The sequence below is a fragment of the Geomonas anaerohicana genome (assembly GCF_016458305.1).
Lineage (GTDB): Bacteria > Desulfobacterota > Desulfuromonadia > Geobacterales > Geobacteraceae > Geomonas > Geomonas anaerohicana.
In genome coordinates, this window is record NZ_JAEMHL010000011.1 from 1 (window position 1) to 115,343 (window position 115,343).

Below are 115,343 nucleotides of genomic sequence, written 5' to 3' on the forward strand. Positions count from 1 at the left end.
GCGGCCTTTTCCGCAGCAGCTTTCTTAGCAGCGGCCTTCTCTTCTGCCGCTTTCTTGGCAGCGGCTTTGTCAGCAGCAGCTTTTTCAGCAGCGGCCTTCTTGGCAGCCGCCTTCTCGGCAGCGGCCTTTTCCGCAGCAGCTTTCTTAGCAGCGGCCTTCTCTTCTGCCGCTTTCTTGGCAGCGGCTTTGTCAGCAGCGGCTTTTTCCGCAGCCGCCTTCTTGGCAGCCGCCCTGTCGGCAGCGGCCTTTTCCACAGCGGCTTTCTTAGCAGCGGCCTTCTCTTCTGCCGCTTTCTTGGCAGCGGCTTTGTCAGCAGCGGCTTTTTCCTCAACGGCCTTCTTGGCAGCCGCCTTGTCGGCAGCGGCCTTCTCTGCAGCTGCTTTCTTTGCCGCAGCGTAATCCGCGGCTGCTTTCTCGGCAGCGGCTTTGTCAGCAACAGCTTTTTCCGCAGCGGCTTTCTCAACTGCAGCTTTGATGACCGCCGTCCGCTCAGCAACTGCTTCCTCGATAGTTGCCGGTCTTGCAGGGGATGCCTTAGGAGCAGCCTGGTCTGCAGGTCCTTTTCCAGCAGCCGCCTCTTCAGCAGCTACTCTCTGAGCAGCCACTCTGTCCGCGGCCAGTTTGTCAGCTATCGTCTTGTCGGCAGCAGCCTTCTCCGCAGCAGCCTTCTCCGCAGCAGCCATCTCTGCAGCGGCCTTTTCTGCAGCGGCTTTGTCAGCAGCAGCCTTATCTGCGGCAGCCTTGTCAGCGGCAGCCTTATCAGCGGCAGCCTTGTCAGCGGCAGCCTTGTCAGCGGCAGCCTTGTCAGCGGCAGCCTTGTCAGCGGCAGCCTTGTCAGCGGCAGCCTTGTCAGCGGCAGCCTTGTCAGCAGCAGCCTTATCAGCAGCAGCCTTGTCAGCGGCAGCCTTCTCTGCGGCAGCCTTCTCTGCGGCAGCCTTCTCAGCGGCAGCCTGCTCAGCGGCAGCCTTGTCAGCGGCAGCCTTGTCAGCGGCAGCCTTGTCAGCAGCAGCCTTGTCAGCAGCAGCCTGCTCTGCAGCAGCCTTTTCCGCGACAGCTTTCTCTGCAGCGGCTTTCACAGCGGGTGGCGCCGCTACAGGTTCCGGCTCGACAAGTTGCGGCGGTTGCTGGCTCTGGTCCTGCGCCAACTTGAGCAGGCCCGGTTCCAACTTCTCCGCTGCCTTCGGGAAATCTTTAAGCAGCGTCTTCACCGTCTTCACCGCTTTGTCATCCCTTGACGTAGCCGCGTAGCACTTTGCCAACATGGCAAGGACTTCCTCACGTTGCGGCGTGTTCGGAAATTTCTTCAGGAGCCTCTCCAGCCACGTAGAGGCGAAATAGTAACTGTTCTCCTTGTAGTGGTTCCTGGCCTGGGCAAACATCGACGCTTCGTCTGAGTCTGCAAAAGATACGGAAGGAACAATCAGACAGGCCAGTACGAGTGCCACTAACAGCATGCGCATGGTGCTCATTCAAAACCTCACATGTTTCAATAGAGTCTACAGTCTTGGTGCAGCTGAGACAGAAAGGGGTAGTCTTTCTGAAATTTTGCCAAGATTAGTGTACACGAAGGTCAATGTCAAAGAATAATTTAAGGAATATCTGACCTGAAGAAGTCAACTCGGCTCCTCTGTGAGAGTTGAGATTGCCCCCACCACTGTTTTTTGCAGATTCCACCACGTGACAGTTGCATTTCCTTGAGTACAATCTTGCGATATGAAAACCATCGAGTCATGGCATGAAGAGCAATTCCGCACCGAAATCAGAGCACGAGTGGTCGAGGCTTTAGGAAAGGGCGCCGACGCAACGAGGATGGCAAGTACCTTGGCAGCGTCTGCGGACAACGCACAAAGTTTTTGCGTCGGCCGTCCCTACGCCTGCGCCGCCGGCTGCCCGCACTGCTGCGTGCTGAACGTCGCAGTGTTACTCCCTGAGGCGACGACGATAGCGCTGTGGTTGCGTGAAAGTCTTAGCGGTGAAGAGCTGGCGGGGCTGCAAAAGCGGCTCGGTACGCACCGCTCGTGGGCGCGTTGGATGGACGATGACGAGCGGATCCTGAAGCAGATGGCTTGTCCACTGCTGGACCAGTATGGCGCCTGCAGCGTCCACCCCGTGCGTCCCCTGGCCTGCCGGGCCATTACCTCGCTGGACAGCCAGAGCTGCCGGGAAGCTTTTCGCCCCACAGTGACGGACGAGGACCGCCTGGTGCCCGCCGACCTGTTCCGCAAGGCGGTCTTCGACGCCGCTTTCACTGCCGTCGCCTCCGCGCTGCGCCAAGTCGGCCTGGATGACCGCAGCATCGAACTAGGGACAGGTGTGCTTGCTTTCCTTGAGCACCCGGAATTGGTGCAAGCGTTTCTGGGAGGGGAGAGAATGCCGCAAACTTTGTGGCTGTAAGGTGCTGAACCGACAAAAGGCAAATCCCCCCCGCCCCCCCTTTCACAAGGGGTGAACGCAATCCACGTGGGTCGCTTCGTAGGTAGCATCTATCATGGGACGCAATTTCCATTTCACCCAAAAAAGAAGGGACCAGCCGATGGGCTGATCCCTTTTTCTTTTTACTTACTGCGCTGCTGCTCTGATTAGCCGCGCGGGTCCTTGGTGTAGCCGAGACCTTTCCAGTCGATGCGACCGTTCTCGCCGTGACAGTTCTGGCACCTGAGAGCCTTGTCCTTAGGCACCACCATGTGGTTCAGCGACCACACGGTCGTCGTCTCTACCCAACCGTACTTGCCGCTGTAAGGAAGTCCCGCTTCTCTCATGCCCGCTGTGATGGCCTTGTTCCAGTCGAACTTCACAGAGTAGGCGCTGTCGTTTTCGGCGGGACCGATGATGTTGGGAACGGCCACCGTCAGGTTCTCCAGATCGTAGGGCTGCTTGGCCTGCATCACCTTGAAGGGGAAGATCCTGGAATCGGGATCGCTGCGCTCTCCACGGGGCGCGGAAAGCCGGACCACCTTGGAGGGATCGATCTTGTCGCCCAGGAAGACGCGCTCCACGGTCCCGTTGTACCACATCAGGGTCGGCGTCAGGTCCTTGCCCAGCACCAGGTCCCCCCTGGCCTTGTCATAAATCCTGAGCGGGTCGCCGCCGGTCTTTTGATCCTTGCCCGCGGTGGACCAGTCCCAGGAGAGGACGGTGGGGCTGCCCTTGGCGTAGGTCGGGATGTGGCAGGTCTGGCAGGCCACCCTCTTCATGTGCTTGTTGAGAATGGCGATCTTGTGCAGGTCGCCTTTATGGCAATCGGTGCACCCCATGGCGCGCGGCCCGGAGCCGGGGGACACGGAGATGGCCTCCCCTCTCACGTCGTGGTTGGCCGCCTTGTGGCAGGACTCGCAGGTGAGCCCTTTGGCTCCCATGTGGACGTCGAAGTCGGGGGTCGGGTTGCCCAGGTTGGCATCGAGGTCGCCGTGCTTGTAGTTTTCTCCGCCGCCGCTGTAGAAGTGGCAGTTGCCGCAGGCGGCACGGGTCGGGCGCGAGATGGACTGGGTGGCGTAACCCAGGTCAACCGGTTCCCACACCTTGCCGGCAGGGTATTCCTTGTGCTCGCCGGGGTAGACCGGGTGCCCTGCTCCCAGGGCATACTTCTTATAGGTGCCGCTGGTGTCATGGCAGATCAGGCAGTCGATGTTCTCGGTCTTGGTGAAATCGAAGGAATCGTCCTCCCAGCCGTAGCCGGCATGGCAACTGGTGCAGCCGGGGAGGTTGGAGGGGACCGCGAGACAGAAGGAATTGCCCAATGCGTTTTTCTTACCGTAGTCGACGGTCTTGCCGTTCAGGTTCTGTTTTTTACTCCAGTTCCAGTGGACGGTCTCCGTGATTTGCTTGGTGAGTTTTTCATGGCACCCGGAACAGGTCCTGGTCACCTCGGGCCCGTCGTGGAAGGGTCCGGAGAAGACGCGGTGGGTTCCCTTGAGAGCGGCATCCGAGGTGGAGGCACAGGCCAAGGCGAGAAACAGCAGCAGGTATTTCCTCATGTGTGAGACCTCGCGATCTGGATCTTTGGGCAGACGCTCCGCACAAGAGCAGGGTCGGCAGATCAGCCATGCGCCCCTTCCCTTTTTTACCGCTGAACACATTATATTTGATGGTTGGTCTAGTCAATGACAAATTGCTCCGAGTGGTTATGAGATGCCAACGCACCGGTTCCTCCCCTTCCTGTGTTCCGTCGCAACGGCCAAGAGAGAAGCTGCACATCCAAACGAAGCTGCTACAATTGTCACTTTGTCGTCCAAATCTGTCGCACGCTTTTTCATTTTCCACAGCATGCGGAGGAGAAGCACTATGCCAGTCCTTGCCACGGTATTAGGCCACCCGAGAATCGGTATCGCAAGAGAGTTGAAGAAGGCGCTTGAGGCTTACTGGAGCGGAGCCTCCCCGGCAGAGTCGCTCATGGCGACTGCACAGGAGATCCGTACCCGGCACTGGTCCATGATGAAGCAGGCGGGGTTGGACCAGATCCCGTGCAACGACTTTTCCCTCTACGACCATATGCTGGACATGGCCGTTACCGTCGGAGCCATACCGGCACGGTTTCGCAGCATCGCCGATCCCTTGAACCGCTACTTCGCCATGGCTCGCGGGGTTCAGGACCGCGGGGCCGGCATCGACCTTTCCCCCCTGGAAATGACCAAGTGGTTCGACACCAACTACCATTACATCGTTCCGGAGCTCAGTGCGGACCAGTCCTTCGCGCTCGACCCCACCAAGATCGCCGCAGAACTTGCCGAGGCACAGGCGCTGGGGATAGTGCCCCGCCCGGTGCTCCCGGGCCCGATCACCTTCCTGAAGCTGTCCAAGTTTGCCGACAACGTCTCCGGCATGGACACCCTGGACCTGCTGCCGCGCCTGCTCCCGGTCTACGAGGAATTGTTGGCGCTGCTTTCCGGCCACGGCGTGACCTGGCTCCAGCTCGACGAACCCTGCCTCTGCTTCGACCTGGACCCGCGCACCGCAGAGGCGTACCGCACTGCCCTGGGGCGGCTGGCCGCCGCGGCCAAACGCCCCGCCCTGCTGGTCGCGTGCTACTTCGGGTCCATCGGCGAAAACCTTGCCCTGGTCGCCGACTCGGGATGCGAGGCGCTGCATGTCGACCTGGTGCGCGCGCCGGCGGACCTCGAAGCCGTGCTGCCGGCACTGCCGCAGACGATGAAGCTGTCGCTCGGGGCGGTCGACGGGCGCAATATCTGGCGTGCGGACCTGGAGCAGGCCCATCGTTTGGTGCGGCGCGCCGTCACTACCCTCGGCAGCGAACGCGTCATGGTCGCAACCTCATGCTCGCTGCTGCATGTCCCCGTCGACCTCGATGCCGAAACCAGGCTCGACGCGGAACTGAAGAGTTGGATGGCATTCGCTGCGCAAAAGGTCGCCGAGGTGCGGGTTCTAGCCGACGCAGCCGGACAGGAACAGCCGCAGGGGGCCGTTTTCGAACAGGCAGCAGCGGCACTTGCCCGGCGCCGGGCAGCCGCAGCCGCCGACAACCCGGCAGTCCGGCACAGGGCGGAACAGGTAACCGAGTCCATGTCCAGGCGCAACACACCCTTCGCCGAGCGCAGCGCACGGCAGAAGAGCCGCTTCGACCTTCCCCTGCTCCCCACCACCACCATCGGCTCCTTCCCTCAATCTAAAGAGGTGCGCGAGGCCCGCTCGAAGTGGCGTAGCGGCGCACTCGACGGCCAGGGGTACCAGGACTTCCTGCGCGCCGAGATCAGGCGCTGCATCGAGAGGCAGGAGCAGCTCGGGCTGGACGTGCTGGTGCACGGCGAATTCGAGCGCACCGACATGGTGGAGTACTTCGGCGAGCAGTTGGACGGCTTCGCCTTCACCCAGAACGGTTGGGTGCAGAGCTACGGCTCGCGCTGCGTGAAGCCGCCGGTCCTCTACGGCGACGTGGCCCGCCCCCGCCCCATGACCGTGGAGTGGAGCAGTTACGCCCAATCGCTCAGCAAGCGCCCGGTGAAGGGGATGCTTACCGGCCCGGTCACCATCCTGCAGTGGTCCTTCGTACGTAACGACCAGCCCCGCTCCCAGACCTGCCGGCAGATCGCGCTCGCGCTGCGCGACGAGGTGGCCGACCTCGAGCAGGCGGGTATTGCCATGATCCAGGTGGACGAGCCAGCCATTCGGGAAGGGCTGCCGCTGCGCCGTCGCGACTGGGACGAGTACCTGGAGTGGGCGGTGGCCTCCTTCTGCATTGCCACTGCCGGGGTGAGCGACGAGACCCAGATCCACACCCACATGTGCTACTCGGAATTCGGCGACATCCTCCCCGCCATCATCGCCATGGACGCCGACGTCCTCTCCATGGAATCGTCGCGCTCCCGGATGGAACCGCTGGAGCATTTCCGTCAGCACGGCTATCCCAACGACGTCGGCCCCGGCATCTACGACATCCACTCGCCTCGGGTTCCCACCGTGGAGGAGATGACGACGCTGCTGCAACTCGCGGCCGAGGTCCTGCCGGTGGAGCGGCTCTGGGTGAACCCGGACTGCGGCCTGAAGACCCGCGGCTGGCCGGAGATCGAAGCGTCTCTCGCCAACATGGTGCGGGCTGCGCTGGAGGTGAGGGCGCGGCTACAGCAGTAGCCTGCCCTCTTCGGGAGAAGGGAATAGGCAATCCCCTCTCCCTCTGGGAGAGGGCCAGGGTGAGGGCGCTTCACAGGCAAAGGCTTGCCTCACCCGCCCTCCGGGCACCCTCTCCCAGAGTGAGAGGGAACTGGGGAGAGGGAATACTTTGGGAGAGAGAGCATAAAAAAGGGACCGGCCTCGTGGCTGGTCCCCTTTTTTATCGTTTGGCGTCTCCCCTACCCTTTTTTCTGCCGGGCCGCTGCTGCCTTCGGCGCCTTGGGCACCCTGACAGGCTTGTCCTCCGGCTTGGCGGGAGGCGGTGGAGTGAAGGAGGCGGGCGCAGCGGGCAGTAGACTGCCGAAATGGGAGGCGGCTATCTTCCTGAACACGCCGTCATTGAAATGGATGGATGCCTGGTTCTCTCCGATCTCGACGACCTTGCCGACTCCCCATTGCACAGCGCCACAATGGCTTACTACGTCTCCTCGCTTGATGGTCATGTCATTCCTCCGCTTCTCGTTGACGAGTTCCCACCCGCCCCGGACTCAGGGGACCGCTTAACCAAGCGACCACCAAGCCCCAAAAAGTTGCGGCCCCTGGAAGGTCCAGGGGCCGCAACGTAAGTGACGCCGTTCACGGGCAGTGCTTGCACCACCCCGCCGTTCCTTTGCCTAAATCTTTCTGACGTTGGCTGCCTGAAGACCCTTGGGCCCCTTGACGACGTCAAAGCTGACTGCGTCGCCTTCCGCCAAAGACTTGAACCCGTCGCCGGTGATGGCCGAGAAGTGGCAGAACACATCCTCTCCGCTTTCCTGCTCTAAAAAGCCAAACCCCTTGCTGTCGTTAAACCACTTTACGGTACCGTTTGCCATTATTAAATCCCTTCTCCTGACTTCTTTTTCTGTTTTTTCAGACCGAATAATTGCGGCTGATGTATTAAACTAACAGCATGGCATTGGATAAGCAAGCTATTTAAATATTTCCGCAACTATTTTTATCGGGCTGCTGACATGAGCAAACTCTTTATTTTCACCTTATGGTAATTTTGGAAATAGCGGATGGACAGTAAATAAGCGAGCAATTACGGTTGACTTGAGGAATAAATTCGGACCGCAGATTCTGTTAATACGATTAACCTTGCTATTGGTAAGGTTGTCATTCAGTATGACCCGTCGAAAAATAGCAAAAAAAAATCTCGGGGTAGTTTTTTCCTGCCCTCTGAGCTACCGGCGCATTTGGAGAGGAAACCGACATGGCTAAGCCGAATTTCAAGTTTCAGAAGCGCCAGAAAGAGCTGGACCGCAAAAAAAAGCAGGACGAAAAGCTGTTGCGCAAGCAGGAAAAGACGGGCCAGGGCGCCGAAGATGACCTCTCCCCGGACGACGAAAGCGACGAGGATGCAGCAGCCGTACCTGAGGCATAGCGCGGTCACCACACGTTTTTCCTGGAGTCAAAATACATGCAACGCCTCTTTTGGATGGTCGAAGCTGCCGTCTTTTACTGCCTCACCCTGGTTGTTGCCGTCACCCCTGTCGTGTTACTGGAGCGCTGCGTCATCCCGCTCGGCTTCGTCCTCTCCCGGCTGGTGCCCGGCCGCCGCACCGTGGTCGACGATAACCTGAAGAACGCCCTCCCTTTTCTGGAGCAGCACCCGCTCTGGAGCGCCTGCCACCACGACGGGCGGTTGCTCGCCCAGGCGAGTTTCGAGCACCTGATCCAATCCCTGACCGAGATCTGCAAGCTGTACCATGGACGTGGTGACGGGTTGATCGACGGCATCGAGGTGCGGGGGTACCAGCATTATGAGGCGGCCCGGGCCAAGGGGAAAGGTGTCATCTGCTTCAGCGGCCACTGCGGCAACTGGGAACTGATGGCGCTCGCCTTCAGCCGGCTCTTCGGCAACGGCGCGGTGGTCGCCCGCCGACAGAACAACCCGTTCCTGAACAGGATGGTGGAGCGGATGCGCATGAGCTACCGTAGCCGCATCATCTACAAGAAAGGTGCGATTCGCGGCATACTGAACGCACTCAGGTCGGGGGAACTGGTGGGAATCCTCGCCGACCAGGCAGCCAACCCGGAGGACGGCGTACTCATCGAGGTAATGGGGCGGACGGCGTGGGCGTCCAAGTCGCCGGTGCTGATCGCCCGGAAAAGCCGCGCACCGCTGCTCCCGGTCTTCATCCACCGCGAGGGGGGGCACCACGTGATCACCTTTCACCCCGAGCACATCTTCTCCGGTGACGAAAGCGACGCCGGCACGCAGAGGGAAACCCAGGCGCTGTCACGGTACGTGGAGAACTTCGTGGCCGCCCATCCCGCGCAGTGGTACTGGGTGCACCGCCGCTGGAAACGGGCCGGAGCCCCCGCCTGAGCGGACCGCCGCCGCGGCTCGTCCCCTATTCCCAACTCGGTTGCCGCATAAGTTCAGCCTGCGCCGCCCGCAGTACCCGCCACGCACAGATGCAAAAAGGGACCAGCCCACCGGCTGGTCCCTTTGCCTTGCCTGCTCTTAAGTTGTCTGCTGCGCGCCTACTTGGCGCCCTTCGCCAGGTGCATACTCCACGGCCCGCGCGTCGCTATCTGCAGGACGGTTTCCTCGTCCACCCAGGCGTTGTGCACCGTCTTGGGCGGGATCGCGAAGTAGCTTCCCGCCGGAAGCACGGTCGGGTTATCCTGCGTCACCCCCATGGCCAGCTTTACGGTGCCGGAGATTACCGTCACCCGTTCCACGTTGCCGTGGTAATGAGCCGGAATCTTAGTACCTGCCGGCAGCTTGATCCTCGCCACAAAGAAACCCGGCTTTGCCATATCCCCGTCGAGAACGGCCATCTGTGCGCCGGGTATCGCCGTCGGACCGGCGTGCCACTTCACCTGGTCCGGCAGTACCATCACCTGCTGCACCGGGGCCTTGCTTACCTTCTTCTCCGCCGCCACACCAACGGCGGTCAGGGAGAAGAAGACCATCATCAGGAACAGCATCGTCCTTTTCATGACTCTACCTCCTCAACAGCCTGACAATCCTCGTTTTATCACCGACCTATCCTCTATTGTACGGTCCCCGCCCCCGCCAGCACCAGACAATTCTCCCGCACCGCCCGGCACACCAGGTCCATCCGAAAATAATTCTTTACAACGTATGACAATATGAATAAAATTCGCATCGAAAGGTGTAAACGAGAATGTTCGACGAAATAGACATCCACATACTGGAGATTCTTCAGGAGAAGGCGAGGATCCCGAACGCGGAGGTCGCCCGCCAGGTAGGGATGGCCCCTTCCGCAGTACTGGAGCGGATCCGCAAGCTCGAGGAGCGGGGCATCATCGAGGGGTACGAGGTGAGGCTCAATCCCGCCTGCTTCCACCAGGGGCTCTCCGCCTTCGTGCAGGTCGAGGCAGACGGGACCGACGCGCAGACCGCCACCGCCCTGGCCGCCATCGCCTCGGTGCAGGAGGTGCACCAGGTGGTGGGCCCCGACGGTTTCCTGGTCAAGCTGAGAACCGCCGACCACACCACCCTGTCCCGGATCCTGCAGCAGATCAGGCCGCTGCCGGGGGTGAGGTCGATCCGGACCCAGGTGGTCCTGGAAACGGTCAAGGAAACCAGAAGGGTGGATCTAACGGAACCCAACGGCAACGGCCGTAACTCTTAATCAGGCACGTTACGCAGCTACCATCAATAGAAGGAGAATCAAAGTCATGCCGATGTCCGCTTCTTTCAAAGAACGTCTGTTCCCCCGGATCCCCGCGATCCAGCAGCATTTCCAGACCCCGTTCCACATCTACGACGAGGCGGGCATCCGCGAGACCGGCGCTGGCCTCATCAAGGCCTTCTCCGGCATCCCCGGCTTCCGCGAGTTCTTCGCGGTCAAGGCGCTCCCCAACCGTGAGATCCTGAAGCTCATGAAGGAGATGGGCTTCGGCTTCGACTGCAGCTCCATTCCGGAACTGATCCAGGCCCGCGAGCTGGGCGCGAAGCCGGAAGACATCATGTTCACCTCCAACAACACCAGCCCGGAGGAGTTCGAGTTCGCGGCCAAGGACGGCGGCTGCATCCTGAACCTGGACGACATCTCCCTGATCGACAAGGTGCCGGTCTTCCCGGAGCTGATCTGCTTCCGCTACAACCCCGGCCCGCGCCGCACCGGCAACGTCATCATCGGCAACCCGGAAGAGGCCAAATACGGCGTCTCGCACGACCAGGTGGTCGAGGCCTACAGAAGGGCGAAGGCACGCGGCGCCAAGCGCTTCGGCCTGCACACCATGGTCGCCTCCAACGAACTGGACTACACCTACATCGTGGAGACCGCCCGCATGGTGCTCGAGGTGGCCGAGGAGGTCGAAGCGGCACTGGGGATCCAGTTCGAGTTCGTCAACATCGGCGGCGGCTTCGGCATCCCCTACCGCCCGGAGCAAAAGGCGCTCGACCTCCCCACCATGTCCAAGGAGATCACCGCGATCTTCGACGGCTTCCGCGCCCGTCACGGCCACGCCCCCGCCATGTACATGGAGAGCGGCCGTTTCATGACCGGCCCCCACGGCGCCCTGGTGGCCACCGCCATCAACAGCAAGGACACCTACAGAAAGTACATCGGCCTGGACGCCTGCATGTCCTCGCTGATGCGCCCGGCGCTGTACGGCTCCTACCACCACATCGACGTGGTCGGCAAGGAAGGGGTGGAGCGTAGCGAAGTCTACGACGTGGTCGGCTCGCTGTGCGAGAACAACGACAAGTTCGCCATCCAGCGCGACCTTCCCCCCATCGAGGACGGCGACCTGGTGGTGATCCACGATTCCGGCGCCCACGGCCACGCCATGGGCTTCCAGTACAACGGCAGGCTGCGTCCCAAGGAGCTCATGCTGCGCGCCGACGGCCGGGTGGAGCTGATCCGCCGCGCCGAGACCGTCGAGGACTACTTCGCCACCTACAACTTCGAGCCTTCCGTGCTCCCCCCCGCAGGCGCCTGATTCGAAGCTTTCCAATGATCGACCGGGCGAGGCGCGCGCCGCGCGCCTCGCCCTCCCTTCAGAAACCTCCCCCCCCAGAGAGGCCTTCCTCGTCCCCCATCCAACTCTCCACAAACTTCATCCGATACCGTTTTCACTCACCACACGGGTTGGCAGTCAACCTTGCCGCTCCCCGGCATGGAAGACCCTTCTTATTTTTAAGTTCCAACAGTCATAGAGCCACCACTGCAAAAACAGGAATGCCGACTAAAAGTATCGCTGCTTTCCATTTCTCCTTATTGATATGCGGCGTGATGCGGCTAATCTGATACTTATTCATCCAACTCCCTCGCACCACGAGTTTGGGGAAGGCACCGACACTGATGAGACTTCCGTATCACAGATGCGCACTGCGCCTTGATACCGGGTTACGGGGAGCCCTGCGCTTATTTGTGGCGGCTATGGTGACGTGTGCCTTCCTCGCGCCGGCCATGGTACATGGCGCAACGACAGGGGAAGCAGCGGCACGGGGCAACCCCGGCGCGGCGCCCACCTCCCCAAAAACCGGGCGCGGCTCCTGGAGCCTTGCCGAGGCGGCCAAGCCCTACCGAGGAGTGACGGTAAAGGTCTCCTTTCTGCCCAGACCAGGGTATCAGGCCGCCATCAAGCTGATCCCGGAATTCGAGAGGGTCACCGGGATCAGGGTCAACTGGGAACTGATCTACTACGAGGACATGCGCAAGTCGCTGGTGCTGGACTTCACCAGCGGCAACCCACGCTTCGACGTCATCCTGATCGACATCGTCTGGCTCGGAGAGTTCGCCTCTGCCGGTTGGGTCACGCCACTGGCCTCATTCTTCTGTGACCCGGCACTGGCCGACCCGGAGCTGGACCTGAAAGATTTCTTTCCGCTGCTGCTGAACTCACTCGGTACCTGGGACGGCATCGTCTACGGGCTCCCCATCGACAGCTACGCCGGCCTTCTTTTCTACAACCGGTGCCGGCTGCATGAAGCAGGCTTCAGCCGCCCTCCCGACACGTGGCAGGAACTCCTGGAGCGATACGCGCCGGCACTCACCACAGGCGACCGCTTCGCCTTCGCTTTGCAATCCCATGCCGGCGAGACCCAGTCCTGCGATTCCTTCATGCGTTTTATCTGGCCTTTCGGCGGATCGCTCCTTACCCCGGCTTTCACCCCCAACCTTTCCTCCCCGGGAGCGGTGGCCGGTCTCAAGTTCAGGCAGCAACTGCTGCGCTACATGCCCCCGGACGTGGTTGACTGGGAACACGAACAGGCGGTCCAGGCATTGGCCGACGGCAAAGTGGCCATGATCACGGAGTGGAGCGGCTGGTACAAATGGCTCGCGGACAGCAAGAGCTCCAAGACCTCACGCTGCCTCGGGGTGACCGTGGAACCTGCCGGCCCGGCGGGGAGAAAACCGGCTCTGGGCGGTTTTTCGCTCGGGGTGAATGCGCAAAGCAGCCAGCAGAAGCAAAAGGCGGCTTGGCTGTTCATCCAGTGGCTCACCTCCAAGAAGAAGGCCCGGGAGTTCACCTTGGCCGGTGGTGTGCCCGGGCGGCGCAGCGCCTACCTTGACCGCCGGCTCCAGAAACGCTTCCCGTACTTCGAGCCGCTGGTCACTTCATGGACCAGGTACGGCAATCCCCTCTACCGCCCCCGGTTCAAGGAGTGGCCTGCGATCTCCGGCATCATCGCCGAGACAGGTACCCGGATGATGCGCGGCGAGATCGGCGTCGACAAGGGGGCGCGCCAGATCGACGACCAGATCTACTACATCCTCTATGAATCGGGGTACTACGGCAACAAGCCCAAACTGCAGTAGCGCCATGGAAAGGGAACGCGCATGACCGAGCCGGTCACCAGATCCAGCAGCATCCTCACACGCCTGACGTCGATGGTCGCCGGTATCCTGGTCGCCGCGGTGCTGCTGGTGGGTTGCCTGGCCCTGCTGTGGCAGTACCGGCAACTGCACCAGGCGCTGAACACCAAGGGCACCACCCTGGTGCAGTTCATGGCCCAGGTGATGCCGCTTAGCATACTGTCCCTGAACTTCGTGCAACTCCACAACTACGTGAAAAAAGTGGTGCTTTATGACGAGGAGGCGGTGTATGCCATCGTGCTCAACGAGCAGCGGGCCCCGCTTGCCTTTTTTTTCAAGGAAGGCGACCCGCTGCTGACGGCCAAGTCCCGTGGTCTCGTCGCCGCCAGGATGCCGCTGCTTGCCGCTCAGGAGCTGAAAAACAGCGAACGGATACTTGAGGTGTCCGCGCCGATCCAGGCGGCGGAGAAGCGGATCGGCCAGGCGATCCTGGGTTTCAGCACCGAAAAGATGAGGCGGGCGCTAATGGTGCAATTCGGCCTCATCGGCGCCGCCCTGGTGGTCACCATACTGGGCAGCGTCGCGCTGCTGCGGGTGACGCTGCTGAGGCTTTTACGCCCGGTGCAGCAGTTGACCGCCGCGGCCACGCAGATCAGCCGGGGGGACTTGAACGTATCCCCGGCGAACATCGGACGCAGCGACGAAGTGGGTGTCCTCTGCAGGGCCTTTGAGAGCATGGCGGGACAGTTGCGTGAGCTGGTCGCCGGGCTGCAAAGCCGGGAGGATGACCTGCACCGCCTCACCATCTTTCAAAGCACCATACTGGACAACGCAGCCTACGGCATCATATCCATGACACCGGAAGGAGTGGTGAGCAGCTTCAACCGCGCCGCCGAGCGCCTGCTGGGCTACAGCGCCCAGGAGGTGATCGGCCTGCAGACGCCGGAGCTGTGGCACGACACCGAGGAGTTGCGGCAGCGCGCCCTGGAGCTGAGCCTTGCCAGCGGGCAAACGGTGGAGCCGGGCTTCAAAGCGGTGGTGGCGCCGGCCGCCGGCGGAGCGCCCGACGAGAGGGAATGGACCTTCATCCGCAAGGACCGCAGCAGGGTCCCCGTACTGTTCACAGTCACTGCGCTGCTGGGTGACAACGGAGCGGTCACCGGATTCGTCGGCCTGGGCTACGACCTCACCGAGCGCAAGCGTGCCGATGAGGAGCGCAGGGAAAGCGAGACGCGTTATCGCCGCATCGTGGACACGGCCATCGAGGGAGTCTGCACCTTGGCACCCGACGCCACCATAACCTTCATCAACGACAGGATGGCCGAGATGCTCGGCAGGCCCGAAGCGGAGATCCTCGGCAGGAGCCTGGCGGAATTCCTCTTCGAGGAGGACCTCCCCGACCACGCTCAAAAGATGGAGAACCGGCGCCTGGGCATCTCCGAGAGTTACGAACGCCGACTGCGCCGCATGGATGGAACGGAGCTTTGGACCCTGGCGTCGGCCACGCCGGTCCGGGACGAGGAGGACCGGTTCCTGGGGTCCTTCGGCATGTTCAACGACATCACCGAGCGCAAGCACGCCGAGGAGGAACTACACCGGCTGAAGGACGAGCTTGAACAACGGGTCCACCAGCGGACCTCCGAACTTGAGGAGAAGAACCGTGAACTGGAACGGATGAACCGGCTCTTCGTGGGACGGGAATGCAAGATGGCAGAACTGAAGCAGCGCATCAGGGAACTGGAGCAAGGGAGCGACGGCCCATGATCGGGGCGATCCCGGCAGACAGCCCCCCCCTCCCGGCGTTCCTGCTCCAAGTCGCCGCAGGGGGGGGCGTGCTCGCGGCACTGTGGGCCAGCACCCTCTACAGCTACGTCTTTTTCCATTGCCTGGTTGAGCTGATCACCATCGCCATCGCCTTCACCCTGCTCTCCATCTGCTGGCATACCAGCCGCTTTCTCACCGGTGGCTACCTGAAGCTGGTCGGCGTCGGCTACGGCCTGACCGCGGTCATGGACCTATTGCATACCCTGTCCTACAAGGGGATGGGGGTATTCCCGGGCTACGACGCCAACCTCCCGACGCAACTGTGGGTCGCCGCACGTTTCCTGCAGGCCATCCTGCTCTGCCTGGCGCCTTTGTTCGCCAAGCGCGACCTCGAGATCCGGCTCGTCCTGGTGATCGGTCTCGGCGCCATCTCCGGTGCCACGCTGCTCATCTTCTCGGGCTGGTTTCCCGACTGTTTCATCGAGGGGAAAGGATTGACTCCTTTCAAGATCGCGGCGGAGTACGCCATCTGCGCGCTGTTGCTGCTGGCGCTGTGCCTCTTCTACCGCATCCGCTCCATCTTCAACAGCGCCGTCTTCGCCCTCATCCTGACCAGCATCATCTGCACGGTCGGCTCCGAACTCGCCTTCACCGCCTACTTGAGCGTCGTCGGTCAGGCCAACCTGGTCGGCCACCTACTCAAGCTGGTTGCCTTCTATCTCATCTATCGTGCCATCGTGGTTACCGGGCTGCAGACCCCCTTGGCCCTCTTCTTCCGGGACCTGCAGCAGGCGGAACGGTCGGTGCGGCGGGAGCAGGAATTCAGCCGTTGCCTGCTGGAGAGCATCGCGGACGGGGTGGTGGCCTGTGACGCGGAGGGGATGCTGACGCTGTTCAACCGCACCGCCCGTGAATGGCACGGCCTGGACCCGATGCACCTTCCACCGGAGCAGTGGTCGCGCCACTACGACCTGTTCCGCGCGGACGGGGTCACGCCGATGACCACGGAGGAGATCCCGCTGGCGCGGGCATTCAACGGGGAGGTGGTCTGCGACGCCGGCATGACCATCAGGGCACAGGGGCAGCCGTCACGGCACGTGGTGGCCAACGGCAACACCATAATCGGCGCTGCGGGGGAAAAGCTCGGGGCGGTGGTGGTGATGCGCGACGTCACCGAACTGCACCGCCTCGAGCAGGAACTGCGCACCGCGAACGAAGAGCTGGAAAAACGCGTGGAGGAACGCACGGCTGAACTGCGCAAGGTGGCACAGGACCTCAAGGAGGCACAGCGCATCGCGCGCCTGGGAAGCTGGCGACTGGACCTGGTCACCGGCCGGCTCTCCTGGTCCGACGAGATCTATCGCATCTTCGAGATCGCCCCCGAGGGCTTCGGGGCGTCCTACGAGGCCTTTTTGCAGGCGGTGCACCCCGAGGACCGCGATGAGGTCAATGCCGCCTACCTCGACTCACTCAAAAACAGGACCCCCTACGCTATCGACCACCGGCTCCTGCTGCCGGGAGGCAGGGTGAAGCACGTTCACGAGCAGGGCGAGACCTTCTATGAAAACGGGACTGCCATGAGGTCGGTGGGAACGGTGCAGGACGTAACCGTGCAGAAAATGGCCGAGGACCGGCTGCGCAAACTCTCCGAGGAACTGGAGCAGCGGGTGCAGGAGCGGACCAGGGACCTGGAGGAGAAACGCGTGGAACTGCTAGCAAACCAGACGGCGCTGGTGAACCTGGTCGAGGATCTGAACCTGAAGACGGAAGAGCTGCGCGAGGCGAACTCCCGACTGCAGGAGCTGGACCAGCTCAAGTCGATGTTCATTGCCTCGATGAGCCACGAGCTGCGCACGCCGCTCAACTCCATCATCGGCTTCTCCAGTATCCTGCACGATGAGTGGCTCGGCCCGCTCAGCCAGGAGCAGAAGGAGAACCTGGCCATCATCCTCCGCTCGGGGAAGCACCTACTGACCCTGATCAACGACGTCATCGACGTCTCCAAGATAGAGGCGGGCAAGCTCGAGGTGCGCCGCGAAGAGTTCGACCTGCGGGAACTGCTGAGGGAGGCGCTGCAGTACGTTGAAAAGGACGCCCGGGAAAAGGGGCTCGACCTGCGGCTGGAACTGGGGGAACTCACGCTGGAGACCGACCGGCGCCGGCTGTTGCAGTGCGTCATCAACCTGCTCAGCAACGCCGTCAAGTTCACCGAGCAGGGCGCCATCGACATCAACGCCGCACGGGCCGACACCCGCGTGGAGATTACGGTCTCCGACAGCGGCGTAGGGATCGACGAAGCGGACCTCCCCCGCCTTTTCAAGCCATTCGTGCGCCTGCGCCCCCAGTTGGCCACCATACCGCCGGGGACGGGACTCGGGCTTTACCTGACCTGGAAGCTGGTCGCGGAGGTCCTGCAAGGCGAGATCACCTGCCGCAGCAGCCTGGGCCGGGGGAGCACCTTCACCTTACGCATACCGGAGCGCATATCATGACAGAGGTACTGGTAGTAGAGGACAACGTGGACAACCTGAGGCTGATAACCTACGCCCTGCAGCGGGGCGGATACCGGGTCGTCTCGGCAGACAGCGGCACCAGCGGGGTGGAACTGGCCCTGTCCATGAATCCCGCCTTCATCATCATGGACATAAACCTCCCGGACTTCGACGGCCTGGAAGCGACGCGGCGCATCCGCAGCAGCGAGGCGCATGGCAAGGTCCCCATCATCGCCATCACCTCCTATGCCATGGCCGGCGACATGGACAAGGTCCTGGAGGCCGGCTGCAACGGCTATTTCGAGAAACCCATCGACCCCCTCACGATTCTCGACAAGATCCACGCCCTGCTGCGGAGCATGCCCCCGGTCCGACACCAAGACGAGGCCAGACCATGAACGTCCTGATCGTGGAGGACAACCTGAACGACCTGAAACTGCTGCGCTACACCATGGAGCACCACGGCTGCGGCGTGACCGAGGCCCATGACGGTGAGGAGGCACTGGCCCTGGCGGCATCAAGCAGGCCGGACATCATCATTTCCGACGCCCTGATGCCGACGATGGATGGCTTCCAACTGCTGCGCAGGGTGAAGTCGGACCCCAAGCTCGCGCAGATCCCGTTTTTGTTTTACTCGGCGGTGTACACCGGGGAAGCGGAGGAGCAACTGGCCCGTTCCCTCGGAGCGGCCGCCTTCATTGCCAAACCGGTGGAACCGGAGCGTCTGTGGGAGCTGGTGGTGCAGGTCACCGGACCCCAGGAACCCGCCCAAGCCGGCCCTCCCGTCATCAGCGAAGAAGGGGAGCGCCTGCTGTTGGAGTACAGCCGCATCGTGGCAACCAAGCTCGAGGAAAAGGTGCGGGAGTTGGAACAGGCCCTGGAGCGGCAGCATCGCACCGAGGAAATGCTGCGCCAACGCGAGGAAGAGCTGGCCACCATCTTCGACAACGCCCCCTTCCTGATGCTGCTCATCGACGCCACCGGCAGCGTGCGCATGGTAAACCACCTGACCCGCAGCTTCAGCGGAGCCGCGCCCGGTGAGATCGAGGGGCACAGGACCGGGGAGGTACTGCGCTGCCTGAACGCCCTCAACAGTGAGGGAGGATGCGGCTTTGGCATGGCCTGCCCTGACTGCACCATCCGCAAGACCATCCAGCGCACCTTCGACACCGGCGCGAGCTGCCATCAGGTCGAGACCACCCTTACCGTGACCCGCCAGGGGGAGAAGCAGCAGGTGACCTTTCTCATCTCGACCACGCTGCTCACCCAGGGAGGGGCGCCGATGGTGCTGTTGAGCCTGCAGGACATAAGCGACTACAAGCGGATCGAGGCGCAGCTGCTCCACGCCCAGAAGATGGAATCGATCGGAACCTTCGCCGGCGGAATCGCTCACGACTTCAACAACATCCTTACCGCCATCGTGGGTTACGGCGAGATCACCCTGAAGAACCTGCCCCCCGACTCGACCTTACGCCAAAACATCGGGCACATGCTCACCGCGGCCCAGCGTGCCGCGGCCCTTTCCAAAGACCTCCTGCTCTTCAGCCGCAAGCAGATCAGCGAGAAGATAGCTGCCGATCTGAACGACATCGTCCTGGGGGTACAGAAGTTCCTTTTACGCGTGATAGGCGAGGACATCGTCTGCAGCTTCGACCTTGCCCGGAGCAAACTCCCCATCCTCGCCGATCCACACCAGGTCGAGCAGGTTCTGATGAACCTCGCCACCAACGCCCGGGATGCCATGCCCAACGGAGGCGCCCTCACCTTCAGGACAGCCCGCGAGACCCCAGGACAGGCGCTGATCCTGGAGCACGGCCTGTCCAAGGGGGAGTACGCAGTGCTGTCCGTCGAAGACAGCGGCAGCGGTATGAGCGAGGAAACGCGCCTCAAGATCTTCGACCCCTTCTTCACCACCAAGGAGATCGGCAAAGGCACCGGCCTTGGCCTGGCCGTAGTCTACGGCATCATCAAACACCATAACGGTTGCATCGCCGTGGAAAGCGCCCCCGGAGCGGGAACGACCTTCCGCGTCTATCTGCCACTGAACAACGCGGCGCTCGGGGTGCAGGAGTCGAAGCTCCCCGCAGGGGATGCGGAAGGAGGGGATGAGACCATACTGGTCGCCGAAGACGATGAGACTGTGCGCGAGATGGTGGCCGGCATCCTGACGGCGGTGGGGTATAGCGTCATAACTGCCCGGGACGGGGAAGAGGCGGTACGGAAGTACCGGGAAAACAGGGAGCGGGTGCGGTTGCTGCTGCTGGACGTGATCATGCCCGCAATAAACGGCATCGACGCCTACGAAGAGATCGCCGCCGTAAATCCGGCAATCAACGCTATTTTTGCCACCGGATATGCCAATGAGGACGTCCAGCAGCGGATACGGCTAAGCGCCACCGTCGCCCAGATCCCGAAACCGTTCCAACCCTCCCAACTGCTGGCCCAGATCCGACTCATGCTTGACTCGTGATGGTGCCGCGTCCCGGGGCGAGCCCGCCGGCGGTACGGCGCCACCGGCTGCGCAGCAGGAGGTCGGACTTACTTCTGCCCGGCAGGCCCGGCATCCGAGGCAAAGGCCCGCTCCAGGAAGCTGTCGGCCTCGGCGGCAGGCATCGGCCTCGCGTGCAGGTAACCCTGGACCTGGTCGCACTTACATGCCAGCAGTTTCTCCTGCTCATCCCGGGTCTCCACCCCCTCGGCGATGACCTTGAGCCCCATGCTGTGCCCGATGGCCACGATGGCCTTGATGATGCCGACGGCGTCGTCCCGGACGGTGACGTCCCTGACGAAGGACTGGTCGATCTTGATCCGGTCCACCGAGAAGTTCTTCAAATAGCTCAGCGAAGAGTAGCCGGTCCCGAAATCGTCGATGGAAATCTGCACCCCGAGCGACTTGAACATGCGCAAAAGTGCCACCGACTCCGCGGCTTTCTCCATGAGCATGCTCTCGGTCAGTTCCAGATCGAGGTACTGCGGCTCGAGCCCGACCTCGAGGAGCGTTCCCACCACCATCTCGGAGAACCCTTCCTGCATCACCTGCTTGATGGAGACGTTCACGCTTACCGATACGGGATACCCTTCCTGGTGCCACCGCTTGCACTGTGCACAGGCCTCATGCAGCACCCATGCTCCCAGCTCGTGGATGAGCCCGGTCTGCTCGGCGATGGGGATGAAGCGCGCCGGTGAGACCATCCCCAGGGTATCGTCGTACCAGCGGGCCAGAGCCTCCATGCCGACCACCCTCCCCTGCGCTAACTCGAGTTGCGGCTGGTAGTGCAGCACCAACCGGTCTTTTTTGAGTGCCTCGCGCAAAGCCGCCTCGAGCGCCACCCGCTCCTGGGCCTGCTGGTTCAGCCCTTGCGAGAAGAACTGGTACCGGTTCCCCCCGGCGCTTTTGGCCGCATACATGGCCAGGTCGCCGTTCTTCAAGAGGGTCGCGATGTCGTCGCCGTCTTCCGGGAAGAGGACGATGCCGATGCTGGCGCTGGAATAGATCTGCCGCCCCTCCACCTCGAAAGGCTGTTTGCCCAGGTCGAGCAGCTTCGTGCCCAGCTTGGCCACACCGTCCGCCCCCGACACCTGGCAGCACAGCAGGGCGAATTCGTCCCCCCCCAGCCTGGCGAAGGTGTCGCTCGCCCTGATGACGCTCCTGAAGCGCTGCACCACCAGTTGCAGCAACTGGTCGCCGGCATGATGCCCGAGGGTGTCGTTGACGTCCTTGAAATGGTCCAGGTCGAAGAAAAGAATGGCGAACATCTCGCCGTAGCGCTTGGCGCGGGCGAGCGCCTGGGAACAGCGGTCGTAAAAGAGGGTCCGGTTGGCCAGACCGGTCAACTGGTCGAAGTAGGCGAGGTTGTGGACCTCCTGCTCCGCTTGTTTGCGCAGCGTGATGTCGTGGCTCAGGCAGAGGAAGCGGTCCCTCTTTTCGTTGGACTCGAGCATGGTCGCCGACAGGTGTACGTGGATGACACGTCCGTCCTCGGTCACCAGGCTCGCCTCCCGTTCCACGAGCCCCTCCTGGCGCAGCACCGCGGCGATGTAATCGCTACCCAGGCTCGGGTCGACGAAGAGGCCGGCGAAGTCACGGCCAAGCAGTTCCTTCCTGGCGAAGCCGAACACCTCCTCCGTCGCCCGGTTCACGTCGAGGATAGCCCCCTCGCTGGAGACCACGGTGAGAGCCTCGGGCATGGTGGCGATGATACCGTCCAGGTATTTGTTGGTGGAGTTCAGTTGTTCCTCGGAATCCCGCAACCGCTGCACCATCGTGTTGAAGGAGGTGGAGACGGCCGTGATTTCGTCGTGCTCGGTTACCGGAACGACGACATCCCGCCTGCCGGCGGCGACCGCTGCGGCGGCGTCTTTGAGGATGCGGATGCGGCGGGAGACCTTGTAGGGAACGAACACGCTCAAAAGGAGGGCTGCGGTCAGCGCCACCACGGAGAGCACCACCGCGGAGACGATGGCACTGGAGACGCTTCGTACCGTTGCGGCCAGGGTCTGGTTCAGCTCGGTCATCTCCCGGTCATGCGCAGCGTTGACCGCCTGCAAAAAATCTTTCTCGGCCTTCTCGAAACGCTCCTTAGACTCGATCAACTGTGAGCTGCTTCCCCTCGCATCGACCACGGCGATGTAATCGCGGGACTCCTTCAACAGGGCGTGTCCGCTCAGATCCAGCCCCCTGGGCGCCCTCTCCGTGCCGTGTATCAGGGTCCTGCTGCAAAGATCGAGATTGGCAAGAAAACTCGCCCGCCCCTCTTCGAGCAGCCGCACCTCTTCTTCTTTGGCCTCCAGGTCCTCTTTCCCCTCGCCGTTTGTCGGCTGCACCGAGCTCAGGAAGGCGTACTCCATGGAGGAGGAAACGATGCGCAGCCCGGCGTAGCGGAGATCCTTGAGTACCAGCAGGTGGGGAATGACCTCTTTGTTCACCTTGTAGAAGCTGTCCCGCACCCTCTGTGCCCCGGATATCCCCCCAATGGAGATGAGGATGGTGGCACAGATGATGGCGAGGTAACTCAACAGCAATTTAAGCCAAAGTTGCATGCTACTCCCTCAGGTAGGAAGACTGGGACGGGTTCACTCATACCTATCGGCACGAGATCGGAAATCCTGAGTGAGGAAGTGTGAAGGGAGCGGCTTTATTGAATCAGGCGGGGAAAATAGATGGTGGAGGGCAATACCGCCGCCCTCCACTGTCTCAGAAAGGGCACGTCATTGTCCCAGCGCGTGCTGCAGGTCCTGCTCCGCAGTAGTAATGGGACCCAGGTCGTAGTTCTTAACCAGGAAGTCGAGCACCGCCGGCGACACGTAGGCCGGAAGGGAGGGACCCAGGCGGATCCCCTTGATGCCCAGGTGCAACAGCGTGAGCAGGATGACGTGGGCCTTCTGCTCGTACCAAGACAGGATCATGGACAGCGGCAGTTCGTTCACCTCGCACTGGAAGGCGTCGGCGAGCGCCACAGCGATGCGGATGGCGGAGTAGGCGTCGTTGCACTGCCCCACGTCGAGCAGGCGCGGGATGCCGCCGATGTCACCGAACTCCAAGCGGTTGAAGCGGTTCTTGCCGCAGGCAAGGGTCAGGATGACGCAGTCCTTGGGGACCTTCTCCGCCAGTTCGGTGAAGTAGTTGCGCCCGGATTTGGCGCCGTCGCAGCCGCCGATCAGGAAGAAGTGTTTCACGGCGCCGTTTTTCACCGCATCCACCACGGCGCCGGCCACCTTGAAGACTGCTTCGTGGCCAAAGCCGACCAGGATCTCCTGCCCCGGGTTCTCGGGGAGGTCCGGCAGCGCGAGCGCCTTGTCGATGACTGGGGTGAAGTCGTACCCTTCCAGGTGCGGGATGCCGGGCCAGGCCACCTCGCCCCAGGTGAAGAGGCGGTCCGTGTAGCTCGCGTCGGGCTTTTGGATGCAGTTGGTGTTGAAGATGATGGCGCCCGCGAAGTCGGGAAGCTCGCGGACCTGGTTCTGCCAGGCGGTACCGAAGTTGCCGGCGAAATGGGCGTACTTCCTGAGGCCGGGGTAACCGTTGGCCGGAAGCATCTCGCCGTGGGTGTAGACGTTGATCCCCTTCCCTTCGCTTTGCTTGAGGATCTCCTCCAGCATGGGGAGGTCGTGCCCCGAGACCACGATCCCCTTGCCGCCGCGGGTCCCGAGGTTCACCTTCATCGGCTCAGGTGCGCCCAGCCGCTCGGCATGCCCGTCGTAGAGGAGTTCCATGGTGCGCAGGTTCCACTTGCCGCACTCAAGCGAGAGGCCGACGAAATCCTCGAGGCTTGCCTGCGGGTCGGTGGTCTTGGCCAGGGAGCGGTGGATGAACTCGTAGATCCCCTCGTCCTCCTTACCCATCTCGGCGGCGTGCCAGGCGAAGGCACCCATGCCGAGCAGTCCGTAGATCAGGATCTCGATCGTGGAGAGGATGTTTTCGTCCGGGTGCCAGGTGCGCACGCCGTGCTGCCGTCCCTGGTCGATGAGCGCCCGGGTGTCCCCCGCCGGCTGCCAGTTGGCCGCCTCCTGGGACAGTTGCGGCGCCTGCCCCCCCTGCTGCTGCCGGTAGCCGTCCTCGTAGAGGGCCTTCGCCTTCTCCTTGATCCGGTAGCAGTTCTGCAGGCGCCGGGCGATATCGTCCGGGTCGAAGTTGACGTTGGTGACCCGGGTGAAGAGGCCGTCAAGCATGAAGCGGTCCACCTCCTCATCCTTGCGCCCCACTTCCCGCGCCTTGCTCGCGTATAGCGCCACCCCCTGCAGCCCGTGAATCATCAGGTCCAAAAGGGCCGACACCTCGGGGTTCTTGCCGCAGTTCCCCATCACGTCACAGCCCACCCCGCGCGCAGCCTGCTCGCATTGCCGACAAAACATTGCACTAGCCATGTTGCCTCCTTGAAAGGTTGGAATTTTCCAATCAGGAGAGTTTGTCAGATCCGAAACAGTTTTCAACCTGAGAGGTACGATCTATGCCCGGTGAGGCACTGTAGTTAAAAATAGTACGGGAACTGCTGCGGGAACGGTCAGAACGTTGGGGAGAGAATGTGAGCGGGGTCAGCTTTGGGTTAGCACCCTGTCGAGCACCTCGGCCACCTCGGAGGCCCGGTACGGCTTGGCCATGGTGGCCTTGAAACCGAACTGAGCGTAATCGGACATGACCGGGTCGTTCGAGTATCCGCTGGAGACTATCAGCGTGGCGAGCGGGTCCATTGCCAGGATATGACGCGCGGCCTCCTGTCCCCCCATCCCGCCGGGAATGGTCAGGTCCATGATCACCGCGGCAAACGGCGTGCCCGCTTGCCGCGCGGCGGCATAGAGGGAAACGGCCTCAGTGCCATTCGCGCAGCTTTTCACCGTGCAGGAGAGGCTTTCCAGTATGGCGCAGATCAGGTTGCGGATCATCTCCTCGTCATCCATCACCAGGATGCTTCGCGGCCCGATCGCGGGCACGGTTGGTGCGGCGGCAACGGGCTCGGACACCACCGGTGCAGCCTCTCCCTTGGCGGCCGGGAGATAGACGTCGAATCGGGTCCCCACCCCCGGTTGGGAGAAAACGGTAATGTACCCCCCGTGGCGCACGATCACCGAGTGCGCCGAGGAGAGACCCAGTCCTTTACCTCCAGCCTTGGTGGAGAAGTACGGATCGAATATCCTCTTCTGATCTTCGGCGGAGATCCCGCACCCGGTGTCGCCGAAGGTGAACTTCACGTACCGCCCCGCCGCCAAGCCCATGCTGTTCCCCTCCTCGACGGTGAAGTTGGCTGCGGTCACCGTGAAGGTGCCCCCTTGGGGCATGGACTGCAGGGCGTTGATAACGATGTTGTTGAAGGCCTGGTGTACCTGCCCTTCATCCACCTCCAGCAGGTACAGGTCATTAGGCAGGTCCAGCACGCTCAGCACGTTGGAGCCGCGCAGCACCAGGGACACGGTCTCCTCCACGAGGTGCCTCACCGCCACGGTTTTCTTGATCGGCTTGCCCCCCTTGGCAAAAGTGAGCAACTGGTTGGAGAGCTCGGAGGCCCTGTGGCACGCTTTTTCCGCCTGCGTCAGCAGTTTATGTACCTGGTCTGCGTCCTTCAGGGCCAGCTGCGCCAGGGTGATGTTCCCCATGATGCCGGTCAGGATGTTGTTGAAGTCGTGGGCGATTCCCCCCGCCAGTACCCCCAGTGATTCGAGCTTCTGCATCTTCAGCAGTTCCTGCTGGGACTTTTCCCGCTCGGTGATGTCGCTGTTGATCTCCATGATGCGCCAGGGACGCCCCTGCTTGTCCAGTTGCAGCGCCCATCTGCTGCTCACGATGATCTCCCCCCCTTGGCAGGTGGTGTGCACGAGTTTCCCCTCCCAGCGCCCCACGCGCAACAGGTCCTGCATGATCTCCTCCTGGGGCTTAGGGAACACCGTCCGCAAAACGACATGGATGACCTTGCCTTGGACATCGCACGGCTGGTAGCCGTAGGTGCTTGCAGCGCCCTGGTTCCAGTAGAGAATGGTCCCGTCCAGGTCCATCAGGATGATGGCGTCGTGGGCAAGTTCGAGAAGGTCCGACTTTTCCCGCAACGCGTCTTCTTTATCGATCCGCTGCGAGAGCTCGAAAGCAAGTGCGTCAGCCATTTCATCGAAGGATGTCCCGAGGCTCCCCAGTTCCCCTCCCCGCACCTCCTCACCCACCCGGACCCGGAGGTCGCCGGCGGCAAGGCGGCGCGAGGCGGTCTCCAAAGCGCCGATACGGTTGGCGATGAGCCGCTTGCCGAGCCAGATGTTGAGCGCGAACACCAGCACCAGCACCAAAAACATGACCGAGAGGTTCCAGGCCAACTGGTGGTTCGCCTCCTGGAGCAGGATGTCCAAAGGGGTGCCACCCCGTATGTAGGCGTAGGGGGGAAGTTCGGGCGAGAGCCTTATCTTGCGGTACGCGGAGAGCCTTTGGACGCCGTCACTGGAAGTCAACCTGATCACCCCGGTTTCCGGACCGTTCTTCATCTTTTCAAACTGGTTGGAGCGGTCGGGGGTCCCGATGAACTTGTCGGAATCGACGGTACGGTAGAGAAAGATACCGTTGTGATCGAAGATGCCGAAGGACGTACCGGCGGGGAGTTTGCTGGCCTGCAGGAGCGTGCCGATGTAGGTGAGGTCGACGCCTACGAGGATGGCCCCGTCAAAGGCGCCCTGTTCGTCCTTGAGGGGATAGGCGAAGTTGATAATGGGTTTCTTGCTGGTCTTGCCCACCGTGTATTCGCCGGGGGAGAAGCGGCCACTGTCCCGGGCGTCCTTGAAGGCCTTGCGATCCGCCAGAGAAACCGGTTTTGCCATGGGGACAGCGCTGGCCCAGGTCATTCCGGAGCGGTCCACGATCATGATGTTGGCGTAGCTGGGAAACTTTTGCAGCAGTCCCGCCAGGAGTTCACCGACAGCCGCAGCGTCCTTGTGGCGGATCTGCGGCATCAGTGACAGCACCTCCATCATCTGCCGGGATGGCCTCGACCTTGCTGTTTAGTTCGGAGGCGATGTTGTCAAGAAGGTAGGTGGTGGCGCGCGTCGATATACGCAGGTCGTCGGAACGGCCTTCGATGCCTGAGTAAATAATAAGACCGACCGAAGGCAACGCCATTACGGTCAGCATGAATGCGATTAAAAGATGAATCGGCAGGGATTTCAGCCAGTTCATTTCTTCTCCATTTCAGGGCTCAGACAGTGTTCGTCTTGGGAATTTCAGTGTTTTATCGACATCGCCAACAAAGATTAAGTCAGTAATTCAGATATGTCAAAAAATAGGGAACGGGATCTTTTGTAACTTTGGCGGCAATTTGGAGCACCGCATTTCGATGCGGCGGTCAACCGTAACCAGATAAAAGTCGTCGCCGTAAATGCCAGCGCACAACCCGGGCCATAAACGAAGCAGGGACGGCACAAAGCCGTCCCTGCTGTGGTTCTTCCGGGAATAGCCGGCGCCCCGCTACCTGAGCCTGACCCCATCCAGCCTGAGCGTCCCTTTGGTCACCGTGAGCTTCCCGGTCAGCACGGCGCCACCCGCCGTCGCGTTATAGGCGCAGTCGTAGCCTCCCTGCAGGCGCACCCTGATGTCCCTGTCGAATGTTAGATCACCCGCAAAGGGAACCCCCTGGAGCTGGACGACATCGTCATCGATGGCCTGCAGCAAGGCGGCGAAGGGATCGGCGAAGAGCACCGTGGGGGATGACTGCACCCGCACCGGCGGGTTGGAGCAGGTAAGGACGCTGATGTAGCCGGCCTTGGTCCTGGTCGACGAACCGGTCTGGCTGGTCGCGGTCAGGGAAACGGTGTAGCTCCCCGGGGTGCTGTAGACGTGGACCGGGTTCTTTTCGGTGGCGGGCTGTAGTCGACGCCGGTATCGAGAATGGCGACGACGACGTCGCTGCTGCCGGTCGAGAAGGGCCAGGCATTGATCGCGTTGATGTCTGCCCCCAGCGTCCCTCCCTCCTGGCGGAGGTTCTGCAATGCCCACTGCTCTGGGAAGTGCGGGTCGTCAGGTTGCTGCTGGATCGAATACAGGAAGTTCGGCTCGGCGTATTCGACCTCCGGCTCGGCCTGATACTCCTTGAGCGCCTCCTCGACACTCACCCCTTTTTTCAGCTTCACGTGATGGAGCCCGAGTCGCGGGAACTCCTTTACCAGCTCGCCTCCCCGCCTGCCGTGCACGCTCTTGCTACTCTGCTCGCTGGTGCCGCCTTGAACTTGACCAACAATTCGTCGCTTTTGTACGTGGCGCGCTGCCCGCGGGTCCCCAGAAGCAGGCGCCGGCGGCATCGCGGTAGCCCTCTCCAGCGTCTCTCCCAAGCCCTGGAGAGGTGTCTTTACCCCCGGCCCGGCGTTTATAAAACCGGAACCGGAGCGTTGATCCTTGCCAGTACCTACGGCTACCGCGCAAGAACCACCCGGATAGGCCTTAGTTCATCGACAACATATGACTGTATTTCGAAGGCGTATACGTGGTAAAATCAGCTTGTAGTCGGGGATTTATCCCAACTACAGCATCCATATATCAGGTTCGAAGAAGGAGGTTAGCCATGAGATCCAGCAGCAGAGATACATCAAAGGGCATACTCCATGAAACAAAGGGCAAAGTAAAGGAAACCACCGGGAAGGTATTCGGGAACGTTTCATTGGAAACCGAAGGCAAGGCCGAGAAGATAGCCGGCAAGGTGCAGAAAAACGTAGGTAAAGCGGAGAAAAACATCGAGAATGATCTCGACGAGGATACCAGCCGTCACGGCAAATACTAAACCGAGCGGCTGACAGGCAGGACCGGAAGGGACGGCGATTCGCCGTCCCTTTTTATTTGGCGAGGGGACTGGCTCCGCAGGTGCCTGTCCCCTTTCCTGGTTCCCAAGCTCCAGCTTGGGAACCCATGTGGCGCAAAGCTCCAGCTTTAGCATCCGAGGGAAGTTGGAGCTTCGAGAGGCTTTGCGTTCCCAAGGCGGACCTTGGGAACGAGATCAAGGTGGCAGAGCTGAAAGAAGCGTTCCGCTAGAGGGACAGGCACCTGACGGAGCCAGTCCCTTCCGCTTTAATCCGGCAGAGGGGTCCCGCAGTAGGGACAGACCTGGCATGAGGGATCGACGTAGCGACCGCAGGGTGCAAAGGTGCACTGCTTGGGCTTTTTCCTCACCGGGGGGACCGGATGAAACTCCTCGGTCTCCTTGAGGGGGGTGCTGGGAAGCGGTTCAATCTCGGCGGCTTCCTTGAGAGGGAGGCACTCAAGTGCTTCCTGCATCTGCAGGCGGCGTTTCTCGACGTTCTTCGCTTTCTTCAATTTACCGTTCTTCGACATTTCGACTCTTCCAGACGCAAAAAGGGGTTACCTCGCTGGGTAACCCCTGCTTTGTTATTGGTGTGGCAGCTTGAAGCTGGGGGCCTTTGAATACTACCCCTGCGCTTGCCGATTCAGGAACCGTTGGTCGGCCAGCTATAGCACAGAACCCGCCGCAAGGCAACTTTTGGCTCCCAGCCCTCAGCTTCGCATGGGTGTCGACTTCGACTTGGCGTCAGCGTCCAACGCACGGCGGCCCCGGTGTTGATGTTTCGCGACAGTGGGGCTGAGGGGGAAGTGCGGACAATGCCGCATCAGGAGTTGAGAACTCCTTATTACGAAAACTCCCACAGTGAAAACAACCATTAGCATGATATAAAACCACCGGTACCAAATCATTACCAAGTGACACAACATCGCTGTCCTAACTCTATCCCGCACAGGAGTGGACCTTGCCCGTGCCGCTTTATCTCAAACAACAGCGTTCCCTGCTGCTGTTACTCCTCATCGTTGCCGGTCTTGCCGGCAACTACTTCAAGTTCAGCATCTTCCTCAACATCGACTTCCTCTTCGGCAGCATCTTCGCCATGCTTGCCCTGCAGGTTCTGGGGCTGGGGCGCGGCGTGCTCGCGGCGCTGATCATCGGCAGCTACACCTACTTCCTGTGGAATCACCCCTACGCCACCCTCATCGTTGGCGCCGAAACAGCACTGGTCGGGCTCCTGATGCAGCGGCGCCGCCTGGGCCTCGTTGCCGCCGACGCTTTGTACTGGACCGTGGTCGGAATGCCGCTGGTCTTTTTGTTCTACCATGTGGTGATGCAGGTCCCCTTGAGCAACACCTACATCGTCATGACCAAGCAGGCGGTGAACGGCATCGCCAACGCGATTGTCGCCCGGCTCGTTTTCACCGGTTTCGCGCTGAGATTGAAGTCGGCCCGCATCTCCTTCGGAGAGGTGATCGCGACCCTTCTCGCCTTCTTCGTCCTGATCCCGTCCCTGGTGCTCCTGGCCATCGGTTGCCGCACGGAATTCACCGAAACCGACCGCATGATCCGGCAGGGACTGCTGCAGGACATCGGGCGGGAAACAAAGCGCCTGGAGACCTGGGTCCAGAACCGCAGGTCTCCCGTGGTGCACCTGGCGGAGAAAGCCGCCGTCCTCTCACCCCGACAGGTGCAGCCCTTTGTCCAGCAGGCGGTCGAAAACGACAGCAACATCAGGCGGGCCGGACTGCTGGACCGGGATGCGACGACCACCGCCTACTGGCCTCTGCTCGACGACATGGGGCAAAGCTGCATCGGCAAGAATTTCGCCGACCGCCCGTTCATCCCCCAGATGAAGCGGACGCTCAAGCCCATGCTCTCGGAAGTGGTCATGGGACGCATCGGAACGCCGCAGCCGATCGTCTCCGTGCTCGCCCCGGTGGTCACTGCGGGGAAGTACAACGGCTACACCATCGGGATTCTGAGCCTGCAGCAGGTCAGGGAACAGCTGGACAAGGTGTCGACGCACAGCGAGATGCTCTACACGCTGCTGGACAAAAACGGCAAAGTCATCATGAGCAACCGGCCGGGCCAGAAGGTCATGACCCCTCTGGACCGCGGGGAGGGGAGCCTGCAGCGCCTCGATGCCGGGATCACCCAGTGGGTTCCGGTCGCGGCCCGCAACGTCCCGGTATCGGAGCGGTGGAAGAAATCCTTCTACATTGCCGAGACGACCCTGGGCGACTTCGCCGAGTGGAAGCTGATCCTGGAACAGCCGGTCGCCCCGTTCCAGAAGCGGCTCAACGACAGCTACACCGGCAAGCTCACGGTCCTGTTCGGCATCCTGCTGCTTTCGCTGGCGCTCGCCGACCTGCTGAGCCGCCGCCTGATGGGTACCTTCGAAAACCTGCGCAGGATCACCAGCGATGTCCCCGCCACCCTGGCATCCGGCGGCAGCGTAACCTGGCCGGAGAGCAGCATCACGGAAACCAGCGACCTGATCGCCAACTTCAAGGAGATGAGTGGCAGCATAGAGCAGTATCTGGCCGAACTGAAACACCTGAACGATTCGCTCGAGCAGCGGGTCGAGGAGCGCACCCGCCAGGTGGAGAGACTGTCCAGCGAGCAGCGCACCATCCTCAGCACCATGCCGCTGGGTGCCTGCCTGATCATGGACCGCAAGATTCACCAGACCAACCCGGCCTTCGACAGGATCATGGGGTACCAGCCAGGTGAAACGGTAGGGCAGCCGTTCTCGATACTGTACGCGGCCCCGGAGTCGCACCAGCGGGTGGGAGAATTGGGGTACCCGGTGCTCGAGCGGGGGGAAATTTACTGCACGGATATCCAGATGAAGCGCAAAGACGGCTCGCTGCTCTGGTGCAACCTCATGGGTCAGATGGTGCCCCCCGGCGCACCACAGCACGGCTCCATCTGGATCATCCAGGACATCACGGAGAGAAAGGCGATGGAGTCGCAGCTGCGCGCCAGTGAGAGCCACTACCGCCTGCTCACCGAGGACGTGGCCGACGTGGTCTGGAAGCTGGATGCGGAGTTCCGTTTCACCTACGTCAGCCCCGCCGACGAGAAGCTGCGCGGGTTCCAGGGAACGGAGGTCCTGGGTCACACCATCTTCGAGCAGACCAGTGAGGCCTGGCATGACGCCATAACCGCGGCGATGGGATCACGCGACGGGGACCAGGCACCCTCCAAGTCGCTGGAGATCAAGCAGCGCTGCAAGGACGGCTCCCAGGTCTGGACCGAGGTGTCGTTTACCGCAGAACGCGGGAGTGACGGGGCGGTGACCGGCTACCACGGCATCACCAGGGACATCACGCAGAGAAAACAGGCGGCCCAACTGGAGCAGCAGCTGCTGCACGCCCAGAAACTGGAAAGCCTCGGGGTGCTGGCCGGCGGCATCGCCCACGACTTCAACAACATCCTCATGGCCATCGTGGGCAACGCGGACCTGGCGCTCATGCGCGCGCCGGAGGATTCCGCCGTGGCGGACAACCTGCACCGGATCCAGCTGTCGGCGGCCCGGGCCGCGGATCTGACCAAGCAGATGCTTGCCTACTCGGGCAAGGGGAGGTTCGTCGTGGAGACGGTGGACCTGAACCGGCTCATCGAAGAACTGGTGCACCTCTTGGAGGTCTCCGTCTCCAAGAAGGTCAGCCTGGCTCTCGACCTGCACCGGCCGCTGCCGCTCACCGACGCCGACCCGACCCAACTGCGCCAGATCGTCATGAACCTGGTGATCAACGCCTCCGAGGCGATCGGCGAGGCCACCGGCCATATCCTCATCGCCACAGGCAGCGTGGAGGTCGAGCGGAATCAGCTCAAAGGCCGGCAGCAGGAGGTGGAGTTACCTGACGGCACCTACGTCTACCTGATGGTCTCCGACAACGGCTGCGGCATGGAACGGGAAACACAGGCGAGAATATTCGATCCATTTTTCACCACGAAGTTCACCGGAAGGGGACTGGGAATGGCGGCGGTACAGGGGATCGTCAAGGGACACAAGGGGGCGATCAGCATCGACAGCAAGCCGGGCCAGGGGACCATCTTCAAGGTCTACCTGCCGGCCGGAGCGCTCCCCGCCCCGCTGGCAAAGAGCGGCCCGGGCCAGGCCACCCGGCAGCATAGCGGCGGGACGGTGCTGCTGGTGGACGACGAGGAAAGCGTGCGCAGCGTGGGGGCTCTCATGCTGAAGCAGATCGGGTATCACGTGCTGCAGGCGAAGGATGGGCTCGAGGCCGTAGAGATCTTCCGGCGGACGCCGGGAATAAGCTTCGTGCTACTCGACCTGGTCATGCCGCGGATGGACGGCAGGGAGTGTCTGCGCGAACTGCGCGGGCTCGACCCGGACATCGTGGTGGTCATGTCCAGCGGGTACAATGAGCAGGAGTTGGCCAGGGACTTCAGCGACATCGCCCCCAACGGCTTCTTGCAAAAACCTTACGACGTGGCCGTACTGACGAAGACAGTGGCAAGATCGTTGCCGGGAGAGGCTGCTACAGCCTGAACTGCCCCACCAACCGCTCCAACTCCTCCGATTGCAGCGCCAGGGTCGTGGCTGCGGCGGCGGTATCGTTCACCCCGCGCGCGGTCTGCTGCACCACATCGGTGATCTTCTGGATGCTGCGGGTGATCTCGTCGGTGGTCGAGGTCTGCTGCTGGGCGGCGGCGGTGATCTGGCCGATCTGGCTGTTCACCTCGCCCACCTGGGCCAGGATCTCCTCCAGGGCCTGCCCGGATCGCGCCGAGAATTCAGCCCCCTTGCCCACTTCCGCTACCCCTTCCTCTATGGCGGCAATCGCCCCTCGCGTCCCCCCCTGGATCGCCTTGATCATTTCGCCGATCTCGCGGGTGGCGCTGGTGGTCCGCTCGGCCAGGGCGCGCACCTCGTCGGCGACCACGGCGAACCCCCTCCCCTGTTCGCCGGCGCGGGCGGCCTCGATGGCGGCGTTGAGTGCCAGGAGGTTGGTCTGGTCGGCGATATCCTGGATGGTGCCGATGATCTGGTCGATCTGGTCGGAACGCGCGCCCAGTTCCTCCACGGTGGTGGCGGCGCCCTGCACCCTGCTCGCGATCCGCTCCATGCCCAGCGTGGTCTGGCGCACCACGTCGGCCCCGAGGCCGGCGGTCTGACTGGCGCGCTTGGAGTTGTCGGCGGCGCTCATGCAGTTGCGCGCGATATCGCTGGAGGTTGCCGCCATCTGCTCGCTGGCGACGGCGACCGCGTTGGTCTGGGCGGCGGCGTCATCGGTACCGGCCGAGATGCGCTCGGCGTTCTCCTGCAGTTGGTGCGAGGTGAGGGCCACCTGCTCCGAGTTCTGCTGGATCTGGCGGATGATGTCGCGCATGGTGCTTTGCAGCGCGTCGATGGAGCGGATGATGGTGCTGATCTCGTTGTTGCGCTTGGCGGTGATGGGCTGGGACAGGTCCCCGTCGATCATGGTCTTCAGGATGGCGATGATGCGCCGCAAGGCGTCGTTGACCGACCAGAACAACAGAGCACTGAAGAAGGCGCCCAGGATCAGGAAGACGGTGGTGGAGACCACCGATGAGGCGACCGAGAACGATCTTCCCGCCACCACGGCGAACACGATGCAAAAGCTGTAACAGATGCAAAGCAGGATGATGCGAGTGCGGATGCGGAGGTGGAGGTAGAGATCGAGTAGAAAGTTCATGACCGTCCCCAGCTTGTCAATTCTTGCGGCAACAGATCGGCCTCACTGCCGTCTGCTTCATTCCCTGGAGAACCTCTTCGGATAGAAACAACGATGCTTTAGCGGTTTATCTCTCTTTTTTATCGACGGCGGGCTTGTCGTCGTCATAGAGTAGAGTCTGACTCAGCCACCGCCTTGCTGTCACAAAAGTTTTTTCTCTTAAAGATTTCCTCAAGGAACCGATGTAACTGATAACGCCACGCCCCCTACCTCCACATGCACCGACTCCGCACCGAGCAGAAAGTTACACTGCCGGCGCAAACGGTGTGGCGGTGGCATCTGTGCCTGCCGATCTCGCCCCCGGCGGCACCACCCAATCTGAGTACACAAGTGAGTAACAGTTGTAGTCACGTGTATGACAAAAGCAGCATTGCATGACGCAGAATTAATCCAATCCAATCCACAAAACACTTATATTACCGAGACAATCACCCCCTCCCCCCGTATACGTTTCACATGGCACGGTAACTGCTGATAAGCGTTGATCGATTTGACCGAACACTACCTCCCGCAAAGGTTGCATCATGAAAACAATCGGATTACCCAAGAAGCAGGGGATGTACGATCCCCAGTTCGAGCACGACGCCTGCGGCGTCGGCTTCGTCACCAACATCAAGGGGAAGAAGTCCCACGAGATCGTGCAGCAGGCGATCACGGTACTGGAGAACCTGGATCACCGCGGTGCGGTCGGCAGCGAGCACAACACCGGCGACGGTGCGGGCATCCTGATCCAGATCCCGGACGCCTTCTTCCGCAAGGTCTGCCCTGAGCTCGGCATCGAACTGCCGGCAGCGGGCGAGTACGGCGTGGCCATGCTCTTCACCTCCCCCGAAGCAACCGAGCGCAGCGCGGCGAAGCACATCTTCCAGCGCATCATCACCGAGGAAGGGGTCGAGATGATCGGCTGGCGCGACGTGCCGACCGACAACTCTTCTCTTGGTGACACCGCCAAGGCGGGCGAGCCGCTGGTCAAGCAGATCTTCTTCAAGCGCGGAGCTAACTGCGCCGACGAGGACGCCTTCAACCGCAAGCTCTACCTGGTGAACCAGAGGGCGATCCACGAGATCCGCGACCAGGAAGTCGATCCCTACTGGTACGTGGCCAGCATCTCGACCCGCACCATCGTCTACAAAGGGATGCTGATGCCGGCCCAGCTGGACCAGTACTTCCCCGAGCTGCGCGACGAGGACGTCACCTCCGCCATCGCGGTGGTGCACTCCCGCTTCTCCACCAACACCTTCCCGAGCTGGGACCGCGCCCATCCCTACCACTACCTGGCGCACAACGGCGAGATCAACACCCTGCGCGGCAACGTGAACTGGATGCACGCCCGCCAGTCCATGTTCAACTCCGAGCTGTTCGGTGACGACATCAAGAAACTCTTGCCGGTGATCAACACCAACGGCTCCGACTCCGCCATGTTCGACAACTGCCTCGAACTCCTGCTCATGACCGGCCGCTCCCTGCCGCACGCCGTGATGATGATGGTTCCGGAGCCCTGGGAAAACCACGAGACCATGAGCAAGGAGAAACGTGCCTTCTACGAGTACCACTCCTGCCTCATGGAGCCGTGGGACGGCCCGGCCGCCCTCACCTTCACCGACGGCCGCATCATCGGCGCGGTGCTGGACCGTAACGGCCTGCGCCCCTGCCGCTACTACCTGACCGACGACGACCTGGTCATCATGGCGTCCGAGGCGGGTGTACTTCAGGTGCCGCCCGAAAAGGTGATCAAGAAAGGTCGCCTCCAGCCGGGCAAGATGTTCCTGGTCGACACCGAGCAGGGTCGCATCATCTCCGACGAGGAGATCAAAAACGAGCTGGCCACCGCCAAGCCGTACGCGGACTGGGTCAAGGTGAACCACCTTCCGCTCGCCGACCTCCCCAAGGCAAAAGGGCAGGCGGTCGAGGATTCGCCCCTGGTGCAGCGCCAGAAGGCCTTCGGCTACACCTTCGAGGACCAGGAGACCATCATCGGACCGATGGCGACCTCCGGCATCCAGCCGCTGGGCTCCATGGGCACCGACACCCCGCTTGCGGTCCTCTCCGAGAAGCCGCAGCTCCTCTACAGCTACTTCAAGCAGCTCTTCGCCCAGGTGACCAACCCGCCCATCGACCCGATCCGCGAGGAGATCATCACCTCGACGGCAGTCAGGATCGGTTCGGAAACGAACCTCCTGAAGCCCTCTTCGACCGGCGCCCGCGTCATCCGCCTCGAGCACCCGATCCTCACCAACGAGGAGCTGGAGAAGCTGCGCGAACTGGACCGTCCCGGCTTCAAGAGCGCAACCCTGTCGCTGCTCTTCAAGGCGGCCGACGGCGCCGACGGGATGGAGAAGGCACTCGAGAGCCTGTTCAGCAGCGCCATCCGTCACATTGAGATGGGTACCACAGTCATCATCCTCTCCGACCGCGGCGTCAACGAAGAGTACGCGGCCCTGCCGGCGCTTCTGGCCGTGGCCGGACTGCACCACCACCTGATCCGCACCGCGACCAGGACCCACGCCTCCCTGATCCTCGAGTCGGGCGAGCCGCGCGAGGTGCATCACTTCGCGGTGCTTTTGGGCTACGGCGTCACCGCCATCAACCCGTACCTCGCCTTCGAGTCCATCCAGGACATGATCCAGGAGGGGATGCTCCCCGGCCTCGATTACAAGAAAGGGGTCAAGAACTTCGTCAAGGCCTCCATCAAGGGCATCGTCAAGACCATGGCCAAGATGGGTATCTCCACCATCCAGAGCTACCGCGGCGCCCAGATCTGCGAGGCGGTCGGCCTGCACCAGTCCGTGATCGAGAGGTACTTCACCTGGACCCCGTCCCGGATCGGCGGCATCGACCTGAACGGCATCGCGGCGGAGCTTCTGCAGCGCCACAAGAAGGCGTACCCGCACCGCGTCCCTGCCGACCCGACCCTGGACCCGGGCGGCCAGTACCAGTGGCGCAAGGAGGGTGAGGAGCACCTGTTCAACCCGCTCACCATCCAGTCGCTGCAGAAGGCGACCAGGACCAACGACTACAAGGAATTCAAGGTCTTCTCCAAACTGATCGACGAGCAGAACGAGCGTCTCTACACCCTGCGCGGCCTCTTGGACTTCAACACCGACATCCGCATCCCGGTCCCCATCGAGGAGGTCGAGTCGGTCGAAGAGATCATGAAGCGCTTCAAGACGGGCGCCATGTCCTACGGCTCCATCAGCCAGGAGGCGCACGAGGCCTTGGCCATCGCCATGAACAGGATCGGCGGCCGCTCCAACACCGGCGAGGGGGGCGAGGATCCGGCACGCTTCACCTGGACCAATGACCTGGGCGACTCCAAGAACAGCGCCATCAAGCAGGTTGCCTCCGGCCGCTTCGGCGTCACCAGCAACTACCTGACCAACGCCAGCGAACTGCAGATCAAGATGGCGCAGGGTGCCAAGCCGGGCGAAGGCGGCGAGCTGCCGGGCCACAAGGTGTACCCGTGGGTCGCCAAGACCCGCCACACCACCCCGGGCGTCGGCCTCGTGTCGCCGCCGCCGCACCACGACATCTACTCCATCGAGGACCTGGCGGAGCTGATCCACGACCTGAAGAACGCCAACCGCCGCGCCAGGATCAGCGTCAAGCTGGTTTCCGAGGTCGGCGTCGGCACCATCGCGGCCGGCGTGGCCAAGGCCCATGCCGATGTCGTGCTCATCTCCGGCTACGACGGCGGCACCGGCGCCTCCCCGCTCTCCTCGATCAAGCATGCGGGTCTTCCCTGGGAGCTCGGTCTCGCCGAGACCCACCAGACCCTGATGCTCAATAACCTGAGGAGCAGGATCATCGTCGAGGTGGACGGCCAGCTGAAAACCGGCCGCGACGTCGCCATCGCCGCCCTTTTGGGCGCCGAGGAATTCGGCTTCGCCACCGCCCCGCTGGTAACGCTGGGCTGCGTCATGATGCGCGTCTGCCACAGCAACACCTGCCCGGCCGGCGTCGCGACCCAGGACCCGGAACTGAGGAAGAACTTCTCCGGCAAGCCCGAGTACGTGGTCAACTACATGCGCTTCATCGCGCAGGAAGTGCGCGAGATCATGGCCGAGCTCGGCTTCCGCACCTTCAACGACATGGTCGGCCGCGCCAACCGCCTCGAGCCCAAGCGCGCCGTCGCCCACTGGAAGGCGCAGGGTCTCGACTTCAGCAACGTCTTGTATCAGCCGAAGACCGGCATCAAGGGGAGCCTCTACTGCACCGAGAGCCAGGACCACGGCCTGGAGAAGTCCCTCGACATGACCAAGCTGCTCGATATCTGCAAGCCCGCCATCGAGAAGGGCGAGAAAGTGAGCGCGGAACTTCCCATCACTAACATCGACCGCGTCGTCGGCACCATCGTCGGCAACGAGGTCACCCGCGCCTATGGCGCAGACGGCCTTCCCGACGACACCATCAGGCTCAAGTTCCGCGGCTCCGCGGGGCAGAGCTTCGGCGCCTTCGTCCCCAAGGGGATGACCCTGGAGCTGACCGGCGACGTCAACGACTACCTCGGCAAGGGCTTGAGCGGCGGCACCATCGTGGTTTATCCCCCCGATGGCTCCCCTTTCAAGGCCGAGGAGAATATCATCGCCGGCAACGTGGCCCTCTACGGCGCCACCAGCGGCACCGCCTACATCAGCGGCATGGCAGGCGAGCGCTTCGCCGTCCGTAACTCCGGCGTCAACGCGGTGGTGGAAGGGGTCGGCGACCACGGCTGCGAGTACATGACCGGCGGCACCGTCGTAGTACTGGGTGAAACCGGCAGGAACTTCGCCGCCGGCATGAGCGGCGGCGTCGCCTACGTGCTGGACAGCGCCGGCGACTTCAAAGACCGCTGCAACACCGAGATGGTGGCACTGGAACTCCTGGACGAAAAGGACCAGGAAACTCTCCAGGAGATGATCGCACAGCACGCCAGAAGGACCGGCAGCGCACGCGCCACCCGCATCCTGCACGACTGGAAAACCCACGCCCACAAGTTCGTCAAGGTGATGCCGATGGACTACAAGCGGGTGCTCCAGGCCCTGGAGCGGGCACAGGCATCCGGCCTGACCGGCGACGACGCACTGGCCGCTGCCTTCGAAGAGAACGCACGCCAGGCAGCACACTAAAGACAGGTTGACAACCTCAACCTCAACCTGATTTTAAGGATAGAGCTATGGGAAAACCTACCGGATTCATGGAATACAATCGCGAGCTCCCGGCCGACCGCGAGCCGCTTGAGAGGCTCAAGGACTGGAACGAGTTCCACCTGCACCTGCCGGAAGAGCAACTGCGCACCCAGGGTGCCCGCTGCATGGACTGCGGCATCCCGTTCTGCCACACCGGCATGCTGGTGAGCGGCATGGCCTGCGGCTGCCCCATCAACAACCTGATCCCCGAGTGGAACGACCTGGTCTACCGCGGCCTGTGGAAACAGGCCCTGGCCCGGCTGCTCAGGACCAACAACTTCCCCGAGTTCACCGGCCGGGTCTGTCCCGCGCCGTGCGAGGGATCCTGCACTCTGGGCTCGATCGATCCGGCGGTCACCATCAAGAACATCGAGGTGAGCATCATCGACCGCGCCTGGGCTGAGGGGTGGATCGCCCCCAACCCGCCGCAGATGCGGACCGGCAAGAAGGTCGCCGTGGTCGGCTCCGGCCCCGCCGGTCTCTCCGCCGCCGCCCAGCTCAACAAGGCCGGGCACCAGGTCACCGTCTTCGAGCGGGCCGATCTCCCGGGCGGGCTTTTGATGTACGGCATCCCCAACATGAAGCTCGACAAGCGTGAAGTGGTGCTGCGCCGCGTGAAGCTCATGGAGCAGGAAGGGATCAACTTCGTCTGCAACACCGCCATCGGCGGCGCAGACTATCCGGTCGAGAAGCTCAAAGGCGAGTTCGACGCCGTCGTGCTGGCGACCGGTGCCACCCTCCCCCGCGACCTTCCCATCGACGGCAGAAGTCTGAAGGGGATCCACTTCGCCATGGACTTCCTGACCGCCAACACCAAGGCCGTCCTGAACGAAGGGGCGGACTTCATCTCCGCGGCGGGCAAGGACGTCATCATCATCGGCGGCGGCGACACCGGCACCGACTGCGTCGGCACCTCGCTGCGCCACGGCTGCACGTCCGTCACCCAGCTCGAGATCATGCCGCGCTTCCCCGACACCCGCGCCAGCGACAATCCGTGGCCGGAGTGGCCCAAGCTGCACAAGGTCGACTACGGGCAGGAGGAAGCAGCGGCCAAGTTCGGCGCCGACCCGCGCGTTTTCGTCACCACCGCCACCAAGTTCGAAGGCGATGCCCAGGGGAACGTGACGGCAGTGCACACCGTGCAGGTGGAATGGAAGCAGAACGAGAAGGGGCAGTTCATACCGGTTCCGGTGCCGGGCACCGAGCAGGTGCGTCCCGCCGGCCTCGTACTTTTGGCCATGGGCTTCCTCGGCCCCGAGCAGGAGCTTCCCGAGGCCCTCGGCCTCGAGCGTGACGGCCGCAGTAACATCAAGGCGGAGTTCAACCGTTACACCACCAACATCCCGGGCGTCTTCGCCGCCGGCGACTGCCGTCGCGGCCAGAGCCTCGTGGTGTGGGCCTTCAACGAAGGGCGCGGCGCGGCCCGCGAATGCGACCGCTTCCTGATGGGAGAGACCGAGCTCCCCTAGTTCAAGCTTCCGCAGCAAACCAGAAAAGGCACCCGCAACCCGGGTGCCTTTTTTCGTTCTCCCCCTGAATCCCCTTTTGCGAAAAGGGATCCTCCTCCTGACCCCACAAAAATATTCATTTCTGCCCCTGTTACCGGGGGCAAATTTCATCTACCTTGCAAAAAACTCTTCCAGTCACACCGTTTGGCTGAGCAAGATCACCAACAGGAGGTAGTAATGATCACCGAGAAGCTGCTTGAAATTCTGAAACAGGATGGCGTGGTCGCCATCGCCACACTGGGGCAGGACGGACCGCACCTGGTCAACACCTGGAACAGCTACATCCGCATCTCCGATGCGGGGCGCGTGCTCATCCCGGCCGGCTACATGAACCGGACCGAGGCCAACGTCGCCTTCAACCCCGAAGTGCTGATCACCGTGGGGAGCAGCAAGGTGCAGGGGCTGCACGGGCCCGGCGCAGGGTTTCTCATCAAAGGGAGCGCCGCATTTATAACGTCCGGGCCCGATTTCGAGCTACTCAAATCGAAATTTTCCTGGCTGCGCGCCACCCTCGCCGTCACCCCGCTCTCGGTAACCCAGACCTGGTAGGCCGCCGACCGACGAATATGGCATTGATCCTGATCCTCGCAATGATCGCCGCCGGGATCTACAGTATCGTGTGGAACCTGCAGGCGATCACTAGCGGGCTGAAATAGCCCCCCCTCTCCTGCCCCGCCGCTTGCGGACCGTGCCGGCAGCACCCCTCACCACAATCCCCTCACGCTTCCTGACACTCCAGCAGACCGAATCAACGATCTGCGCTAAGTCAAAACGGCAGGCTTTTAGACAGGACGGCGCGGTGACTGTATATTTAAACGACAACAGTAACTGCGCTCGTCACACTAAGAGGGAGGGGAACATGGAGACAGAGAATAAATGCCCGGTAACGGGCGTAACGAACAGCCCAGAGCTCAAAGGTCGCACCAACCGGGACTGGTGGCCGAACCAGTTGAACCTGAAGTTGCTGCACCAGCACTCACCCCAGTCCAACCCCATGGGTGAGAGCTTCAATTACGCGCAAGAATTCCAGCAGCTCGACCTGGCGGCCCTGAAGCAGGACATCTACGCGTTGATGACCGACTCGCAGCAGTGGTGGCCGGCCGACTACGGTCACTACGGCCCCCTCTTCATACGGATGGCCTGGCACAGCGCGGGTACCTACCGCACCGGAGACGGCCGCGGCGGCGCCGGATCGGGGAACCAGCGCTTTGCCCCCTTGAACAGTTGGCCCGACAACGTAAACCTCGACAAGGCGCGCAGGCTCCTTTGGCCCATCAAGCAAAAATACGGCAGAAAGATCTCCTGGGCCGACCTCATGATTCTCGCCGGGAACTGCGCGCTCGAATCGATGGGATTCAAGACCTTCGGCTTCGCCGGCGGACGCGAGGACGTCTGGGAGCCTGACGAAACCTACTGGGGCACAGAGAGCGAGTGGCTTGGGGACAAGCGCTACAGCGGCGAACGGGACTTGGAAAACCCTCTCGCCGCCGTGCAGATGGGGCTCATCTACGTAAACCCCGAAGGCCCCAACGGCAACCCCGATCCGGTGCTGTCCGGACGTGACGTCCGGGAGACCTTCAAGCGCATGGCCATGAACGACGAAGAGACCGTCGCGCTCATCGCGGGTGGGCACACCTTCGGCAAGTGCCACGGAGCGGGTGATCCGGCGCATGTAGGTCCTGCCCCAGAGGCTGCGGGCATCGAGGAGCAGGGCCTGGGCTGGAAAAACAGCTTCCGCAGCGGCAAGGCCGGTGACACCATCGGCAGCGGGCTGGAGGGGGCGTGGAAGCCGCAGCCGACCAAGTGGGACATGGGGTACCTGAATGTCCTGTTCAAGTACGAGTGGGAGTTGGTGAAGAGCCCGGCGGGTGCGCACCAGTGGATCGCCAAGGACGTGGCCGCGGAGGACATGGTGGCTGATGCCCACGACCCCTCCAAAAAACACCGTCCCATGATGACCACGGCCGACCTCTCCCTTCGCTTCGACCCGATCTACGAGCCTATCGCGCGGCGCTACCAGCAAAACCCGGAGAAGTTCGCGGACGCCTTCGCCAGGGCGTGGTTCAAGCTGACCCATCGCGACATGGGTCCCCGCTTGCGCTACCTCGGCCCCGAGGTCCCGTCCGAGGAACTGGTCTGGCAGGACCCGGTCCCCGCGGTCGATCATCAACTGGTCGACGAACGTGACGTCGCGCAACTCAAGGAGCGGGTCCTCGCCTCCGGGCTGACGATCTCGGAGCTGGTCCTGACCGCCTGGGCTTCGGCAGCCACTTTCCGCGGTACTGACAAGCGCGGCGGGGCGAACGGCGCGCGCATTCGCCTCTACCCGCAGAAAGACTGGGAAGTCAACGAACCCGCCCGGCTGTCGGCGGTAATTAAGACCCTCGAAAAGATTCGGGAACAGTTCAACGGTGCCCCCGGCAAGAAGGTTTCCCTCGCGGACCTGATCGTTCTTGGCGGATGCGCCGCCGTCGAGCAGGCGGCCCGCAACGCCGGCCACGAGCTGAGGGTCCCGTTCACACCAGGACGCACCGATGCGTCTCAGGAGCAGACCGACGTAACCTCGTTCGCAGCCCTCGAACCCGCAGCCGACGGGTTCAGGAACTACCTCAAAGCCCGGTACTCGGTGACCGCCGAGGAGTTGCTGGTCGACAAAGCGCAGTTACTGACGCTTACCGCTCCCGAGATGACGGTCCTGATCGGTGGCCTTCGGGTACTCGAGGCGAACTTCGGACAGCACCGGCACGGCGTATTGACCAAGCGGCCGGGTGCACTTACCAACGATTTCTTCGTCAACCTGCTCGACATGCAAACAGCATGGAAGGCGGCATCGGAGGCCGGTGACGTGTTCGAGGGGCGGGATCGTACCACAGGCGAATTGAAGTGGACCGGCACCCGCGTCGATCTCGTCTTCGGTTCCAACTCGCAGCTCCGGGCTCTGGCCGAGGTGTACGGCTGCCGTGATTCCCAGGAAAAGTTCGTGAGCGACTTCGTTGCCGCCTGGGACAAGGTCATGAATCTCGACCGCTTCGATCTCGCCAGGCCTTGATGCGACGGCGACGGCACCCTCGTGTTCACCCGAGCCGGTGGCCGCAAAAAATTGCGCCGCAAATGAAACGGTTCAGGAATACGCTGAACCGTTTCCTTTTTTAGTCTGCAAGGGCAAGGTTGATGACTGAGGCAGGCACATCTCGAGGGGCTGTTTTCCTCTCATATGACACAATGTTTGTTCTTCCCATCCATTCTGCGCCCCTTCTATAATTAAGGCAGCAGCTGTAGACAGCACGTTTCATCTGACGGTGCTACGACAAGTCCTGACGCCCGTGGGGCTGCCGGGAAGGAGGGAAGACATGAAAGACATCATCGACACACTGAAAGCGGACGGCTCCTTTCAGACCCTGCTCTCGCTGCTGGAGAGCGCCGGGCTGACTGAGAGGCTGCACGGCGCGGGCGCCTTTACCCTGTTCGCTCCCAATGACGAGGCCTTCACACGCGTGAAGGTGGAGGTGATCGCGGCTGACAAGGACAAACTGGCCTCACTCCTCGCCTATCACGTGGTTAAGGGGAGCCACAGTTCGGCGCAGATCGCGCAGAACGATCACCTTTTAACCGAGAGTGGCAAATCGCTCAGTGTCCGTAGCCAAGGGGGCCGCCTCGTAATCGACAACGCGCAATATGTGCAGACAGACATAACCTGCGGCAACGGCTTGATCCAGGTCATCGACAACGTCTTCCTGCCCGAGTTTTCCGGCTGGTACTGCGGCGGCTGCTGCTGACACTTGGTTTTCGCCCTCGTTGATTTCCTCTTGCTAACGCTTGTGCGATGGTAGTACGCTCAACTGCGCCCACAGGTCTGTCAATTCATGTTCAGGCGGGAGTGCAGAGGTGTCTCAGATAGCCTTTACTCCACATTCCCTTTGATTTCGTACGGCACAGCATGACTTACGCCCTCCCATACACCCGCCGTTTCCTGCCGGTTCTGCTGCTGGTTCTGTGTATGCTCACGCCCTGCTCCGGCTGGGCTGCGGCGGCGGGAACCATCGTCGTCGGCGGCGACCACAACTATCCCCCGTACGAGTTCATCGACAAGGACGGCCACCCGGCCGGATTCAACGTCGACCTGACCCGCGCCATCGCCGAGGTGATGGGGATGACGGTGGAGATCCGCCTGGGGCGCTGGGAAGAGATACGGAAGGCGCTGCAGAGGGGCGAGGTGGATATCGTCCAGGGGATGGTCCAGGCGGAGGTTCGGGCGCGGGATTACGACTTCTCGCCACCGCACTCGATCATCAACCAGTCGGTCTTCGCCCGCCGCGGCACCAAGCCGGTCCGGGACCTGGGCGACCTGAAGGGAAAAGAGGTCTTCGTGCAAAACGGCGGCATGATGCACGACTACCTGCTGGAAAAAAACGTGGGCGCCGCCATCTTCCCGGTCGACACCCACATCGACGCGCTGCGCCAGCTAGCCGCCGGCAAGCACGACTACGCCCTAGTCGGCAACCTCCCCGGACTCTACCTGAGCCGCGAATTCGGCCTCTCCAACATCGTCCCGGTGGGCCGGCTCTTCGCCGGTCAGCCGTACTGCTACGCCGTCAAAAAGGGGAACGACCAGATCCTGTCCCAGTTCAGCGAAGGGCTCGCCATCCTGAAGAACACCGGGCGCTATCAGAAGATCCACGACAAGTGGCTCGGCGCGCTGGAGCCGCCTGTCGTATCTTGGCGCAAGATCCTCACCTATGCCGCCATCACGGCGCTGCCGCTTTTGCTGCTGCTGAGCGCCATCGGCTACATCAACCGCAGGCTCGCCAAAGAAGTAGCGCTGCGCACCCAGGAGATGCAGTTGCAGCAGCAGCAACTGATCCAGGCGGACAAGATGGCGTCGCTCGGGGTCCTAGTCTCCGGCATCGCCCACGAGATCAACAACCCGACCGGGCTTTTGCTCTACAACCTGCCGGTATTGAAGAAGATCTTCCGCTCTGCCGAAGAGCACCTGGAACAGCGCTTCCAAAAGGAAGGGGACTTCATGATCGGGGGGCTGCGCTACTCCCAGTTTCGCGAGGACATCCCGCTGCTCATCGACGAGATGCACGACGGCGCCACCCGCATCAAGCGCATCGTAGAGGACCTCAAGGATTTCGCCCGCAAGGACACTTCGCAGATGGACCAGTCGGTCCTTTTGAACGACGTGGTCCGTGCCGCGCTCAGGCTGGTGGACAACTCCATCCGCAAGACCACCGGCAACGTCGTCACCGACCTCGCCGACGGCCTCCCCGCGGTCCGGGGCAACGCGCAACGCATCGAGCAGGTGGTGGTCAACCTGATTCTCAACGCCTGCCAGGCGCTCCCCGACCCGGCCAAGGGGATCTTCCTCACCACCGGCTTTGACGCCGAGCGCAACGAAGTGCTCCTGCTGGTGCGTGACGAGGGGGTCGGCATCGCCAGCGATGACCTGCACCGTATCGCGGACCCCTTCTTCACCACCAAGCGCGAGACCGGCGGCACGGGCCTCGGCCTGTCGGTGTCGGCCTCCATCATCAAGGAACACCAGGGCACCATGGTCTTCGAGTCGCAGCAGGGCGAAGGGACTACGGTACGGGTGGCACTGCCCGCCCTGCAAGGAGCATGAACATGATCGACGCACTGACCCCGGACTTCGAGATCCTCCTGGTGGACGACGAGGAGGCGTGGCTGCGCAGCATCAGCATGACCCTCGCCATGTCCGGGGGCATCAACAACGTGGTGCGCTGCTCCGACAGCAGGAAGGTCTCCGAGCTGCTCCGTTCCCGCCCCATCGGCCTGGTCCTCCTGGACCTGAACATGCCCAACCTCTCCGGACAGGACCTCCTCCCCGCCATCATCGAAGAACACCCGGAGGTCCCGGTGATCGTGCTGAGCGGTCTGAACCAGGTTTCCGTCGCCGTGGAGTGCATGCAGAAAGGTGCTTTCGACTTCTTCGTGAAGACCGTTGAAGAGGAACGCCTGATCCAGGGGATCCACCGCGCCATCCGCATGATCGACCTGCAGCGGGAAAACCGGGAGATGAGATCCCGCATCCTCAGCGACCGGCTGGAAAACGCCGAGGCCTTTGCCGATATCCTCACCGCTGATCGGGCCATGCTCTCCATCTTCCGCTACATCGAGGCGGTGGCCGGCAGCAGCCAGCCCATTCTGATCACCGGCGAAAGCGGCGTCGGCAAGGAACTGGTGGCGCGGGCGGTGCACAAGGTGAGCCGGCGCCCGGGCCAGCTGGTTTCGGTGAACGTGGCGGGACTGGATGACCAGATCTTCAGCGACACGCTCTTCGGCCACACCAGGGGTGCCTTCACCGGCGCGGAGTTGCCGCGTAGCGGCATGATCGAGCGGGCGGCGGACGGGACGCTGTTCCTCGACGAGATCGGGGACCTGGCCATCACCTCGCAGGTGAAACTTTTGCGCCTGTTGCAGGAGGGTGAGTACTTCTCCCTCGGCAGCGATGTGCCAAAACGGATGAATGCGCGCGTGGTGGTGGCCACCCACCACGATTTGGCCGCCAAGCAGGCCGCCGGCGAGTTCCGCAAGGATTTTTACTACCGCCTGTGCGGGCACCACATCCACATCCCGGCCCTGCGCGAGCGCCCGGACGACATCCCGCTCCTCTTCGACCACTTCCTGGAGGAGGCCGCCCGCGACCTCAAGAAGAAGAAACCGACCGTCCCAAAAGAACTGCCGGTTCTGCTTACCAACTATCCCTTTCCCGGCAACGTGCGCGAACTGCGGGCGCTGGTGTACGACGCCATGAGCCGCCACGAGGCGCACATGCTCTCCATGGAAACGTTCAAGAGGGTGCTGGGGAAGGACCAGCACCGCGCCTTGCGGCTCAACGAGCAGGGGGAGCGCAGCGTCTTCGTCCCGACCGAGCCCCTCCCTGCCCTGCACGAAGTTGCCGACCTGCTGGTTGCCGAGGCGATGCGCCGGGCCGAGGGAAACCAGTCCATCGCCTGCCGCCTGATCGGGGTATCCCAACCCGCACTGAGCAAACGCCTCAAAAAGACTGGTGATTCTGCACTGTAATCACCATCACCCAACATAGTTTTACCCTCTCGCGCCGCCTCCGCGGCCGGGAGGGGTTCCGCTCCACCACCCTTCCGGAAAACCCCTATAACCTGCGTCTCCCCTATAACCTGCGACGAAACAGGCTAACCCCTCGTATCCCCACAACAAACCAGCCGCAGGGGCTTGCCTGCCGCCTATAGGTTATACCCCCCCGTGCCTCCCCTACGCCACGCGCATTTCGTTAAGGTCCTGGAATTACGTCAAGGTAAGGCAAGAGAGCAGAATTGGCAGTCCTCTTGCTATCTGGGGGGTACTGCAGGATGTAGAAAACTATTTTATGGGAAGCTGTGAAATTGGGGACAACTATGCAATTCAACCTGAAGGAGAACGCGGCATGAAAAAGAACAAACTCACCCTCTACATCCTGGTGGCGATGATTCTCGGAATCGTCGTCGGCTACTTCTGTAACCTCAATGCACCGGACGCCAAGGCGGCCAAAGTCGTTGCAGGCTACTTCGACATCATCTCGTCGGTCTTTCTGCGCCTGATCAAGATGATCATCGCGCCGCTGGTCTTCGGCACCATCGTCTCCGGCATCGCCGGCAACGGCGACTCCAAGGCGATCGGCCGGATCGGGATCCGCGCCATGGGCTGGTTCCTGTGTGCCTCGGTGATCTCCCTGGTGCTGGGCATGGTGTTCGTCAACCTGTTCCAGCCCGGCGTGGGCACCTCGCTCCCCGCCCCGGCTACCGGCGCCACCACCAACCTTAACGTCGCCGCCCTCAACTTCAAGGATTTCGTCACCAACATCTTCCCGACCAGCTTCCTCGATGCCATGGCGAAGAACTCCATCCTGCAGATCCTGATTTTCTCCGTTTTCTTCGGGTTCGCCATCGCCTCGTTCAAAGACGACGCCACCAAGACCGTGGTCGCCTTCGTCAAGGAACTGGTGCACATCATGCTGAAGGTGACCGACTACGTCATGCAATTCGCCCCGGTAGGCGTCTTCGCCGCCATGGCGTCCTGCATTACCGTGCAGGGTCTCGGCGTGCTGACCACCTACGGCAAGTTCATCGGCAGCTTCTATATCGGCTTGATCGTGCTTTGGGCCGTGCTGATCGGCGCCGGCTATCTGTTCCTGCGTAACTCCACCTGGACCCTGCTCAAGCTGATCCGCGAGCCGATGCTGATCGCCTTCTCCACCGCCAGCAGCGAGGCGGCCTATCCGCAGACCCTGGAGTCCCTGGAGCGCTTCGGCGTGAAGGAGAAGGTCTCCGGTTTCGTGCTGCCGCTCGGCTACTCCTTCAACCTGGACGGCTCCATGATGTACCAGGCCTTCGCCGTCATCTTCATCGCGCAGGTCTACAACATCGAACTTTCCATCTCCAAGCAGATCGCCCTGCTGCTGGTGATGATGCTGACCAGTAAGGGTATGGCCGGCGTGGCCCGCGCCTCGCTGGTGGTCGTTGCCGCCACCCTCCCCATGTTCAACCTTCCCGAGGCGGGTCTGCTGCTCATCATGGGCATCGACCAGTTCCTCGACATGGGCCGTACCGCGACCAACGTGATCGGCAACAGCATCGCCACCGCAGTAGTCGCCAAGTGGGAAGGCGACCTGGGGGCTGAGCCGGAGGCCGAGGAGGACGAAGAACTGGTCCTCGCCGCGGTGCCGGTGCAGGATTAGCAACAGGCGGTGCCTTGCAGCGCCGCGCTCCTCGCCGTGAAGATCCTGCCCCGCCGCGAGCGACCGGAGCGGAGTGTGAGGAGTCTGAGGTTAGATAGATAGGTAAGTTGAGCAGATGACGGCGTCCCCCCAAAGGGGACGCCGTCATTGTTTGGAGAACATCGGTCGAGGACACCGGCCCAGGCGTACGATGCAAGCCATCAACCCGTGCGCTGCTGGCGCTTCCCTACGTCTTTACACCTGTCGCATATCTTTACACGACTTGATTTCCTATACCGCCAAAAGTTAGGCAACTGGGGCACTGCCTCCTCATAACTGCCCGACATTCCTAGATCGGCACGTTAGTTGCGATACCCACGAACGTTGGGAAAAATCACCATAAGGGAGGGCACGAGAATGAGAGCGATTTGGGCAGGAATTCTTACCGCCACGCTGATGCTCGGCGCGACCGGGATCGCCGGGGCAACCGTCTACACGAGCACCACCGACCTGGACCGGATCCTGTTCGGCACCGGCAAGATCTCCTGGCAGCAGGATATGCCGGGGGACTTCACGATGCCGTACGACACCGTCAACAGTGCCAAGCTGACGATCTATTCGAACTTCGTGAACGGCGGCAACGACTACGTGCAGGTCGAAAGCAACTTCGTGGGGACGCTCAAAAACGACACAGGCTGGGTCTGGTTCTGGAATCCAATGGAATCCACCAAGTTCGACGTCAGTTCGAGCATCTCCTCGCCCTGGGAGCAGGGTCAGTCCCTCGACGTCTCCCTCTTCTACAAGGAAAGCAGCTGTCTTGATTTTCTCTACCTGGACAAGTCTGTGCTGTGCCTCAACTATAACAACCAGACCGCCCCGGTCCCCGAGCCCGGCACCATGCTTCTCATGGGTGTAGGGCTGGCCGGAATCGCGGTGTACGGAAAACGCCGTAGAAACGAGGCATGACCTGCCGTTCGACCACTGCGGGATCAAGGGGCTTTACACAGAGTGTAAAGCCCCTTTTACATGAACCTGATAATAGCGGTGCTCCTTACGGAAAGCCGTGCGGCTCAGATACGATCCCAAGACGGCAGCGCGAGAACTTGAGTGGTATTTCGCCGCAACCAGGCTTGAGGAACACACCAGAGGAGTCTATATACCACCACGGCAATCTCATTCCGTTGCAAGGTTCCCATCTGCCGCAGAGGTGGCGCCCTTAGGGAAAATTCGCAAGGAGGACTGGACAATTGGATTAAAGGCCACTAAGCTTTTGGCGTGCTTTTATCGCGCTTTAAGGAGGTGCCACGATGCCGGTCATTCCGGAACTTTTAGCAGCACATTACCAAGACCTCGCGATCAACGAATTCATTGCCTTCATGCTATTCCATGCGGAGAGGATGGACGCACATGCGGTCATCAAGGAGGGCGCGCCCGAATATTTTTCGGACGGGCAAAGACTGAGGGAGATAGCGGCGAACCTGCGGCAGTTGCGGGACTCAGCCGCCACCGGAAACCGGGAGGCGAAAGCGAAGAAACTGGAAGTGTGGGAGGAGGGAAAGCTGGCGGTTGCCATGAACGTTCAGCACATCACCATGCTCTCCTTGCACCGCAAAGACCCTACCATTCTGCAGGAAACCGGACTGGAACTGAAGCAAAAGCAGCATATCATGAAAACGTCGCTCAACCTGTTGACGGAGATTCCGGTGGTTACCGTTAAACATGTAAAGTCCCCATCAGGACCAGTCCCCGGTGCCGTTACGGTCATCATAACTCGTCCGAAGAATGCCCCGTGCGAACTGCAGATGAGTACCGATCCTTCCAACGAGGGTTCGTGGGGCGGTCAGGGAATTCACCAAAAAGTCCGGATTCAGTACCAGGGGCTTGAACCCGCAAGCCGGGTTTACTTCAGGGCCAGGCTTCACGTCGACGGCAAAACCGGTCCCTGGTCACAGGTCGCAACCATCATAGTTCTTTAACCCCGCACAGGCACAAAAACGACAAAGGCGGTTTCATTGTGCAATGAAGCCGCCTTTTGTTGCGGTTCTATCCGAAGTAGCAGAGACTCCCGACGAAATGCATCCACTTTTTTGCAAAGTGGTAGCGATTCTGGCCCAAGCGGTCCCGTTCTGATCAAAGTAGTAGCGACTCCCGCCGAAATGGATACCGTTCTGTCCAAAGTAGAAGCAATTCCTGCCTAAACCCATCCCCTTTTTTGCAAAGTAGAAGCGTTTCGGGTCCAAACGGATCCCGTTCCTAGCAAAGCAGTAGTGATTCCCGCCGAAATGGATCCGGTTCTTGTAAAAGTAGAAGTGATTCCGGCTTAAACGGATCCGGTTTAGACAGAACCGTATCAGTTTCGGAAAAAGTCCCCCACCTTCTTCGAAAAAAGTCGCGACCTCTGGCAAAACTATTTCCGAATTGGTCCAATCCGGATCCTTTTTTCCGAAAGCGGATGCACTCTCAATTGCTATGGTTCTCCAAGTCTTGATTCCCCCTCCACACCCGGCAAAACGGATTCCTTATTCACCGAAAAATTTCCAAATGATTTTAAAACGTCGCGGTTCTTCGATGATTCATTCCCGATTTGAACCGATCTGGAAGCGGTTTACACCAGACGGTTCCAGTTTGTGCAGAAACACCTTCAGTTCCACTGCAAACGGACCAGTTCACAAAGAGTTGGGCCTCAGAAAACGAGAAGGGCGCCAGGTTCTAAACCGAGCGGCTCGCGTTGCTCCTTTCAGCTTCAGGACGTTGACAAATATCATAACAACGCTAAAACTTTGGGGGAATCTCTTGTCCGAGAAATTGTCGTTTCACTCCTAGAGCATCAATGTACTGACGTGAGGGCACGTTGAATACGTTCACAGGGTTTTTAAACAATGCGGCATTGATGCTCATTCTCTGCATTGTCTATGACACGTTCAGCATCTATGCGATCTCCGACAAAAGACTGCGGGAAGCTCTGACCGGGGTTCTGGTGGGGCTTATCTGCATCGCTGTCATGCTGAACCCATGGTCACTGGAAAAGGGTTTGTATTTCGACACCAGGTGGGTTTTACTGAGCCTGTGCGGTCTTTTTTTCGGCCCCATTCCCACGGCGATAGCGGTCGCAATGGCCGGAGCGTTCCGGCTCTACCAAGGGGGGCCGGGTGGAATCGTCGGAACGGTGGTCATTGTGGTCACCGCCCTGGTTGGGTTGGCCGGATCAAAGTGGAGGGACAAGCAGGGCAAGTCTCCCACCTGGATACAGTTGTACGTCTTCGGCGTCATCGTTCAGGTCGCCATGCTCTCCTGCATGTTCCTTTTCCCTGCCGCGATGCGCAACGCCATCCTGAAGAAGATCGCCCTGCCAATCCTCCTCATCTACCCCATCCTCACAACCATCATCGGCCTCATCTTGAAAAAGCAGGAAGATCGCCGCACGGCGGACAGCAGACTGCTCTACTCTAACGCGCTGGCAACGGCCGCCCTGGAATCCGCCCGCGACGGCATCCTCATCGTGAACCTGGAGGGGAAGGCGACCCGCTGGAACCAGAGATTTGTCGAACAGTGGAAGGTACCGCAGCATCTGCTTGATATGACGGACAACAAGTTGTTGCTGGCCCATGCCTCCTCCCAGATGGCCAACCCAGAGGAATTCCTGAGATTGGTCACGGAACTGTACGACCATCCGGAAAAATCGAGTACCGACACGCTCTACCTGGCCGACGGCCGGATCCTGGAGCGGTACACCCAGCCCCAGAAGGTGGGCAACGAAATCGTGGGACGCTTCTGGTCCTTCAACGACATCACCGAGCAGAGAAACGCTGCGGAATCGTTACAGATGATGCGTTTTTGCGTCGACCACGCGGGCGACAGCATGTTCTGGGTCACCAGCGAGGGGCGGATCCTCTATGTCAACGATGCGGCCTGCGCGGGACTCGGCTACTCCCGCGAGGAGTTGCTTAGCATGAGTATTTTTGATTTCGACCCGGATTTCCCCCCTTCCGTGTGGTGCAAACATTTCGAGGAGCTCAGGCGGCGGGGCAACATCATCCTGGAAACCCGCCACCGCGCCAAGGATGGGCGGGTATTCCCTATCGAAGTCAACGCCAACTACGTTCATTTCGGCAGCCATGAGTTCAATTTTGCCTTCACCAGGGACATAACAGAACGCAAGCGCACCATCGAGGAGAGGCTCAAACTTGAACAGCAGCTTCTACATGCCCAGAAGCTGGAAAGCCTCGGGGTGCTGGCCGGTGGGATCGCTCACGACTTCAACAACATCCTTACCTCGATCATCGGCAACGCAGACCTCGCCCTGATGCGCATCAACCCGGAGTCCCCCGTCATTGACAACCTGCACAACATCGAAAAAGCCTCCGCCCGTGCCGCCGATCTCGCCAAGCAGATGCTGGCGTATTCGGGCAAGGGCAAATTCGTCATCGGCAATCATGACATCAACGATCTGCTGGAGGAAATGCTGCACATCCTCGAGGTTTCCATTTCGAAAAAGGCTGCGTTGCGCCTCAACCTCAACCGCCCCTTGCCCACGGTCGAGGCGGATGCCACCCAGATCCGCCAGGTCATCATGAATTTAGTGATCAACGCCTCGGAAGCCATAGGCGACAAGAGCGGCGTGATCGCCATCACGAGCGGCTGCATGGAATGCGACCACAGTTACCTGAGAAATGTCTGGCCTGACGAAAACATAAAGGATGGGCCTTACGTGTTCATAGAAATAACCGACACCGGGTCCGGCATGAGCAAGGAAACGCTCGCCAAGCTGTTCGATCCTTTCTTTACGACCAAATTCACCGGCAGGGGCCTGGGCATGGCGGCAGTGCTCGGCATCGTCCGCGGACACAGGGGTGCCATCCAGGTGTACAGTGAGCCCGGCAAGGGGAGCACGTTCAAGATTCTGCTTCCCGCAAGCGACAAACCGGCCGAGAGCTTCGATCCGGGCACCAAGGTCGATCATGGCAAAGGAAGCGGCACCGTGCTTTTGGTGGACGACGAAGAGACAGTTCGGGCCATTGGATCGGAAATGCTCAAGGAGATGGGCTTTGATGTCGTGACAGCCAACGACGGACTGGAGGCGATAGAAGTGTACCGGGCGCGCCCCGACATCGCCTTTGTGATCCTCGATCTCACCATGCCGCAGATGGATGGCGAGCAATGCTTCCGGGAGCTACGGGCGCTGGATCCGAACGTGAAGGTGATCATGAGTAGTGGATTCGGCGAATTGGAAGTGACGCAGAAGTTCGTTGGCAAGGGGCTGGCTGGCTTCATCCAGAAGCCGTACAAGTGGGCGGCTTTGCGCGAAAGCATTGTCGCATTAGGATGCGAGAAGTAATGCGGATGTCTGCCGTCTTTGCCACGTCGCAGGGTACGTATTGAGGTGATAGAAAGAAGCCAATACTTTATTCGCTTTGGACCAGATCGACGTTGATGAATACCGGGTAGGATTCGAAAACGGCTCCGTCTCTACTCAGTTCGACGAGCACCTGAACCTTTGTACCTTGCATTAAGTTGGATCGGGAATTCTTCCTGCGCACGGGGCCGTCACCATGTCGGAAAACATGATAGGTCGGGCCATTGGGTTGGAACAGGGGAAAATGCGCCTGACAGACGCAAAAAGGGATCTGCAGAAGCCTGCAGATCCCTGAATTTGTTTGGTTGCGGGGATAGGATTTGAACCTATGACCTTCGGGTTATGAGAGCAACCAAGCCCCCTGAACCCACTTCAAGAAAATCAGCAACTTGCTAAAATAACGGACGGTTGAAAACCCGTAGACGAATACTCATGTATCACATGTTACCCATGTTTGCAAGACTTTAGGGTACAACAAAGGGTACAGAGAAGGTTTGCATCGAATGTCAACAAAATGACTGGACACGGGGTTCGAACCAGTTGGCTTGTGGCGCAACCGCGACTATAAAAAACAACAAAACCTATAAAATCAGACCATTAGCACTGCTCCGCCTTGCGGTTTCCGTCCGACGAAATGCATGGAGTCGAAGCAAGGTCCAGCACAACCTGCGAAAGTGTTGCGAAAGGTAAACTATTTGCGCGATGGCGGTTCCGGGGGGGGCGCCCAAGCGCGCCGTTGCTGTCGTCAAGTGAACCTTTCGCCCAATTTCCCTTGACTTTTTGTCGACACTCGTCGGCCGGCCTCATCCACCTCAGGCACTTCACAGATCAGCCAGAAAGCGGCGATTGCCTTTAGGAATTCAATCAATTCCTTGGGGTCCTGCGGTTTGACAATATAGGCGCTGGCTCCAAGCATGTAAGCTCTTTTTATGTCATCCGAGTCATTTGACGATGAAAGTACGATGGTGGGAATGATTGCAGAGTCTGGCGTACTTTGCAGAAAGGCGAGAATCGAAAACCCGTCACCGGGAAACATTTTCAAGTCAGTGAGAAGGAATGATGGGTACTGATAGTTTGAACGGTCGTCGAACACTCCTTCACCTTTAAGGTATGCAATTGCTTCTTCTCCGCATGTCACTAGTCGAAGCTCTGCCTTTACAAGGCTGGCCTTGAAAGCTCGTTCCATCAGCAGCCGATCATTTGGGTCGTCATCAGCCACGAGAATAGTGTACTTTTTGTGCAACATAGGCCGGTTTTCCACTCAAAATAGGCATGGAATGCGGACCAGCGACCGGGGCAAGTTTGCAGGAGCATTCATCGGCTCACCCCGATCAATATGGATTGCCCGCATACAAGAGTTGTTGAAAGTAAAGTCTGTGTCAGTCGGGCAGTGCGTGAGCTTGAGTTACGGTCAGATTATAACAGTCAAAGTGCATTTTGTACAAAACTAGCTTAGCTTATGCGGCGGAGGGGAAAGGAAGTTCTGAGTCGTTCGGTGCTTACCATCTCCCATCCGAGCTTTGCCATTTCATCCAGGTGACCCTGCAAATCAAGGGCAAGGAGATCATTTGCCGGGTAATGTTTGGTGGTGAACGTATAGGTCTTTGCCATTTTTGAAAATCCTCGACCGGCGGGATAATTGCAGCCCTCGAAGGTGTCGAAACCTCGGCCCGAAGAACCGACCTGTAGGTGGTTTCATCTTTTCGTTTTGACAAGAGATTTTGGTGAGAATGGTCACTTCCCCTTTCCTTCAGTGGCTCATGCCCCTGGGGAAGGTTGCGCTGGCTTCGATTTTCGGGGCAGCGAGCAATGCTTTTCTATCCGCTTACCGCTCTTGTTCCGTATTTGTTAATTGTAACACGTTTCATGGCAGTTATAATGATGACAACACGAGTCGGTAAAACAGCGGGTTGTATCTCCGAATGAAGGCCAGGAATCGATCACCTTACCGACTCTCTGTCAGAGAACCTGAAAGCTGGAGAAGCGGCTTCGATATAAAAAGGGAGGCTAGTGATATGACCAGGATTGAGTTGACTGAAAAAGAGGCGGGCATTCTGATCGAAATACTCGAGTCATCCCTCTCCAACCTAAAAACTGAGAGAGTAGGCACCGACAACCGGGCATGGCACTTAGGACTTTTGGAACGTGAAGAATTCGTGAGTAATCTCCTGTCCCGGCTGAGAAGCAAGCCCTGAGCGATTGCTCCAGTGGCAACGTCTTGCCGGCAGCAGAGAGCCATGGTCAAGAGCTTTGCAAGAAAGGAAACAGGACGCATTGAGGCGTTCAGCGACGGGGTTTTCGCCATCGCCATAACACTGCTGGTCTTGACCATCAAAGTGCCAAATGCTTCGGAACTCGGTGCCGATCAGAGCCTGAGTTCTGCCTTGCTGGCGCTGTGGCCCCACTACCTTGCCTTCGTGACGAGCTTTGTCACGGTCCTCGCCAAGTGGGTGAACCATCACCGGATTTTCACCTTCGTCCAGAGAAGCGATCACACGTTCCTGTACTTGAACGGTTTGGTGCTGTTGCTGGTCACCTTCCTGCCGTTTCCGACCGCCTTGGTGGCGGAATACCTTCTTCACCCTGAAGCGAAGGTTGCCGGTGCGGTCTTTTCCGGCACCTTCTTCGGGATAGCAATAGCATTCAAGGGGTTGTGGCACTACGCCTCAAAAAATGGAAGGTTGCTCGGGGGGGGGCGAAGCGTGGACCCTCAGCACATTGATCAGATCACCAGACAATTCAGCTTCGGGCCGTTCATGTATCTTGCCGCGTTCGCTGTTTCTTTCGTGTCGGCAGGGTTGAGCGTTGTTTTCTGCCTCTCCCTGGCGGTAATCGTCGGTTTCAAAGGCTGGCCACGGAAGTAGCAAGCCTACACCCGCCTGGTGTTCCAGCCTCCAATCGATGACCATGCAAGATAAGCAGCGAGCGGTTTCCCACTCTCATTGCAGCTGAGTTCCAGCTTGAGGTGGTTAGGGAACGGCATAATATCGAGTTCCGATTCGGAGCTGAAAGCCAAGGCGTTTTGTGCGCAAAGAACGATCTCACCGAGGATCGAAACTTAATCCAAGGAAAGCGAAACGTCTCGGCTCCGTCACGCGCGATCATGAGGTGCGCCATGTGGCTCGAACTGCATCAGCCGACGCGTCCCCGCGTGCTCCCAGGATCCTTGCCTTAGCGGCACTCATCGGTGGGTGGGGAGCAGATCTGGTCGGAAACGGTACGGAAATGAAAACCATAGATTGCCAGCGTTATGGTCAACGGGAGTAGTCGTGGTTTCCTGAGGAGCGTCCAGAAAAAAACCTTCCAATAGTGCAGCCGCTCCTTACCCAGAATCCCCAGAAAAAGCACGGATCGGAAAAATGCCCTGACATCACGCCACTGTAGCGTGGAAAACAGGGATGGTCCCGAAAGCCGGTACTCTTTCAGAAAAGTCATCATGCGATCGTAGAAATAATCCGGCGAATAAATGGTCCTCACCAGTCGCTGATAACCTGCTATCAGCACCTGTGGGCTCATCTTCGGGGTAAAAGTGAGGGCGGTATCGGTGTTGTTGCCATTGGCAGTACTGATGATCCTTCCCTCGCTGGCGAGCCGGCTATGCAACTTGGTACCACGCAGGACCATCAGTATTCCCACCATGGCCGTAACGATGCCGCTTTTCTGTATGAAGTGGAGCTGTTTGTCGAAGATTTCAGGTGAGTCACTGTCGAAACCCACGATGAAGCCTCCCTGCACCTGAAGCCCCGCCTGTTGGATATAGCGCACCGAGGCTAGGAGATCGCGGTTGTGGTTCTGCAGTTTGCCCGTTTCCCTCAGAGAATCCGGTTCCGGGCTTTCGATGCCGATGAAGACCTCCTGAAAACCGGCGGTGACCATCAATTCGAGGAGACGCGGGTCGTCCGCAAGATTGATGGAAGCCTCGGTATAGAAGAAGAACGGGTATCCATGCGCCTTCATCCAGGAAATCATCGCCGGAAGAACTTCATTTATCAGCTTTCGTTTATCGCCAATGAAGTTGTCGTCAACGAAGAAAACCCCTCCGCGCCACCCCCTGGAGTAGAGCGCATCGAGCTCGGCTATGACCTGTTCCGGAGTTTTGGTTCTCGGGTTGTGACCGAACAGTGCAGTGATGTCGCAAAACTCGCAATCGAAAGGACATCCCCGGGAATACTGTACATTCATGGAGGCGTACTTGTGCATGTCGATCAGCGCCCATCGCGGGATCGGCGTGCGAGCAATGTCGGGGCGGTTGCCGGGGAGGTAAATCCGCTGCTGGCTTTTTTTTTCGAGGTCTTCCAGAAAACGCGGCAATGTGACCTCGGCCTCACCGAGCACCAAATGGTCCACCTCGGGAAACTCATCATGGCATGTCGAGAAAAGCGGGCCTCCCCCGACGGTCTTGATCCTTAGAGAGCTGCATCGGCTCAAGACTTCCCTTACGGACTCCCTCTGGACCGTCATGGCACCGAGAAATACGTAATCGGCCCACTGCAGGTCATTATCAGAAAGCCGCTCGACGTTAAGATCGATCAGCCTCACTTCCCAGCTGTCAGGGGTAAGCGCCGCAACAGTAAGAAGACCCAGGGGAGGAAACGCGGCTTTTTTCCCGATAAACGGCATTGCATAGCTGAAACTCCAATAGGTATCTGGGTACTTAGGGTAGACGAGCAGAACCTTCATTTTCCCCTCCGAGAGCCTGCCATATTTCAGCCAGTGCTTATCAAACCCAGAACTCAGAGCAACCAGTGTTGCCGTCCAGTCGGTTCCGCAGTCCCGGTGGACGTGGGCAACAAAAGAGGTGTAAATGTGTCTAGATCATGTCTCAAATTCTGGTGGTACTTCTCCGGCCGATGCGTCGGATTTGCGTTCAAGTTCGGCAATAACCTGTGCTCCCAACAGCAGAATCAGCGCAACAGCCTCCATACTGAGAAGGGCCACCACCGTTAGGGCTATGGAGCCGTATATGATGTTTACCATGGATATAGAGGCGTAATACCAGACCAACACCCGTCGAGTGATCTCCCATAAAATGGCCGTGATTAGCCCGCCGATTATCGCGTGACGAAACCTGACCCGCACCATGGGCATGACCAGATAGAGGGCGGTGAGTAAAAGCACCTCGCCAACGATCCCCAGGATGTACAAAACCACAACGGCGGTTCCTCCAAGGTTAAAATTCCTGCCAAGTATCTCAAGATGCCTGCTTTCCAGGGTCTCGATGGCGCCAACAATATACGACACGAGCACGATACCCAGTCCCATCAGGAAAATGAACAGGTAGGGAATAATAACGGAAATGATGACGTTACGACGCTTAATCCTGACACTTTGGGAAAAAATCACCGACATGGCGTTTCTAAACATGGAAAAGGCAAGGGAGCTGAAAAACAACATGACGGTGAAACCGACCATGCCGATTACCTTGCGGTCCTTAAGGAAAATCCGCACCTGTTCGGTCAAAGTCGCCGCGTAACCGGGGATTACCATTTCAAGGTACGTTGCCATGGTGTGAATCAACCGCTGCTCTTCGATAAAATGCGTCAGCACAACGAGGGCGAGTATAGACATGGGGACAATCGACAACAACGTATAGTAGGCGACGGCGCCGGATAACAGGAGCCCCTGGTTACGTTGGAAACTGCGCAGTACCTGCAGCAGGAACACGAAGGCAAGGTTGAGGAATACACATAAATGCTGTCGTTTGTTCATAGTAGGGATAAGATCAAGTGCCTGAACGCGATCTTCCTAAACGCTCTCTTTCCACCTCAACTATCTTATCATTGACCAAAGTGATCAGTTCCTCGATGTTTATCGGTTTGCCAATTATGTAAGAGTTTTCTATACCGGACATCCTGTCTAACTCATCCTTTTGGCCGGAGCTAGTCATTATAATAATCTTAATCGGGTTGTTCTCGATTCTTCTGATACTGTCAAGCATGTCATTGCTGCTGGTAGGTTGCATCGATGTTGCGGTAATGACTATATCTATTCTGAGTGTTTTACATAATTCAAGCGCAGATTCGAATTTAGAGGTAGCATGTATGACTGCATTTGGTATACGAAAGGAAATGAGACGACAAATCAGATCCCTTGTTATTTCATCATTATCGACGATCAGTATTGATGTTATCATTTGTCGGCACCTTCCACTGGTACTACATGCGATATAAAATTAACTATCAATATTTATGTGAAAGTATAGTATAGGCTAATATAATTTTACACGGAATCGTCTCATCGCTCATGTTCCCTACCAAGAGATTGCTTCTCTAGATTGGTTAAAATTGCTGCAAACATCTGAGTCACTAAATCTTTTGAATCGCCGGATTCGCTAGATTGAGGGTCGCCTTTAGCCGTAATGGCCGCATCTCTGATCGTTGCAGCTACGGTTAAGTTTGAAGCTATTATCATCTTTGCTTCTTGTGAAAGTTCAAACATTGAGAATCTCCTTTGACAATGTTAGCAGAATGATACGTGTAGTTACTTTCTTAGAATCACTCTCAGGCGCTGCCGCACGTGGCGCCCCGGAACTTGTGATGGGCAGTACGCCCAGAATTGCCATGGTCGCAGCACCGTTCCCGGGAAACAGGTATGGCTCATCAGGTGAACCTTTCCCCAAGTTTGCCACGGCTGTGCGAATATACGTTTGCCGGCGGTGTCCACATCCACTTCGCAAACCAACCGGTTGGCATAATGCCCCCCTTGCGGTATGCGGTAACTTCATCTCTGCAAGTCACCATCAGGAACTCGGCTTTCAAATCACTGCCGATGTAGCCTGTTTAAACTAAGATTCCCCAAAGTGCTACCGCTACACAATAGTAACTGACGCTCAGATTATAGCTACCAGAGGCTTATTATCAATTCGCCGGCGGAAACCACTGTGGAGCGGTTTCGAATTTTGATGATCATCCGAAATCCGTCTCCCCGTTTTTTGGGGGCAATGGAGGGCACGTTGAAAAACCTTTAAGCCGCCGACGGCACTCATTTCTATCAGATTATTTCACGTCCCGAATCCCGGTGAGTATTCTCCTCCGGTCGTCGGGGAGTTCGTACCGTTGCGAGGTCTCATTTACGGGCAGCGTCTAGCGTCTCCTCTTCCTACAGGGCCGTTGCCAAGGTATCTAGGCTCAGGGTTCATTGGCCGCGAGAATACGCCCACCGCCGACATCCCCTGGTCACATGGGCAGAGAATGTCGATACGGCAAGGAACGAGATAGTATCTCGTGACCGTCCACGGTCGCATCGAAAGCAATCAGGTTTTTTTGTTGATCTCTAAAGTTCTCCGAATATCCAGCACAGCGGTTTTCCCCGACTCGTCGCTTGGTGCGGGGGGGGGCGCGACAGGCTCCGACAGTGCATCAACGAGGCTTCCCATCTCTTCCTGGCTGAAGTTCCGAACCTCCCTGCAGAAGGCGCAGGTAACCGTCCCCCCGCCCTCGCGATCAGCCATCGCCCGAAGGGCGTCCTTTCCCTGAGTCAAAAGCGCCTGCTCACATTTTTCCCTGCTACAGGTGCACTGGAAGGAGATCACGCGTTTTTCAAAGGTCTCGAAAGGGATCCCGACGAAGAGGACGTCCAGCAGCTGTTCTGGGGTGCCGCCGCGACAAAAGTGGTCTGAGAGCGAGGAGAGGTTACCGATTCGTTCCCAGAGAAGATGGATGGCCGTCTCGTCCTGGGGGGGGAGCGACTGTATCAGAAATCCGCCCGCCGCGCCGACCGTGCCGTCCTGTTCCACGAAGACGTCGAGCCTGACTGCAGAGGGGACCTGTTCCGATTCGGTGAGGTACATCGCCAGATCTTCGCCAATTTCACTGGAGGTGAGCCGTACCGTCCCCTGGTAAGGCTGCTTCAACCGCAGGTCCTTGGTGACGGTAAGCAGCCCGGTACGGCCAAGAGCGCCGGCCACGTCTGGCCTTCCATCGAGTAGAGGAAGGTCCACGGCCGGGTTGCCGACGGTACCTGCCACGGCTCCGGTGCTCAGGGCCTCGATGAGAATCTTGCCGAGGGGGCCGTTCCCTTCGAACTTCAGTGCCACCCGCTGGTCGGTCTTAAGGAGCGCCCCCATGAGCGCCCCTCCGGTTAGCGCCCGTCCCAGGGCCGCCGTGGCCGTGGGGAGCGTGCCGTGCCTCCTTGCAGCCTCAGCCACTACCCCTGTCGAGACGCAGGCCAGTCCCCGGAAGGTTCCCGCTTTAGTAAGAATGCGTACTAGATAGTCATCCATGTATCACTTCCTCCGGAAAGCTGTGTCCCCCCCACTCATCGTTGCCACAGAATACGAGCGGCTTCTAGAGGTACCGCGGTGCCTGCGCGGTACGGTATCACACGCGCCGTGTAGTCCATGGCTGGTCTTGACGCAGCGACCTGTACACCATAGAGATAACCGTTTTCCGCGCCAACCAGTCTAGGGCCGCGCGTCATCTCCTTGCAAACAGGGTCGCCGCCATTGACTCCGTCAGCATACAGCTCAACCTTTACCGCATTAGGGTCGAGCCCGTTGAGATAGAGCTGAACCTCGAACGTATGCAGGTTCCCTTTCGTCACAACCTTGTCAACGCCGAAACGCAGATTACCCCACTCCCGTTTTACTGCCTTCAGCCAGTTCACTATTGCTACGCCCGCTTCTCCATTATCCGCGGCGCGCTCGCGGTAGGCCGCAGCGGCTGGAATATAGTAGCTCTCGGCATACTGTCGTACAGTACGGTTACTGGAGAATCGGGTCGTCAGGCGGGCCATACTCTCGCGTATGCGCGCTACCCATGCGGGAGGAATGCCGTTTCGGTCCCGGCTGTAAAACTCTGGGATCACATCCTGTTCGAGAAGTGTGTAGAGCGCCTCGGCCTCAGTTGCATCCCAGTCGGGGTCACAGCCGTGTTCTGCGCCGTCGCCCAGCGCCCACCCCATTTCAGGAGTGTAGGCTTCAGCCCACCAGCCGTCGAGTTCCGAAAGGTTTAGTCCACCATTGACCAGTACCTTCATGCCGCTCGTTCCGCACGCCTCCCAAGGTCGTCGAGGTGTGTTGATCCAGACATCCACCCCCTGTACAAGGTGTTCGGTCAGCAGCATGTCGTAATCACTGAGGAAGATGACGTGCCGGCTCGCATCGGGGCGCCGGATGAAACGTGTCCATTGCTCAATCATGGCCTGTCCCGCCTGGTCGGCTGGATCTGCCTTGCCGGCGATGATGAGCTGCACCGGGCGTCTCGGGTCGGTGAGGATGCGCAGGAGCCTTTCAGGGTCGTGCAGCAGCAGGTTCGGTCGTTTGTAGGTTGCAAAGCGGTGCGCGGACCCCAGCGTCAATGCGTTGGTATCGAAAATATGCTGCGCGCTCATGATCTCCTCCGGTGCTGCGGCTGAAGCGGCCAGCTGCTTGGACAGCCGTTCGCGGATGTAGCCGACGAGGGCCTTGCGGGCGTCGGCACGGAACTGCCAGAGCTTGTCGTCGGGAGCACAGCGGATCTTCCCCTCCAGGGGCTCCGTCATCCCCAGCCAGCGCTCCTTCCCACAGTATTCGGTCCAGATGACGTCGGCCTCTGCCGAATCCCAGCTTGGCATATGGACGCCGTTGGTCACATGGCCCACCGGTACTTCCACCTCGGGCCAGTGCGGGAAGAGAGACTTAAAGATGCCCCGACTCACGTTCCCGTGTAGACGGCTCACCCCGTTTACCGCTCCACTCCCTCGAACAGCCAGGTAGGCCATGTTGAAACGTTCTGAGGCATCGTCGGGGTTGAACCGGCCGAGGCACAGCAGATGGCTGGCGGGGATGCCGAGACTGTTCCTGGCATAATCGCCGAGGTAATGCTCGATGAGCTGTGGGGCAAATCGGTCAAATCCATCAGCTACCGGCGTATGAGTAGTGAAGAGGTTGCCTGCCCGGGTAACGGCTAGGGCGACTTCGAACGTTTGCCCTGTCGCTGACATGAAGCTGCGTGCCCGCTCCAGCACCGCCAAGGCTGCATGCCCTTCGTTCAGGTGGCAGACCTCGGGATTGACGCCCAGTGTCTGGAGCAGACGCCAGCCGCCGATTCCAAGAACCATTTCCTGCCTCAGACGCTGTTCTGGCCCGCCGCCGTAAAGCTCGCTGGTTACCCCCCGGTAGGCTGGGAAATTCGCGGCATCATTACTGTCGAGGAGGTAAAGCTTCACTCTCCCAACCTGGACCTGCCAGGCACGCACCCAAAGCGAGTACCCTGGCAACACGATCTCAAGCCGCAACCACTCCCCACTGGGTTCACGCACGGGCATGACCGGCAACTGTCCGGGGTCGTTGTACGGAAAGAGGGCCTGCTGCGAGCCGTGCCGGTCGATCACTTGCCGGAAATAACCTTGTTGGTAGAGGAGCCCCACGCCGACCACCGGTACGCCCAGATCGCTAGCCGCTTTGAGTTGGTCGCCAGCCACGTTGCCGAGCCCCCCGCAATAAATGGGAAGCGCTTCGCTCAGCATGAACTCCATGCTGAAATAGGCGACCAAGGTCAAGGGACTACGCGGGTGCCTCTGCTGGAACCAGGCTGGCACCTCCGCCTCGTGACGCTTGGTTTCCACCAGGTCGGCAACCTTCCCGCGAAAGGCCGGATCGTCCAAGGCTTGCTTGAGCCGGTCCCGCGAAACGGTTTGCAGAACGACCCAAGGGTTGTGGGTGAGGTCCCAGAGTCCCGGGTCGAGTTGCGCCCATACTTCGTCGGCCGCGTGGTTCCAAGACCAGCGCATATTGAGCGCCAGTTCTCCCAGGGAATCGAACCCCTCTATCTCTGTTGGGAATAGAGTGTAAATGGGGCTGCTGACTCTTTTGTGTTTGCTCATCGGTGCCGTCCCTCGGACATTATTTTCGGGTCCTGGTTTTCGCGTAATTCGGGGCCACAAGGGTTTTCGGCCCAAACAGGGTGAAATATTGCCGGGATATAAGCCCTTTCACAGCCTCCCTAAAGAGCGTCGAATCTCCTATCTCGCGATCAGTGCGGCGTGCTGCAGGACTTCAGCTTGCCATTTTCCTGGAGAAAAATTGGTTCGTATTGCGCGCAGGTCTTGCCGTCGATCTGTATCGTCTGGGAAAGATCGCAGGTTTTCAATTTGCCCGATGGGTAGAAGCTGACTTGTGAGTACTGGTTGCAAATGATGGATCCATAGATGAAAAAGTCGCTTGCTACGCAGCTTTCGAGCTTCCCGGTTTCATAAAAACTGATTGGTGCATATTGTTTGCATTTAATCCCATTGCTAGCGAAATCATCCTTCAGTGTGCATGCCTTCAATTGACCGTTCGCATGATAGGTTGTGCTACCGGTATCGCAAATTAATTGATCGACACCCAGACAGGTTCCGATATCGGTTATGAATATGATGCTCAGCATGATAATGGCGAACTTCATGATTTCCTCCTTCCATGAACTCTGTGCCCAGCCCTACTCTCTGCTCTATGCCTTTGTATCAGCGGGAAGACGAACGTGTTTTACTCCGCAGCAAAGCGGCGGAAGAACCACCTCTTCATCCCTTCCACAGCCACGAGATAGGCCAGCAGCAAGGCTGTCAGCATCAGGAAAAAGAACGCCGGCGGCGCCACAAAACCGAGATGCCTGCCGATAGGGGCAAATGGCAGCAGCGCGGCCCCTGCCACGACGGTCAGCGAACAGGCGATCAGCCACGGGTTAGGGCGGCTCTTGAAGGGGCTTTGACGGGTGCGGATGATGAAGATGACCAGCACCTGCGTGGCCATGGACTCGATGAACCAACCGGTATGGAAGAGCGCCTCTCCGGCATGGAAGAACGTCAGCATCACATAGAAGGTGAGAAAGTCGAAAACCGAGCTGACCGGGCCGATAACCAGCATGAAGTTGCGAATGAAGTTCATGTCCCAGTGCCGTGGATGGCTCAGGTAATCGTCATCTACGCGGTCCAGCGGAATGGGAAGTTCAGACACGTCGTAAAGGAGGTTATTGAGCAGGATTTGCACCGGCAGCATGGGAAGAAAGGGGAGAACGAGCGAGGCCCCGGCCATCGAGAACATGTTGCCGAAATTGGAACTGGTGCCCATCATGATGTACTTCATTATGTTGCCGAAGGTGCGCCTTCCTTCCAGGACACCGGCGTGGAGGACCCCCAGGTCCTGCTCCAGAAGGATCATGTCTGCTGCGGCTTTCGCCACGTCCACAGCGCTGTCCACTGAAATGCCCACATCGGCGGAATGCAGCGATGGGGCGTCGTTGATGCCGTCACCAAGATACCCCACCACATGACCGCGCCTCTTGAGCGCGAGGATGACCCGGTTTTTCTGGGCTGGTGCCACGCGGCAGAAAAGATTCACCTGCTCCGCCCGTGCCGCGAGTGCCGGATCATCCAATTGCTGGATATCAGCCCCGGTCAGCACCCCCGTCACGGGGAGCCCTAGTTCCTCGAAGATATGCTGGGTAACCAGTTCATTGTCACCGGTGATGATCTTGACCTCGACCCGATCCGCGGCAAGGCCCGCCAGGGCTAGTTTGGCGCTGGCCTTTGGCGGGTCGAGAAATGCTGCGAATCCGGCGAAGACCAGTTCCGATTCATCGCCCACCACGGCATGAGGATGGTCCTTCCCCACCTTTCGCGAGGCAATGCCCAGCACCCGGAAGCCCTCCCGGCTCAGGGCCTCGAATTGCCCGTTAATGGCAAGCCGCGCCGCCTCGCCGAGTGGCTGCGCCTGCGCCTCCCCGTCAGCTGCAAAGCTCACCGACAACCGAAGGATATCCTCTGGGGCGCCCTTGACGACCAGGAGCCTCTCCGTGCCGTTGTCGAGGAGAACCGAAATCCGGCGACGCTCGAAGTCGAAAGGTACCTCGTCTATCTTCTTCCAACCGCTCGCGTCGATCTCGGTGTGCTCCAGGATGGCGTCATCCAGGGTGCTCTTCAGGCCGGTCTCGTAATAGCTGTTGTAATAGGCCAGCTCCAGGACCCGCAGGCTGTCCTGCCCCAGTGGATTCAGGTGGCGTTCCAGATGGATTCGGGCCTCGGTGAGGGTGCCGGTCTTGTCGGTGCAGAAGACGTCCATGCTCCCCAGGTTGTGGATAGAGGCCAACCGTTTGACGATGACCTTCTTTGTCGCCATGCGCAGCGCTCCCCGCGAAAGGGTAACGGAGACCACCATGGGGAGCAGTTCAGGGGTAAGTCCCACAGCCAGGGCCACGGCGAAGAGGAACGATTCCAGCCAGGGGCGGTGAAAGAAGGCGTTGACCAGCAGGACGAACAGGACGAGGAGCACCGTCATGCGCATGATGAGCAGACCGAAGCGGTGGGTCCCCTCTTCAAAGGCGGTGGGGGGCGCCTTGGCCAAAAGCGTGTCGGCGATCTCGCCCAGTTCCGTGCGCTGTCCGGTACGGCAGACCAGCACCTGGGCCGTACCGCTCACCACTGATGTCCCCAGAAGAACGGTGTTGCCCGCTGCAAGAACCTGAGTCTCCTCCGGTAATTCCGCCGGTGATTTCTCCACAGGGAAAGCTTCTCCGGTCAAAAGAGCCTGGTTTACGAAGAAGTCCTTTGCCTCCAGTACCCGGCCGTCGCAGGGAACCAGGTCGCCGGCAGCAAGAAGCGCCACGTCTCCTGGTACCATCTCCGCGAGCGGAATCTCCAGGAACTTGCCATCCCTAAGCACCTGCCCGCGCACTGCCACCGACTGGCGCAGTCGTTCTGCAGCCTGGCCAGCCTGGTATTCCTGGACGAAATCCAGAGTCACACTGATGAGGACAATGGTGCCGATGATGAAGAAGCTCGTAGTGTCACCGGTGAAGGCGGAGAGCGCGCTGGCCGTAAGGAGGATGATGACCAGGGGGTTCTTGAATTTGGTGATGAATTGCAGGACCAGTGCCTTTTTACGCTCACCGTGGATAAGGTTGGGGCCGAATTGGGGCAGGCGTGAAGCCGCCTCCGTGCTGGTCAACCCCTGCGGGCTTGCGGCCAACTGTTCCAAAAGCACTGGGATGGGACATTGCCAGAAGGCGGAATCCGTTTTGTCGTCAGGTGTGAGCATGTTGAATTCTCCCCTGAGTCCTGGGTGATTAGCGGACCAAATGTCAGAATAAGGTGATCCGGTTCACGCGTTGAATCTACCGAGGGCCTACAATTGGTGGCCTCGCAATCAATGGTCATTCATTGCCTCGACAAGCTTAGCACAAAGGGATTTTCAATCTCGTTCAACCCAAGACCCGCTCGCCCTGAGCCTTGTCGAAGGGGGCAACTGACCTCCCTGCAACAGCATCACTATTGGCGCCTATGGGCAAACCGTGGGCCTTGGACAGATTATAACTCTTCTAGTTTGCTCTACATGCTGCCGGGCGAAGATTTGGAAGAAATAGTGAGAGGGCGTAGCAGGATTGTAGATCTGGCTAGCGGATAGCGTGTATGGAGATTGTATTGTTATTCAAGATGGTTGTACGGTTTGGAGCTCGGGGCTGCATTTGACAAGGCCGCAGAGCACTATACTGTCGATCGGCATCCAACTTTAACCCACCATCGGCATCTTGAGACCCACCCCCTCAATCTGTAAAGCCTCAATATTTCACAGGGGGTGGGTCACCCTTGGACGCCGATACTGGGTTAAAATTCGAAGCCGATCCACATATGATTCGCCTGCTGCGTGCCGGCACCACATCTGAATAGCTCCCCTTCCGCCGTCCCTTCATGCACAATAAAAAACGGGGCTCGCCCGCCACTGCGTTGCAGTGACAGACGAGCCCCGTTCACTTTGTGATGGCTCCGTTGCTGGATAGATTGCCTAGCGGCAGTAGTGGGAAATGACATCGATTCTGCCGTGCCCGAGATCCCTGGCAATGGCCTCGCGGTCAACGCCAGCCGCTTTCAAAGCCTGAGCGTACCCATGCCTGGCAAGGTGCGCATTCGCACCATTCTCTTTCGTGGCACCCGCGCGATGCAGGGCATTACGCTGAAAGTCATAGGCCTGCTTGAGGGTCATGCTGGCGGGGATCAAGGATTTTGCTCCTGTTTCGGCCAAATGTTGCTTAAGAGTTGCCAAGGCAGCGCCTTTTTCAGGTGTATCAACTGTAAGGCTTCGAGGCCGACCGCCTTTTGTACCTTCAATCTTGAGCAAAGTCCGGCCACGAGAGTCTTCAAAGGTGGTTTTGGAAAGAAGGCCTTCTTTCGCGCGGACGCCGAAGGCAGCGCGAAGGTCACTTGCGATTCCCAGCCACTCCGCCTTTTCATACAGAGCCTGGCGTACCTCCAGCATCTTTTCAACGTTTGGCTCTTTCGGCTGAAGACGAGTCCCGGCTCTGGAACCTCCCAATGCTCCGTTGTCTCGGGGGACGATATTAGCCTTCCCGATAGCACCGGCGAGCGTTCTCATTGCTGTAGCGTACCCGCTGATAGTTGATGGAGACAAGCCTTCAGACTTGAGCTTTTCAAATAGGTCGTTCACGAACTTGCCACCAACCTGGTCCATATGCTGGTAGCCCTTTTGGGCGGCAAATTCTGCGATACGATTAAGATTTACGAGAAGTTTTTCCCGGGTCAATGACGCGCCATTCCAATTTTTCCCTATCACGTTCCGTGCTTCCTGTTGCAGTTTCTCTGTGTGCGTTCCCATAAATTGACCTCCCGTAAGTGATGTGCTGCGGCATGCGTTCCTGATTTGGCAATCAGGAGCGCATGCCGCAGCACACCGCCTAGCCCCAGCAGATGCTGTTGAGTGTAGGTGTCTGTGGTCTTCAGTTTAGAAAACCACCGAATGCGGGCCATAGTGGTCCGCATCGCCACAGGTTTTAGCCTCGTCTCGTAAGGCGAGGATCCCCATCAGGGGCATTCCTGCGTGACATTTGCCGCCCCGATCGCGATCGGGACAGGCTGGGGATGAGTCATATGGAAACGCGCGATGCGCGGAATTGTAGGACTGCAGAGTGGCGGGAAGATCGAAATTGAGAATTTCGAAGCGCCGAATCTCTTCGAGATTCGGCGCTAACGTGTCGGCAGCATTAAGGAATTGCCTGCCGTCTCTTTCTCAACGCTTCGCTTATGAGTAAAGAGACGGCAGGTCACTCTATTCTGCGTCAACGCAGGTTGTGGTGGTAGAATAGACGGACCGCAGAAGAACCCGCGGTCCGGCAAGCTCTCGCTTGCACCAGTGCAGAGCATCAAGGAAGCATTTTGATGCCAAGGTGGAGATCATGAAGAGTGCGGTTGAATCCGGCGTGGCAGCATCCACTTAATGTATGCCAAAACAGTTTTTTGAGGGAGGGAGCCCTCCGGCAAACGCTCTACCAGAGGGCATCCTTTAGGAATTATCAGGACCACTGCAATCCCAGCGGCGACCGTCACTTCACGTGCTTCACGGTATTCCAGCCGCTGTTTTTTGCACCAGTCGCTTTACCTTATTATAGTGGCAAGTGAATTTTCCCACCTGCTTGTCGATGTGCAGGTGGCCGAAATGCCAACTCCCAAAGGTCAGTTGCTCGTATATCTTTTGCAACATATCCTCAGTGGGGTCAGGAACGCGTCCCAATTTAAGAAAGTCGGGGCGCAGACTGGCCGGGCATGTGTGGGTTATCACATGATCGACAACCCAGCCTACCCTGTCTAGGTTGCGGCAGGCATTGTCATAATCATCTTGCGTAGGCAATTCTTCCGGCCACCAATTCACCCCCTCTTTTCGGGGAGGCAGGTAGTCATAACCACCCTCCCAGCCAAGTGAGGGTAGCTTGGCGCCGAACCGGTCGCGGCTGATTGCTCCACCGAAGGCGAGGAATGTCTCCCCTTCGATTTGGAATACCTCGCCACGCTTGAGATAGAATACGTTCTTACGAATTTGGTAGGCGCGTCCACCGTACAGATTCACCAGAGGAAATTCTCCGCCAAACAGTCGCGCGAAGTTTTCATGATTCCCGTCCACGGCCAGCCAAGTAACTCGCTGCCGAAGCCGTGACTCAAGAAAATAATCTTCCTGGCGCCTATGGTTCTGGTTCAGGTGGTAATCGTGGTACCAGACTCCACCGAAATCGCCACAGCACAGCACGATGTCGCCTTTTTTCGCAGGTTTAAAATTGGCAGACGACACATGCCAAGATGTTTCGCCGCCGTGCAAGTCGCCGGTAACATAGATCATGATTGGCTCGTCATCTAAAGAGTGTGGTCCACGGCGCATAACAAGCAGCTATCGCGAACGCGCCCTCAAAGAAACAAAATCATCGCCACGTGTTCCCCAAAAGATGCTTTGGCGGAGTGCATCTTTCACCTGGCTCCGGCTGGGGAATTGTTGCCGGGAGCTGAAAATCCGTATCGGAAATAAAAATCTATCAAAAGAACAGCTTAAATTTCTCAAACTTCTGCTGCATTTAGCCCTTCCAAGATGGGCCGAAGAATCCCGGCAAGTTCCCCATGCCAGTTCTATACTATCTCGACGGTGTCACAGACTTTTTGGATAACGAAGGCTGTGAATTCTTTTCCAAGCCCGGTTTCAGGCTGATTCATCAGAGCATGCCTGAACGACTGATTGGTGAACCCCAAGGGAATCGCTGGCCCGGATATAGTTGCGTGGAGACCGTCGGGGCCGTATAGCCCTTTGCTTTTGCCGCAAAAACAAGAGCGTTCTTGCCTACGTAATGCCACGACATCGCCACACTTAATGCAATAAATAAGCTTCATCGCACTACCTCCTTAGAGAACTACCCCGCCCCCACGGCCCTAAAATACCACTGATAACCGCGTCCCTGGCTCAAAGCCCCTTATTGACGATGGTATGCGGGTTGCCTTCGCCATCATGCGGCCTAACCCAGCAGTCCACCTGGCAAGCTTGCTCGTACCCTTCCCTAGTTTGCGCGTGCAGAGCGCCCATCCTGCCAATCGCCTTGAAAAGCGAGACATTATCGATGGCTATAGAGAACCCTCGCCCGTTGACCTCTGCATGCCTTTCGTCGAGGTAGCGGCCTTTGACGCGACCGCACCGACAAGAGCGCACGTTGAGCGAGAGACTGAATATATCGCTGCACTCGGTACAAAAGACAAGCTTCATGTTGACATTACCCTTTCATGACAGCGTAAGCCACGCCTGTGTGATGACGTAATAAAACCATAGCCCGACTAATATCATCTTTGCAACACTTTTTTGCTACTAAGGCTTTTTTTGACGCGAATATACCAAATTTGGTACACACTTCATATCTATAAATTCACACTATACTTTCACAATTCAAATTTATGATAGTTTTTTTAATACCATTTATGGTGTTTTTTCAGTAACCAAAAAATTAAGTCATTGCTGGCCTGCACAATAACAGTAGCCACTACATAAGCGATGCGCTGCAGCAAGCTAGAGCAGCACGTCAGGGGAGAACTGTTATGAAAAACAATACAGGCACCAAAGAGGTCCGGCCAGGGGAACCGGTGTTTATAACGCCTGAAGAACTTGCACACCGCTGGCACTGCGCCCGAACCAGCGTGGACAGGATCGTAAGACGCGAAAACCTTTCCAGGGTCTGCCTCGGAACCGGGAGAAATGGCATGGTCCGGTTGCTTTTGAGAGAAATCCTGGCATACGAGGCGGCACGAACGGTTCGGTAATCCGAAGCGGTGATGCTTTTCAGCCTCCCCTTAGCGGAGCAGCCTTAGCGAGATCCGACGATCCCGCCAAGGCTGCTTCAAAAACATGCCAGAGTCATCCATTGCCTGACATGCATGCATGACACTCGGTACAGATCACACGCGCGAGAAACATCTAGCTATTATTGACCACCAACTTCAAGAAACCTCTTCGTGGCGGTTCCGCACTGGACTGGGACACAGCAGAAGTTGGTGAAGGCATCTCATCTGTGGGAAATTCGACGCTTTCCATAAGTGATTCCGGCATGAGGGCCGCGTAGTGCTTTCTGCATATCTCCGGAGAATTACCCATTAAACTAGATACTTTATACAAGCTTTCGCCCTTCATCGCCAACTGACTGCCAAAGGTGTGGCGATAATCCAGACAGGACCAGGACAGGCCATGCTTCGAGCTGCTCTCCCGCAGGAGTTCAGAAAAGTTATCTGGATCCCACTGTTTCCCCCGGGGAGCACAAAAGAACCAGGTCCCCGGCTTCCTTATTTCGCGGTAAGAGTCCAGATACTCCCTGAGGGTTTTACTTATGGGCACCGGGCGGTCCTCGCCGGTTTTGGGCATCCACGTTTTGCCATCGATCGTCTTCCCTCGCACCATGATGACTCCGTGGTTGCCCATGCTCCACTCAAAGTCATCAGGAGTCAGCCACAGGGCCTCTTCCCGGCGAAGACCAGCGTAGATGAAAACGGCAACCATCGTCTGAAGCTGGGTATCGTTTGCGAGCACGTCAAGCTGAGTGCGGATATCCTTAAGCTTGAGAAAGGTGATCATGCTTTTGGGTACCTTGTAGCACTTGACGTCAGCTACCGGGTTTTTCCCGCCAGGAAAGCGCACCCCACCTTCCCGCTGAGCCCAGTTGCACAAAGTGACTATGGTCTGACGATAGTGGTTGGCCGTTCTCGGAGAGACGCGCTTGTCCTTGATGAGCTCGGAAAGGAATGTGGACAGGACTTCGGCGCTGAGATGCTCGATGTGGGAGATGGAGATGATAGAGGCAGAGCCGGCACTCGGACGCTTCACGGCCTTTTGCGCGATGGCCTGGTTGCGAACCTGCAACGCTTCGCATACCGGACCGAAGGCACCGCGCAGGTAGGTGTTTATCTTAGGGATGTTCTTGTCCCTGCTGTGCCCGCTTTTGTACTTGATGTACTTCTCGAGGATGTCGCCGATGGGGGTTTTGGTGGTAAGGGGAATCTCCTCTTCGCGGAACTGAGCCGACTCGATCTGGCGCAGTTTCTCCTTCGCGACCTGGAGGGACTCCGTGTGCAGGTTCACCCTCTTCTGTTTGCCGTTGTCGTAATACTGGGCGTAGTAGGCCCTGCCCCGCTTCTTCAGACTTGCCATAAAAAAATCCTCCGCAAGTCCTATTGTGCAGGCCAGAAACCCCTTTCCCGCGGACGGGGTACAAAAAAGGGTACAGGCATGAAAAAAGGGACTTGCAACGATGTGCAAGTCCCTGATTTTCTTTTGGTTGCGGGGACAGGATTTGAACCTGTGACCTTCGGGTTATGAGCCCGACGAGCTACCAGACTGCTCCACCCCGCGTCATGTGCAACTCGACCGTTATACTACAGCGGGCATACCAAGTCAATGTAAACATTTCGTAAAAACATTTAACAGGGATAAAGGGGATAAAAGGGATAACTGCAAAATCTTTGGGGCGAATGATTATTCGCCCCTACAAAGGCCTTTGCTTTATTACTTCTTCACAACAAGGCGCTGACGCACGACTTCGAAGAGGAATATCCCTCCGGCGACGGACGCATTCAGGGAGTTGACGCCTCCCTGCAGCGGGATACTGACGACTTCGTCACAGCCCTTTCTCACCAGGGGACGAATGCCCTCCCCTTCCCCACCGATGACCAATGCGACTCGTCCGGTGAAGTCCTGCTGGTACAAGGTGCTCTTGGCGGAACCGTCGGCTCCGTAGATCCAGAAGCCGCCCTTCTTCAGTGTTTCCAGTGCCTGAGAGATGTTAGTGACCTGTACCACGGGCACGGTTTCGGTGGCACCGGCGGAGGACTTCTCGACTACGGCGGTGACGCCTGCGGCTCGGTCCTTGGGGATGACCACGGCGTGGGCACCGGCACAGGCTGCGCTGCGGATCAGGGCGCCAAGGTTATGGGGGTCCTGCACGCTGTCCAGAACCAGGATGAGTCCATTCTGGTTGCCTTCCAGTCCTGCCAGCACGTCGTCCAGATCGGCGTAGGGGAAAGGCTCAACTTTGAGAGCGACGCCCTGGTGGTGCTCGGTGCCGCATAGACGGCTGAGATCGCCTTTCTCGCGCTGGCGCACCGGGACTTTCTTCTCGGCGGCCAGTTTCAGTAGCTTCTCCAGGCGTTTGTCGGCGCTGGTGCCGGCGACGAAAAGCTCGAAGATGCGACGGCTGCCACGCAGCGCTTCGGTGACCGGGTTCAGGCCGTAGATGATTTCTTCTTTGGACATAGTTCCCTCAAAATGGTTGGAGCTTCCTGACATGAGTTTTTCCTGCTCATGGGAAGCTCCTGGGTTACTGCAACGCCCTCACCCCTGCCCCTCTCCCAAAGGGCGAGGGGAATGTGGACGGTGGACTCCGGGTTAGCCGGCGACGATTTCGTCGACGATCTTCTGGGCGGCTTCGGCCGGGCTCTGGGCGGCGGCGATGGGACGACCGATGACCAGGTAGTCGGAACCTGCCTTGACTGCTTCGGCCGGGGTCATGATGCGCTTCTGGTCGTCGGCGGAGGCGAAGCTGGGACGGACGCCGGGGGTGACCACCAGGAAGTCTTTGCCACAGGCTTCCCTAATCAGCCCTACTTCCTGCGGGGAGGCAACGACGCCGTCAACGCCGGCGCTCTTGGCGAGTTTCGCGAGCTTGACCACCATCTCGGGGACCGGCAGATCGATGCCGATGCCGCGCAGGGTCTCTTCGTTGGAGGAGGTGAGCACGGTGATGGCGAGGACCTTCGGGCGCTCCGTGCAGCCGCTGAAGTTCTTGTCCAGCTTCTCCATGGTCGTGTTCATCATCTCGTAGCCGCCCATGGCGTGCAGGTCGCAGAGCTGGACGCCGAGGTTGGCTGCTTCGAGGGCTGCCATGGCGACGGTGTTCGGGATGTCGTGGTATTTGAGGTCGAGGAACACTTCACCGCCGCATTTCTGGATCATGCGAACCGCGGCGGGGCCGCAGGCGGTGTAGAGCTGCTTGCCGACCTTGAACATGCCGACGTGCCGGGAAAGGAGCTCCGCCCAGTACTGCACGTCGCTGAATTCCTTCACGTCCATGGCAAAGATAATCTTCTTGATCGCTTCTTCTCTTGTCATGTCTCAGTCCTTATCTAAAAGCTCACCACAGAGGACTCGGAGGTCCACAGAGGTCACAGAGGAAAGCAATACTCGTTTCTCTGTGTCCTCTGAGAACCTTTGTGTCCTCTGTGTTCCGCTTTTTGTTATGCCTGCAGTGCCTCTTTGACGGCTGCTTTTACCTTGGCTACGGCTTCGGCTATGGGCAGGATCTCTACCTCGCCGCCCCTTCTCTCCTTCAGCTCGACCTTGCCTTCTGCCAGGGTCTTGGCGCCGACGACGATGCGCAGCGGGATGCCGATCAGGTCTGCGTCCTTGAATTTGAAACCGGGACGCTCGTCACGGTCGTCGAGCAGCACTTCCACGCCTGCTTCCATGAGCTCGTTGTAGATCTGCTCGGAGGCGGCTTTCACTTCGTCGTCTTTCGCGGAGAGCGCGGAGACAATGCAGTGGAACGGCGCGATCGGGATCGGGAAGATGATGCCGTTCTCGTCGTGGTTCTGCTCGATGCAGGCGGCGACGGTACGGCCGATGCCGATGCCGTAACACCCCATGAAGATGATCTGCTCTTTGCCGTTGGCGTCCAGGAAGCTCGCGTTGAGCGCCTTGGAGTACTTGGTCCCCAGTTTGAAGACGTGGCCGACTTCGATGCCGCGCCAGATCTCCAGCTTGCCGCTGTCGCAGCGCGGGCAGGGATCGCCGATGACGACGTTCCTGATGTCGACGTACCCTTCCACCTGAAAGTCGTGGCCGATGTTGACGTTCTTCAAATGAGTGTCGGCGGCGTTGGCGCCGGTGACGAAGTTGTGCATCCCCTGCAGCGAGAGGTCGGCGACGACCTTCACCTTGCCCACCAGGCCGACCGGGCCCGCGTAGCCGGTGGGTGCGCCGGTCACCTTAAGGACAACATCGTCTTCTGCCATTTCCAGCTCGGCGGCACCGAGGTGGTTCTTCAGCTTGATCTCGTTGAGATCGTAGTCGCCCCGCAAAAGCGCCACGACCGGCTCGCCGTCGGCGACCACAATCAGGGTCTTCACCACCTGGGTCGCGTTGACGCCGAGGAAGGCGGAGACGTCTTCGATGCTCTTCTGCCCCGGGGTGGCGACGTGCTCCATCGGGCGCGGATCGGCGTGCTCTATCGCGTCGCTCTTCCTGGTCTCGGCTTTTTCCATGTTGGCCGCGTACTCGCAGCAGGAGCAGGAGACGATGGCGTCCTCGCCGGAGTCGGCGAGGACCATGAATTCGTGGGAGTAGTTACCGCCGATGGAACCGGTGTCGGCTTCGACGGCGCGGAACTTAAGGCCGCAGCGCTCGAAGATGCGGCGGTAGGCCTTGTACATCTTCTCGTAGGAGACGTCAGCACCCGCCTCGTTCACGTCGAAGGAGTAGGCATCCTTCATGATGAACTCGCGGCCGCGCATAAGGCCGAAGCGCGGGCGGATCTCGTCGCGGAACTTGCCCTGGATCTGGTACAGGTTGATCGGCATCTGGCGGTAGCTGCGGATCTCCTTGCGGATCAGGTCGGTGATGACTTCCTCGTGGGTCGGTCCCATGCAGAACTCGGCGTCCTTCCTGTCTTTGAAGCGCAGCAGTTCCTTGCCGTAGAATTCCCAGCGCCCCGACTCCTTCCAGAGTTCGGCCGGCTGCACGGCGGGCATGAGGAGTTCGATGGCCCCGGCCCGGTTCATCTCCTCGCGGACGATCTGCTCCACCTTGCGGATGGAGCGCAGCCCCAGCGGCAGGTAGTTGTAGATGCCGGCGGCAAGTTTACGGATCATGCCGGCGCGCAGCATCAGCTTGTGGGAGATGACCTCCGCGTCAGAGGGGGTTTCCTTGACGGTGGGGATGAAATACTGGGAATAACGCATTGGGTTTACCTCTAAGTGAATTTAAGAGCGAAAAGCATGAACACAGAGGACACTGAGGTCCACAGAGGTCACAGAGGCCCCAAAAAGGTTTTCTCTGAGTCCTCTGTATTCCTCTGTGACCTCTGTGGTGAGCTTTAAGGTTTTAGCACTTCCTCAATCAAGGCATCGGCAAGCTTGTCCTGGGGGACTTTGCGCAGGATCTCGCCGTGCTTGAAGAGGAGCCCTTCTCCCCTGCCGCCGGCGATGCCGAAATCGGCTTCACGCGCCTCGCCGGGGCCGTTCACGGAACATCCCATGACGGCCACGGTGATGTTCTTGTCCAGGTGCGCCAGGCGCCGCTCCACTTCTTCCGCAACGGGAATGAGATCGATCTGACACCTGCCGCAGGTCGGGCAGGAAACGAAGTTGATGCCGCGCTGCCTGATCCCCAAACACTTCAGTATGTCGTAGGCGACGCGCACTTCGTGCACCGGGTCGCCGGTGAGCGAAACGCGCATGGTGTCGCCGATCCCCTGGTGCAGCAGGATGCCCAAGCCGACGGAGGACTTGATGGTGCCGGAAAAGATGGTGCCGGCCTCGGTGACGCCGATATGCAGCGGGTAATCCACCGCGTCCGAGAGGAGCCGGTACGCCTCCAGGGTGCGCAGCACGTCGGAGACCTTGATGGAAATCTTGATCTCGCGGTAGTTGAGTTCTTCCAGGATCCTCACGTGCCCCAGGGCGGATTCGACCATCGCTTCGGGAGTGGGATGCCCGTACTTGACCAGGAGCTCCTTCTCCAACGAGCCGCCATTGACACCGATCCGGATCGGGATCTGACGCTCGGCCGCAGCCTTGACAACTTCGGCCACCTTCCAACGCTCGCCGATGTTGCCCGGGTTCAGGCGCAGGCCGTCGACGCCGGATTCCAGGGCTTGCAGAGCCAACTTGTAGTCGAAGTGGATATCGGCGATGAGCGGCAGCGGGCTGCCCGCCTTGATGGCGGCCAAGGCCTGGGCGGCATCCATGTCGGGCACCGCGCAGCGCACGATCTCGCAGCCAGCTTCGGCTAGACGCCCTATCTGGTCGAGGGTCGCAGCCACGTTTCTCGTGTCGGTGGAACACATGGACTGTACGGAGCAGGGAGCGCCGCCACCGATCGGCACGTTGCCTATCTTTATCTGCCGGGTGAGCTTTTTCATAGCGGGACATAGTAGCTAAATCTATGGGGAAAAGCAAGGAGGATCACCCCCCACCGTCACTGCGGGCGGCAGCGGCGACTGGCAAATTCCTGCGCCACTAATTAGCGGGAGGACTATACTGGGCCTATTGGAGGTAAAAGACACAGGAGGTAGCTGTCATGAGTAAACTGGATCTGCTGAACCCAACCAATAGCACGGTCATCTTCATCGACTTCCAGCCTCAGATGACCTTCGGCGTAGCCAGCATCGACCGGCAAACGCTTTTCAACAACGTCATGATCCTGGCTAAGGCCGCCAGGATCTTCCACGCACCCACCATCCTCACCACCGTCGAGACCAAGAGCTTCTCGGGCAACATGTGGCCCCAACTCCTGGACATCTTCCCGGACAACGACATCATCGAGCGCAGTTCCATGAACTCCTGGGACGATCCGAAGTTCGTGGAAGCAGTGCGGGCGACGGGGCGCACCAAGCTGATCATGGCCGCGCTCTGGACCGAGGTCTGCCTCGCCTTCCCTGCCCTTGAGGCCATGAAGGCCGGATTCGAGGTCTATGCGGTGGAGGACGCATCGGGCGGCACCAGTGTGGCCGCGCACAATGCTGCCATGCGCAGGATCGAGCAGGCCGGAGCGGTGCCGATGACCTCGCTCCAGGTGATGCTGGAGTACCAGAGAACCTGGGCCCGCAAGGAAACGTACGACGATGTCATCTCCGTGGTGAAGGAACATTGCGGTGCCTACGGGCAGGGGGTCGAGTACGCCTACACCATGGTGCACGGTGCACCCGCCAGCAGGCACAACAGCGGTCTGTAGGCTGTTAGCTGTTCTCAGGCCAGCCCCCTCCCTAGCCCTCCCCCTCCAGGGGAGGGGACTTAAAGGATGGTTGCTGGCTATACAAAGGGCTGTACTTCCAGCAGGCAGGGGCTCAGTCCCCTGCCTGTCTCTTTTGGGAGGCAAGGCATGAAAGGACCGGATCTCATTATACATAACGGCAAGATCAGCACGCTGGACGCCCGGAACCCGGACACTTCTGCGATCGCGATGAGCGGCGGCAGGGTGGAGGCTCTCGGCGGCGAAGAACTGACCGCGACAGCGGATGACCACACGCAGTTGATCGATGCGAAGGGGCGCCGGGTGATCCCCGGGCTGAACGACTCGCACATACACGTCATCCGCGGAGGACTGAACTTCAACATGGAACTGCGCTGGGACGGCGTGCCGTCACTCGCGCTGGCGCTGGAGATGCTCATGGAGCAGGCGAAGCGCACCCCGCCGCCGCAATGGGTGCGGGTCATTGGCGGCTGGACCGAATTCCAGTTCGCGGAGCGGCGCATGCCCACTCTCGATGAGCTGAACCTGGCGGCGCCAGATACGCCGGTCTTCATCCTGCACCTGTACGACCGCGCCCTGGTGAACCGCGCTGCGCTGCATGCACTCGGCTACGGGAAGGACACGCCAGATCCTCCGGGCGGGATGATCGAGCGGGATAGAAACGGCAACCCGACCGGACTCTTGATCGCCAAGCCGAACGCCATGTTGCTCTACGCGAGCCTCGCCAAGGGGCCGAAACTCGGCTTCGAGGACCAGGTGAACTCGACGCGCCACTTCCTCAGGGAGCTGAACCGGCTGGGCCTCACCAGCGCCATCGATGCCGGCGGCGGTTTCCAGAACTACCCCGACGACTACCGCGTTATCCAGCAGTTGGCCAAAGTGGGAGAGTTGCCGCTGCGCATCGCGTACAACCTGTTCACGCAGCACCCCAAGGGTGAGCTGGCCGATTTTTCCCAGTGGGTCACCATGACGCAGCCGGGACAGGGGGACGATTTCCTACGCATGAACGGGGCGGGCGAGATGCTGGTGTTCTCGGCCGCCGACTTTGAGGATTTCCTGGAGCCGCGCCCGGACCTCCCGGTGGTGATGGAGGAGGAGCTTGCCGCGGTGGTACGGCTGCTGGCGGAGAAGCGCTGGCCGTTCCGTCTGCACGCGACCTACAACGAATCCATCACGCGTTTCCTGGACGTGTTCGAGGCGGTGAACCGGGAGATCCCGTTCAACGGATTACGTTGGTTCTTCGACCACGCCGAGACTATCACGGCGAAGAACCTGGAGCGGGTCAAGGAACTGGGGGGCGGCATCGCCATCCAGAACCGGATGGCCTTCCAAGGTGAATACTTCCTCGACCGGTACGGTGAGCGGGAAACGGCGCATACCCCGCCGGTGCGCAGCATGATGGCGATGGACATACCGGTGGGTGCCGGCACCGACGCAACACGGGTGGCGAGCTACAATCCTTGGCTGTCTCTTTACTGGTTGGTCAGCGGGCGCACCATCGGCGGCACAGTGCTCTATCCCGAGGCGAACCACCTGAGCCGCATGGAGGCGCTCAGGCTGTACACCGAGGGGAGCAGCTGGTTTTCCAGTGAGGAAGAAAAGAAAGGGAACCTCACACCTGGGGCCTTGGCGGACCTGGCGGTGCTCTCCGCCGATTACTTCGAGATCCCCGAGAAGGAGATCAAGGCGATCGAATCGGTGCTGACCGTGGTCGGCGGCAAGGTAGTGTACGGCAGCGAAGAGTTCGGCAACCTGGTGCCGCCGCTGCCGGTGAGCCCGGACTGGTCACCGGTGAGACGTTTCGGCGGCTACCACCACGGCGACGCGGCGGCTTCCCTCGCGGCGCACAAAGAGGCAGAACCGGCGCACCGCCACACACGCATCTGGCTGCCGAGCCAGCGGCGTTTCTGGGACTTGGGCTGCGATTGTTTTGCTTATTAGCCCCCGGCCCCGCCTGCTGCGGTCTTTTGTCGGTGAGAAAACCACCTCCCCCTGGAGGGGGGAGGCTGGGAGGGGGGAAACCGGATTCAGCCGCTACTCTCCCCCTCCCTGTCCCTCCCCCTCCGGGGGCGGGAACGCTTCGGCAACTTTCTCAGAACGCCTTAGCGATGAGCGTAGACTCCGAGGAGTTCGGCCTGCGCCAGGATCTTGCCGCGCATGGCAAGGTCGAGCTCCTTCCTGGTGCTGTTGGCGGGAAGGTTGAGGCGCTCTGAGAGCGCGTAGAGACGGAAATAATAGCGGTGCTGCCCGGACGGCGGGCAAGGACCGCCGTAGCTTTTGCGCCGCCAGCTGTTCTCTCCCTGTTGCGCCCTGCGTGGGATCGCCCCTTGGGCAATCTGCGTGGTGGCCGGATCGATATTCCAGAGCACCCAGTGTGCCCAGGTTCCCCCTGGGGCATCGGGGTCGTCCATGATGAGGGCGAGTGACCTCGCTTCCTTCGGTACTCCCGCGATGGCGAGCGGCGGGCTGGCGTTGGAACCGTCACAGGTGAAGGTGGCGGGAATGCTGCCGGAGTTACTGAACGCGGTACTGGTCAGCTTCAACTGAGACACTTTGGTCTCCCTTGCTTCCTTCGCCTGCAACGTTACGGCACACGATAGAGCCAGCACGATGGCACACAACAACCTCTGCCTGAAACCGATCATGGTATACCTCCCCGTCTGTGAAAGCGTTGCCCTTCCCGCTCTTTGCGCAGTGACACTTCGGCACCACCGCTGAGTGTAACTTTTGAGCGGTACTCTGCAAGCTCCCCCGACAATTCGGCGGTTGACATGGCTTGCTTTTCCCTTTAAGTATGAAGGCATGAAAAATACCAGAAAACCAAAGCAATTCTCCGACAGTTCCAAACCCTTCCGCAAAGAAACATCCACCGCACCCACGGCGAAAAAATCCGCTGCGAGGCCCGAGCGCTCTGCAACAGCCGACCCCGGCAGCGGGAAGAGCGCCCGCCCGGCTGCGCACAAGCCGCGCGATCAGCGCGAGCAGCGCGAGCACGCGGCCGCGAAGGGTATGAAGAAGACCGACGCAAAAGGTGCCGAGAGGCAGGCAACGGGAAAGAATGCCCGCCCGGCCCGCGCCACCGAAGATCGCCAGCCCGCGCTGCATAGCGGGCAGGTGCTGGAAGTCCAGATACAGACCAACAACGACGAAGCCTACGGCGTCGCCTACCACGAGGGGACCAGGATTCTGGTCGCCGGGGGACTCGCCGGCGAAACCCTGGTGGTGAAGATCACCTATGTCGGGCGCAGGGAATCCTTCGCCAACATCATAAAGATTCTGAAGAGGTCGCCCGACCGCGTCCCCTCCCCCGCCTGCACTATGGGCAGGGCCTGTGACGGCTGCGGTCTGATGCAGATGCGCTACCCGGCTCAGCTCACCTGGAAGAAGGGGCTGGTCACCAGGCAGATCCGGAAGTACCCGTCGCTCTCCGAGGCGGTGATCCACGACACCATGGCCTCGCCCAACGAGCTCGGCTACCGCAACACCGCCAAGCTGGTGGTGGCGGGCAAGCACGGCGACCCGGTGATCGGCATCTATCGGCGCAACAGCCACGATGTTTTGGAGATCGCGGACTGCGCCCTGCACCACCCGCTGATCAACAAGGTGGTCAAGGCCGCCAAGGCGGGCATCAAGAAGGGGAAGGTACAGATCTACAACCCGAAGAGCGAGATGGGACTGTTGCGTTACCTCGTGGTGCGGGTGGCCGAGCCGAGCAACCAGGTGATGGTGGTGTTCGTTACCACCGACCAGGGTTACAACGAGATGCACCACCTGGCCAAGTTCATCCAGCAGGCGGTGCCTGAAGTAGCCGTGGTGGCGCAAAATATCAACACCTCTACCGGCAACGTCATCTTCGGCCACAAGGATCGCTCCATCACCAAGGCGCAGACCTTGAAGGCCTACATCGGTGACAAGAGTTTCAACCTGTCGCCGCATTCCTTCTTCCAGGTGAACAGCGGCGCGGCCCGCATCATCTACGAGAAGGTACGCGAGTTCGCGCGCCTGACCGGCAAGGAGCGGGTGATCGACCTCTACTGCGGCATCGGCGGCATATCGCTGTTCCTGGCCGACAAGGCCCGCGAGGTGGTGGGTATCGAAGTCGTAGATGCGGCCGTCGCCGACGCCACCGCCAACGCGGCCATGAACCGCGCCGAAAACTGCAGCTTCGAGGCCGGCGACGCCGTGCATCTTATCGACGAGATCGGCGAGGAAGGCGGCGCCGACCTGATCGTGCTCAACCCGCCCAGGAAGGGGTGCGACGAGAAGGTGCTGAAGAGCGTGGCAGCTATCAAGCCGCAGCGTATCATCTACGTCTCCTGCTCACCCGAGACGCTGGCGCGCGACCTGGATATCCTGGCGCAGCTCGGCTACAAGACGCTCGAAGTGCAGCCGGTGGACATGTTCCCGCAGACGGTGCACGTCGAGGACGTGGCGCTGCTGGAAAAGGTTTAAAGCCTAAAAGCCCTAACGCAAAGACGCGGAGGCGCCAAGGCGCAAAGAGTAAAGAAGACAGGCTTTGGGAATTTCTCGAAGCCTTTCTTTTACATTTCTGATTTGTCTTTCCCATTTTTATATACTTAACGCAAAGACGCGGAGCCGCAGAGTCGCAAAGGTGAAAGGAAAAAGGACATTCTTTGCACCTCCGCGCCTTGGCGTCTTTGCGTTAAGTGCTTTTTCTGCTGATGAGGAGCCTATGCAACGGTTGATTGCTGCGTTGAAGAGCTTTTTCCCGGAGCACCTGCACTCCTCCATCTTCATGGTAGGCGGCATGGTGCGGGACGTCTTGCTCGGGGTCGAGTGCCAGGACGTGGACCTGGCGGCGGCGGTTCCCGTCTCGGAACTTACCGCGCTGGGCTTTCGCCTGGTGCAATCCAAAAGCACCCCCAACATCTACTTCCGCTTCAAAGAACCCTTCGGAAAAATCGAGATCACCTGGCTCCCCACGCTCGACGCCCTTCCCGACGATCTCTCCCGACGCGACTTCACGGTTAATGCCATGGCCATGTCGCTGGACGGCAAACTCTCCGATCCTCTCGGCGGCCAAGCGGACCTCCAGCGACGCACCCTGCGCTGCTGCAGCCCCACCAGCCTGACCGACGATCCGTTGCGCATCCTGCGCGCCTTTCGCTTCGAGTGCGAGGGGTGGCGCCTGGATGCGGAGGCGGAAGCGATCCTGAAAAGCCGGGATTGGTCAGAGGATCTGCAGCGGATACCGGTGGAGCGGTTTTCCCAGGAGATGCTGAAGGCGATCGCCAAGGAGGACCCGTCCCGCTTCTTCCGCCGCATGGTGGAGTTCGGGATCGGCGACAACTTCCTCCCCGAGATCTTCCGTATGGCGGCAATCACCGCGGGGCCACCCCAGCACCACCCCGAGGGGGACCTGTTCACCCACTCGCTGCAGGTGCTGGAACGGATGGCACAAATGACGCCGGACCCTACCGCCCGCTTCTGCGCCCTCTTCCACGACCTGGGCAAGCTGTACACGCCGCCGGAACTCCACCCCAAGCACCACGGACACGACGCGCTGGGCGCCGAGCAGGTGCCGGCCTTCTGCAAAAGGCTGCGGCTACCGGTCTCGCTGCAACGCGCGCTGCAGTCGATCAACAGGCTGCATAACAATGCCAACCGGTGGAAGGAACTGCGCGACTCAACGAAGATCAGGCTGGCGATGGATGCCATCAAGGGGGGGATTCAGGATTTTCTGCCCTTGCAGGTGGCGGCGGACTATCATGCCCAGATGCCGGGGTGGGAGGATGCGCTCAAGGTGGCCGGCATGAACGCCGCACAGTTGGGCATCGACCCGGCTTTATTAAACAATAAAGAGGTAGCACCCGATAAGTTGCAACAGATCATCATGCAGCACAGGGTGCGCGCTCTGGCAGAGCAGAGCAGGACCCGGCCAGAATAAGGCAGCAATCAGTTCCGAGGAAGTTATGAACAGTGTCGACAATCGGTCCTGGCGGGAAAGGCTCGTCACATCCTCCATCCGCACTCGCTTGCTGCTGATGGTGCTAGCATTGTCCATTCCCCTCAGTTGCATGGTCGCGTATGACATCTATCGGGAGATGCAGGAGACGGTGGCCCACACCAAGACGTCGCTGCGCACCCTCGTCCAGATGATGGTCAGCAACACCGGCGGCAAGATCGAGCACGCACGCAGAAGCCTGGAGCTCCTCGCCGAGCGCCCGCTGGTGAAGCGGATGTCGTCCACCAGCTGTGACCCCGCCCTCAAGGATTTCCACTACCTGAGTCCCGACTATACCAACGTCGTCTATACAGACGTCGATGGGACGACCGTCTGCTCTGCCGTCCCCCAACCCGGCGGTAAACCCGTCAGCGTCGGCACCATGCCTTGGTTCCGCAAGTTCCTGGAAGAGAAACACTTCATGGTCGGTTCCCCCCACTTCGGCCCCATCACCGGGAAATGGGTTTCGGTGCTGAGCGCGCCGATCCGCGACGACAACGGCGAGTTGGTAGGAGCAATCCACCTTCCTCTCGACCTCAGCGCCTACGATCCCGGCATTCCGTCTCAGTACCTCCCCAAGGGGAGCCGCTACGGTTTCGTAGACAAATCCGGTGTGCTGATCTGGCGCAACCAGGATCCCGACCACTCGATTGGCCGGCTGCCCAAAACCGACACGGGCCGAGCGATCATCCAGACCAGGGACGGCGAGTTGGTGAGCACCCCTGCAGACGGCATCCCGCGATTTTATTCAGTGAAACCGGTTCCCGGCACCGACTGGATTGCGTTTGTCGGGGTGCCGGTCAGCACCATACAGGCGGAAGCACGCGCAGTCGCCTGGCGCGCAGCCATGGTGGCCTTGTCCGTGATGGCCGTTCTCACACTGCTCGCCTTCCGCATCGCGCGCAGCATCACCAAGCCGATCGCCGGCCTGGCAAAGGTAGCCCACGCCGTCCACGGCGACGTTTCAGGGAAGAGGGCGGCCGTGACCGGTCCGCCGGAAGTGGCCACGGTGGCGCGGGAATTCAATGCCATGCTCGACTCACTCGGGCGGCAGGACGCCCAGTTGCGGGCGTTTTTGAACAACAGCGCCGTCATCGCGTGGCTCCAGGACGGTAACGGCAGGTACGTCTTCGCCAGCAACAACTTCCTGAACCGCATGAAGCTGACGGCGGACCAGGTCATCGGCAAAACCAACTACGACATCTGCCCCAGGGACCTGGCGGACGCCTACCGCAACAACGACCAGCAGATCCTCACAAGCGGCCGCCCCATGGAGTTCATCGAGCAGGGCATCGAGCCGGACGGTACCGTCTCCTGGTGGCTCTCCCACAAGTTCCTGTTCGACGAACCAGGGGGGAAGCGGTTCTTAGGCGGGCTCTCCGTCGACATCACCAAGCGCAAGCAGGCGGCGGACCGCGACGAGCAGATCCTCAAGTCGACCATGGACGGCTTCTGGCTCATCGATGACACCGGCGTGCTCAAAGAAGTAAACGAGACGGCCTGCGCCATGCTGGGGTACACGCAGGAGGAAATGCTCGCCCTGCGGGTTACCGACATCGACGCCGTCCATGACGAGGCGGCCTTCGAGCAACGTCTGCAGGATCTCCGGCGGGCCGGGAAATGCTTCTTCGAATCCCGACATCGCCGCAAGGACGGCGACGAGATCAGCGTGGAAATATCGGCTGGGTACCTGCCCGGGGAGAAGGTGTTCCCGGTGTTCGTCCGCGACGTTACTGCGCGGAAACTGCTGGAGCACCAGCTGCTCCAATCGCAGAAGATGGAGGCCATCGGCCAACTTGCGGGGGGTGTCGCCCATGATTTCAACAACATCCTCACCGTGATTATCGGTTACGCCAACCTGCTCGGCTACGGCGGCGAGCTCAGCCAAAGCCAGAGTGAAGCGGCCAACCGCATCATCGACGCATCCGAGAAGGCCGCACAACTGACCAAGGGACTGCTGGCGTTCAGTCGCAAGCAGGTCCTCAACGTCAAGAGGAACGATCTGATCGAGGTAGTGCGGCACGTGCAGAGCTTCCTTGCGCGCATCATCGGCGAGGATATCAGGCTCGACATGATCAACCATGAGGCGACCATTCCGGTGCAGGTGGACGGAGGGCAGATCGAGCAGGTACTCATCAACCTGGCCGCCAACGCCCGCGACGCCATGCCGGGGGGTGGTGTGCTCACCATCGAAACCGGCACCGTAGAGATTTCCTCGGACGCCGAAGTCGCCGACCATATCCTGCCCGGCAGATATGCCTTCCTCTCCGTTTCCGATACCGGCTGCGGCATGGACGAGGCAACCCGTTCCAAGATTTTCGAGCCCTTTTTCACCACCAAGGAGGTGGGCAAGGGGACCGGACTCGGCATGTCCATCGTCTACGGCATCGTGCAACAGCACAACGGCAGCATCGAGGTCCTCAGCGAACCCGGAAAGGGAACCACCTTCAAGATCCTGCTCCCCAGTGCGGAAGAAAACCAGGACGGGGTGGAAGAGAACACCGGACCAGTGCCGGAAGAGATACTCAGGGGGGAAGAAACCGTCCTGCTGGTCGAGGACGAGGAAAGCGTCAGGGAGCTCGTGACCAAGGTGCTGGCCAGGTACGGTTACCGCGTGCTCCAAAGTAGCGACGGAAGAGAGGCGGTAGCGATGTTCCGCGCCCACCGCGACGAAGTTGCGCTGGTGGTCATGGATATGATCATGCCTGGCATGAACGGCAAGGCCGCCTACGAGGAGATCCGTAAGGAGAGACCCGGGACGAAGGTGCTCTACCTCAGTGGGTACACAGCCGATTTCATCAAGGACCGTGGTGTCTCCGAGGAGGTGATCGACCTGGTCATGAAGCCGGTGCAGCCCACGGAACTCCTGAAGAAGGTGCGCGAGCTCCTGGACAGCTAGCCCCTACCCTTTTCTGCCGCCTTGCCCTCCAGCCCCAGCTTCGGCACGGAACTGTCGTAAATCATCTCGAACATGTGCTCGATCCTGAAGAAGGCGGCCAACACGGCGGGATCGAAATGGGCGGCAGGGTTGATCCGGTCGTCTCCGTTTCTGAACACATCCAGGGTCTCCTGGTGGGTCATGGCGCCCTTGTAACTGCGCCGGGAACGCAGGGCGTCGTAAACGTCGGCGACCTTCACGATCCGCCCCGAGAGCGGGATCCGCTCTCCCTTGAGACGCTTCGGGTAGCCGGTGCCGTCCCAGTTCTCGTGGTGCGAGATGGCGATCTCCCTCGCGATCCTGAGCCTCGGTGAATTCCCTATGATCTCCGAACCATAGGCGGGATGCTGGCGCACCAGCTTCATTTCCCTCGGGGTCAGCCTACCCTCTTTGAGCAGGATCTCGGTCGGAATGCGGATCTTGCCCACGTCGTGCATCTGCGCGGACATCGACATATCCTCCACGAACTCGGTGTTGAACCCCATGTTGGCCGCAAGCGCCCCCGCGTAGCGGTTCACACGCACGATGTGGTGCCCGGTATCCGGCTCGGCCGCTTCACAGGCTCGGGCCAGGGCCTGGATGGCGTAGTGGAAGGCATGCTCGGTCTCGCGCATGCCGTTGGAAACGGTGATGAGTGAACCGATCATGACCGCGGCACTTCTGAGCACGTCGGCGTCGTACTCAGTCACATGGCCGGCATAGTTGAAGGCTTCGATCACGCCGCGGACATCACCGCTGATGCGGCAACTCACGAAGTTGAGGATGGGCTCGCCCATGGCCGCTACCACCTGCGGATGGAAGAAGGTTTGGAACTCCTCCACGGTATCACAACTGTCAGTCCAGTTCAGTGCCACCGCTTCGCTGCCCCCCTCGACCATGAGCAGACTGCTGGCGTAGGTGGAACCGGGTTCGATGGTGATCTGGTCGGAGCGCTCCAGGAGTTCGCCGTGCCTTAAGTGAAAAACGCGACCGTTGCAGCAGACCGCACCGGGGCCTTCGTTGGCGATAAGGATGCCGCTGGGCCCGCGGCGACCGTTGCCGCCCAGCAGTTTCCCAAGCACCTCGCGGTACAGTTCGTCGCTGCTGAACTTGCGGCGGGTCAGATCTTTCAGGGTCTCGTCGGTCAGCCCTATGAGATCGAGGGTCTGTCTGAGCGCCATGTGACACAGTTCCTGGGGCATTCTCTCTTCCTTTGTTGCTGAGGTGCTGGAGTGGCCTCTTCTTTATAACTGATGACAGGCAAACTTCAACGGCATTGTAATTTAACGCAATGACGCAAAGGTGCAAAGACTGCAACAGCATAAAACCAAGACTCTGGCCTTAAAGCCCTGCTGTATTTGCTTTTGTTTTGCCTCTTTGCGCCTTTGCGGCTCCGCGTCTTTGCGTTAAAGCTTTTGGAATAAAAAAAGGCCCGGCTGTGAGGCCGGGCCTTTCCTTTGTTACTGGTGTCAGGACAATTAGGCGCGTGCTGCGATGGCTTTCTCGTAGCCCATCTGGAACGCCTTCTTGTTCAGCTCCATGAAGGCCTCCGGCACGCGTGCCAGAACTGCCTTCTCGGCGCCTTCCTTGGTGACCACACCGGTCAGCGCCACCATGGCGCCCAGCGCCACGATGTTGGCCACGATCTCACGGCCGACTTCGTTCTTGGCGGTGTTGATGATCGGGAAGGCAACGGTGTTGAAGTTCCCTTTGGGGACGTTCTTCACCAGGTCGGAGTCGATCAGCAGCACCCCGCCCTCTTTGAGGTCGTGGGAGTACTTGTCGGCTGCTTCCTGGGTCAGCGCGAGCAGCGCGTCGACCACGGTCGCCTTCGGGTAGTCGATCATGGTGTCGGAAACGATGACCTCCGACTTGGATGCACCACCCCTTGCCTCGGGGCCGTAGCTCTGGGACTGAACTGCCTGCTTGCCGTCATAGATGGAAGCGGCTTCTGCCATGATGACGCCGGCGAGGATGAGACCCTGCCCACCAGCCCCGGAAAATCTGATTTCATATCTCTGAGACATCTGAGGTTCTCCTCCTTTGTTATTTCTTGGCGCGCTCAATGACCTTCGCGTATTCGTCGGTGTAGTTCGGACGCTCTTCCTTGTACAGAACACCGGTGAGGATCTTGCCTTCGAGCTGCTCGGCAGTCATCTTCTCGGCGGCCTTGACCGGAACGGCGATGTCCTTCAGGCGGTTCATCATCTCGATGACCGACTTGAACTTGTTGCGGCGACCGTAGGTGGTCGGGCAGTCGTCCAGGATCTCGACGACGGAGAAGCCTTTGTGCTGGATGGCTTCCGCAATCAGCTTGTCGATCTGGGTTGCGTGGTATGCGGTGCCGCGGGCCACGAAGGTGGCGCCGGCGCCGATAGCCAGCTTGGCGACGTCGAATGCCGGGTCGGGGTTGCCGTACACGGTGGTGGACGCCTTGGCGCCGGTCGGGGTGCAGGGGGAGAACTGGCCGCCGGTCATGCCGTAGATGTTGTTGTTCATGATGATGTAGGTCATGTCGATGTTACGACGGCAGGCGTGGATGAAGTGGTTGCCGCCGATCGCGGTACCGTCGCCGTCGCCGCCCACCAGGATGACGTTCATCTCCGGCTTGGCCATCTTGACGCCGGTTGCGAAAGCGGCGGCGCGGCCATGCGCGGTGTGCAGGGTGCAGAAATCCATGTAGCCGGGGAGACGCGAAGCGCAGCCGATGCCGGAAACGATGGCGGTGTTGTCCTTCTGAAGACCAAGGGTGTCGATCGCGCGGATCAGGCCTTTCATGACAATGCCGTGACCGCAGCCCGGGCACCAGATGTGCGGCAGCTTGCCGGGACGGATGTACTTATCGTAATCAAAAGCCATGTTACTTAACCTCCTTGATCTTTTCGAGGATCTGCCCCGGGTTGATCGGCTCGCCGTCAACGCGGAAGATGCCGTGGACCGCTGCCTTGCCTTCTGCGCAGCGCTTCACTTCACCGGTGCACATGCCGAGGTTCATCTCCGGAGTGATGAACGCCTTCACCTTGCCGGCGAGAGCGGCGATCTGCTTCTCCGGGAACGGCCAGAAGGTCTTGATCCTAAACAGGCCGGCCTTGATCCCCTGCTTCCTGGCCTCGTTCACTGCGAAACGGGCGGAGCGGGAGGTGGAGCCGTAGGCAACGATGGCGACTTCGGCGTCGGCAAGTTCGTACTCTTCGAACTGGACGATGTCGTCGATGTTGGCGTCGACCTTGCGCACCTGGCGCTCTTCCTCGGCCTGCACCCAGGCAGCCTTGGTGGTCGGGAAGCCGTCCTGGCCCTTGTTGAGGCCGGTCACGTGGAAGCGGTAGCCGCTACCGAAAGCGGCCAGCGGCGGCACGTCGCCGAAGCTGGTGTCGTACGGCTTGTACTCGGCCGGGGAAACGCTCGGAGCGGTCCTGTTGATGACTTCCAGCTCGCCCGGCTCCGGGAACACGATGCGCTCACGCATGTGGGCCACGATCTCGTCCGGCATGACCATTACCGGGGTGCGGTATTTCTCAGCCAGGTTGAAGGCGCGCACGGTCTCTTCGAACAGTTCCTGCACGGAGGCCGGGGTGAGGCAGATGGCCGGGTGGTCACCGTGGGTGCCCCACTTGGCGCACATGACGTCGGACTGGGAAGGGCCGGTCGGCATACCAGTGGAGGGGCCGCCCCTCATGACGTTGACGATGACGCACGGGGTCTCGGCGATGCAGGCATAACCGATCAGCTCCTGCTTCAGGGAGAGGCCCGGGCCGGAGGTCGCGGTCAGTACTTTAGCGCCGGTAAGCGAAGCGCCGATGACGGAAGCCATGGCACCGATCTCATCTTCCATCTGAATGAATTTACCGCCGATCTTCGGAAGCTCGACAGACATAACCTCTGCCACCTCGGTAGAGGGTGTAATCGGATAACCGCCGAAGAACGTGCACCCGGCGTAGAGTGCCCCCTGTGCGGCAGCTTCGTTCCCCTGAAGGAATGCAACTTTTTTAGCCACTTTCATACCTCCTAAGATTGTTTACGATACTTTGATTGCAAAATCAGGGCATCTCAGCTCGCACTGCATGCACTTGATGCAGGCCTCAAGGTTCTTGACGCTTGCCACAAAGCCCTTCATTTCCAAGACCTTGGTGGGGCAGAATTCCACACAGATGTGGCACCCCTTGCAGTACTTCTCGATGATCTCGATGTTCGCCGGTGTTTTCTCCATCAACGTAGCTCCTTTGACAAATTGCCCTCGCAGGCTGTGCAAATTGTGGGGTTATAACACATAGTGTTTACAAAATGCAAGTGCTCGGATTTTGGCCCAAACTGTCTGTTTTTGTAAAAAGGGGGTAGAGAGGGGAAACCTCCCTACCCCCTGGTAGTACCACTCAAGCTGCCAATTACTTCATGGAACCAACGAGTTCCTTAACGGCGGCAACCGACTTGTCCATCATGGCCTGCTCTTCGGCATCCAGTTCGAACTCGAGGATCGCCTCGACGCCGTTCTCGCCCAGGACGCAGGGAACGCCGACGTAGAAGCCTTTCACGCCGAACTCGCCGTTGAGGTATGCGCAGGTCGGGAGAACGCGCTTCTGGTCCTTCAGGATGGACTCTGCCATGCAGATGGCGGAGGAAGCCGGGGAGTAGAAGGCGGAACCGGTTTTCAAGAGGGCGACAACCTCGCCGCCTGCACCGCGGGTCCTCTTCACCATGGCGTCCATGATTTCTTTGGCCTTAGCCTTGTCCTTGTACTTCTTCTCGAGCAGTTCCATGACCGGGATGCCGTTCACGGAGGCGTAGCGCACCAGCGGCACCATGTCGTCGCCGTGGCCGCCCAGGGTCATCGCGTTCACGTCCTTCACGGAAACGCCCAGTTCCCAGGCGATGAAGGTCTTGAAGCGTGCGGAGTCGAGGACGCCGGCCTGGCCGATGACGCGGTTGTAGGGGAAGCCGGTGATCTTCTGGCACAGGGTCACCATCGCGTCGAGCGGGTTGGAGATGACGATGACGAAGGAGTTCGGTGCGTGAGCCTTGATCCCTTCCGCGACGGAGGTCATGATCTTGGAGTTGACCTCGATCAGGTCGTCGCGGCTCATGCCCGGTTTACGGGGGAGACCCGCGGTGACGATGACCACGTCGGCGCCGGCGATGTCTTCGTAGCTGTTGGTACCCTTGAGGCAGCAGTCGAAGCCGTCAACCGAGCCCACCTCGGCGATGTCCAGCATTTTGCCCTGCGGCAGGCCTTCCACGATGTCGAACATCACCACGTCACCCAGTTCACGCAGAGCGCAGAGCTGAGCAAGGACGCCGCCAATCTGACCACCACCGATAAGTGCGATTTTCTTACGTGCCATGTTTTCTTCCTCCGTTAAATAAATGTGATGTGTACGGTACAACGGAATTTACTGTTTACGCCTCTTAGACGATAGAGTCAATGATCGCGTTCAGGGTTGCGCTCGGACGCATAGCAGCTTCGGTCTTGGCATCGTCCGGGTGGTAGTAGCCGCCCATGTCGACCGGCTTGCCCTGGGCGCCGATGAGCTCGGCGTTGATCTTCTCTTCATTGTCCTGCAGTGCCTTGGCAACCTTGGCGAACTTGGCGGCGAGGTCAGCGTCCTTGGTCTGGGCGGCAATGGCCTCGGCCCAGTACATGGCCAGGTAGAAGTGGCTGCCGCGGTTGTCGATCTGGCCTACCTTACGCGCCGGGTTCTTGTTCTGATCCAGGAACTTGGTGTTGGCGGCGTCGAGGGTCTCGGCGAGGAGAGCAGCCTTGTCGTTCTTGAAGGTGGCTGCCAGGTGCTCGAGGGAGACGGCCAGGGCCAGGAACTCGCCCAGGGAATCCCAGCGCAGGTAGCCTTCCTGCTGGAACTGCTGTACGTGCTTCGGAGCGGAACCGCCCGCACCGGTTTCGAAGAGGCCGCCGCCAGCCAGAAGCGGGACGATGGAGAGCATCTTCGCGGAGGTGCCGAGCTCGAGGATCGGGAACAGGTCGGTGAGGTAATCCCTCAGGGCGTTACCGGTGACGGTGATGGTGTCTTTGCCGGCCTTGGCCCTGGGCAGGGTGAATTTCATGGCCTCTACCGGGGACATGATGTGGATCTCGAGACCGTTGGTGTCGTGGTCTTTGAGGTAGGTGTTCACCTTCTCGATCATCTGGGCGTCGTGGGCGCGGTTCTTGTCGAGCCAGAAGACGGCCGGAGCGCCGGTGGCGCGGGCACGGCTGACGGCAAGCTTGACCCAGTCGCGGATCGGGAGATCCTTGGCCTGGCAGCCGCGCCAGATGTCACCCTGCTCGACCTGGTGCTGGATCAGCACTTCGCCGGCGGCGTTGACGACGCGCATGGTGCCGTTGAGCGGTGCGACGAAGGTCTTGTCGTGGGAGCCGTACTCCTCGGCCTTCTGTGCCATGAGGCCGACGTTGGAGGTGGCGCCCATGGTGGTCGGGTCGAACTGGCCGTTTTTCTTGCAGAAGTCGATGCACTCCTGGTACCACTCGGAGTAGCAGGTATCCGGGATAACGCACTTGGTGTCGGCAAGTTTGCCGTCCGGGCCCCACATCTTGCCGGAATCGCGGATCACGACCGGCATGGAGGCGTCGATGATGATGTCGTTGGAAGCGTGCAGGTTGGTGATCCCTTTGTCGGAATCGACCATGGCCAGCGGCGGCTGCTTGGCGTAGGTGGCCTGGATGTCGGCCTCGATCTCGGCCTTCTTGCCTGCCGGGAGCTTGTCGAGTTTCTTGTACAGGTCGCCCAGGCCCAGGTCGGCGTTGACGCCGATCTCTTTGAAGGTCGCCTCGTGCTTCTCGAAGACGTCCTTGAAGTAGACGGAGACGAAGTGCCCGAAGATGACCGGGTCGGAGATCTTCATCATGGTCGCCTTCAGGTGCACGGAGAAGAGGATCCCTTTGGCCTTGGCGTCGTCGATCTGCTCCTGGATGAACTTACGCAGAGCGCGGACGTTCATGAAGGAGCCGTCCAGCACCTCGCCGGCCTGCAGCGGGAGTTTCTCCTTGAGCACGGTGACGTTGCCCAGGTTGTCCACGAACTCGATCTTGGCGGTGGTGGCCTCTTTCAGGGTCACCGACTTCTCGGAGTGGTAGAAGTCGCCGGCGCTCATGTTGGAGACGTGGCTCTTGGAGTCGGCAGCCCAGGCGCCCATCTTGTGCGGGTGCTTCTTGGCGTACTCTTTGACGGCCTTGGCGACACGGCGGTCGGAGTTGCCTTCACGCAGTACCGGGTTGACGGCGGAACCGAGCACCTTGGCGAAGCGGGCGTGCAGCGCCTTCTCCTCGTCGGTCTTGGGCTCTTCCGGGTAGTTGGGGATGTTGTACCCCTGGCTCTGCAGCTCGGCGATGGCGGCTTTGAGCTGCGGAATGGAGGCGGAGACGTTGGGGAGCTTGATGATGTTGGCTTCCAGCTTCTGGGTCAGCTCACCCAGGTAAGCCAGTTCGTCGGCGATCTTCTGCTCCGGGGTCAGGTTCTCGGGGAAGTTCGCGATGATCCTGCCAGCCAGGGAGATGTCCCTGGTCTCGACCTCGACGCCGGCTGCCTTGGTGAAGGCGTTGACGATGGGGAGCAGGGAGTAGGTTGCCAGTGCGGGGGCCTCGTCGATCTTGGTCCAAACGATCTTAGTCTGTGTTGTCATGATCTCTCCTTGGGTTTTATACGAAGCTCAAATACAAAATGCTGGGAATGGCAGCGCTGCCATCGCCCGACATGGTGTTTTATTAGCCTGCGGGAGCCCGTCAACAACCTTCCGTCCGTCCCCGAGGAGGGGCCTTCGCGGCGACTCTCGAAATATATAAAGGATTATGGGATGTTAGCAGGATAAGCTGGGATTTCAAATTTTGTATACAGTATACAAAACGTTTTTCACTGTCAAGGGAAAATCTGGGTGAATTTCGTGAGGATTCAAATGAGGCAAGAAGCGGTGCGGCAAGGGAAGCCGGCGGCGAGGGAACCGGCAGAGAGCGTGGAAAAACTGCGGTAAATCGCGTAGCGGCGTAGAATCACGCGGGAAAAAAACAGCGGCCGGCGGCGGGACGCCGGGGGCGCTGGGGCTTGCTCTGGAAGGAGTTCGTCCCCCTGCCCTGCAACGGGTGGAGGCCCGGTCCTTCTTTGCACAAAATACCGTTCAAAAATAGTGTCTAACGAAAAGAACGGACGTCAGTGCAGCGGATGGTCCTGTGCGTAGCGGCGGGCCTCGGCGAAGTCGTCGCGCCCGGCGTTCCTGGGAACGCGCAGCACCTGACCCGGCCAGATGTGTTTGGGGTCCCGGATCTGGTCCCGGTTGGCCCGGTAGATCAGGGGCCAGAGGTTGCGGTCCCCGTACACCTCGGGGCGTGAGGCGATCAGCGGTAGCGACTCGCCACGGCGGACGGTCCAGGAGGCGACCTGGACGGGCTCCTTCACCACCGGCCGGACCTTGCGCCGCTCCGCCTCCGCGGCTTCCCGCCGCGCCTTCTCGGCTGCCTGCGCCCTGGCCAGGCGTTCTTCCTCCAGGCGAGCCAACCGCTCCAGCTCGGCGCGTCGACGCTCCTCGGCCAACCGGGCCGCCTCGGCCAGCCGGCGCGCCTTCTCCGCGGCCACCTCCTGCGCGAGGAGGTCCCCCTTCAGGATCGTCATCTGGAAGTAGCGATCCGCTTCCTCCTGCTCGCTCTCCATGAGGTAGGCGTCTCCCTTCAGAAACGCCTGCAGCACGCTTGCGTACTCGGCCGGCCGCAGCCGTTCCCCGCCTTCGAGCTTCAGCTGGTCCAGCTTGGCCGCAGCCTCATCGCGAAAACGCGGCGGCTGCGTTGCGCAGGCCGCCGCTGAGAGTGAAAGCAGCAGGATTATGAAACGGGCAAAAAGCCTCAAAGAGAGGACGCCCTACTGCTTCGCGGCGAGACGGATGCCCAGGTCGCGCAGCTGCAGCGTATCGACGCCCGAGGGTGCCTCGGACATGAGGCAGGCCCCTTTCTGGGTTTTCGGGAAGGCGATGACGTCGCGGATGGAGTCGGAGCCGGTGATCAGCATCATCAGGCGGTCCAGGCCGAAGGCGATGCCGCCGTGCGGCGGGGTGCCGTACTCAAGGGCGTCCAGCAGGAAGCCGAACTTGCCGCGCGCACTCTCCTCCGAGAGGCCGAGCATCTTGAACATGAGGGACTGCACCTCTTCCTGGTGGATCCTGATGGAGCCGCCGCCGATCTCGTTGCCGTTCAGGACCAGGTCGTAGGCCTTGGCGCGGCAGCGGCCGGGATCGCTCTCCACGTACTGCAGGTCCTCGTCCATCGGTGCGGTGAACGGGTGGTGCACGGCGGCCCAGCGTTTCTCCTCCTCGTCCCACTCGAGCAGCGGGAAGTCGGTGATCCAGACGAAGCGGAACACGTTGGGGTCGGTGAGCCCCATCTTGGCGGCCAGGTGGTTCCTGAGCTTGCCGAGGGAGTCGTTGACGACTTTCGGCTTGTCGGCCACGAACAGGAGCAGGTCGCCTTCCTTGGCGTCGAATGCCTTGTCCATGGTGGCGATCTCTTCCGCGGTGAAGAACTTGGCGATCGGGGACTGCCACCCTTCCGCGGTCATCTTCACATAGGCGAGGCCCTTGGCGCCGTAGATCTTGGCGAACTCGGTGAGGTCGTCGATCTCCTTGCGGCTCATGGCGCCGGCGCCCTTAACGTTGATGCCCTTGACGATGCCGCCGCCGTTGACCACGTCGGCGAAGACCTTGAAGCCGGAGTTCTTGACGATGTCGGAGAGCTCGACCAGCTCGAGGCCGAAACGCAGGTCCGGGTTGTCTACGCCGAAGCGACGGATCGCCTCCTGGTAGGTCATCCTCTGGATCGGGAGCTCGACCTTGACGCCGCGCGCCTCGGTGAAGATGCGGGCCATGAGCCCTTCCATCACGGTGATGATGTCTTCGCGGTCGATGAAGGACATCTCGCAGTCGATCTGGGTGAACTCGGGCTGGCGGTCGGCGCGCAGATCCTCGTCGCGGAAGCAGCGCACGATCTGGAAGTAGCGGTCGAAGCCGGACACCATGAGGATCTGCTTGAAGAGCTGCGGGGACTGCGGCAGGGCGTAGAACTCACCCTTGTTGATGCGCGACGGGACCAGGAAGTCGCGGGCGCCTTCGGGGGTCGATTTGGTAAGGAACGGGGTCTCCAGCTCCAGGAAGCCGTTGTCGGTCAGGTAGGAGCGGGTGAGCTGGGCGACCTTGGAGCGCAGGATCAGGTTCTGCTGCAGCTGTCCGGTACGCAGGTCCAGGTAGCGGTACTTGAGACGGATGTTCTCGTTGACGTCGACGAAGCCGTCCAGGGTGAAGGGAAGTGCCTTGGAGGGGTTCAAGAGCTTGCACTCCTTGACCAGCACCTCGACCTCGCCGGTCTTCATCTTCGGGTTCACGGTCCCTTCCGGACGCGCGGCCACGGTTCCCTTGATGGCCAGGACGAATTCGTTCCTGGCGGTCTCGGCCTTGGCATGCGCATCGGCGTTTCTTTCCGGGTCGAAGACCACCTGGGCGACGCCGTCGCGGTCGCGCAGGTCAACGAAGATGAGACCGCCGTGGTCGCGCCGCTTGGCTACCCATCCCATCAGGACCACGTCCTGACCGATGTGCTCGGCACGCAACTCACCGCAATAACTGGTTCTCTTCCAATCGCCCAGAAAATCTATCATGTAAACCCTCCTTGGTTTTATCTGCAGGGAAATAAATCGCGTAACTATAACCAAAAACAAATTTCGCTTCAACCAAAAAGCACCCCCGCGCCAGCGTGAAACGGTTGGGATGTTGCAGTGGCCCAAAAGCCCCCTCCCCTCGCGGGAGGGGTTAGGGGGTGGGGGTAGGTGCCACATCTGCGATCATGGCAAGGTCACCCCCCTGCCCCCTCCGTCAAGGGAGGGGGTTAGGGGGGGTAGGTGCCACATCTGCGGTCATGGCAAGGTCACCCCCCTGCCCCCTCCGTCAAGGGTGGGGGAGAGTTGGAAACAGCGGAGGCAAAAAAGGCCCGGCAGAGTGCTCTACCGGGCCTTGGGTCCCTTGGCTTTAGTGCTTATTCCGATCCGCGCATGGAGACGTAGGCGGAGCAGCGCTTCTGCGCGAAGTCGAGGTGTTCCAGCATCGCGTCGCGGGCGCCTTCGGGGTTACGGTCGCGGATCATCTCGTAGACCTTCAGATGGTGACTGAACAACAGCCGCTGGTCCTCTTCGGTCAGGTAGACGGCGCGCCAGACGTCGCGCTGAAACTCCTGCATCGCCTCGAAGATGCTCTGCATCATGTGCGACCAGACCACGTTATGGGTAGCGCGGGCCACCAGCATGTGGAAGTGGGCGTCGAAATCCTCGGAGTGCTTGAGATCTTCGAGGTTCTTCCTCATCCCGTCGATTACCGCCTCGATACGGCGGATGTCCTCGGGGAGCGCCCGGGTCGCCGCGTACCACGCGGTCCATGACTCCATCCCCTTGCGCACCTCGATCACGTCGAGGGCACGGTCGCCGTCGATACGGATCAGTTCGGTAAGCGGCATGGTGGCGGAGTTCTCGACCAGGGAGCGGACCAGCGTCCCTCCCCCCTGGTAGGTTTCCACCAGCCCCGACGAGGTGAGGATGTTGAGCGCTTCGCGCACCGAGGGGCGAGAAACGCCGAACAGCTCGGCCAGCTCGCGCTCGGGAGGAAGCTTTTCGCCGGGGTTGAATTCACCCGCCAAAATCGAGCTGCGGATCTGTTCGGCGATCTGAGTCGATACCTTTTTCGGTTTAATCGGCGTAAATTTCATGAGGCACCGATACTACATTAGAGTGGCTAAGGCAACAAAATTTTTAGAGTCTGGCCGCGCCGACCGCGTCAATTTGACGCACACGTAAACATCTTTTCGGCCTGTCGTTCCGCTCCGGCTCAGGCATTGAGGCTCATCTGCAAGAGCTCGGTCAGATGGATCACCTTGACCGGCGGGTTGGCCTCGGAGAGGGCCTTTTTCAGCTGCAAGAGGCAGCCGGGGTTGCTGGTTACCAGGTAGTCGGCACCGGTCTTCTGAACGTTTTGCACCTTGCGTGACAGCACGCGGTCCGACATCTCCGGCTTCTCGATGTTATAGGTGCCGGCCGAGCCGCAGCAGGCATCCGCCTCGGGGAGCTCGCGGAAGTCGATGCCCGGGATCAGGTTGATCAGGGCGCGGGGCTGGCTGCGGATCCCCTGGCAGTGGGCGATGTGGCACGGGTCGTGGTAAGTCACCTTGAGCGGCAGGGGCTTGAGCTTCTCCTTGAGCGTGCCGGCCTCGGTGGCCAGGATCTCGGAGATGTCCCTCACCTTGGTGCTGAAGGCGGTGGCGGCAGCTTCGCCGTCCAGGTGGTGACCGTACTTCTTCAGCTCCGCTCCGCAGCCGCCGCAGTCGGTGACCACGAAGTCGAGCTGTTGTGACTGGAACAGGTCGGTATTGAAGCGCGCCGCATCCTTGAGCCCGTCGATGTCGTGTCCCAGCATGTTGGGGGCGCCGCAGCACTTCTGGTCCTTGGGGGTGATCACCTTGTAGCCCAGGGTGGAAAGGAGTTCCACGGTGGCAAGGCTCGCCTCGCTGAAGATGAGGCTCATGACGCATCCCAGGAAGAAGCCCACCGTCCCCTTCTGTTCGCCGACCGCGGGAGTGACCTCGCTGATGGTCTGGCGCAGCGGGGCCTCGGGGAGCTTGGGCAGCAGCCCCTCCATCCTTCCCAGCGCCGCCGGGAACACCTTCAAAAGCCCGAGCGAGCGGACCACCTTCTGCAGGCCGGTGCGCTGGTAGAGCCTCAGCGGCGCAGTGGCCGCCTCCAGGCGGTCCGGGTGCGGCACCAGCTTTCTCAGGATCAGGTCCTCCATGGTGGAGAGCCCCTGCTCCTGCTTTCTCTCGCAGCGGAACTCTGCCACCAGCTCGCCCGCGTTGACGCCGCAGGGGCAGGCGGAGGCGCAGGCCTGGCAATCGAGGCAAAGGGAGACGTATTCGAGGAACTTCTCGCTCTCCACCAGCTCCCCCTCCTGGAACTTGCGCACCAACGCCACGCGGCCACGCGGGGAGGCGGTCTCCAGGAAGGTTTCCTTATAGGTCGGGCAGTGCGGCAGGCACATGCCGCAGCGCATGCAGTTGATCAGTTTTACGAAATCCATGATGCCCTCTTTTTTCTCTGACTGGTCCGAGGTCCGACTAGAAGATTTTCCCGGGGTTCAGGGTGCCCCTGGGGTCGAAGGCGCCCTTGATGCCGCGCATGACGCGCAGTCCCGACTCGCCCACCAGCTTGGGGAGGTACTTCTTCTTGGCCACGCCGACACCGTGCTCGCCGGTGATGGTCCCACCCATGGCGATGGTCGCCTCGAAGATCTCGCCGAAGGCCTGGTGCGCACGCCTGATCTCGTCGGGGTTTCGCTCGTCAGTGAGGCAGGTGGGGTGCAGGTTGCCGTCCCCGGCATGGCCGAAGGTTCCTATCAACAGGTCGTACTTCTTGGCGGTGTCCTGGATCAGCTTGACCATCGGTGCGATGCAGCTTCTCGGCACGGTGGCGTCCTCGAGGATGGTGGTGGGACGAACCCGGGCCAGGGCGGAGAGCGCCACGCGGCGGGCGGTGGCGAGTTTCAACGCCTCCTCGGGGCCGGCCGCGGTCTGGAAGAAGGAGCAGTGGTGCCGCTCGCAGATGGCACGGATGCCGGCCGCATCCTCCTCCACCTGGGCGGGATGCCCGTCCACCTCAATGAGGAGCACGGCGTCCACGTCCAGCGGCAGTCCCACGTGGGCATAATCCTCGACGCACTTGATGGTGGTGCGGTCCAGGAACTCAAGGGTCGCCGGTATGATGCGGGCGGCGATGATGTGGGACACGGTGAGCGCCGCCTGCTCGAGCTGCGGGAAGTGCACCAGCATGGTCTTCTTCGCCTGCGGCTTCGGGATCAGCTTGACGATGACCTCCGAGAAGACGCCTAGGGTTCCTTCCGAGGAAACGAGTAGCTGGTTCAGGTTGTAGCCCGCCACGTCCTTGACAACCTTGCCTCCGGTCTTCAGCACCTCGCCGTCGGCAAGGATCGTCTTCAGCCCCATGACGTAGTCGTCGGTGACACCGTACTTGAGTCCCCTCAGGCCGCCGGAGTTCTCAGCCACGTTCCCCCCCATGGTGGAGATGTTCATGCTGCCCGGGTCGGGGGGATAGAAAAGGCCCTTGGCCTCCACTTCGCGGTGCAGCGTCGAGGTGATGACGCCGGTCTCGACCGTGGCGGTCAGGTTCTCCTCGTCGATCTCGACGATACGGTTCATCCTGCTGGTCTGCAGCACGACGCCGGCATCGAAGGAGATGGAACCGCCGGAGAGGTTGGTCCCGGAACCGCGCGGGGTTACGCGCACACCGGCTCCGTTGCAGAGCGCCAGCACCTTGGAGATCTCCTCGGAACTGCCCGGAAGGACCACCGCGCCGGGACGGCTTTGCAATTCGGGAGTCGAGTCGTAGCCGTAGCAGGCAAGTGATTCAGGATCGGAAAGGGTATGTTGCTCCCCCACTATCTCCGAGAGCGCTTTTATAAAACTCGTTTCCATGACGATGATTCCTTTCTTGGCTAATTGGATTGTCCGTGACCACCTGTGCCGCTACTGCAGGAACAGGGGCAGATAATACGGTGCTACCAGTGCGGTGAAAACTGCGGCGATGGCCATGGCCACGCCACCCATCGCCCCCGCGGTCTCGCTCTCCAGCAGGGCCACCGCGGTCCCCTGCCCGTGCGAGACGGTCCCGAGGGCCAGCCCGCGGGCAACCGGGCTCTGCACCCGGCACAGGGAGAGCAGCGACGGCCCCATGATGGAGCCGATCATGCCGGTGGCGACCACGAAGGCGGCGGTCAGGCTCGCGTCCCCACCGGCAAGCCGGGAGATCTCCACGGCGATCGGCACCGTTACCGACTTGGGCCCCAGGGAGGTGAGCACGGTGGTGTCCAGCTGCAAGAGACGTCCCGCCCCGAGCGCGGCCGCCATGGTGGCGAGGGATCCGGCCATCACCCCGGCCATGACCGGCAGCATGTGTTCCCGGAGCACCATCCGGTTGTGGTACAGCGGCAGCGCCAGCGCGACTGTTGCCGGGCCGAGCAGGTAGGTCATGACCTCCTTGGCGGGACGGTAGTCGTCAAGCCCGAGGCCGGTGCCCTTGAGCATCGTTATTATCGCGACGGTGCTCAGGAAAACCGGGTTCAGCAACGGGTGCCGGTAGGTGAGAAAGAGCTTCCGGGTCGCCAGGTAGCAGGTCACGGTAATGACGACGAAAAAGGAGAACAAGAGGACACCGCTCACCGGTCCCTCCTTTGCTGCAGCTGCTGCACCGCGGTTCCGGTGACCGCGGCACCGACCAGCGCGCTCACTATCAGGATGACCAGCAGTTCCAGCCCGCTTTGACGCATCAGTCCGCCGAAGGAGATGAGCCCGACCGAGATCGGGATGAAGAAGAAGGCGAAGTGCTTGAGCAGAAAGCCGCTGCCCGCCTCGATGAGGCCAGGCTTGACGATGCCGCTGGCAAGAAGGGCGAACATGATCAGCATGCCGGCGACGTTGCCCGGCAGGGAGAGGTTCAGGGCACCGACCAGCCAGACGCCGCAGCGAAATACCAGCCACAGGAACACGATCTGCCAGCATATGTCGAACAGCTTTCTTGCCATGAGGCATGCACCGGCTTTGCCCTGCTCTCCAGGGAGAGGCAGGCGCGCTTGAGAGAAAAGGGGCGGTGGTGGAGGTAGCGGCAGCCCCGGGTGGATCCGACTCCGGGGCTGCCGTTTCGTGCAGTACTGCTGCCGTTACGGGATCATCCAGGTGAAGACATAGGCCTGCAGCGCGATGATGATGCCCATGACCGTGGTTAGGAACAGGGCGTGCTTCAGGGTGAAGCGGAACAGGTTTCCTTCTTCGCCGACAAGGCCGGTGGCGGCGCAGGCGACGGCGATGGACTGCGGGGAGATCATCTTGCCCATGACGCCGCCGCTGGTGTTGGCAGCGCCGGTCAGGAGCGGGTTCATGCCCAACTGCTCCGCGGTCACCTTCTGCAGACCGCCGAAGAGGACGTTACTGGAGGTGTCGGAGCCGGTCAGGAACACGCCCAGCATGCCCAGGAACGGAGAGAGGAACGGGAACATGGCGCCCGCCTTGGTGAAGGAGATGCCCATGCTGGTGGTCATGCCCGAGGCGTTCATGACGAAGGCAAGACCGACCACGGAGGCCACGGTGACGGCGGGCCAGCGCATGTCGTACAGGGTCTTGCCCAGCACCTGGAAGAACGAGCCGACGCCGACGCCGCAGATCAGCGCCGAGATGATGGCCGCGATCAGGATGGCGGTGCCTGCTGCCGACATGAAGTTGAAGGTGAACTTGGCGGGAACCTTGGCCGGGAGCTGGTCGGTGACGGCCTTGTCCAGCGCCTTGAACTGCGCCTTGTCTACCGTCTTCGCTTCCACCAGTTCCTTCTGTACCTTCTGCAGGTCCTTCTGCTTCTTGTCGACCGCGTCGTAGGCGGCCAAGCGCTCGGCAGTGACCACCGCCTTGCCGGCGGGGAGGCTCTGCTCTACTGCCAGCACCTTGTCCTCGAGCGCCTGCAGTTCGGTCAGGCCGACGGCCAGGGCAGCCTGCTTGGGATCAGCCGGGGAGAGCAGCGCCGCCTGCTTGGCAGCTTCTGCTTTCACGGCCGCAACCTTCTTGATACCGTCTTCCGGCTTGGAAACCTTCTTCACGATGGCGTTGTCCAGACCGGCGATGGGGATGACGACCTTGCTCTTGTCGAGAGCGGTCTTGACCGACGGGATGCCCCAGATCAGTACCATGATGGTGAGCACGAGGTACGGTGCCCAGGCGCGGAACATCTCGGCGCCGGTATAGTCGTGGCTTTCCTTGCCGGTAAACTCCGGCTCGTGGTCGAAGGTCCAGACCGTGGCCGGCTGCCAGAACTTGAGCAGAATGACCAGGGCAGCCAGGGTGAGCAGCGAAGCGGTGACGTCCGGCAGATAGGGGCCGAGGTAGCTCGCGGTGCCCCACTGAGCGAGGGCGAAGGTGACGCCGCAGACGATGATGGCCGGCAGCACCTCGATGGTTTTCTTCCACCCCACCATGATCATGATGACGTAGAACGGAATGAACACGGAGATGAAGGGGAGTTGGCGACCGACCATGGTCGAGAGCTTCATGAGACCGGCGTCGTCGTAACCCATGACGCCGGCAAGAGCGACGACCGGGATGCCGATGGCGCCGAAGGCAACCGGAGCGGTGTTGGCGATGAGACAGACGCCTGCGGCGTAGAAGGGCCTGAAACCGAGACCGACGAGCGTGGCGCCCGCGATGGCGACCGGGGTGCCGAAGCCGGCGGCCCCCTCGATGAAGGCGCCGAAGCAGAAGGCGATCAGGAGCGCTTGCAGGCGGCGGTCACCGGTGAGCCCGGCCAGCGACGCCCTGATGATCTCGAACTGCCCTCCCTTTACCGTGATGTTGTAGAGGAGGATGGTGGTCACCACGATGTAGAAGACGGGGAAGAGACCGAAGGCGGCGCCGTGCAGCGTGGCGAGCCCGGCGAGCTTGGCCGGCATCTGCCATACAAAGATGGCGATGGCGATGGCGGAGGCGACCGCCAGGGGGCCCGCCTTGTGAGCCTTCATCTTGAATACGGCCAGACAGACGAAGATGACGACGAGGGGGATGGCGGCAACCAGCGCGGACATCGCGAGGCTTCCCGCAACGGGGGTGTAGCTCTGAATCCATGGCATGACTGTAGTTCTCCTTTGGTTCGTGATGCTGGTATGGGCGGCAAAAAACTGGCTATCTCAATTCAAGTGGAATAGGTTCGGAACGGCCCCTGCTAGCTGACGCCCATTGCCTGACTTGCGGAGAACTGGGCAATCAAACCAAGTTATACATTTTGGTAAGGCCAATTAACCACCTTTTCAGAACAGTGTCAAGTTATTTTGCATACGCTATATAAATGGCTTTACTCAGGCTATTTTTTGGACTAGGATATTTTGGCCATATGGTAATATCTTTTTTATCATATGCCTCGGAGCCATTTCGCCGAACGAACGTATGACACAAAAATCGAACAGGTTCCAAGGGATTTAAAACAGCTTTACCCTGATCAAACGGTCGGCGCTCAAGAAGTCGCCCCTCGGTGCAGCGGGTAATGCCAAAAGTGATGGAGGAAGAACAGCTATGTACGAGCAATTTAAGGCCAGGGCAGTCGGGGTCGGGGCGGAAGTGCACCGGGTCGGCACCTGTAGTGACGCGGTCGAATTCGTCCTCTCATTTTTAAAACAGGAGGGGGTTGCCGAGACTCCGGGCAGCTACGCGGTCTGGGCCGAGGGCCCTTTCCTGGAGACGGTAGACCGGGGATCGCTGGCCGGGGTTCCCGGGCTGGGCTTCGAGGTGACCAGGGAGCGCGCGGCACAGGCCAAGGTCGGCATCAGCGACATGTCGTTTGCCGTTGCCGATACCGGCTCGCTGGTGCAGGACCAGGCGGCTCCGGACCAGCGCCTCGCCTCCGCGCTCACCGGCATCCACATCGCACTGGTACCTTCCGGCAACATCGTTGCCGACAAGACCGCCCTCTTTGCCCGTATCAATCCGAAAAACAGCCGCTACATAGCCTTCATCACCGGCCCCAGCCGTACCGCGGACATCGAGCGGGTGCTGACCATCGGGGTACACGGACCGGAGCGGCTCATTATATTGTTTGTCGACGAGCTGGGAGGGGAGCAGATATGAAACAGGAATTCAAGGCAAGCATCAACCGGGCTTTGAACGACGCCAACCTCACCGGCGCGCTGGGCAAGTTTTCCGAAGCCTACAAGGTGAACCGCACCAAGGCGTACGAGGGGATCGACTTCGAGGATCTGCGCGGCCGCATCGCGGAGGCCAAGTCGGCGGCAGCCTGCCACCTGGACGAGGTGGCGGAGACGTTCCGCAAGAACGCCGAAGCACTGGGCGCCAAGGTGTTCCGCACCCGCGACCCGGAAGAGGTGAAACAGTACATCCTCCAGGTGGCACGCGACAACGGCGTGAAGAACGTGGTCAAGTCGAAGTCGATGGCCACCGAGGAAATCCACCTGAACCAGGCCTTGCTGAAGGAAGGGATCTCGGTGGCGGAGACCGACCTCGGGGAATGGATCATCCAGCTCGCCGGCCAGACCCCGTCCCACATGGTGATGCCCGCCATCCACATGACCAAGGAGGAAGTCGCCGACATCTTCAGCAAGGAAGTGAACGAGCGGCTGGACACCGACATCCCGCGCCTGGTCAAGGTGGCGAGGAACGAGTTGCGCCCGAAGTTCCTGGAAGCCGACATGGGCATCTCCGGCGGCAACATCGCCGTCGCCGAGACCGGCTCCATCGTCCTGGTGACCAACGAGGGGAACGCGCGTCTGGTGACCACCCTGCCCCGCATCCACGTGGCGCTGATCGGGGTCGAGAAACTGGTCGAGAAGTTCGAGACGGTGGTACCGATCCTCGACGCGCTCCCCAGAAGCGCCACGGCGCAGTTGCTCACCAGCTACGTCTCCATCATCACGGGCCCTACCCAGAACGATGACGGATCCCAGAAGGAGCTGCACATCATCCTGATGGATAACCAGCGCACCGAGATGGCCAAGGATCCCAAGTTCAAGCAGGCGCTGCAGTGCATCCGCTGCGGCTCCTGCCTCAACGTCTGTCCCATCTTCCGCCTGGTCGGCGGGCACGTCTTCGGCAAGGTCTACACCGGCGGCATCGGCACCATCCTCACCGCTTGGTTCGACGAACTGAAGAAGTCCGAGGAAATCCAGGGGCTGTGCATCCAGTGCGGCAACTGTACCCAGGTCTGCCCCGGTAAGCTGGACATCCCCGAGATGATCATGGAGATCCGGCGCAGGCTGGTGCTGGAAAAGGGACAGCCCCTGGTACAGAAGGCGATCTTCAGCGTGGTGAACAACAGGAAACTCTTCCACGGCATGCTGCGCGCCGCCTCGGTCGCTGGCAAGCCCTTCACCTCCGGTAAGTTCATCCGGCACCTGCCGCTGTTCCTTTCCGAACTCACCGACGGGCGCAGCCTCCCGGCCATCGCCGAGAAACCGTTCCGCGACCTCTACGCGGGCATCGAGCAACCCAAGGGGAAGGAGAAAGCGGTCTTCTACGCCGGTTGCCTGATCGATTTTGCCTACCCGGAGACCGGGGTCGCGCTGGTGAAACTACTCAACAAGGCCGGGATCGAGGTGATCTTCCCCGAGGAGCAGACCTGCTGCGGCGCACCCGCACTCTACAGCGGCGCCTACGAGGTAGCGGCACAAAACGCCGCCGACAACATCACAGCGCTCCTGGAGCAGGATGCCCAGTACGTGGTCTCCGCCTGCCCCACCTGTACCGTGGCGCTCGCCCACGACTTCGCCAAGACGCTCGAGGCGGTCGGGCGGACCGAGTGGCTGGACAAGGCGCGCAAACTCGCCGAAAAGACCATCGACCTCGCCACGCTGGTGAAGCGCCTGGTGGACGAAGGCCGCCTCAGCTTCCAGGAAGGGGCGGACCTCGGCAAGATCACCTATCACGACTCCTGTCACCTCAAGCGGACGCTGAAGGTGTCGGAACAGCCGCGCGAGCTTTTGCAGCAGGTGGGCTACCAGGTCGAGGAGATGTTCGAGTGCGACATGTGCTGCGGCATGGGGGGCTCCTACTCCATGAAGCTGCCGGAGATTTCCGCGCCGATCCTGAAGAGAAAGCTGAAGAACATCAAGGATACCGGCGCGCCGCTGGTGGCGATGGACTGCCCGGGATGCGTGCTGCAGATCAGCGGCGGGTTCGATCAGGACGGGGCGCCGGTGCGGGTGAAGCACACGGCCGAACTACTGGCGGAACGACTGAAAGATTGAGGTAGGGGCAAAGCAGGAAAAGGAAAAGCCGCTCGGAAGAGCGGCTTTTCTCTTTGCAGCGGACTACTACCACATCCTTGTTACGCCTTCAGTTTGGCAGCCTCCGGTTTGCCAAAGAGCGCCTTCACCGCGCCGATGACCAGCATGGCTGCAGGAACCATCTGGCCCGCGACGATGACAGCGGCAAAGCCCATGAAAGCCCAGACAAGGATGCCAGGCTCATCCGCCTGCGCACCGTTAGCGGCAAAAGCCGACGTTGCCGATGCGACTGTTGCGATGATCGAGGTGATAGGTGCTTTCGCTCTCATGACATCCTCCTTTTAGGATCGGTTGTTAGCCTGCTGGCTTCATGAAGAGCATCATCCGTGCCAGAGGCGAAACCGCCCCTACCGCAAGGTCAAGACCTCGAAATTTATAGGGTTTACGGACACCATCAAACTACGGCGCAACCACCGTACCGCGTCGATAGTATGTTTTTTTCATACACCTAGCTCCGCACTTTCCGCCCACCGCACCAATCCTCTGCGACAACACCTTGAAAACACATCCGTTATGCCCCGGCACGAGGGTGTATAACCGCCGCATGCGTCCGCTGTTCAAGAAGCCCTCACGCCGCACAAACCAAATCCCCCCCTGCCCCCCTTCGCAAAGGGGGAACGTCAGGCCGCGTGCAGCGCTTCGGATGGGACGTAAATTTGGCTTCCCGCAATTCCCTGATGGACCAAAACGAAAGGGGGCGCCCTCCATACGGAGGCGCCCCCTGTTCACCTGCCCGGATGCTGCAGCCTACTTGGCCTTGGTCATTTCCACCTCTATGTTGATCTTGACCTCATCGCCGACCGCTACTCCACCCGCTTCCATCATCTTGTTCCAGATCAGCCCGTAATCTTTCCTGTTGATGGTGGTGCTGGCCGAAGCGCCGCGCCGCGGGGTGCCCATCGGGTCCTTTATCTCCGGCGAGAGACCTTCCACATCGAGTACCACGGGCCTGGTCACACCGTGCAGGGTGAGATTGCCCATCACCTTGAAGTTGCCGCCGCTTCCCCTGGTTACCCCGGTGGAGACAAAGGTCATGGTGGGGTACTTGGCTACATCCAGGAAGTCAGGACTTTTGAGGTGGGCGTCGCGCTTGGCGACACCGGTATCGATGGACGTGGTGTCGATGGTCGCCGTGACCGAAGACCTGCTGAGGTCGCTGTCATCGACGTTGACCACACCGGAAACCTTGCCGAACACCCCCTTGACGTTGGAGACCATCAAGTGGCGCACCTTGAAGCCTATGCTGCTGTGTTCAGCATCGATGTTCCAGGTGCTGGCCGAGGCGATAACCGGAAGTAGCAGCAAAAATGCCGCAGTCATAAGACCGGCGATACGGGTCGTGTTGACTCTGTTCATCTTTACCCTCCTTGTGTCCGTTGGCTGCTGCCAAGGGACGAGAGATGATAGTTCGATTGGCAACTGCGTCAATAATACCATTTAAGTCCTATTTTTCTACAGCATGAAAAGAGTTGAGGGATAGTGGTGACTGCTGTGAATGATGCAGAGACAAGGCGCGAAGCAAACAAAGAAGGTAAGGTAAAGGCCGTGCGGGAACAAAAAAGCCTCCGTGCCGTGGGCAGGAGGCTTGATGAAGCGTGGACAGTGGGTTCAGGCGGTCCCGGCCCTTCTTTCCTCGCCGGTGTAGTGTTCCCGGCGCTGCGAGCGTACCGGATCGATGCCGATTTGGACCCATCCCGATCTGCGTCTGAATTTTGAGATCGCCCCGGACTGGATCAGCGGTTCCAGCATGAAGTCCTTGACGTAGTCATACTTGTCGTCGTTGTAGCTCACCTGAATCAGCATTTACTCCCTCCCCTACCTAGGTAAATTTGAAGAGGCCCTCAACAGCGACATGCGCTGTGAACTTTAACACAGCCTCGTAAAAATGTCCAAATGTTATAGCTACAACCGTCGCACCACAAGCCGGTGACAGCGGGAACTAAAACGATAACAGGGGAAAACCATTGGCTTTCCCCTGTAACCTATCGACACCAGTTCATGTTACTTTAATCAAAGTAGAAAGATTTATTCACCCAGGTAGGTGTAGGACTGTAAGGTCTTGTCCAGCAGTTCCAAGAAGTGGCTGCTCTCCTCGATGGACACCTTCTGCAGCGAGACGTCCTTCTCCAGGTTGTTGCGGACTCGCTTCAGTATCTCCTGGGCATCGTACTGCACGTACTTCAGACTCTCCCAGGTGGCGTCGCCGGTGATGACCGTATCGATCTTGTAGTTGGTCTTCTTGTTGAAGGTGATGTGAACCGCGTTGGTGTCACCGAACAGGTTGTGCATGTCGCCCAGGATCTCCTGGTAGGCGCCGATCAGGAAGAAGCCGATGTAGTACTGCTCGTCCCCCTTGATCTTGTGCAGCGGCAGCGCCTTGGTCCTTCCGTTCTCGCCCACGAAGCTGGTGATCTCGCCGTCGGAGTCGCAGGTGATGTCGGCGATGGAGGCGAGCACGTCCGGTTTCTCGTCCAGGCGCTGGATCGGGACGATCGGGAAGAGCTGGTCGATGGCCCAGGAGTCGGGAATCGACTGGAACAGCGAGAAGTTGGCGAAGTAGGTCTGCCTCAGGCTCAGCTGGAAGTTCTGCAGTTCGTCCGGGATCGGCTTCATCTTCTCGACGATGGAGTTGATCTTCCTGATGATCTTCGAGTAGATCCACTCCGCGTTGGCGCGCTCGGCCATGTTCAGGTAGCCCAGGTTGAAGAGGCTCACCGATTCCTGGATCAGCTGGATGGTGTCGTGGTAGTCCTCGCGCAGGGAGTGCTTGTCGATGCTCTTGTAGATGTCGACCAGCTTCTTGACCGTCGGGGAGAGTTTCTCCGTCTCGGTCAGAATGAACTCGAAGTCCGGCATGAGCGTCTGGGTGTTGTTGTTCAGCACGTCGGTGATCAGCACCGAGTAGTGCGCAACCGTGGCGCGGCCCGACTCCGAGATGATGTTCGGGCACGGCACGCCGGCGTCGTCACAGATGTTTTTCACCTGGTAGATGACGTCGTTGGCATACTCCTCGAGCGAGTAGTTGACGCTGGAGAAGTAGCTCGACTTGGAGCCGTCGTAGTCGACGCCGAGGCCGCCACCGATGTCGAGGAACTCGAGGTCGACGCCCAGCTTGCGCATCTCGGCGTAGATCCTGGTCCCCTCGATCAGGGCATTCTTGATCTTGTCGATCTTGGTGATCTGGCTCCCCACGTGGAAGTGGAGCAGTTTCACCGTGTTCAGCATGCCGTTTTCACGCAGCATATCGATGGCCGCGATGATCTCCGAGATGCGCAGGCCGAACTTCGCGTCCTCGCCGCCGGAGGTGGACCACTTGCCGATCCCCTTGGAGGAGAGCTTGACGCGGATGCCCAGTTTCGGGGTGATGCCGGTGCGCTTGGCCACCTCGACGATCTTCTCCAGTTCGAACAGTTTCTCCACCACGATGGTGATGTCGTAGCCGACGCGGGTGGCGAAGAGCACGGTCTCGATGAACTCGGTGTCCTTGTAGCCGTTGCAGATGATGGGGAGGTTGCTCCCGGTCACCATGGAGATGGCCGCCACCAGTTCCGGCTTGGAGCCGACCTCGAGGCCGATGTTGTACTTCTTGCCGAAGTTCGCGATCGCCTCGACCACCTGGCGCTGCTGGTTCACCTTGATCGGGTAGAAGGTCTGGTACTTGGCCGGGTAGTTGTTGTCGTGAATGGCGTTCTTGAACACGCGGCTGATAGAGGCGATACGCCCCTCCAGGATGTTCATGAAACGCAGCAGGATCGGCGGCTTGATCTTTCTCTTGATCAGGTCGTCGACCAGCACCTTCAGATCGATGGAATATTTTGAATTGGGGGTCGGATGCACGCAGACGTTACCCTTCTTGTTGACCGAGAAGAGTTCGGCGCCCCAGTTATCGATGTTGTAGATCTTCGAGGAATCGTTGATGGTCCATTTAGCCATGTTCAGTTCACCATGTTCAGCAAAGTGGGATGTTGACAGTCATCACGACAGACGGTTCTTGAAATCTTCGTATCCGAAGCTGCGCACCACGCGCAATTCCCCGGTCTGCGGCTCATAGGTACAGATATGCGGCAGTTGAATGCCATTGAACGTGGTCGTCTTGACCATGGTGTAGTGCGACATATCCAGGAAGGCGAGCTTCTCCCCCGGCACCAGCTTATGGTCGAAGGACCAGTCGCCGATGACGTCCCCGGCCAGGCACGACGGCCCGCCCAGGCGGTAGTCGTGCGCCTTCTCACCCGGCAGGTAGCCGTTCTGGATCTCGGGACGGTACGGCATCTCAAGGATGTCGGGCATGTGGCAGGTTGCCGATACATCCAGGATGGCGATATCCGCCTCGTTGTGCACCACGTCGAGCACCTCGGAGACCAGGATGCCGGTGCCGATGGCAATGGCTTCGCCCGGCTCCAGGTAGACCTCGAGGTCGTACTTCTCGCGGTAGTAACGCACCAGCTCCACCAGCGCGTCGATGTCGTACCCTTCGCGGGTGATGTGGTGCCCGCCCCCAAGGTTCAGCCACTTCATCTGCGGCAGATACTTGCCGAATTTCTCCTCGAAGACCTTGGAGGTGCGCTCCAG

81 protein-coding genes, 1 tRNA gene and 3 pseudogenes (1 of these 85 running past the window's edge) are annotated in these 115,343 nt (G+C 60.1%); 33 read left to right on the plus strand and 52 right to left on the minus strand.

Features of this window, described 5'->3' with window-relative positions; genetic code table 11:
- The coding region (locus JFN91_RS17610; protein WP_199390473.1) for a tetratricopeptide repeat protein at positions 1 to 1,379 on the minus strand (1,379 nt) is incomplete at its 3' end.
- 334 nt (positions 1,380 to 1,713) lie between these two features.
- Between JFN91_RS17610 and JFN91_RS17615 the strand changes: the two genes are divergently transcribed.
- Positions 1,714 to 2,394, plus strand: a complete 681-nt coding sequence (locus JFN91_RS17615; RefSeq protein WP_199390474.1) for a YkgJ family cysteine cluster protein — start codon at positions 1,714 to 1,716, stop codon at positions 2,392 to 2,394.
- 185 nt (positions 2,395 to 2,579) lie between these two features.
- On the opposite strand, the gene JFN91_RS17620 is transcribed toward JFN91_RS17615, so the two are convergent.
- A complete protein-coding gene (locus JFN91_RS17620) occupies positions 2,580 to 3,974 on the minus strand; it encodes a tetrathionate reductase family octaheme c-type cytochrome (protein WP_199390475.1) in 1,395 nt (464 codons plus the stop codon).
- Positions 3,975 to 4,281: 307 nt separating this feature from the next.
- On the opposite strand from JFN91_RS17620, the gene metE reads away from it, so the two are divergent.
- Positions 4,282 to 6,582 (plus strand): 5-methyltetrahydropteroyltriglutamate--homocysteine S-methyltransferase, encoded by a 2,301-nt coding sequence (gene metE / locus JFN91_RS17625; protein WP_199390476.1) that lies wholly within the window; start codon positions 4,282 to 4,284, stop codon positions 6,580 to 6,582.
- A 218-nt stretch (positions 6,583 to 6,800) separates the two neighbouring features.
- On the opposite strand, the gene JFN91_RS17630 is transcribed toward metE, so the two are convergent.
- Together JFN91_RS17630 and JFN91_RS17635 are read right to left on the minus strand one after the other, a co-directional pair.
- Positions 6,801 to 7,064, minus strand: coding sequence for a DUF3553 domain-containing protein (locus tag JFN91_RS17630; protein ID WP_199390477.1), 264 nt, complete (start codon positions 7,062 to 7,064; stop codon positions 6,801 to 6,803).
- A gap of 171 nt (positions 7,065 to 7,235) precedes the next feature.
- A complete protein-coding gene (locus tag JFN91_RS17635; protein ID WP_199390478.1) occupies positions 7,236 to 7,436 on the minus strand; it encodes a cold-shock protein in 201 nt (66 codons plus the stop codon).
- 380 nt (positions 7,437 to 7,816) lie between these two features.
- On the opposite strand from JFN91_RS17635, the gene JFN91_RS17640 reads away from it, so the two are divergent.
- Both JFN91_RS17640 and JFN91_RS17645 read left to right on the plus strand, forming a co-directional pair.
- Positions 7,817 to 7,987 (plus strand): hypothetical protein, encoded by a 171-nt coding sequence (locus JFN91_RS17640; RefSeq protein ID WP_199390479.1) that lies wholly within the window; start codon positions 7,817 to 7,819, stop codon positions 7,985 to 7,987.
- A 36-nt stretch (positions 7,988 to 8,023) separates the two neighbouring features.
- Positions 8,024 to 8,935, plus strand: coding sequence for a lysophospholipid acyltransferase family protein (locus JFN91_RS17645; protein WP_199390480.1), 912 nt, complete (start codon positions 8,024 to 8,026; stop codon positions 8,933 to 8,935).
- Positions 8,936 to 9,093: 158 nt separating this feature from the next.
- Here the strand turns inward: JFN91_RS17645 and JFN91_RS17650 are convergent, their stop codons facing one another.
- Positions 9,094 to 9,555 (minus strand): cupin domain-containing protein, encoded by a 462-nt coding sequence (locus tag JFN91_RS17650; protein WP_199390481.1) that lies wholly within the window; start codon positions 9,553 to 9,555, stop codon positions 9,094 to 9,096.
- A 188-nt stretch (positions 9,556 to 9,743) separates the two neighbouring features.
- Between JFN91_RS17650 and JFN91_RS17655 the strand changes: the two genes are divergently transcribed.
- The 7 genes from JFN91_RS17655 (at position 9,744) to JFN91_RS17685 (ending at position 20,075) form a co-directional block, all read left to right on the plus strand.
- Complete coding sequence (locus JFN91_RS17655) at positions 9,744 to 10,214, plus strand: Lrp/AsnC family transcriptional regulator (protein WP_199390482.1); 471 nt, start codon at positions 9,744 to 9,746, stop codon at positions 10,212 to 10,214.
- 46 nt (positions 10,215 to 10,260) lie between these two features.
- Positions 10,261 to 11,529, plus strand: coding sequence for a diaminopimelate decarboxylase (locus JFN91_RS17660; RefSeq protein WP_199390483.1), 1,269 nt, complete (start codon positions 10,261 to 10,263; stop codon positions 11,527 to 11,529).
- 440 nt (positions 11,530 to 11,969) lie between these two features.
- Positions 11,970 to 13,352, plus strand: a complete 1,383-nt coding sequence (locus JFN91_RS17665) for an ABC transporter substrate-binding protein (protein ID WP_199390484.1) — start codon at positions 11,970 to 11,972, stop codon at positions 13,350 to 13,352.
- 21 nt (positions 13,353 to 13,373) lie between these two features.
- The gene (locus JFN91_RS17670; RefSeq protein WP_199390485.1) at positions 13,374 to 15,113 is read left to right on the plus strand and encodes a PAS domain S-box protein; all 1,740 of its coding nucleotides are present in this window, start codon (positions 13,374 to 13,376) and stop codon (positions 15,111 to 15,113) included.
- A complete protein-coding gene (locus tag JFN91_RS17675; RefSeq protein ID WP_199390486.1) occupies positions 15,110 to 17,605 on the plus strand; it encodes an MASE3 domain-containing protein in 2,496 nt (831 codons plus the stop codon). Before JFN91_RS17670 ends, JFN91_RS17675 begins: the two co-directional genes overlap by 4 nt.
- Positions 17,602 to 18,003, plus strand: a complete 402-nt coding sequence (locus JFN91_RS17680) for a response regulator (RefSeq protein ID WP_199390487.1) — start codon at positions 17,602 to 17,604, stop codon at positions 18,001 to 18,003. The genes JFN91_RS17675 and JFN91_RS17680 overlap by 4 nt, the downstream gene beginning before the upstream one ends.
- Entirely contained in the window at positions 18,000 to 20,075 is a 2,076-nt protein-coding gene (locus tag JFN91_RS17685; protein ID WP_199390488.1) for a response regulator, read from the plus strand. The genes JFN91_RS17680 and JFN91_RS17685 overlap by 4 nt, the downstream gene beginning before the upstream one ends.
- Positions 20,076 to 20,143: 68 nt before the next feature.
- On the opposite strand, the gene JFN91_RS17690 is transcribed toward JFN91_RS17685, so the two are convergent.
- The 7 genes and pseudogenes from JFN91_RS17690 to JFN91_RS22530 all read right to left on the minus strand — a co-directional run.
- The gene (locus JFN91_RS17690; RefSeq protein WP_199390489.1) at positions 20,144 to 22,645 is read right to left on the minus strand and encodes a putative bifunctional diguanylate cyclase/phosphodiesterase; all 2,502 of its coding nucleotides are present in this window, start codon (positions 22,643 to 22,645) and stop codon (positions 20,144 to 20,146) included.
- Positions 22,646 to 22,813: 168 nt separating this feature from the next.
- A complete protein-coding gene (gene hcp / locus JFN91_RS17695) occupies positions 22,814 to 24,469 on the minus strand; it encodes a hydroxylamine reductase (RefSeq protein ID WP_199390490.1) in 1,656 nt (551 codons plus the stop codon).
- 168 nt (positions 24,470 to 24,637) lie between these two features.
- Positions 24,638 to 27,025 (minus strand): hybrid sensor histidine kinase/response regulator, encoded by a 2,388-nt coding sequence (locus JFN91_RS17700; protein ID WP_199390491.1) that lies wholly within the window; start codon positions 27,023 to 27,025, stop codon positions 24,638 to 24,640.
- Entirely contained in the window at positions 26,985 to 27,248 is a 264-nt protein-coding gene (locus JFN91_RS17705) for a hypothetical protein (RefSeq protein ID WP_199390492.1), read from the minus strand. Before JFN91_RS17705 ends, JFN91_RS17700 begins: the two co-directional genes overlap by 41 nt.
- A 288-nt stretch (positions 27,249 to 27,536) precedes the next feature.
- Positions 27,537 to 27,785: a hypothetical protein gene (locus JFN91_RS22085; RefSeq protein ID WP_236015232.1), complete on the minus strand. Its 249-nt coding sequence runs from the start codon at positions 27,783 to 27,785 to the stop codon at positions 27,537 to 27,539.
- Positions 27,786 to 27,869: 84 nt separating this feature from the next.
- A pseudogene (locus tag JFN91_RS22525) lies at positions 27,870 to 28,064 on the minus strand (PKD domain-containing protein); the annotation flags it as partial.
- Positions 28,065 to 28,126: 62 nt separating this feature from the next.
- Positions 28,127 to 28,366: pseudogene (locus JFN91_RS22530) on the minus strand (S8 family serine peptidase); the annotation flags it as partial.
- Between the two features lie 260 nt (positions 28,367 to 28,626).
- Between JFN91_RS22530 and JFN91_RS17715 the strand changes: the two are divergent.
- Complete coding sequence (locus JFN91_RS17715; protein ID WP_199390494.1) at positions 28,627 to 28,842, plus strand: CsbD family protein; 216 nt, start codon at positions 28,627 to 28,629, stop codon at positions 28,840 to 28,842.
- Between the two features lie 284 nt (positions 28,843 to 29,126).
- On the opposite strand, the gene JFN91_RS17720 is transcribed toward JFN91_RS17715, so the two are convergent.
- A complete protein-coding gene (locus JFN91_RS17720; protein WP_199390495.1) occupies positions 29,127 to 29,390 on the minus strand; it encodes a hypothetical protein in 264 nt (87 codons plus the stop codon).
- 437 nt (positions 29,391 to 29,827) lie between these two features.
- On the opposite strand from JFN91_RS17720, the gene JFN91_RS17725 reads away from it, so the two are divergent.
- Positions 29,828 to 33,379: a PAS domain S-box protein gene (locus JFN91_RS17725; RefSeq protein ID WP_328747504.1), complete on the plus strand. Its 3,552-nt coding sequence runs from the start codon at positions 29,828 to 29,830 to the stop codon at positions 33,377 to 33,379.
- Here JFN91_RS17725 and JFN91_RS17730 read toward each other — a convergent pair.
- Positions 33,369 to 34,547 (minus strand): methyl-accepting chemotaxis protein, encoded by a 1,179-nt coding sequence (locus JFN91_RS17730; protein WP_199390497.1) that lies wholly within the window; start codon positions 34,545 to 34,547, stop codon positions 33,369 to 33,371. The two genes, JFN91_RS17725 and JFN91_RS17730, sit on opposite strands and share 11 nt — an antisense overlap.
- 563 nt (positions 34,548 to 35,110) lie before the next feature.
- Here JFN91_RS17730 and gltB point away from each other — a divergent pair.
- The 11 genes from gltB to JFN91_RS17785 all read left to right on the plus strand — a co-directional run bounded on the left by gltB (position 35,111) and on the right by JFN91_RS17785 (position 55,289).
- Entirely contained in the window at positions 35,111 to 39,691 is a 4,581-nt protein-coding gene (gene gltB, locus JFN91_RS17735; RefSeq protein ID WP_199390498.1) for a glutamate synthase large subunit, read from the plus strand.
- A gap of 47 nt (positions 39,692 to 39,738) precedes the next feature.
- Positions 39,739 to 41,220 carry a glutamate synthase subunit beta gene (locus JFN91_RS17740; RefSeq protein WP_199390499.1) on the plus strand — a complete coding sequence of 494 codons (1,482 nt, stop codon included), beginning with the start codon at positions 39,739 to 39,741 and terminating at the stop codon, positions 41,218 to 41,220.
- 216 nt (positions 41,221 to 41,436) lie between these two features.
- Entirely contained in the window at positions 41,437 to 41,808 is a 372-nt protein-coding gene (locus JFN91_RS17745) for a pyridoxamine 5'-phosphate oxidase family protein (protein ID WP_199390500.1), read from the plus strand.
- A 310-nt stretch (positions 41,809 to 42,118) separates the two neighbouring features.
- Entirely contained in the window at positions 42,119 to 44,308 is a 2,190-nt protein-coding gene (gene katG / locus JFN91_RS17750) for a catalase/peroxidase HPI (RefSeq protein WP_199390501.1), read from the plus strand.
- Positions 44,309 to 44,609: 301 nt separating this feature from the next.
- The gene (locus JFN91_RS17755) at positions 44,610 to 45,035 is read left to right on the plus strand and encodes a fasciclin domain-containing protein (protein WP_199390502.1); all 426 of its coding nucleotides are present in this window, start codon (positions 44,610 to 44,612) and stop codon (positions 45,033 to 45,035) included.
- 161 nt (positions 45,036 to 45,196) lie between these two features.
- Positions 45,197 to 46,885, plus strand: coding sequence for a transporter substrate-binding domain-containing protein (locus JFN91_RS17760; RefSeq protein ID WP_199390503.1), 1,689 nt, complete (start codon positions 45,197 to 45,199; stop codon positions 46,883 to 46,885).
- A 2-nt stretch (positions 46,886 to 46,887) separates the two neighbouring features.
- Positions 46,888 to 48,309: a sigma-54-dependent transcriptional regulator gene (locus JFN91_RS17765; protein ID WP_199390504.1), complete on the plus strand. Its 1,422-nt coding sequence runs from the start codon at positions 46,888 to 46,890 to the stop codon at positions 48,307 to 48,309.
- A 376-nt stretch (positions 48,310 to 48,685) separates the two neighbouring features.
- Positions 48,686 to 49,975 (plus strand): dicarboxylate/amino acid:cation symporter, encoded by a 1,290-nt coding sequence (locus JFN91_RS17770; protein WP_199390505.1) that lies wholly within the window; start codon positions 48,686 to 48,688, stop codon positions 49,973 to 49,975.
- Positions 49,976 to 50,371: 396 nt separating this feature from the next.
- Positions 50,372 to 50,920 (plus strand): PEP-CTERM sorting domain-containing protein, encoded by a 549-nt coding sequence (locus JFN91_RS17775; protein ID WP_236015234.1) that lies wholly within the window; start codon positions 50,372 to 50,374, stop codon positions 50,918 to 50,920.
- 341 nt (positions 50,921 to 51,261) lie between these two features.
- Positions 51,262 to 51,930, plus strand: a complete 669-nt coding sequence (locus tag JFN91_RS17780; RefSeq protein WP_199390506.1) for a hypothetical protein — start codon at positions 51,262 to 51,264, stop codon at positions 51,928 to 51,930.
- A gap of 914 nt (positions 51,931 to 52,844) precedes the next feature.
- Complete coding sequence (locus JFN91_RS17785) at positions 52,845 to 55,289, plus strand: LytS/YhcK type 5TM receptor domain-containing protein (protein WP_236015235.1); 2,445 nt, start codon at positions 52,845 to 52,847, stop codon at positions 55,287 to 55,289.
- A 763-nt stretch (positions 55,290 to 56,052) separates the two neighbouring features.
- On the opposite strand, the gene JFN91_RS17790 is transcribed toward JFN91_RS17785, so the two are convergent.
- Positions 56,053 to 56,553, minus strand: a complete 501-nt coding sequence (locus JFN91_RS17790; RefSeq protein WP_199390507.1) for a response regulator — start codon at positions 56,551 to 56,553, stop codon at positions 56,053 to 56,055.
- Between the two features lie 769 nt (positions 56,554 to 57,322).
- On the opposite strand from JFN91_RS17790, the gene JFN91_RS17795 reads away from it, so the two are divergent.
- Positions 57,323 to 57,502, plus strand: coding sequence for a hypothetical protein (locus JFN91_RS17795; protein ID WP_129126935.1), 180 nt, complete (start codon positions 57,323 to 57,325; stop codon positions 57,500 to 57,502).
- Between the two features lie 42 nt (positions 57,503 to 57,544).
- Entirely contained in the window at positions 57,545 to 58,171 is a 627-nt protein-coding gene (locus tag JFN91_RS17800) for a TMEM175 family protein (RefSeq protein WP_129126934.1), read from the plus strand.
- Between the two features lie 307 nt (positions 58,172 to 58,478).
- Here JFN91_RS17800 and JFN91_RS17805 read toward each other — a convergent pair whose 3' ends face one another.
- From JFN91_RS17805 to ispG, 16 genes and pseudogenes are all read right to left on the minus strand, one after another.
- Positions 58,479 to 59,987, minus strand: a complete 1,509-nt coding sequence (locus tag JFN91_RS17805) for a B12-binding domain-containing radical SAM protein (protein WP_129126933.1) — start codon at positions 59,985 to 59,987, stop codon at positions 58,479 to 58,481.
- Positions 59,988 to 60,122: 135 nt separating this feature from the next.
- The gene (locus tag JFN91_RS17810) at positions 60,123 to 61,016 is read right to left on the minus strand and encodes a YihY/virulence factor BrkB family protein (RefSeq protein WP_129126932.1); all 894 of its coding nucleotides are present in this window, start codon (positions 61,014 to 61,016) and stop codon (positions 60,123 to 60,125) included.
- A gap of 13 nt (positions 61,017 to 61,029) precedes the next feature.
- Entirely contained in the window at positions 61,030 to 61,440 is a 411-nt protein-coding gene (locus tag JFN91_RS22535) for a response regulator (protein WP_129126931.1), read from the minus strand.
- A 101-nt stretch (positions 61,441 to 61,541) separates the two neighbouring features.
- The gene (locus JFN91_RS17820; protein WP_129126930.1) at positions 61,542 to 61,745 is read right to left on the minus strand and encodes a hypothetical protein; all 204 of its coding nucleotides are present in this window, start codon (positions 61,743 to 61,745) and stop codon (positions 61,542 to 61,544) included.
- Between the two features lie 910 nt (positions 61,746 to 62,655).
- A pseudogene (hslO, locus tag JFN91_RS17825) lies at positions 62,656 to 63,528 on the minus strand (Hsp33 family molecular chaperone HslO); the annotation flags it as partial.
- Positions 63,529 to 63,563: 35 nt separating this feature from the next.
- The gene (gene glgP, locus JFN91_RS17830; protein WP_199390508.1) at positions 63,564 to 66,110 is read right to left on the minus strand and encodes an alpha-glucan family phosphorylase; all 2,547 of its coding nucleotides are present in this window, start codon (positions 66,108 to 66,110) and stop codon (positions 63,564 to 63,566) included.
- A gap of 149 nt (positions 66,111 to 66,259) precedes the next feature.
- Positions 66,260 to 66,673 (minus strand): hypothetical protein, encoded by a 414-nt coding sequence (locus JFN91_RS17835; protein WP_199390509.1) that lies wholly within the window; start codon positions 66,671 to 66,673, stop codon positions 66,260 to 66,262.
- A gap of 80 nt (positions 66,674 to 66,753) precedes the next feature.
- Entirely contained in the window at positions 66,754 to 69,300 is a 2,547-nt protein-coding gene (mgtA, locus tag JFN91_RS17840; RefSeq protein WP_199390510.1) for a magnesium-translocating P-type ATPase, read from the minus strand.
- Positions 69,301 to 70,044: 744 nt separating this feature from the next.
- On the minus strand, positions 70,045 to 70,872 hold the full coding sequence (locus JFN91_RS17845) for an integrase domain-containing protein (protein WP_199390511.1): 828 nt from the start codon (positions 70,870 to 70,872) through the stop codon (positions 70,045 to 70,047).
- Positions 70,873 to 71,610: 738 nt separating this feature from the next.
- Positions 71,611 to 72,384, minus strand: coding sequence for a metallophosphoesterase (locus JFN91_RS17850; RefSeq protein ID WP_199390512.1), 774 nt, complete (start codon positions 72,382 to 72,384; stop codon positions 71,611 to 71,613).
- A gap of 1,608 nt (positions 72,385 to 73,992) precedes the next feature.
- A complete protein-coding gene (locus JFN91_RS17855; RefSeq protein WP_199390513.1) occupies positions 73,993 to 75,216 on the minus strand; it encodes a tyrosine-type recombinase/integrase in 1,224 nt (407 codons plus the stop codon).
- A gap of 124 nt (positions 75,217 to 75,340) precedes the next feature.
- Positions 75,341 to 75,417, minus strand: a tRNA-Met gene (locus JFN91_RS17860).
- A gap of 153 nt (positions 75,418 to 75,570) precedes the next feature.
- The gene (gene rlmB, locus JFN91_RS17865) at positions 75,571 to 76,317 is read right to left on the minus strand and encodes a 23S rRNA (guanosine(2251)-2'-O)-methyltransferase RlmB (RefSeq protein WP_199390514.1); all 747 of its coding nucleotides are present in this window, start codon (positions 76,315 to 76,317) and stop codon (positions 75,571 to 75,573) included.
- Between the two features lie 132 nt (positions 76,318 to 76,449).
- On the minus strand, positions 76,450 to 77,172 hold the full coding sequence (gene pyrF / locus JFN91_RS17870) for an orotidine-5'-phosphate decarboxylase (RefSeq protein ID WP_199390515.1): 723 nt from the start codon (positions 77,170 to 77,172) through the stop codon (positions 76,450 to 76,452).
- Between the two features lie 125 nt (positions 77,173 to 77,297).
- The gene (locus tag JFN91_RS17875; RefSeq protein ID WP_199390516.1) at positions 77,298 to 79,019 is read right to left on the minus strand and encodes a proline--tRNA ligase; all 1,722 of its coding nucleotides are present in this window, start codon (positions 79,017 to 79,019) and stop codon (positions 77,298 to 77,300) included.
- A gap of 134 nt (positions 79,020 to 79,153) precedes the next feature.
- A complete protein-coding gene (gene ispG, locus JFN91_RS17880) occupies positions 79,154 to 80,200 on the minus strand; it encodes a flavodoxin-dependent (E)-4-hydroxy-3-methylbut-2-enyl-diphosphate synthase (RefSeq protein WP_199390517.1) in 1,047 nt (348 codons plus the stop codon).
- Positions 80,201 to 80,358: 158 nt separating this feature from the next.
- Between ispG and JFN91_RS17885 the strand changes: the two genes are divergently transcribed.
- Positions 80,359 to 81,012, plus strand: a complete 654-nt coding sequence (locus JFN91_RS17885) for a hydrolase (protein WP_199390518.1) — start codon at positions 80,359 to 80,361, stop codon at positions 81,010 to 81,012.
- 147 nt (positions 81,013 to 81,159) lie between these two features.
- On the plus strand, positions 81,160 to 82,971 hold the full coding sequence (locus JFN91_RS17890) for an amidohydrolase (protein ID WP_199390519.1): 1,812 nt from the start codon (positions 81,160 to 81,162) through the stop codon (positions 82,969 to 82,971).
- A gap of 161 nt (positions 82,972 to 83,132) precedes the next feature.
- Here JFN91_RS17890 and JFN91_RS17895 read toward each other — a convergent pair whose 3' ends face one another.
- Complete coding sequence (locus JFN91_RS17895) at positions 83,133 to 83,675, minus strand: YbhB/YbcL family Raf kinase inhibitor-like protein (RefSeq protein ID WP_199390520.1); 543 nt, start codon at positions 83,673 to 83,675, stop codon at positions 83,133 to 83,135.
- A 157-nt stretch (positions 83,676 to 83,832) separates the two neighbouring features.
- On the opposite strand from JFN91_RS17895, the gene rlmD reads away from it, so the two are divergent.
- From rlmD to JFN91_RS17910, 3 genes are all read left to right on the plus strand, one after another.
- Positions 83,833 to 85,482, plus strand: coding sequence for a 23S rRNA (uracil(1939)-C(5))-methyltransferase RlmD (gene rlmD / locus JFN91_RS17900; protein WP_236015236.1), 1,650 nt, complete (start codon positions 83,833 to 83,835; stop codon positions 85,480 to 85,482).
- A gap of 241 nt (positions 85,483 to 85,723) precedes the next feature.
- Complete coding sequence (locus JFN91_RS17905; protein WP_199390521.1) at positions 85,724 to 86,938, plus strand: HD domain-containing protein; 1,215 nt, start codon at positions 85,724 to 85,726, stop codon at positions 86,936 to 86,938.
- A gap of 109 nt (positions 86,939 to 87,047) precedes the next feature.
- Entirely contained in the window at positions 87,048 to 89,894 is a 2,847-nt protein-coding gene (locus JFN91_RS17910) for a PAS domain S-box protein (RefSeq protein WP_199390522.1), read from the plus strand.
- On the opposite strand, the gene JFN91_RS17915 is transcribed toward JFN91_RS17910, so the two are convergent.
- The 15 genes from JFN91_RS17915 to JFN91_RS17985 all read right to left on the minus strand — a co-directional run bounded on the left by JFN91_RS17915 (position 89,891) and on the right by JFN91_RS17985 (position 107,609).
- Positions 89,891 to 91,114 (minus strand): HD-GYP domain-containing protein, encoded by a 1,224-nt coding sequence (locus JFN91_RS17915; protein WP_199390523.1) that lies wholly within the window; start codon positions 91,112 to 91,114, stop codon positions 89,891 to 89,893. The genes JFN91_RS17910 and JFN91_RS17915 overlap by 4 nt on opposite strands.
- Positions 91,115 to 91,390: 276 nt before the next feature.
- Complete coding sequence (locus JFN91_RS17920; protein WP_183348762.1) at positions 91,391 to 91,939, minus strand: 2-oxoacid:acceptor oxidoreductase family protein; 549 nt, start codon at positions 91,937 to 91,939, stop codon at positions 91,391 to 91,393.
- Between the two features lie 19 nt (positions 91,940 to 91,958).
- The gene (locus JFN91_RS17925; protein WP_183348764.1) at positions 91,959 to 92,771 is read right to left on the minus strand and encodes a 2-oxoacid:ferredoxin oxidoreductase subunit beta; all 813 of its coding nucleotides are present in this window, start codon (positions 92,769 to 92,771) and stop codon (positions 91,959 to 91,961) included.
- 1 nt (position 92,772) lies between these two features.
- Positions 92,773 to 93,906, minus strand: coding sequence for a 2-oxoacid:acceptor oxidoreductase subunit alpha (locus JFN91_RS17930; protein ID WP_199390524.1), 1,134 nt, complete (start codon positions 93,904 to 93,906; stop codon positions 92,773 to 92,775).
- Between the two features lie 21 nt (positions 93,907 to 93,927).
- On the minus strand, positions 93,928 to 94,119 hold the full coding sequence (locus JFN91_RS17935; RefSeq protein ID WP_129126504.1) for a 4Fe-4S binding protein: 192 nt from the start codon (positions 94,117 to 94,119) through the stop codon (positions 93,928 to 93,930).
- 175 nt (positions 94,120 to 94,294) lie between these two features.
- Positions 94,295 to 95,248 carry a malate dehydrogenase gene (gene mdh / locus JFN91_RS17940; protein WP_199390525.1) on the minus strand — a complete coding sequence of 318 codons (954 nt, stop codon included), beginning with the start codon at positions 95,246 to 95,248 and terminating at the stop codon, positions 94,295 to 94,297.
- Positions 95,249 to 95,312: 64 nt separating this feature from the next.
- Positions 95,313 to 97,541, minus strand: a complete 2,229-nt coding sequence (locus JFN91_RS17945) for an NADP-dependent isocitrate dehydrogenase (protein WP_199390526.1) — start codon at positions 97,539 to 97,541, stop codon at positions 95,313 to 95,315.
- A gap of 521 nt (positions 97,542 to 98,062) precedes the next feature.
- The gene (locus tag JFN91_RS17950; RefSeq protein WP_199390527.1) at positions 98,063 to 98,752 is read right to left on the minus strand and encodes a LysM peptidoglycan-binding domain-containing protein; all 690 of its coding nucleotides are present in this window, start codon (positions 98,750 to 98,752) and stop codon (positions 98,063 to 98,065) included.
- Between the two features lie 12 nt (positions 98,753 to 98,764).
- Positions 98,765 to 100,549, minus strand: coding sequence for an aspartate--tRNA ligase (aspS, locus tag JFN91_RS17955; RefSeq protein WP_199390528.1), 1,785 nt, complete (start codon positions 100,547 to 100,549; stop codon positions 98,765 to 98,767).
- 374 nt (positions 100,550 to 100,923) lie between these two features.
- On the minus strand, positions 100,924 to 101,646 hold the full coding sequence (locus JFN91_RS17960) for a FadR/GntR family transcriptional regulator (protein ID WP_199390529.1): 723 nt from the start codon (positions 101,644 to 101,646) through the stop codon (positions 100,924 to 100,926).
- 119 nt (positions 101,647 to 101,765) lie between these two features.
- Entirely contained in the window at positions 101,766 to 103,007 is a 1,242-nt protein-coding gene (locus tag JFN91_RS17965) for a (Fe-S)-binding protein (RefSeq protein ID WP_199390530.1), read from the minus strand.
- A 37-nt stretch (positions 103,008 to 103,044) separates the two neighbouring features.
- Positions 103,045 to 104,418, minus strand: coding sequence for an FAD-binding oxidoreductase (locus tag JFN91_RS17970; RefSeq protein ID WP_199390531.1), 1,374 nt, complete (start codon positions 104,416 to 104,418; stop codon positions 103,045 to 103,047).
- Between the two features lie 51 nt (positions 104,419 to 104,469).
- Entirely contained in the window at positions 104,470 to 105,162 is a 693-nt protein-coding gene (locus JFN91_RS17975) for an LrgB family protein (RefSeq protein ID WP_199390532.1), read from the minus strand.
- Positions 105,159 to 105,524, minus strand: coding sequence for a CidA/LrgA family protein (locus JFN91_RS17980; RefSeq protein ID WP_199390533.1), 366 nt, complete (start codon positions 105,522 to 105,524; stop codon positions 105,159 to 105,161). The genes JFN91_RS17975 and JFN91_RS17980 overlap by 4 nt, the downstream gene beginning before the upstream one ends.
- Before the next feature lie 135 nt (positions 105,525 to 105,659).
- Positions 105,660 to 107,609, minus strand: a complete 1,950-nt coding sequence (locus tag JFN91_RS17985) for an L-lactate permease (RefSeq protein ID WP_199390534.1) — start codon at positions 107,607 to 107,609, stop codon at positions 105,660 to 105,662.
- Positions 107,610 to 108,048: 439 nt separating this feature from the next.
- Here JFN91_RS17985 and JFN91_RS17990 point away from each other — a divergent pair, with 439 nt between their 5' ends.
- Positions 108,049 to 108,600 carry a LutC/YkgG family protein gene (locus tag JFN91_RS17990; protein ID WP_199390535.1) on the plus strand — a complete coding sequence of 184 codons (552 nt, stop codon included), beginning with the start codon at positions 108,049 to 108,051 and terminating at the stop codon, positions 108,598 to 108,600.
- A complete protein-coding gene (gene ldhH / locus JFN91_RS17995) occupies positions 108,597 to 110,732 on the plus strand; it encodes an L-lactate dehydrogenase (quinone) large subunit LdhH (protein WP_199390536.1) in 2,136 nt (711 codons plus the stop codon). The genes JFN91_RS17990 and ldhH overlap by 4 nt, the downstream gene beginning before the upstream one ends.
- Positions 110,733 to 110,812: 80 nt before the next feature.
- Here ldhH and JFN91_RS18000 read toward each other — a convergent pair whose 3' ends face one another.
- The 5 genes from JFN91_RS18000 to nspC all read right to left on the minus strand — a co-directional run.
- On the minus strand, positions 110,813 to 111,040 hold the full coding sequence (locus JFN91_RS18000; RefSeq protein WP_199390537.1) for a hypothetical protein: 228 nt from the start codon (positions 111,038 to 111,040) through the stop codon (positions 110,813 to 110,815).
- 478 nt (positions 111,041 to 111,518) lie between these two features.
- Positions 111,519 to 112,127 carry a YceI family protein gene (locus JFN91_RS18005; protein WP_199390538.1) on the minus strand — a complete coding sequence of 203 codons (609 nt, stop codon included), beginning with the start codon at positions 112,125 to 112,127 and terminating at the stop codon, positions 111,519 to 111,521.
- Positions 112,128 to 112,379: 252 nt separating this feature from the next.
- Positions 112,380 to 112,574 carry a GSU3473 family protein gene (locus JFN91_RS18010; RefSeq protein WP_199390539.1) on the minus strand — a complete coding sequence of 65 codons (195 nt, stop codon included), beginning with the start codon at positions 112,572 to 112,574 and terminating at the stop codon, positions 112,380 to 112,382.
- Between the two features lie 222 nt (positions 112,575 to 112,796).
- Entirely contained in the window at positions 112,797 to 114,704 is a 1,908-nt protein-coding gene (gene speA, locus JFN91_RS18015) for a biosynthetic arginine decarboxylase (protein WP_199390540.1), read from the minus strand.
- A gap of 42 nt (positions 114,705 to 114,746) precedes the next feature.
- On the minus strand, positions 114,747 to 115,343 hold the 3' portion of the coding sequence (gene nspC / locus JFN91_RS18020) for a carboxynorspermidine decarboxylase (protein ID WP_215907446.1). 534 nt of this gene lie beyond the right edge of the window; the window shows 597 of its 1,131 coding nt (coding positions 535-1,131); its start codon lies off the right edge, out of view — the gene reads right to left on this strand; its stop codon occupies positions 114,747 to 114,749.

Bases quoted from the DNA above. Each gene is read 5' to 3' on its own strand.
- JFN91_RS17615 (WP_199390474.1), top strand. From the start codon at position 1,714: ATGAAAACCATCGAGTCATGGCATGAAGAGCAATTCCGCACCGAAATC.
- JFN91_RS17620 (WP_199390475.1), bottom strand. From the start codon at position 3,974: ATGAGGAAATACCTGCTGCTGTTTCTCGCCTTGGCCTGTGCCTCCACC.
- metE (WP_199390476.1), top strand. From the start codon at position 4,282: ATGCCAGTCCTTGCCACGGTATTAGGCCACCCGAGAATCGGTATCGCA.
- JFN91_RS17630 (WP_199390477.1), bottom strand. From the start codon at position 7,064: ATGACCATCAAGCGAGGAGACGTAGTAAGCCATTGTGGCGCTGTGCAA.
- JFN91_RS17635 (WP_199390478.1), bottom strand. From the start codon at position 7,436: ATGGCAAACGGTACCGTAAAGTGGTTTAACGACAGCAAGGGGTTTGGC.
- JFN91_RS17640 (WP_199390479.1), top strand. From the start codon at position 7,817: ATGGCTAAGCCGAATTTCAAGTTTCAGAAGCGCCAGAAAGAGCTGGAC.
- JFN91_RS17645 (WP_199390480.1), top strand. From the start codon at position 8,024: ATGCAACGCCTCTTTTGGATGGTCGAAGCTGCCGTCTTTTACTGCCTC.
- JFN91_RS17650 (WP_199390481.1), bottom strand. From the start codon at position 9,555: ATGAAAAGGACGATGCTGTTCCTGATGATGGTCTTCTTCTCCCTGACC.
- JFN91_RS17655 (WP_199390482.1), top strand. From the start codon at position 9,744: ATGTTCGACGAAATAGACATCCACATACTGGAGATTCTTCAGGAGAAG.
- JFN91_RS17660 (WP_199390483.1), top strand. From the start codon at position 10,261: ATGCCGATGTCCGCTTCTTTCAAAGAACGTCTGTTCCCCCGGATCCCC.
- JFN91_RS17665 (WP_199390484.1), top strand. From the start codon at position 11,970: ATGGTGACGTGTGCCTTCCTCGCGCCGGCCATGGTACATGGCGCAACG.
- JFN91_RS17670 (WP_199390485.1), top strand. From the start codon at position 13,374: ATGACCGAGCCGGTCACCAGATCCAGCAGCATCCTCACACGCCTGACG.
- JFN91_RS17675 (WP_199390486.1), top strand. From the start codon at position 15,110: ATGATCGGGGCGATCCCGGCAGACAGCCCCCCCCTCCCGGCGTTCCTG.
- JFN91_RS17680 (WP_199390487.1), top strand. From the start codon at position 17,602: ATGACAGAGGTACTGGTAGTAGAGGACAACGTGGACAACCTGAGGCTG.
- JFN91_RS17685 (WP_199390488.1), top strand. From the start codon at position 18,000: ATGAACGTCCTGATCGTGGAGGACAACCTGAACGACCTGAAACTGCTG.
- JFN91_RS17690 (WP_199390489.1), bottom strand. From the start codon at position 22,645: ATGCAACTTTGGCTTAAATTGCTGTTGAGTTACCTCGCCATCATCTGT.
- hcp (WP_199390490.1), bottom strand. From the start codon at position 24,469: ATGGCTAGTGCAATGTTTTGTCGGCAATGCGAGCAGGCTGCGCGCGGG.
- JFN91_RS17700 (WP_199390491.1), bottom strand. From the start codon at position 27,025: ATGCCGCAGATCCGCCACAAGGACGCTGCGGCTGTCGGTGAACTCCTG.
- JFN91_RS17705 (WP_199390492.1), bottom strand. From the start codon at position 27,248: ATGAACTGGCTGAAATCCCTGCCGATTCATCTTTTAATCGCATTCATG.
- JFN91_RS17715 (WP_199390494.1), top strand. From the start codon at position 28,627: ATGAGATCCAGCAGCAGAGATACATCAAAGGGCATACTCCATGAAACA.
- JFN91_RS17720 (WP_199390495.1), bottom strand. From the start codon at position 29,390: ATGTCGAAGAACGGTAAATTGAAGAAAGCGAAGAACGTCGAGAAACGC.
- JFN91_RS17730 (WP_199390497.1), bottom strand. From the start codon at position 34,547: ATGAACTTTCTACTCGATCTCTACCTCCACCTCCGCATCCGCACTCGC.
- gltB (WP_199390498.1), top strand. From the start codon at position 35,111: ATGAAAACAATCGGATTACCCAAGAAGCAGGGGATGTACGATCCCCAG.
- JFN91_RS17740 (WP_199390499.1), top strand. From the start codon at position 39,739: ATGGGAAAACCTACCGGATTCATGGAATACAATCGCGAGCTCCCGGCC.
- JFN91_RS17745 (WP_199390500.1), top strand. From the start codon at position 41,437: ATGATCACCGAGAAGCTGCTTGAAATTCTGAAACAGGATGGCGTGGTC.
- katG (WP_199390501.1), top strand. From the start codon at position 42,119: ATGGAGACAGAGAATAAATGCCCGGTAACGGGCGTAACGAACAGCCCA.
- JFN91_RS17755 (WP_199390502.1), top strand. From the start codon at position 44,610: ATGAAAGACATCATCGACACACTGAAAGCGGACGGCTCCTTTCAGACC.
- JFN91_RS17760 (WP_199390503.1), top strand. From the start codon at position 45,197: ATGACTTACGCCCTCCCATACACCCGCCGTTTCCTGCCGGTTCTGCTG.
- JFN91_RS17765 (WP_199390504.1), top strand. From the start codon at position 46,888: ATGATCGACGCACTGACCCCGGACTTCGAGATCCTCCTGGTGGACGAC.
- JFN91_RS17770 (WP_199390505.1), top strand. From the start codon at position 48,686: ATGAAAAAGAACAAACTCACCCTCTACATCCTGGTGGCGATGATTCTC.
- JFN91_RS17775 (WP_236015234.1), top strand. From the start codon at position 50,372: ATGAGAGCGATTTGGGCAGGAATTCTTACCGCCACGCTGATGCTCGGC.
- JFN91_RS17780 (WP_199390506.1), top strand. From the start codon at position 51,262: ATGCCGGTCATTCCGGAACTTTTAGCAGCACATTACCAAGACCTCGCG.
- JFN91_RS17785 (WP_236015235.1), top strand. From the start codon at position 52,845: ATGCTCATTCTCTGCATTGTCTATGACACGTTCAGCATCTATGCGATC.
- JFN91_RS17790 (WP_199390507.1), bottom strand. From the start codon at position 56,553: ATGTTGCACAAAAAGTACACTATTCTCGTGGCTGATGACGACCCAAAT.
- JFN91_RS17795 (WP_129126935.1), top strand. From the start codon at position 57,323: ATGACCAGGATTGAGTTGACTGAAAAAGAGGCGGGCATTCTGATCGAA.
- JFN91_RS17800 (WP_129126934.1), top strand. From the start codon at position 57,545: ATGGTCAAGAGCTTTGCAAGAAAGGAAACAGGACGCATTGAGGCGTTC.
- JFN91_RS17805 (WP_129126933.1), bottom strand. From the start codon at position 59,987: ATGAAGGTTCTGCTCGTCTACCCTAAGTACCCAGATACCTATTGGAGT.
- JFN91_RS17810 (WP_129126932.1), bottom strand. From the start codon at position 61,016: ATGAACAAACGACAGCATTTATGTGTATTCCTCAACCTTGCCTTCGTG.
- JFN91_RS22535 (WP_129126931.1), bottom strand. From the start codon at position 61,440: ATGATAACATCAATACTGATCGTCGATAATGATGAAATAACAAGGGAT.
- JFN91_RS17820 (WP_129126930.1), bottom strand. From the start codon at position 61,745: ATGTTTGAACTTTCACAAGAAGCAAAGATGATAATAGCTTCAAACTTA.
- glgP (WP_199390508.1), bottom strand. From the start codon at position 66,110: ATGAGCAAACACAAAAGAGTCAGCAGCCCCATTTACACTCTATTCCCA.
- JFN91_RS17835 (WP_199390509.1), bottom strand. From the start codon at position 66,673: ATGAAGTTCGCCATTATCATGCTGAGCATCATATTCATAACCGATATC.
- mgtA (WP_199390510.1), bottom strand. From the start codon at position 69,300: ATGCTCACACCTGACGACAAAACGGATTCCGCCTTCTGGCAATGTCCC.
- JFN91_RS17845 (WP_199390511.1), bottom strand. From the start codon at position 70,872: ATGGGAACGCACACAGAGAAACTGCAACAGGAAGCACGGAACGTGATA.
- JFN91_RS17850 (WP_199390512.1), bottom strand. From the start codon at position 72,384: ATGATCTATGTTACCGGCGACTTGCACGGCGGCGAAACATCTTGGCAT.
- JFN91_RS17855 (WP_199390513.1), bottom strand. From the start codon at position 75,216: ATGGCAAGTCTGAAGAAGCGGGGCAGGGCCTACTACGCCCAGTATTAC.
- rlmB (WP_199390514.1), bottom strand. From the start codon at position 76,317: ATGTCCAAAGAAGAAATCATCTACGGCCTGAACCCGGTCACCGAAGCG.
- pyrF (WP_199390515.1), bottom strand. From the start codon at position 77,172: ATGACAAGAGAAGAAGCGATCAAGAAGATTATCTTTGCCATGGACGTG.
- JFN91_RS17875 (WP_199390516.1), bottom strand. From the start codon at position 79,019: ATGCGTTATTCCCAGTATTTCATCCCCACCGTCAAGGAAACCCCCTCT.
- ispG (WP_199390517.1), bottom strand. From the start codon at position 80,200: ATGAAAAAGCTCACCCGGCAGATAAAGATAGGCAACGTGCCGATCGGT.
- JFN91_RS17885 (WP_199390518.1), top strand. From the start codon at position 80,359: ATGAGTAAACTGGATCTGCTGAACCCAACCAATAGCACGGTCATCTTC.
- JFN91_RS17890 (WP_199390519.1), top strand. From the start codon at position 81,160: ATGAAAGGACCGGATCTCATTATACATAACGGCAAGATCAGCACGCTG.
- JFN91_RS17895 (WP_199390520.1), bottom strand. From the start codon at position 83,675: ATGATCGGTTTCAGGCAGAGGTTGTTGTGTGCCATCGTGCTGGCTCTA.
- rlmD (WP_236015236.1), top strand. From the start codon at position 83,833: ATGAAAAATACCAGAAAACCAAAGCAATTCTCCGACAGTTCCAAACCC.
- JFN91_RS17905 (WP_199390521.1), top strand. From the start codon at position 85,724: ATGCAACGGTTGATTGCTGCGTTGAAGAGCTTTTTCCCGGAGCACCTG.
- JFN91_RS17915 (WP_199390523.1), bottom strand. From the start codon at position 91,114: ATGCCCCAGGAACTGTGTCACATGGCGCTCAGACAGACCCTCGATCTC.
- JFN91_RS17920 (WP_183348762.1), bottom strand. From the start codon at position 91,939: ATGTCTCAGAGATATGAAATCAGATTTTCCGGGGCTGGTGGGCAGGGT.
- JFN91_RS17925 (WP_183348764.1), bottom strand. From the start codon at position 92,771: ATGGCTTTTGATTACGATAAGTACATCCGTCCCGGCAAGCTGCCGCAC.
- JFN91_RS17935 (WP_129126504.1), bottom strand. From the start codon at position 94,119: ATGGAGAAAACACCGGCGAACATCGAGATCATCGAGAAGTACTGCAAG.
- mdh (WP_199390525.1), bottom strand. From the start codon at position 95,248: ATGGCACGTAAGAAAATCGCACTTATCGGTGGTGGTCAGATTGGCGGC.
- JFN91_RS17945 (WP_199390526.1), bottom strand. From the start codon at position 97,541: ATGACAACACAGACTAAGATCGTTTGGACCAAGATCGACGAGGCCCCC.
- aspS (WP_199390528.1), bottom strand. From the start codon at position 100,549: ATGATAGATTTTCTGGGCGATTGGAAGAGAACCAGTTATTGCGGTGAG.
- JFN91_RS17960 (WP_199390529.1), bottom strand. From the start codon at position 101,646: ATGAAATTTACGCCGATTAAACCGAAAAAGGTATCGACTCAGATCGCC.
- JFN91_RS17965 (WP_199390530.1), bottom strand. From the start codon at position 103,007: ATGGATTTCGTAAAACTGATCAACTGCATGCGCTGCGGCATGTGCCTG.
- JFN91_RS17970 (WP_199390531.1), bottom strand. From the start codon at position 104,418: ATGGAAACGAGTTTTATAAAAGCGCTCTCGGAGATAGTGGGGGAGCAA.
- JFN91_RS17980 (WP_199390533.1), bottom strand. From the start codon at position 105,524: ATGGCAAGAAAGCTGTTCGACATATGCTGGCAGATCGTGTTCCTGTGG.
- JFN91_RS17985 (WP_199390534.1), bottom strand. From the start codon at position 107,609: ATGCCATGGATTCAGAGCTACACCCCCGTTGCGGGAAGCCTCGCGATG.
- JFN91_RS17990 (WP_199390535.1), top strand. From the start codon at position 108,049: ATGTACGAGCAATTTAAGGCCAGGGCAGTCGGGGTCGGGGCGGAAGTG.
- ldhH (WP_199390536.1), top strand. From the start codon at position 108,597: ATGAAACAGGAATTCAAGGCAAGCATCAACCGGGCTTTGAACGACGCC.
- JFN91_RS18000 (WP_199390537.1), bottom strand. From the start codon at position 111,040: ATGAGAGCGAAAGCACCTATCACCTCGATCATCGCAACAGTCGCATCG.
- JFN91_RS18005 (WP_199390538.1), bottom strand. From the start codon at position 112,127: ATGAACAGAGTCAACACGACCCGTATCGCCGGTCTTATGACTGCGGCA.
- JFN91_RS18010 (WP_199390539.1), bottom strand. From the start codon at position 112,574: ATGCTGATTCAGGTGAGCTACAACGACGACAAGTATGACTACGTCAAG.
- speA (WP_199390540.1), bottom strand. From the start codon at position 114,704: ATGGCTAAATGGACCATCAACGATTCCTCGAAGATCTACAACATCGAT.